This is a genomic window from Hanstruepera ponticola (assembly GCF_012931685.1).
Lineage (GTDB): Bacteria > Bacteroidota > Bacteroidia > Flavobacteriales > Flavobacteriaceae > Hanstruepera > Hanstruepera ponticola.
The window spans coordinates 57,672-173,014 of sequence record NZ_JABANC010000005.1 but is presented as its reverse complement, the minus strand read 5'-3'; the positions used below and the strand labels follow the sequence as shown (position 1 = coordinate 173,014).

The following is a 115,343-nucleotide window of genomic DNA, read 5'->3' as shown; positions in this document are numbered from 1 at the left end:
GCCACTAAAAACCCTAGAGATATTGCTCGTGTTATTTCTTCTGCCGAAAATTTTCCTGAAGTAGCGAAAGGTGCTTTAGACGAAATTCACAAAAAGAATAAAAATTCAGTAACGCCTGTTTTAGGAATAACAGGAACTGGTGGCGCTGGTAAATCATCATTAGTTGACGAATTGGTTCGTCGTTTTTTAATTGATTTTCCAGATAAAACAGTTGGATTAGTTTCTGTTGACCCATCAAAACGTAAAACTGGTGGTGCTCTTTTAGGCGATAGAATTCGTATGAATGCTATTAATTCACCACGTGTATATATGCGTAGTTTAGCAACACGCCAATCTAATTTGGCACTTTCAAAATATGTAAACGAAGCAGTTGAGGTTTTGAAGGCAGCAGAATTCGATTTAATTATTTTAGAAACTTCAGGTATTGGCCAGTCTGATACCGAAATTATAGAGCATTCAGATTTATCACTGTATGTCATGACGCCAGAGTTTGGAGCGGCAACACAGTTGGAAAAAATTGATATGTTAGACTTTGCTGATTTAGTCGCAATAAACAAATTCGATAAACGTGGATCTTTAGATGCCTTACGTGATGTGAAAAAGCAATATATGCGTAACAATAATCTTTGGGATACACCTCAAGATCAATTACCTGTTTTTGGAACTATTGCTTCTCAATTTAACGATCCAGGAATGAACACGCTTTATAAAGCGGTTATGGATAAATTAGTTGAGAAAACCGATGCTGATTTAAAATCTACGTTTCATATTTCTAATGAAATGAGTGAGAAGATTTTTGTTATTCCACCAGCTAGAACGCGTTACTTATCAGAAATAGCAGAGAATAATCGTGGCTATGATAAAACTGCCAATGAACAAGTTGAGGTTGCCCAAAAATTGTACGGTATTTATAAAACTATTTGTTCTGTTGCTAATGTCACGTCGAGCGCAGTCGAGACGTCTTTTTTAAGCAAAGTTGGATTAAATGAAGATGAGATCCTGAACCAAGTTCAGGATGACAATTCTAAAGATTTTTTAAGATTATTGCTTAAAGAATTTGATCGTGTTAAATTAAATCTAGACCCTTATAACTGGGAAGTTATTACTGGTTGGGATGAAAAAGTAAATAAATATAAAAATCCAGTTTATTCTTTTAAAGTTCGTGATAAGGAGATTAAGATAGAAACGCATACTGAATCGCTTTCACATACCCAGATCCCTAAAGTAGCGTTGCCAAAATATCAAGCTTGGGGTGATATTTTACGATGGACATTACAAGAAAACGTGCCCGGTGAGTTTCCGTACACTTCTGGTTTGTATCCATTTAAGCGTACTGGTGAAGATCCCGCTAGAATGTTTGCAGGCGAGGGAGGTCCAGAACGTACCAACAAACGATTCCATTACGTGAGTCAAGGTATGCCGGCTAAACGTTTATCTACCGCTTTTGATAGCGTAACGTTATATGGAAATGATCCAGATTATCGTCCAGATATTTATGGAAAAATTGGTAATGCAGGTGTTAGTATTTGTTGTTTAGATGATGCTAAAAAACTCTATTCTGGTTTCAACCTTGCAGATGTTATGACATCTGTAAGTATGACTATTAATGGACCAGCACCTATGTTACTCGGCTTCTTTATGAATGCAGCTATTGATCAACAATGTGAGATTTATATCAAGGAAAGTGGTTTAGAAAAAGAGGTTGAAGCCAAGATTGAAAAAATTTATAAAGATAAAGGTGTTGACAGACCAAAATACAATGGTGATTTACCAGATGGTAATGACGGTTTAGGGTTAATGTTATTGGGTGTAACTGGCGATCAAGTCTTACCTGAAGCTGTTTACAACGACATAAAAACTAAAACTATTTCTCAAGTTCGAGGAACCGTTCAAGCTGATATTTTAAAAGAAGATCAGGCTCAAAACACCTGTATTTTTTCAACAGAATTTGCATTGCGCTTAATGGGTGATGTTCAGGAATATTTTATTGAAAATAATGTGAGAAACTTTTATTCAGTTTCAATTTCTGGTTATCATATTGCTGAAGCAGGAGCCAATCCTATTTCGCAGTTAGCATTCACGTTGGCAAACGGATTTACGTATGTAGAGTATTACTTATCACGAGGAATGGACATTAACGCTTTTGGTCCCAACCTATCCTTTTTCTTCTCAAACGGAATCGATCCCGAATATGCGGTGATTGGTCGTGTGGCGAGGAAAATTTGGGCAAAAGCTCTAAAAAATAAGTATGGTGCCAATCCACGTGCGCAAATGTTGAAATATCATATTCAAACATCAGGACGTAGCTTACACGCGCAAGAAATTGACTTTAACGATATTCGTACAACACTTCAAGCATTGTATGCTATATACGATAACTGTAATTCATTACATACCAATGCCTATGATGAAGCCATTACAACGCCAACTGAAGAAAGTGTACGTCGTGCTATGGCTATTCAACTTATTATAAATAAAGAATTGGGTTTAGCTAAAAACGAAAACCCGATTCAAGGCTCATTTATAATTGAAGAATTAACTGACTTGGTTGAAGAAGCTGTTTTAGCAGAATTTGATAGAATTACTGAACGTGGTGGTGTTTTAGGTGCTATGGAAACCATGTATCAACGTAGTAAGATACAGGAAGAGAGTTTGTATTACGAAACCTTAAAGCACAACGGTGAATTTCCGATTATAGGTGTAAATACATTCTTAAGTTCTAAAGGTTCACCAACGGTTCAACCAGCAGAAGTTATTCGTGCTACCGAAGAAGAAAAAGAATATCAGATAAAAACGTTAGAAAATCTTCATAAAGGTAATAACACTAAAGAACTATTGAAAAATTTACAAATGAAAGCCATTAACAATCAGAATATTTTTGAAGCTTTAATGGATGTATGTAAAGTGTGCTCATTAGGACAGATTACAGAAGCCCTGTTTGAAGTTGGGGGACAATATAGAAGGAATATGTAATTGATAGGAACTAAAAAAATAACATGTAAATATTTAAGCTAATTAGAGGTTAAGAAATGAAAATATTATTGAGAATTTTAGTAATACTGTTGAGTGTTTTTTTTCTTTTTAGATGTTCATCAGATGATGCTAATAATAGTTCGGACGATGAAGTATATCTTGAAATAGCTAGGAATAGAATTATTGATGGAGATTGGATAGCAACTTTTTTCTTAGATAATAGCCAAAATAGGACATTAGAGTTTGAGGAGTATAGTTTTAATTTTCATAATGATAAGAGCATTGAGATTACATATGATCTGAACAATTATGTAGGTTCTTGGAATGTATTTGTTGTTGATGAAAAATTAAAGTTTCACATGATGATCGACGTCCCCGATATAAACATCCTGTATGAATTGAATGAAAATTGGGAGGTGCAATATATATTAGAAGATCGAATTGTCATAAAAAAATCTGAACTTGTTGATAGCAAAATCTTACATTTTAGTAAGAATTAAATTTATACTAATAAGGATTACTTTAGACAGTATAAACATAATATAGTCTAGCTAAAAAGTAAATTTTTCAAAATATTTTCAAGATCCTAAAGGAAGTTTATAAGATGTTTTTTAGGTCAGACAACCCAAGACTTATATGAAGTAGGCGGTCAGTATCGCAGAAATATGTAAATTGTAAAACAATCAATTTATCAAGTTTCGATGTATAAATATTTTTTAGCACTACTACTGGTTTTATGCGTTAATTACAATTCCTATTCCCAAGACGGTAAAGTTGTTAATAAGAAAGCTTTTTTTATTTCAGACACTATAGTCAATCGCATCAGTACTTTTGATGCTGATTTGGCGGAAAAATTAGGTGAGCTTAATTTTTACAAGATTACATATTTATCAGATGGTCTAAAAGTTACAGCCTATTTAGTCGAACCAAAATCCAAAGGTTTGTTTCCATGCATTGTTTCCAATCGTGGTGGAAATCGTGATTTTGGGCAGTGGTCTGAAATAAGTGTAGCCTACTTTTTAGGTAAAATGGCAACTTGGGGATATGTAGTTATTGCTAGTCAATATAGAGGAAATGATGGAGGTGACGGCATGGAAGAATTTGGTGGAAAAGATGTTAACGATGTTTTAAATTTAGTAAACACCTTAAAAGAAATCCCAAAAGCAGATACGAATAGAATTGGGATTCAAGGAGGCAGTAGAGGAGGTATGATGACTTATTTAGCATTGAAAGAAAGTTGTGAATTTAAAGCGGCTGCAGTTACTGCTGGTGCGGCAAATTCATTTGCAAACATCCAGAGTAGACCAGAAATGGAAAAGCGTGTATATGCTGAACTTATTCCTAATTATTGGGACAAAAAAGAATCAGAATTAAAAGCGCGATCTGCAGTTTATTGGGCAGACGCCATTTGTAAAACTACACCACTTTTAATTATGCATGGTAGTGCAGATTGGCGTGTGTTACCTGAAGAATCTATGGAATTAGTTGAAAAGCTTTACAAATCAAAACATCCAACCCGTTTTATTTTATTTGAAGGAGCCGATCATGGTATTCGTGAGTTTCGTAAGGATATGTTTTATGAAATGAAACGTCACTTTGATTATTATGTTCGTGATTTGAATGCGCTACCCAATATGGAACCTCATGGTAGATAGTGCTACAACGTTAACATCCAGCTACGTTGTAATTTTTTAAATTTTTTTAATTCAGAGTTTAATAGTGGTAGATAATCTTTACCATTGCTATTACATTGCTCTAAACGTTTAATATTTTTGTTGAGTAAATATGTGAGTCGTTTAATTGAAGCTATGTGCTTATATTTTTTATCAGAAAAACGTTCTTGTTCTGCTTTAACAATTTCAGGGGCTAAAGACACTGATTGTTGCACAATATCACCTGAAAAATAGATGTGGTTATCCTCTGAACCATCTTGCAATAGGGCTGATAAATCTTGATTTAAATACGTCGAAATACTTCGAGAAAGTGTAATGATATCTATAGCCTTTTGATAAATAGGCAAGTAGTACAGATTTGATGGAATATTTGGTAACATGTTTCTAATAGCAATTTTACCAAAATTAGTGACAAGAAATGGTATTTTACTTTCGTTATTAAGGTAAAATTGTATATTTGATTTAATTATTAAGTTATTTTAATTTAATTACTTTAAAAATGAGTATAGACTCGCTTAACTGGAAGATTTTGAAATGCTTACAACAGAACGCACGCTTATCCAATGCTGAAATTGGACGTCAAGTTGGTATTAGCTCACCTGCAGTTTCTGAACGGATAAAGAAAATGGAAGACCTGGGGATTATTCAAGATTATCACACCACAGTTTCCCCATTTGAAGCAGGGTATCAGCTAAAAGCTTTAATAACTATTCGAGCTTTTATGGGTATGTTGAAACCATTTTTAGATAAGGTAAAAACCTATGATGAGGTTATTAATTGCTACCGAATTACCGGTAACGAAAATATAGTAATGGAAGTTGTTTTAAAAAACCAAAAACACCTAGAAGCTTTTATTGATCAATTGATTGTCTATGGCGAAACTAAAACACAAATTGTATTATCTCATGTTATAAAGCATAATCCAGTTAAGCCTATGAAATAAGTTTAATCATCATCACCATTCAATGGGATATCATCATCAGGATCATAATCGTCAAAATCGATTCCAGGCGGATTAAACAAACCCCAACGATCAATAGTATAATTCCAGGGGTCAAATGTTTTTACCCATTCAGCAAATAAAACTCTGAATTCTTCCATCTCATTTCGCAATACTTCTAAATATTCGATGTCTTTAAATCCAAAATGCTCTAAAGTTGATAAATCGGTTAATATATCTTTAGCAGCCTTTCTAATTATGGCTGCATGTTCCATTTTAATATCGTAAAAAACATCTTCGTCAGAAGCTTCTACAATGTTCGACGGAATAGCCAATGAGTTATCGACAAGATAGTTTATACTGTCATCTATCATTTTGCCATCTTCTTCAGTTTCAAAGAACATCTCTGATTCCATAGTAATTTCAACAATGGAATCAACGAGTGTTCTGATACTTTCGGCTTTTTGAAATATTGGTAGATTTTCCCAAGGTCTATCCATAACTTAATTCATTTTTAGCTTTTAAATATCGCTTTAATATCCATAATAACAAAGCACAAATCATACCAAGCCCAGTCATAATGTACCACGTATTATCAAAACCAATATTATCAACCAACTGCATGCCAGCATTGTGACCAAAAATATGAGCAATGGAAAATGAAATGGTATAGAGTGCCATGTACTCACCCTGATTTCCTTTTTTGGCACGTTCCATCGCAAAAGCATTAGAAAAAGGAAAGGCAATCATTTCTCCTACAGTCATAAATAACATGCCTATGAGTAAGATACCAATCCAAGGCGTCATATTCAACACCAAAAAACTCATAGCCGTTAAAAATGCGCCAATGAGCATGAGTGTAGCTTTTGATATTTTAATATTTTCTAGCCATTTTATAAGTGGCATTTCTAATAGGAAAATAAATGCACCGTTTAAGCCAAGCAGTAAACCAATCTCCAATTCAGTAAGCTTGTGTACATCTTTATAATATATGGGCATGGTAGAAAAATATTGCAAAAATATAATTCCAAACAGGGTCATTGATACCAAGAATATCCAGAAAGCTTTGTCTTTATATGCTGATTGCGGATTTTCATTAATGACCGTATCTACTGGCTTTGCTTTTTTTGGATGTAACACCTGAATTAACAGTAATGTTGCCAATATACAAGTGATACCATCTACCCAAAACAAACCACTATAACTCATAGTCGTTATAATGAGTCCGCCAACCGCAGGTCCAGCTGAAAACCCGAGATTTATTGCTAGACGAATAAGCGTTACACTACGTGTTTTATTTTCCGGTTTACTGTATGCGCTTAAAGCCACAAACATAGCAGGACGAAACATGTCGGCAACAAGCATTACTAAAAATATACCCAGGCACAGCGATGCAAAAGTGTTTAGAAACTGTAAACCAATAAAGAGCAATCCTGTTGTTAAAAGACTTCTAACCATGACTTTATAGTAGCCAATTTTATCAGTCAATTTACCGCCAAGCCAGGATCCTACAAATGAACCTAAACCAAAGGCTGTCATAATCCAACCGACATCTTTGGGTTCAAAATGTAAATCTTCGGTGAGATATAAAGACAAAAAGGGTATAACCATGGTGCCAGCTCTATTAATAAGTGTGATAAGGGCGAGCCACCAGATTTCTTTTGAGAGACCTTTAAATGTGCCTAGATAGTTAAAATAAAGTTTTTTCATTTTGATTGATTGTTATAAAAATAAAAAGTCCGACGTTATCGTCGGACTTTTCTATATTGTTTAATTATATGTTTATATCATCATAATATATAGCGTGTCCAACTTCTTTCCCAAGAGGTTTGTCTTTGCGTATATTTCACGATACAGTTTTGCATAATTTTTTCTAAATGATACTCAAAACTAGGTAAAAAAACTTTAAGTTGTATTTTTGAAATGAAAAAATATCACAATGAAACACATACTTTTACTTTTTTTAGCGATTTCTGCTTTAACATGTGCTCAAGATAAAGAGCCTCTTTTAGGTGAAACAGATTGGCAGCGTCAAATGAATGCTGATTTTAAAGACGCCACAAAATCGCCATTAGAAGATAGAGATAGAAAAGATTTTAAAGGCCTTGATTTTTTTAAGTTTGACTCTGCTTATGTTGTAAAAGCAAAACTAAAAAGAACACCAGATGAAAAACCTTTTAAAATGAAAACAACAACAGAACGGTTGGCCAATTATGTCAAGTATGGTGTCATTACTTTTGATTTGAAAGGGAATCAGCACGAGCTTAATATTTATCAAAATCTGGATTTGTTAGAAAAGCCAGGATATGAAGATTATTTGTTCTTACCGTTTTTAGATAATACCAATGGTGAGGAGAGTTATTCAGGTGGGAGATATGTGGAAGCTAGGATTCCAAATGATGATACTATTTTAATAGATTTTAATACGGCATACAACCCATATTGTGCTTACAATGAAAAATATTCATGTCCTATAGTTCCAAGGGTAAACTATTTAGATGCTGAAGTAAAAGCTGGCGTAAAAGCATTCCATAAGCATTAAAGCCATTTGATTATATACAGGCCAAAAAAAACGGCTAAAAAGCCTACAATAAAACTGGCAATAGTATAAACTGCAAAACTTGTAAAATCACCAGACTTTAATAAAACATGGTTTTCATAAGCAAATGTTGAAAATGTTGTAAAACCGCCACAAAAACCCGTAGCTAATAACAGTGTCTGGTTAGAGTTGAGCGAATTGTTTTTTGCTGCAAGGCCCAAGATAATACCGATAAGTAAACTACCTAAAATATTAGCAGCAAATGTTCCATATGGAATACCAGTATCAGGACTGTTCAACCATTTCCCAATAAGATATCGAAGCGCACTCCCAACGCCACCGCCAATAAATACTAATAAAAGACTTTTCATTATTCTTTTATGGCAACATAAATTTCAGTAATCCAATCGGCTGGATTTGGTTTGGACTCTGGATTGGTTAAATATACTTCTAACATAGGGCCAGTTTCAGTTGGAACTAATTGATAATTTTCAATATACTTAAACGTTTCATCCCAAGCCTCTTTAAGGTTTTCGTAATCTCCTTTTAGAGTTGTTCTAACCGCTTTAAAAGGCTCTAATTGACCTGTTAAAATATCATTTTCTGTGGTTATAACCTGCATGGTTGTAGGTATGCAACACGAAAAAATCACTGCATTGTTTTCCTCATCCCATTTATGATAGTTAACAAATGGAGCTCCAGCCATAGCAATTCGATTTTTTTTGGCATAATTACTAATTTTAGGAAGCATTTCAGTCATTTGATTTTTAAGATCATCCATTTTGCAGGATGTTGTGTTGTAAATATAATAACCGCCACCATGATTGGCAATACCATCTACTTTTATAGAATATTTCATCATAGAAGCCACAACAATACTATCAAGTTTTTCTAAACTACGTTCATAGTCAGGGCCAATCATATTGTCAAAGCCGCCCTCAAATATGGCTCCTGCTTTAAAAAGAAACGGAATATTATCACTGCTCATTTTCCAAGTGACGTTAGTTCCCTCATCAGTTGGTTCAAATTTCCAAGTTACTTTGGAAGGATCAAAATCTCCAAATTGTAATTCCTGTTCAATGGTTTGATTCGGATTTGTGGATATTGTTTTCATCCTACCATTTCCGTGTGAATCTACCCATGAATAGGAGCCGCCAACACCAAAAGTGCTATCGTTTAAAGTAATAACTGTTTCTGGATCTTTTTCGACCCACGAAGACCAAGCTTCCCAATTTTTAAAATCTATAACATTGTTATAAATAACAGCTGCAGGTGCTTTGATTGTTCTGGAGCGCTCAACTTCAAAAGAGTTTGGTTGAACAGCAATATAAATGGAAAAACCAATAGCTAAAATGAGTATGAGAAATAGAAGATACTTTAATGCTTTCATTATTTGGTAAGTTGTAGTGTTTATCAAATATAATCAAATTATAAAGATAATGAATGACGGACCAAATAGTTATTTTATTGAAAAAGCCACTTAATCGCTACTATGAAAAGGATAAATGAAATAAAGGCCAACAATACCCAAATACTGCCTTTGTAATATTTTTTATGGAGCTTTGTGTCTTTTCTATAGGCATAAATGAGGACGCCTATAAAAGCTATGGCAAATAAAATTCCAAAAACTAATTGACCTTTTGTAAACATATACTTAATTTTATGCAAATTTATGAATAATAGAACGAGATTTCCATATTTGTGGAAATGAAAAATAATTAATTAATGAAAGAAAAAATAGAAGCGGTCAAAGCTTTCCATACAGCCTTTAAAATTGGTCATCGGGAGACGCCTAAAGCAGATTTAGGATTGGAAAAAAACATGTTACGTTATAAATTAATGCGTGAGGAAAACGAAGAATACCTTGAAGCTGCAAACAACAATGACTTGGTTGAGGTTGCTGATGCTTTGGGAGATATGCTTTATATATTATGCGGAACCATCATTGAACATGGTTTGCAACATAAAATTGAAGACGTTTTTAATGAAATTCAGCGCAGCAATATGAGTAAATTGGGCGAAGATGGTGAGCCAATTTACAGAGAGGACGGGAAAGTTTTAAAAGGCCCTAACTATTTTAAACCGCATATAGAATCCATACTGAACAAATAAAAAAAAGCAGCCAACTGGCTGCTTTTTTTATTTAACTGAATATCTCCAGTTATGTTTATCTTCCAAAAGATTATGTTGTATTTCTAATAATTGCTTTTTAAATAATGAAGCAAAGCTGTCATCGGTATTAGGAATCTCAAATGTTTCTCCAGCATGTTCAAATGCCGAAACGGGACTAATAACTGCAGCAGTGCCTGTTCCAAAAATTTCTTTTAACAAACCATTATGAGCAGCCTCCTTAATCTCACTAACGCTAATACGTCTAACCTCTATATCAATATTGTTATCTTTAGCCAATTGAATCACACTTTTTCTTGTAATACCATCAAGAATCCTGTCACTGGTAGGAGCAGTAATTAAGGTATTATTGATTCTGAAAAAGATATTCATCGTTCCAGCTTCTTCTAAATACTCATGTGAGTTAGCATCTGTCCAAATAATTTGTTGGAATCCACTTTTTTGAGCCAAACTTGTTGGATAAAACTGTGCTGCATAATTTCCAGCAGCTTTGGCAAAACCAACGCCACCATCAGCAGAACGACTGTATTTTTCAGCAATTAATACACGTACAGTACCTGTATAATAAGCTTTTGCTGGTGAGCAAATAATCATAAATCTGTAATTACTAGATGGTGCTGCTGCAATGGCAGAATCTGTAGCAATTACAAATGGTCTAATGTATAACGAATTGCCTACACCAGGTTTAACCCAATCCTTATCTAGATTTAACAAAGTAGTTAAACCGTTCATAAAATATGCTTTTGGAAATTCAGGAATTGCTAATCTAGCTGCTGATTTATTAATACGGCTATGGTTGTCTTCTGGACGAAATAAAAACACCTCACCATTATCGTCCTTATAGGCTTTCATACCTTCAAAAACTGCTTGTCCATAATGGAATACGCGAGCCGAAGGGTCAATAGTCATGGCTTGATATGGCATTATTTTAGGTTGTTGCCATTTGCCATCAACAAAATCACAAGTAAACATATGGTCAGTGAACACACGTCCAAAATTAATGTTTTCAAAATCTACATCTTGAATTTTACTCTTTTCTGCTTTTACTATATCGATTTCGTAAAGGTCTGTTTCCATCATTATAATTCTGTTTTTTGGTCATGCAAAAGTACTTAATTTCAACCTTATAAAAAACAAAATAATTCCTTAAATAAATTGTATATTTGGAGCAAATTTTTTAAATCAAAATATTATCATGAAGAATATATTGTCTTTGTTATTGTTAGTGTTCATAGTAGTTTCTTGTAAAAATGAAACAAAAACCACTGAAGTTACTGAAACTGAAAACGCAGAAGTTGCTTATGCATCTTTTGGAGATAAAATAGAGTCAGACAACGCTATAAAGGCTACGGAAATGGCTGAACGTTTTCAATCTATGCAGGTTGGAGATAGTGTTTCAACAAAAATAGTGGGAAAGGTTAATGAGGTTTGTCAGGCTAAAGGTTGTTGGATGCGTGTAGATTTAGGTAATGATGAAGAAGTAATGGTGAAGTTTAAAGATTATGGATTCTTTATGCCAAAAAATATTGCGGGAAAGGAAGTTATTATGAACGGACATGCTTATGTGTCTGAAGTTTCAGTAGATGAGCAACGTCACTATGCAGAAGATGCTGGAAAATCTGAAGAAGAGATTGCTGCTATTACCGAACCAAAACGTACCTATTCTTTTATGGCAGATGGTGTGCTATTGATTGAAGAATAAATGAAACAACTTATAGCCATATTATGTCTTCTGGTTGTTGTTTTTAGTTGTCAAAATAAGGCAGAAGAGCCTATAGAGACTTCTGAAAGTGCCAAGATTGTTTATGATATGTATGAGCCATCTGAAATGGCCAATCTCATGAATCAGATGTATGCGCACAACCTCAAGGTTAAGCAAGATATTCTAGATGGCAAAACACCAACCGAATTCCCAATGGATTTTATGAAAATCCATACAGCTGAATTGTCAGATTTTAAAGACCGTAACGAAATCTTTGAGAGTTTTTCAAACGTGTTTTTAAACGCAGAACGAGAAATTTTTAATGAAGATTCTGAAGTTCCGCTTGAAGAACGCTTTAATAATGCGGTAAATGTTTGTATTTCCTGTCATCAAACAGAATGTACAGGACCCATTCCACGAATTCAAAAATTATTGATAAAATAAGGTGAAACGTAACGTTATCACCACTGCAGACGGTTCCAAAACCATTCAGATTGAAGATTGGAACGAGCAGTATCATTCTATTCATGGAGCTTACCAAGAAGCCATGCATGTATTTATTGAGCATGGATTTAAGCATGTTATTGAGACCAAAAACTATTCTCAACCTTTATCCATTTTGGAAATTGGTTTTGGGACTGGTTTAAATGCCATGCTCACTATGCATGAAGCCAAAAAAAAGCAAGTTTCAGTAAATTATATTGGTGTTGAAGCTTATCCTGTATTACTTGATGAGCTCAAGCAATTACAATACGATGTTTTATTAAAAGATGATAGTGACACTTTTTTTAAAATGCATGAGGTAGATTGGGAAAATAAGTCAATCATTACTCCTAACTTTACATTAACCAAACGGCAACAATTTTTTCAGGATATAACTGATGAGGATACTTATAACCTCATTTATTTTGATGCATTTGGCGCACGTGTTCAACCAGATTTATGGACAGAGTCCATTTTTAAAATCATGTTTAAGGCTTTAAAACCTCAAGGTGTGTTGGTTACCTATTCAGCAAAAGGCAGTGTGAGACGTGCTATGCAGGCTGTTGGCTTTGAAGTAGAACGATTGCCTGGGCCTCCTGGTAAGAGAGAAATGTTAAGAGCGAAAAAAGGTTTTTGACATTCGGCGAGCCTATGAGCCAAATGTTCCCTTCAACAAAGCATTCGGTAAGTTTGCGAGTCAAAGATTACAGGCTATAAAACGGTGTTAAGAATAGTTAAATCTGTTAAACCTTAATTAAACTCAACATTATTGGATGTAGCAATCCGTATCTTTACAAAAAATTGTAAATGAAGATTTTAATTACTGGGGCTACAGGTTTAATTGGTCAAGCTATTGTAAAACAGTGTTTGGCTCAAGATTTTACCGTTTATTATTTAACCACTTCGAAATCTAAAATTGAAAACCTTCCCAATTACAAAGGGTTCTACTGGAATCCTAGAGAACAGTTTATAGATAGCGCTTGTTTAGAGGGTGTGGAAACCATTATTAATTTGGCAGGAGCAAGTATTGCAAAGCGTTGGACATCAGATTATAAGGAAACTATCATTAGCAGTCGTGTTAATACCTTGAAGCTACTATATAAAGCGTTATCAGAAAACAAACACAATATCAAGCATTTGATTTCTGCCAGTGCTATTGGTGGCTACCCAGATTCCTTGACCAATTATTATGAAGAGTCATTTTCTGAATATTCCAATAGTTTTTTAGGCGACGTTGTCAAAAAATGGGAAGCTGAAGCGGATACTTTTAGCGTATTAGGACTAACTGTTTCTAAAATTAGAATAGGCTTGGTTTTGGATGACAAAGAAGGAGCTTTACCTCAAATAGTCAAACCCACAAAATTTGGTTTTGGAGCTGCTTTTGGTAGTGGCGATCAGTGGCAATCATGGATTCATGTTGATGATTTGGCCGGCATATTTCTGCACATGGCAACACATCATTTAGAAGGTGTGTTTAATGGAGTCGCACCTAACCCAGTGAGTAATACGGAACTGACCAAAGCCGTAGCAAACACAGTTAAGCGACCACTTATTTTACCTAACATTCCAAAATTTATGATGAAATTAATTTTGGGTGAGATGCATATACTACTATTTGAAAGCCAACGCGTGAGCTCTAAAAAAATTGAAAACACGGGTTTTGAGTTTCAATATGTGAACCTAAAACCAGCTTTGGAAGATTTGTTGATTAGTTGATGATGGAAGACGGAAGACTGTTGATTTGGTTATTTGTTTATATGGTTTAGTGTTGAATAGTCAAAAGTTTGGAACAGCCAATCACAACTCTTGAATGGTTAATCAAAAGTCTAGAATAGGCAATCAAAACTCTGGAACGATCAATCAAAACTTTAGAACGCTTAATTAAAACTCTGGAATGCTCAATCAAAAGTCTGGAACGACCAATCAAAAGTGGAACATGGTTAATCAAAAGTGGAACATGGTCAATCAAAAGTGGAACATGGTCAATCAAAGGTGGAACATGCTTAATCAAAAGTGGAACATGGTCAATAATAACTTTGAAATGAGTGGCAACAATGAACTACATACATCATCTAACAGTTTTTGATTAAGTATATTTCAAATATTTGTTAATGAAGTCTGAACGTTTAATAATTCTATTTTCTTGATACCAATATATTAAATCAGATTCTAAACCATTCAAGCTATCTATAAAAACTGGAAAAGACATATTATCAATGAAACTTCTCCAATATAATTTGTTTAGTTTAACCTGCGAGTAATTATCCCTTTTTACATTTTTAAAAGAAATATTGAAATCTGAAAACATTTTATGATAGGCATTATAATCATACAGTTCATTGCAGGTTTTTTGAAAGAGATAAGATAGTTCAGAATCTATTTCAAAAAAGTCTTTATCAGTATCAAATTCATATTCAAAATAATTGCCATTATTTTCTCGATAGTTAATTAAATTTTTATCATTCTTTAAACCTAATAGTAATTCATTTCTGAATAAGGTTACTTTAAATTCGTCCATGTCATATTGGGAAACTAATGGACTATAAGCTGGTATTGAAAACGATAAGGAGAATTGTTTTTTGTTAAACTTATAAGTTATTCTTGATTTTCTTGCTAATTTCTCTCCATTCAAAATCCAAATCATATTGTTTTCCCCATAAAATTTTTCTCTTTCTTCAATTTCGGAGATCTTTATTGGTGAGTTCTGAATTTCAATAACTAAACTATTTTTAAGTTTTAAATCAGCGCGATGGGTTTTACCATTTTTTGATATAGAAACTTCTCTATATTGAATTGGAAATAAATTTTGCCAGTTTAAATGCCATTCGGTTATTGGTTCATACCAACTGTCACATTCATTTTTTGTTTTATGACTCCAATGTTTTATTTTGAATGGACCTTTTTTTCCTATTACAATAGAATCACAATCTGGACATTTTGCTCTTTCCCCTGAAAAAGAAACTTCTATTTTGTCATTCTTTTCATTGTATGCATATCTCATTCTATCTGTTCAATTTACATAGAGCGTTCTGTGTATGAAACGTAGCGTGTTAAAGTTAAAATAATTTTGGGTTGGGCAATGAGCCGAATTTTTAATTTCTATGTTTACCTTTAATTTACTAAATATAGCCAAATTAAAAATTTGGCGGACTTGCATATGCCGAAACTTCGATTAGTCAACTGCCCAGCTATGAGCTATACGTCTTAAGTTTGCAAATGTTATTCTTTTTCTTAATGCCAATCATAAAAACAAAATCTACATTGTTTGGCATTAGGTGTGCGAGCAATTTTTTTACACTTTGGGCATAAATTCAGATTTAGTTCATTTTTATGCTCTTTATAAATTCGGGTTGCAGAATTTACTTTAAATTCTTCAAATCCATTTTCTAATAGTTTTAAAACATTTTTATCAGTTGATATATGTCTATCTCTTAATTCGATTAATTTTGGATGCAAATTTTCTCGATTTCCCCATTTGAGCATTCCAATGTTATGGTTTCTTGCTTTTTTCTCAAGTTCTGTATTAAATTCAGAACAATATTGATGGATATAATCAATCAATGCTGGATAGATTTCGTCCATTTTTATTCTTTTTTATTTTCAACAATCTTAAATTCTTTGTAGAAATTTTCAAAATCAGAAAGATTTTTATCAAAAGTATCAAGTGTACAAACTAATTGTATTCTATAGCAGATTCCATTTTTGTAAATCAAATACTTTTTTGATTTATGGTCAAAACTTGGAACTTTTGAGGTAGTCATAACTTCTCTTGAAAATTCAGAATCCTCTTGTGAAATATCCGTTTTTAAGAGAAATGGTTGCCATTTTTGCTTTTCGTGATTTATTAGTTCTTTTATGTTCTTAATATCACTATTTTTATGAGCGTATATTTCGATAGAATTCTGAACCTCATTTTCTTTTGATTCAGAAATAACTTTAGGAAGAGTCCAATTCACAATAGAGAATTTCTGAATAGTGTCATTTTTAATTTCACTAACTAAATTCCAATCTGTTGGTATTTTTACTTGATATAAATATGTTACATTCTCATAAATCGATTGAGCGTAGGATTGAAAATTTATAGTTAAAGCGATTAGAAAAGTCAAAAGTAATTTGTTCATTAACTTTATGGGTTTAAATTGTTGCCAACAATTGGATAAACGCCATTGCGTTTATACTTCTAAAAATAATTAAAAATCTTACAAATCGAGTAGGTATTATGATTAATTGTGAGTGGGTTGGTAGTTTGTGTAAGTGATTTTAGATGCTGAATCAAGTTCAGCATGACAAGTACAACGTCCGTTTAGCATGACATTTCGACAAGCTCAATGCAGGCAAATTCAATATAAGTTTAGTTTTTTAAAACCAAATCATAAATACCCATAAGCCCAATACATCAAAACAAATTGTAGTGGTATGCGGAATATTAAAAGCCATTTAGGAATACCTGCACTGGCTTTTTTACCTGATAGCATATAGAAGTGGACTAATAAGAATACGGTGAGCATCAACATAATGCCGTAAATAGCCCAAGCCCTTGTTTCTTTAAATAGCAGTGCGGCACCCAGCATGATTTCGGCCAAACCGCTTAAAAGTACCAAGGTTTTGTGGTTGGGTAAATACCGTGGCATGATGCGCATATACATTTCGGGTTTGATAAAATGCATGATACCTGCCACTATATACAGTGCTGCCATGGCATATAGGTGCCAGGGGTTATTCATCTTTATAAACCTTGTAGGTGATACCAATGCCGTAATTGGTGAGTCCGGTTTTAAGCAAACTGGAGTCCATACTGCCGGGTTTAAACTGTACCCAGTCGTTGCCATTTATAAACACGCGTTTTATAAAGGTGTTGTGGGTTTTTATTTCGCTGGTAAATGGTAACAAGGGTCTGAAATTGGTAGGTATTTTTACAATGCCACCATCCCGACCTTTTAGTTCCTTGTATTTTTTGTTGGGCAACAGTTTGCCGGCTTTATCGGTGTAACCCAATACCTGTAAGGATACAAAGAATCCGTTTTCGGGGTAGATGATGTTGTAGTCGCTAACATCCAAATCATAGGAATCGCCCTTTTTTTCGGTGGCTCTAAATACGATATTCTCATACACCAATACGTCACCAGGTTTACCGTTGTCATTTTTATAAAACTTGACTTTAAACAGGGTTGAAAACGGTTTTTTGTCGGCGTTTTTCTTTTTACGCTGTTCCCAATCACGAGATTCCAAGGTAATGGGGAAATGGATGGTGCTTAATTTTTTAAGCTTGTCATTGGGGTTGGAAAAATAGACTGCAATCTCCGATTCTATGGTTGGTAGCCAGCAATGGTAATAATCATCGTCCAGATAGGGTTCTAAAGTTTCTTCCTTGAACTTGCGGTTGTTGGCTATGAGTACAATTTCATCTAACTGACTGATTTCTTCTTCTAGTAAAATAGTTTTTTGAAGTTTTGAAGTTGGTATTGTTGCGCTTTTATAACTCAATGCAGAAATATATAAGGTATCAACATCTGGGTAGAGTTTCTTGGTAAAAATAAAGGCGCCTTCATCATCGGCGAAAATACCTTGGCCGTCACCAAATGAAATAGTGGCATAGGAGATAGGTGTTTTTGACTGACTATCTTGAATGGTTGTTTTTTGCGAAAAACCAAACCACGATGCAATCATAAAAGTAAATAAGCAACTTTTTTTTAAATTCATATTATTTGTTTGCTGAAATCCAAGCGTTTATTTTATCTTCTAATAAAGCTAAAGGCACACAACCAGGCTCTAAAACTTCATTATGGAACTCACTAATATCAAAGTTTGTGCCTAACTCCCTTTCAGCCTTTGCGCGAAGTTCTTTAATTTTTAACTGACCAATTTTATAGGATAGTGCTTGTCCTGGCATAGCCATATAGCGTTCAATTTCTGAAGTGATGCTGGCTTCGCTTTCAGCTTCATGATCTAAAGAATATTGAATAGCTTCTTCTCGTGTCCAGCCTTTAGAATGTAAACCAGTGTCAACCACTAATCTTATGGCTCTATGCATTTCCATGCCTAGCATACCAAAATACTGGTATGGGTCTGTGTATAAACCTAATTCTTTACCCAAAGATTCTGAATATAAGGCCCAACCTTCACCGTAGGCACTGTACCATAAGGTTTTTCTGAATTGAGGCAAATTGGTGTCTTCTTGTTGTAATGAAATTTGATAATGATGTCCAGGAATGGCTTCATGTAAAAATAAAGCTTCATCACTAAATATATTGTAAGCAGTTACATCTGGAATAGGCACATAAAAAATACCTGGTCTGGTGCCATCCAAAGACCCTTGATTGTACTCGGCACTGGCCGAAGCTTCACGGAAGGCTTCTGTTCTTCTGACTTCAAATGCTGTTTTTGGTTTTACATCAAATAATTTATTGATTTGTGGTTTCATGGTTTCATGAATGGCATTGAAATTATCAATGACTTCCTGTGGATCATCAAATGGCATGAGTTCTTTATTGGTTCTAACATGATTAAAGAATGATTTTAAATCACCTTCAAAACCTACTTGCTCTTTTACTTTTTCCATTTCGGCGGAAATTCTTTCAACTTCTTTTAAGCCAAGATTATGAATCTCATCAGCAGTCATATTGGTTGTGGTAAATAGCTTTATCATGTAATTGTAATAGGCAGCACCATTTGGTGTGTCATTAATTCCAGAGGATTCCCTTCCTGCAGCCACATAATCAGTTTTTAAGAAATCATAGAGGCTTTTGTAAGCAGGAATAATTTTGTCATTCAGTTTGGCTGTGTAAGCATCTTTTAAAGTTGCTTTATCTTCGTCGCTAAAACTATCTGGCATATTATTGATAGGTGAGTAGAATAGGTGGTTTTCAATATCATTGGAAGCGCCTGATTCTATTTGTGGTAATACTTTAACAATTAATGATTTTGGCAATACATAACCTTCGGTAATCCCTTTTTCCATGTTGTTTTTTACGGATTGCAGCCACTCGGTATAACCATCCAAACGCTTTAACCAATTGTTATAATCTTCAACCGTTTCAAAAGGTTGCGCGCCTGCACCGCTAGCTAATTGACCCACAGAAAGATGTGGTGACCACATTTGATCTATAGGCACCAGTTCCCGGTGTTTAAAATTAAAAGCCTCCAAAGCCATATCTACTTCCCATTTTAAAATGGCTTTAGACATTTTCTGACTATCAGTTAAGGTGCTATCAGCTATATTGTTTAATTCATTTAGATATTTGGTGTAATAACTTTTAGTTTTATCAATATGCGATTTTGATAACATATTAGGGAATTGATCATTGTAGCGATTATCACCAGCATAAGTTGCATTCAATGGGTTTAGTTGCAGTCCCTCTTCATAATAACTATCTAATAGTTTGTTAAAATCTTCATTAGGCATAGTCATAGCGGTTTCGGTATTTTCTTCAGTTTTTTCGTCCTTACAGGATGCTAAAACAATAACAAGGCAAAAAATGGATAAAAAGGTTCTCATAGAATTTAAAAATCAAAATTTGAAAGCTAAAGATACATATTCTTAAATTGAATTTGTAAATAAAAAAAGCCACAATCCTTCAGATTGTAGCTTTAATCAAGTGTTTAATTGTAATTGGTTATTCTTTATCTAAATTTTTGGTCATGTTAAAGCCTAAAAACAGACCAGCACCAGCTGTAAAGAAAATAGTTGCAGGGTAAATAGCCTCATTATCAAGCGTTGTGTAATTGTCTAGTAATGATGCTATAAAAGTCCCTAAACCTATACCCATTAATAGCAAGGCAAGATTTAGAATTAAGACTTTCCAAATTGGTGCGGTTTGTTGCTTGCCCTTCATAAAAATACTCGCATCGGCTCCTTTTTCTATTAAGGCTAAACGTTCTTTGTTTCTAGTTGAAAAATACAAGTAAAATACGCCGAATACAGCTCCGAAAATAACTGGTATGATAACTAATTCTGATCCCATAAGTGTTTGTTTTTAACCTGTTTGCTCACAGGCAGATTGATAAATGATTATATTTGTTTCATAGCTTATGACGACAGCTTATTAATTATGGTTACAACTTTTTCAAACTTTTTTTCAATTTTATCTGTAACCGCAGAAAGTATTACGTCGTCTAAAACTCAAATGACCACCAACAACGAACAAACTATAATCAATGAAGTTATAGCAGGTAATACCAATGCCTTTGCTAGTTTGGTTGATAATTATAAGGACTTGGTGTTTACATTGGCATTGCGCATGTTAAAGAATAGAGAAGAGGCTGAAGAGGTTTCTCAAGACGCTTTTATAAAAATTTTTAAGTCCTTAAATAAGTTTAAAGGTGACTCAAAATTTTCAACATGGGTATATCGGGTGACATATAATACTTGTTTAGATAGAATAAAGAAGAATAAGCGAAGCCAAGCACACGTTCCTATTGATGAATTTACAGAACATCACATAAAAACTATAGAAAATGCATTGGATATAATGGAACATGAAGAGAAGAAGCTGGCTATCCAAAAATGTTTACAATTATTGCCAAGTGAAGATAGTTTTTTAATGACATTATATTATTTTGAAGAACAATCTTTGGATGAAATTTCAAAAGTAACAGGTCTTACAGCCAATAATGTTAAAGTGAAATTATTTAGAAGTCGAAAAAAGTTGGCTGTCATTTTTAGTCAGCAGTTGGAACCAGAAATTATTGAATCGTATGGAAAAGCATTTAGATAAAAAACTAGAGAAATTATCAGATAAGATGATGCAAGAAAGTGGTTTAGAAAAACCATCTTTCAATTTTACTAATGCTGTAATGGAACGTGTAGAGAAAGTTTCTGCAAATCAAATTACAGAATATAAACCATTGATTTCAAAACAAGCTTGGTTTGTAATTGCTGTTGCTCTTTTACCAATTGCCTATATTATTGTTAATAATTCCAGTTCTTCTAACAGCAATTGGTTTGATGTAATTGACTTCAATAGCTTATTTAATTATCAATTTATAGATAATATGTTTTCAGTAACTGTTTCTAAAACGGTACTGTACACTATTGTGCTTTTTGGATTGATGCTTTGTGTACAAATCCCAATATTAAAGAACCATTTTGATAAGCGATTTGAGGTTTAATGGTAATTAATTTTTATCGTTTTCCTCTTTGTTTACAGTGCTTTTCTCGTTGTTTTAAAAAATAATCACCCTTTTTTAAAACCCTCAAGCCATTTTCTTCGTAAGTGTTTGCAATGGTATTTATTACCAGATTAATTATTAATCCTAAAAACCAAACATTATGAAAAAATTAATTTTATTCACGTGTGCCCTTACGCTATGTTTTGTAACTAGTTGCGAAACAGAATCAATAGATTCAGTAAACCAAGAACCTACTAATGCTTCAAACTTAAGAAAAGGTGTAAAAACAGGAAATTCAGTTTATGTTTCTTCAAATACATCAGGAATATTAGGTATTTATAATATTGAAAATGGATCATCAAGAATGATTGGTCTCCCATATGCAGATGCTGATGGTGTTGTATATGATGGAAGCCGCGATGCTATTTATCATGTAAACAGAAGCGATTCTAAATTGGTTGCTTTATCAAATATTAGTAATACCATGGGTGGTGATATGGCTATGCCAACTGCCATGGGACCCTCTACATTTACCAATGGTCGTGAGGCTACATTTTATAATAATAAAGTGGTAGTGGTTGATGATGTAACACCTGGTAAGTTAATAAGCTATCATGTAAATACGAGACAGATAAATGATTTTAGACAGTATAATGTTGGATTTGAAGTTTGGGGAATTCAAGCTACAGGTAAAGATCTTTGGGCAATTGAAGATGTAAGCAATATTTTGGCATATTTTGAAAACTTCCATAATGCGCCTAGTGGAGATCTACCTGCTACAAGTGAAGTAGCCATTGAAGGTTTGGTTCGTACACATGGTTTAAATTATGATGAAGCTTCAGATATTATGGTTTTGACTGATATCGGTTCAGCTGGTTCTCCAGATGATGGTGCGCTAGTAGTTATTACCGATTTTAAAAACAAGTTTATGCAAGCTGGTGATGGTGGAACTATAAGTTTATCAGACCAGATAAGAATAGAAGGCGATTTAACGCAATTAGGTAATCCTGTTGATGTTGTTGTGCGTGCTCAAGAGGGAGCTATTTACGTAGCAGAACGCGCACAACAAAAATTCTTGGTATTTGATATACCATCAGATAATTGTAACTGTGAGCCAACTCATAGTCATGATTTTCCTGGTGCAAGTGCTATAACAACAGATTTTTAGTGAGCTATTAATCAAAAACCGTTACGTTAGGGCGTAACAACACTAAACGTGAGAACCTTTTGGTATTTAAAAAGCCAAAAGGTTTTCTTTTTTAATACCAGCGTCTTTTTTTCTTTTTTGAGGCTTTACTTTTTCTACCCTTTTTGTGTTTACTACCAGTTTGTTTGGACTTGTGAACAATAGCTTTAGCTTGAGGATCTAATGGATACGGGTGGTTTTCTTCAACAGGAATTTCTTTTTGAATGAGTTGCTGTATTGTTTTTACATATGCTTTTTCATCTGCAGAGCACATTGAGTAAGCCATACCACTATTACCAGCTCGACCAGTTCTGCCAATTCTGTGTACATAGGTTTCTGAAATGTTAGGTAAATCAAAGTTAATCACGGCATCCAAATCGTCAATATCAATACCTCTTGCTGCAACATCAGTAGCAATGAGAATATTGACCATATTGTTTTTGAACTTTTTTAAAGCAGTTTGTCTATCAGTTTGCGATTTATCACCATGCAACGTTTCTACATTATAACCGTTTTTGGTTAAGGTTTTTTCTAGTTTGTCAACCCCAAATTTTGTACGTCTAAAAATTAATATGCTGCCTTTAATCTCATTTCGAAGTAAGTGCAAACACAATTCCATTTTATTGCGTTTCGGGACATAATATAAAACCTGATTGATAGTTTTTGCAGCTAAAGATGTATTAGCAACTTCTATACGTTTAGGGTTTTTTAAAATAGTATTGGCTAATTGTTCAACCTTAAACGGTATGGTAGCCGAGAATAAAAGGGTTTGTTTGTTATTTGGACATGATTGTTCAATGGTTTTTACATCATCAATAAAACCCATATCAAGCATCAAATCAGCTTCATCTATAACTAGTATTTCAACATTTTCTAAATTAACAATATCCTGTTTTTGTAAATCAATTAACCTGCCTGGTGTTGCTACCAATATATCAACCCCTTTTGTTAGCACATCAATTTGTGGTTTATCTGAAATACCACCAAAAATTACAGTTGTTCTTAAATTGGTATGTCTGGCATAGGCCTTAAAATTGTTGCCTATTTGTAAGGCTAGTTCACGTGTTGGACTAACAACTAGTGCTTTTATTGTTTTCGCACCTTTTGGAGCGTCTTGATTTTTAAATAATAGTTGCAATAATGGTAACGCAAATGCCGCAGTTTTACCTGTGCCTGTTTGTGCCGAAACAATAACATCTCGCTGCTCTAAAATTGCAGGAATGGTTTGCTTTTGAACTTCAGTTGGAACATGGTATTGTTGCTCTTCTATAGCTTTTAATAGTGGGTCAATAAGTTGTAAATTGCTAAAAGACATAGGCTGATATTTATAACAAAGGTAATTAACCTGAATGGTTTTAAATGATAAAATATAAATTGAAACAAAAAAAGCCGCTTCAACAGAAACGGCTTAATATCAATAATTAAAAATTACTTAAGATTGCTCATTGGCAACTAATGTAATTTGTAATTCAAATTCATCATTAATAAATTTATCACCTAAATCATCAAAGAATGACTTTGAACCATATTTTACATTCCATTTTGAACGGTCAATTGTAAACGTTTCGCTTGTTAAAGTTAAGGTATCACCATTTTCAGTTATGTTTACTGGGATTGTGATATTGTTTTCAGCATCTTTCATTTTTAAGTTTCCAGATAACATACCTTTACCATCCTTCATTTCAAAAGCAGTTACATTAAATGCTGACGTTGGGTATTTTTCAACATCAAAAAAGTCATCACTTTTTAAATGACCAGTTAATTTGGCATGGCTTTCTTCTTCAACAGGAATATCCGTTACAGTAATAGAACTCATATCAATTAAAAAAGTACCACTTTCAACGGCGTCACCATTCATAGTTAAAACACCACTTTCAATAGCAATTGTTCCTGTATGTGTTCCGGTTGGTTTAAAACCTTTCCACATAATAGTTGAATTATCAGCTTCTGCAATATATTTTGTAGAAACAGCCGTTGTTTCAGCAGTTTCTTCAGCAGCTGTTGTTTCAGCTTCTTTAGCTTTATCTTTACAATTTGTCAATGCTAGAGCAAATAATGCTATTCCAGCAAATTTTAAAAAACTTTTAGTCATAATAATTTTCTTTTAGTGTTAAGCAACAAAAATAAACAATTGTTGATGACATTTATATAAAAAAAACTTAAAAAATAATTGATGACATTTTGACATTTTAATAATAATGGCAGTACTTTTGCCATCATTTTTAGAGTTAAAATAATTGAAGTACCGCAATGAGTAAAAAAGATAAAAAAGAAACAGCAACATCAGAGCAGATTGATGAGCAAGTCATGGAAAAAGATGAATTGACAGCTGAAGAACAGTTGTCAGAATCCTTACAACAAGAAAAAGATAAGTTTTTACGATTGTTTGCTGAATTCGAAAATTATAAGAGACGTACTGCCAAAGAACGTATAGATTTGTTTAAAACGGCAAACGAGGAGGTCATGTTGGCTATGTTACCTGTTTTAGATGATTTTGAACGTGCCTTAAATCATATTGAAGAAGATAAAGAAGCCGAAGAATTGCGCAAAGGTGTGTTGTTGATATATCAAAAACTCATGACAACGCTTGAACAAAAAGGATTAAAGGCTATAAAAATTTCAAAAGGAGATGACTTTAATGCTGATTCACATGAAGCCATTACTCAAATACCAGCTCCAAGTGATGATTTAAAAGGCAAAATAATTGATGTGGTAGAAAAAGGATATCAATTAGGAGAAAAAATAATAAGATTTCCAAAAGTAGTTATAGGACAATAAAAGTATGGCAAAGAGAGATTATTACGACATATTAGGTATTGATAAAAATGCAAGTGCAGCAGAAATAAAAAAGGCCTACCGGAAGATGGCATTGAAATATCATCCTGATAAAAATCCAGATGATAAAGAAGCTGAAACTAAGTTTAAAGAAGCTGCCGAAGCTTACGAAGTTTTAAGTAATGCTGACAAAAAATCACGTTATGACCAATTTGGACATCAGGCTTTTGATGGTGCAGGTGGTTTTGGTGGTGGAAGTATGAACATGGATGATATTTTCAGTCAGTTTGGTGATATTTTTGGAGGAGCATTTGGCGGAGGCGGTGGATTCTCTGGTTTTGGCGGTGGATTTGGCGGTGGTGGTCAACGTCGTATGAAAGGAAGTAATCTGCGTATTCGAGTCAAATTATCATTAGAAGAAATTGCTAATGGTGTTGAGAAGAAAGTAAAGGTCAGACGTAAAGTTCAGGCATCTGGTACTACGTATAGAACGTGTCCTACTTGTAATGGCTCTGGTCAAGTAACACGAGTGACCAATACTATTTTAGGGCGTATGCAAACGGCAACTACTTGTAACACATGTGGCGGAGCAGGTCAGACTATTGATAAAAAACCAAATGATGCAGATGCTCAAGGTTTGATTGTAAAAGAGGAGACCGTTTCAATTAAAATTCCAGCTGGTGTTGTTGATGGTATGCAGTTGAAAGTCACAGGTAAAGGTAATGATGCGCTAGGAAATGGCATTTCAGGGGATTTACTTGTGGCTATTGAAGAAGAAAACCACGCAACCTTGCAGCGTGAAGGTGATAATTTACATTATGATCTATACATAAGTTTACCTGATGCTGTATTGGGAACGTCAAAAGAGATTGATACGGTAACTGGAAAGGTTCGTATTAAAATTGAAGCGGGAGTACAATCTGGTAAAATATTAAGATTACGTGGAAAAGGAATTCCTTCAATAAATGGTTATGGAAAAGGGGATTTACTAGTTCACGTAAATGTATGGACACCAAAAACTTTAAATAAGCAACAAAAAGACTTTTTTGAATCTAATAAGGAGGATGAGCATTTTGCACCTAAACCAGAAAGTTCTGACAAATCTTTTTTTGAGAAAGTAAAAGATATGTTTTCTTAAAATAAATAAAAAATCCTGCAACTCTTTGATAGACTAGGTTTTGAAAGGATTTTTAAAATTAAATCCAAATATATTTCCTTACTTTTTAGAGGTATTTAAGAAAATAATACTATATTTGATTATCACTATTCTATAATAGTGGTAATTTTTCTTTTTCATAGCAATTTTTTCCCATCCTTAAATTAATTTTTTAGGATGGGTTTTGTTTTTTTAAGCTACCCAATTAAAGCATAAATAAGTTCGGTTTACAGCTTTCATTTAATATATTTACATCAAACAAATTTCAATACTAAAATAAGTATGAATAACTTATTGGAAGCGCACCATATTTCAAAAAAATTTGGAAATTTCACTGCTTTAAATAATGTTTCGATTGCTGTTCCTAAAGGCAGTATTTTTGGACTTTTAGGACCAAATGGAGCAGGGAAAACAACACTTATTCGAGTTATTAATCAAATCACCATGCCAGATACTGGTCATGTTATTTTGGATAATGAGGCGTTGCAACCCCATCATGTTAGGGATATTGGTTATTTGCCTGAAGAGCGTGGTTTGTATAAATCCATGAAAGTGGGTGAGCAAGCTTTGTATTTGGCACAATTGAAAGGCTTAAGCAAGAGTGAGGCCAAAACACGTTTAAAGTATTGGTTTGAAAGGTTGGAAATTGGCGATTGGTGGAATAAAAAAATCCAAGAGTTATCAAAAGGGATGGCTCAAAAAATTCAATTTGTGGTAACTGTATTGCACCAACCAAAACTATTGATTTTTGATGAACCTTTTTCAGGTTTTGATCCTATTAATGCCAATTTAATAAAAGATGAAATTTTAAGATTAAAAGAAGAAGGTGCTACCGTTATTTTTTCAACTCATCGCATGGAATCTGTTGAAGAGTTATGCGACCATATTGCTCTCATACATCAATCTAACAAGATATTAGATGGGAAACTAATTGATATAAAAAGGGCTTACAAAACAAATACTTACGAGATTGGTATTCGTACGCCTGATGATAGACAATTACAAAGAGAAATGGCTGAAAAATTCACCGTGTCTCCAGCAAATTTTAAAACAATTGGTGATGAACTCAAACTCAATGTTAAGCTGCAAGAAATGCATACAGCAAATGATTTGTTGAGTTATTTAACCTCCAAAGGCGAAGTATCTCATTTTGTAGAATTGGTGCCTTCGGCAAATGATATTTTTATTCAAGCAGTAAAGAATAATTAAGTATGAACCACTTACCACTGATAATTAAGCGCGAGTATTTAACTAAAGTTAAAAACAAATCATTTTTGGTTATGACTATCTTGAGTCCAGTCATCATGATTGCGCTTATAGCTGTTGTTGCTTATTTGTCTCAACTGAATAATAACTCCGAACGAAATATTTCAATTTTAGATGAATCAGGTTTGTTAAGCGCTGTTTTTAAAGATTCAGATAATATTAAATATACAGTTCTTAATGGTCTCTCACTTAATGATGCCAAGGAAATTGTAAAAGAGCAACAAAGTTACGGTCTTCTGCATATTGAAAATCATAACAAGATTGATGACGTAGCTAATTCTATAAAATTTTATTCCGAAGAATCACCATCCATAGGCTTGATGTCTGATTTAGAAAGTGTTTTGGAAAGACACTTAACCGATTTAAAGCTAGAAAGTGTAGGTGTTAATATTGAAAAAATAAAGGCTGCTGATGTTAAGGTGGATATTGCCCAAGAGAGTTTTGCTGGTGAAAAAACATCGAAAATTGATAGTATCATTAAATTGGCCTTTGGAGGTGCGGCAGGATATTTGCTCTTTATGTTTATCATTATTTATGGCAATATGATTATGCGCAGTGTTATTGAAGAGAAGACCAGTCGTATTATAGAAGTCATTATTTCTTCGGTAAAACCTGTTCAATTGATGCTGGGTAAAATTATTGGAACGTCTCTAGCTGGGATTACACAATTTGTTATTTGGATTATTTTGGGAGGCTTGTTACTAACGGTAGTATCGGCAATATTTGGGATAGATCTTATGCAATCGCAAATGCCTCAAGAGGAAATTATGAATCAGGCGATGAATAATAATGAGGTTGCTTTAGAAATGCAGAACGTTATGGTTGCTTTTTATAATTTACCAATTACCAACCTAATTTTTGCGTTTATTTTATTTTTTATAGGTGGTTATTTGTTGTATAGTTCATTATATGCAGCTATAGGAGCAGCCGTTGATAATGAAACGGATACACAGCAGTTTTTACTACCAATTCTAATGCCTCTTATATTAGCTGTTTACATTGGTATTTTTACAGTTATTGAAGATCCACACGGTACAGTCTCAACTGTTTTTTCTTTCATACCATTTACCTCACCAGTAGTTATGCTCATGCGAATACCGTTTGGTGTACCCATTTGGCAGCAGCTATTATCCTTGGTATTGTTGATTGGAACTTTTATGTTTACAGTATGGTTTGCTGCTAAAATTTACCGCGTTGGTATTTTAATGTATGGCAAAAAACCTAGTTATAAAGAAATTTTGAAATGGATTAAATATTAAGCTTATCATGCAAAGCCAATTGAATGAAATAGGGGAAATAGTTAAGGAAAGTAGTGCCTGGGAGACTTTTGTTGATTTTCTTGGGACTGTTTTGTACGTAAATGAAGATAAAACTATAAAGATTACCATTGGTTTAATCTTCCTAGTAGTTTTAATTTATATAGTAACATCTATCATCCTAAATGTAGTCAAACGACTATTTACTAGGAGCTTACCAAAAGATGATAAAGCTAAATTCAATACAGTATTTTCATTTGCCAGATGGGTTGTTTACTTAATTGTGATGCTTATTGTATTTCACTCTGTAGGTGTAAATGTTACGGCTGTTTTTGCAGCTTCTGCAGCTTTATTAATTGGTATTGGTCTTGCGCTTCAAACGCTTTTTCAGGATATTATTTCTGGAGTTTTTATTTTAATTGACCAATCTGTTCATGTAGGTGATATAATCGAAATTGAAGATAAAGTGGGTCGTGTTGAAGAAATAAAATTACGTACAACCAGAGCTGTAACTATAGATAATAAAGTTCTTGTGATACCTAATCATCTGTATTTGACAAATAGTTTATACAACTGGACTCAAAACGGTGTTTCAACAAGAGAAAGTGTTTCAGTTGGTGTTGCTTATGGAAGTGATGTTCAATTGGTGAAAAAACTATTATTGCAAGCTGCAAATAGTCATAAAGATGTTATAGATTATCCAGAACCAACGGTTTTATTTACAGATTTTGGTGATAGCTCATTAAATTTTAAAGTGATTTTTACCATTAACGATAGTTTTAAAGCGCAATTTCCAAGAAGTGATATACGTTTTGAAATTGATCGCTTGTTTAGAGAGCACAAAGTTACCATTCCGTTCCCACAAAGAGATATTCACATTATTGAAAATAAGAAATAGAAAGTTATGTCTAAAATTTTAGTGATTGAAGATGAGGCGGCTATCCGTCGCGTATTGGTGAAAATTCTATCTGAAGAAAGTGATAGTTATCAAGTTGAAGAGGCTGAAGATGGTCTTTTGGGCATTGAAGCTATTAAAAAAGAAGATTACGATTTGATACTATGCGACATAAAAATGCCAAAAATGGATGGCGTTGAAGTACTTGAAGCTGTAAAAAAAATTAAGCCTGAAATTCCAATAGTCATGATTTCTGGTCATGGAGATTTAGATACGGCTGTCAATACGATGCGATTGGGAGCTTTTGATTACATTTCAAAACCGCCAGATTTAAACCGTTTGCTCAATACAGTTCGCATTGCACTCGACAGAAAAGAGTTAGTAGTTGAAAACAAAATGCTTAAGAAAAAAGTAAGCAAAAACTATGAAATGATTGGTAAGAGTGATGCCATTGAGCAAATAAAAAGTATGATTGATAAGGTTGCACAAACCGATGCTCGCGTGCTTATCACTGGTCCCAATGGTACTGGAAAGGAATTGGTAGCTCATTGGTTACACCAAAAAAGTGAGCGTTCAAAAGGCCCTTTAATTGAAGTAAATTGTGCTGCCATTCCAGCTGAATTAATTGAAAGTGAATTGTTTGGCCATGTTAAAGGTGCCTTCACTAGTGCTGTTAAAGATCGTGCTGGAAAATTTGAAGCTGCTAATAGTGGAACCATTTTTTTAGATGAAATAGGAGACATGAGTCTTTCTGCTCAAGCGAAAGTATTAAGAGCACTACAAGAGAATAAAATCCAACGAGTTGGAAATGATAAGGATATTAAAGTTGATGTTCGCGTTATAGCAGCTACTAATAAAAATTTAAAAAAGGAGATTGAAGAAGGTAATTTCCGTGAAGATTTATACCATAGATTAGCGGTTATTTTAATAAAAGTTCCTGCTTTAAATGATAGACGAGAGGATATACCGTTATTAGTTGAATACTTCTCAAATAAAATTGCACAAGAGCAAGGAACAGTTAAAAAATCATTCTCAAACAAAGCAATAAAGTTGTTACAAGAGTATGATTGGACAGGAAATATTCGAGAATTGCGAAATGTTGTAGAGCGCTTAATCATTTTGGGAGAGAAAGAAGTCAGTGAAAGCGATGTTAAGATGTTTGCTTCAAAATAGACAACGAAATAATTTAAAAAAAAGCACCTGGAAAGGTGCTTTTTTTATATCGAATAGTGATTGAAATGATGAATAACGAGCAACGACTATCAAAAAATTAGAATTTGTATATTTAACAATCTCATAAAATAATATACAATCTCACATGAAAGATATTAATAGTAACCAATTCAAAGTCAAACAACCTATTCAACTTCAAAATATAGCAACAACTTTAGATTTGGAGGCGTCTAAAAAGAAAATTGAAAATGAATTAGAAGATGTATGTGAAGATTTGGCAAAAATCCAAAATGCCATGTATGCTCACGGGAAATATGCTGTGCTAATTTGCATTCAAGGTATGGATACCGCAGGGAAAGACAGTTTGATACGTGAAGTTTTTAAAGAGCTCAATGCTAGAGGAATTGTGGTTCATAGTTTTAAGGTTCCAACAGAACTTGAATTAAAACATGATTATTTATGGCGACATTATATAGCCTTACCAGCACGAGGTAAGTTTGGTGTTTTTAATAGAACCCATTATGAAAATGTATTGGTCACACGTGTTCATCCTGAATATATTCTAGGGGAAAATTTACCTGATGTCAAAGACCTTAGCGATGTGAATGATGAATTTTGGAATAGGCGTTTTCAACAAATCAATGATTTTGAAAGACATATAGCCGAAAACGGTACCATAATTTTTAAGTTCTTTCTACATTTATCTAAAGAAGAACAAAAACACAGGCTATTAAGACGTTTGGACAAACCTGAAAAAAACTGGAAATTCTCACCAGGTGATTTGAAAGAACGTAAACGTTGGGATGATTACCAATTCTGTTATCAAGATGCTTTAAATAGAACATCAAAACCTCATGCGCCATGGTATGCCATTCCTGCCGATGATAAACCTACAGCGCGCTATATAGTAGCAAGAATTCTGTTAGACACATTAAAGACTTATAAAGATATTAAAGAACCTGAATTAGATGATGAGATAAAAGCCAATTTGGAATCCTATAGAAACCAACTAAAAAATGAATAAATTAAGGTTTCTTTTAGAACTGCAATCTATTATAAAACCTATCTTTAATTTTTAAATTAAAAATGAACAACATGAAACAACCTATTTGGCTCCTACTTTTATTGTTTGCACTTAACATTCAAGCCCAAACAGACGCCGAAACCTTACGAACAATTTATACAACTTCATTGACTAATGGTAAAAGCTATGAGTGGTTAGATTACTTATCAAATCAAATTGGGGGAAGATTATCCGGTTCACTAAACGCCGAAAAAGCGGTTCAATATACCAAAGAGGAACTCGAAAAATTAGGTTTAGATAAAGTTTGGTTGCAACCCGTAATGGTACCAAAATGGGTTCGCGGCACAAAAGAATATGCCTTTATTGAAGCCAGTTCTGGAACCACAACTACCGTTAATATTTGTGCGTTAGGAGGTTCTATTGCTACGCCTTATGGTGGTGTTAAAGCTCCAGTTGTTGAGGTGAATGATTTTGATGAACTTAAAGCTTTGGGTAAAGAAAAAGTAGCTGGTAAAATTGTGTTTTTTAATAGACCCATGCAACCAGACTTAATACAAACGTTTGAAGCCTATGGTGGTTGTGTAAATCAACGTTATGCAGGTGCAATGGAAGCAGGTAAACTTGGAGCAGTTGGCGTTATTGTGCGCTCAATGAATTTACGTTTAGATGATTTGCCACACACTGGTAGTATGAGTTATGGCGATTTACCAAACTCTCAACGTATTCCTTCAGCAGCAATAAGTACCAATGATGCAGAAAAGTTAAGTGGCATGTTGGCATTGGATAAAAATTTGAAATTCTTTTTCAATCAAACTTGTCAGCAAATGAAAGAAGTCCAGTCATACAACGTTATTGGTGAAATTACTGGCAGTGAATTTCCTAATGAATATATTATTGTTGGTGGCCATTTAGACTCATGGGATTTGGGTGATGGTTCACATGATGATGGTGCTGGCTGTGTGCAATCTATGGATGTATTACGCTTGCTGACGGAAAGCGGTATCAAGCCAAAGCGCAGTATTCGTGTGGTGTTATTTATGAATGAAGAAAATGGTTTGCGTGGTGCCACCAAATATGCCGAAGTTGCTAAACAAAAGGGTGAAAATCATATCTTTTCTTTAGAGAGTGATGCTGGTGGTTTTACACCTCGTGGCTTTAGTTTTGATTGTAGCGATGCGGTTTTTAATAAAATTGAAAGTTGGAGAAGCTTATTCAAACCGTATTTGATTCACTATTTTGAAAAAGGAGGAAGTGGTGCCGATGTTGGACCATTAAAAACCGATACTAATGTTTGTGCAGGTTTACGTCCAGATTCACAACGCTATTTTGATCACCATCATGCAGCCAATGATACGTTTGAGCATGTCAATAAAAGGGAGTTAGAATTAGGAGCAGCAACCATGACCAGTTTGGTGTATTTAATTGATAAGTATGGCATTTCACCAATTTCAAATAATGAAGAGTTAAAAGATTGATATTATGAATAAATTTCTACTCGCATTATTATTCCTGATTTCATTTAAAGGCTTTACCCAGTCACCAGAACTTGATGATAACACATGGTATTTGCAAAATGTCATTATTAATGGCGAAGACAACATTCCTCCAGTGAATGCAGAAATTACAGATATTACATTAGATTTTTTAATTGAACCTTATGACTTTAACTCTGAAATGTGTAATAGTTTAACTGGTAATTTGAGTTTTGATGATTCATCAAGTAGTTTCTCCTTTATAGAGTTATATCAAACTTTAAGTACTTGTGGATTGACTGAAAATAGTGTCTATGAATCTATGTATTTCAATTTTTACTTTAGTAATCAAGAAAATCTGTTTTCTTATGAGATTACAATGGAATCTGATACCAATGTATTAGTTGTCACTAGCGCTAATGGTGATCAAGCCATTTACGGTAGTGCCAGACTTCATGTTAATGAGTTTAAGCTATCTGAAATTAAAACCTACCCTAATCCAGTAGTTAATGAACTAGTTATAGAAAAACATAATAGTCAAAGCTTGAATGTTAATGTTTACAATATTAAAGGTCAGCTCATGTTTTCGGAAACTGTAGATCAAAATGAATTGGTAATTAGTGTATCAGATTTGAAACCAGGTGTTTACTTCTTTGTTTTTGATGGAAATAATTATAGGAAAGAAATTAAAAAAATAATCAAACAATGATGAAGACTGTTTTTACTACTATTTTAGTTTTAGCTTTTACTTCTGGTTATTCACAATCAGATGAAGATAAACTGCCTTATTACGAAATCCCTGAATACCCAGAAACTTTTACTGCTGGAACCGTAGCAGCACGAGCAATAGATGGATTGGGTTTTCGTTATTATTGGGCAACTGAAGGTTTGCGTCAAGAAGATTTAGATTTTAAGCCTAATGATGATGCGCGCTCTTCTATGGAAACTATTGAGCACATTTACGGACTTTCAAAAATGATAGTTAATTCAACCTTAAAAAAGGATAACAATAAAAAAGAGGATGAGGAAGAATTGAGTTTTGAGGCTATGCGAAAAGCAACTTTATTCAACTTTAAAACAGCTGCGGATATTTTAAGAACCAGTGATGATATTAGCCAGTTTAAAATAGTATTTGGAGATCGTGAAATACCATTTTGGAATCAAATAAATGGTCCAATTGAGGATGCTGTTTGGCATTGTGGTCAACTGGTTTTATTAAGGCGTTCATCTGGGAATCCGTTTAATTCGAAAGTGAGTGTTTTTAGCGGTAAATTAAGAGAGTAATGGGAAAAGCACATTTGCACCAAATACATCCCGTTTTGCCAGTGCAAAATGTAGTAGAAGCCTTATCGTTTTATGTCAACAAATTAGGTTTTAAGATTGCATTTGCAAATGATTCTAAAAATCCCACATATGCTGGTGTGCGTCGGGACGATATTGAGATTCACCTGCAATGGCATGATGCAAAAGAATGGGAGAATAGTATTGATAGACCCATGTTAAGAATAGTTACTCAAAATATTGAATTATTGTTTGAAGAATACACATCAAAAGATGTTTTTCACGAAAATACAGCTATACGTGAAACAGCTTGGCAAACAAAAGAGTTTGCATTTTATGATTTATATAAAAACGGACTAACTTTTTATCAGGAATTACAATAACTACGATTGATTTTCTTCTTGCTCTTCACGTTTCATTTGCAGATATTTAGTCACTAGTCTCACCCCTAATCTAGCGAAAAGGATAATGGCAAAAACCATGACTATACTAAAACCGTCCATAACAATTATTTGCTACAAAGGTACTTTCTTTGCTCTATTTTAAAGAATATTTCAGTCGGTTTAACTAATAATTATGACATCATGATTGCATTAATCTTTCTTGATTTCGGCATCAATTTGACGAATTAATTCTTGTGATTTCACTTTCATGTCATTAAATCCCATATTCATGGTTGTAAACTCAAGAATAGCAAATGCAAACCCATTTTTCTGTTTTAAATCAGTAAGCATCAAAGCGAAATCTTCTTTTTTTAATTCTACAAGTTCACCCATGTTGCCATTGGTGACTTGGTAAAAGTAGTTTTTAGATATGGGATATATATCCAGCATGTCATAAGAAGGTTCATACAACGTTACTTCGGCATCATATCTAAAGTGGTCCTCATTATATTTTATTTTTTTATAGATAGTTTGCATGGTGAGTAGAGCATTCTTAATGGAATCATTAGAAATTATGGCAAGATTTCCTGAATTAGTTAACTCTTGAAACGTATTATCAATTAGGAAAAAACGTTGCCAAGTATAAATGTCAACAATGTCTTTATTAAAGGCATTATAATCTTCAATTGGTTTACCATCAAAATGTTCAATTATTCTTTTTGCAGCTTCAATTTGTGAATTACGTGTAGAAATAAATAAATCTAATTCTGTAATAGTAAGATTTAAATCGGTTTTAATGTTTTTTAAATAATTGAGTTCTTTTGCTCGTTCTTTTTTAGCTTCGTTTGTATTGTTTATCTGTAATGCAATTAAAATTCCAATTACAACCAGAATTATTTCACCTACAGCATATAGCATGTATTTACTTGCCCGATTTTCTTGTATCATATTTTGACGGATTTTTCGAAAGAATTTAATCATTATTATTATTTAATAAGGCATTGTCGATGCGTTTTAAATTATTAGTGATTTTAAGTTTTAAGCCTTCACATTGAATGTTTGCCACTCGAGAATATGTCAAAATAGTAACAAGGTAATCCTCAAAATTCTCGTTATTAAAAATAGATTCATATTCAAAAATCTTTTTTGAACCGTCTATACTTTTTACATTTTCTACAGATTTATTTAAGTTGAATTTTTCTGTCAAGTTTGCAAGCGATAGCATGGCATTAAAACTATTTCTTAATTGAATATTTTCAACTAAAAAGGGCTGATAAGAATTAAAATAATAATTTAACAGTGCGGTCTCCATTTCAGTAACCTGATCAACATCACCAGACCAATTAGATAGTGAAATTCGTAATTCATTATCTTCAATAAGATGAAGTTTGCCAGAATTCAGTATATCATTAGTAACGCCACTTATAGCATTAAAGGTAGGAAATATTGTTGTTGTACCAATGTGAGTTTCAATGCTATCAATAGATTGAGTTTCAAGATTTTCGTTATCGATTATTTCTATTAATTGATTGGCTGAATAGATAATTTTTTTTCTAATGAAAACTTTGTCATTTAATTGACTCAAGTTATCAATATATTCTTTTTTTAATGAGCTAAGTATTTTGACCTCCTGTTCTCTTTCCAGTCGTTTTTGATTCCAAGTATTAATTTGAAGTGCAATTAAAATACCAATTACAACTAAAATAATTTCACCTATGGCGTAAAGTAGGTATTTACTAGCACGATTTTCTTTTATCATATTTTGGCGGATTTTTCGAAAGAATTTAATCATCCTATTTAGGTTCAATTATTAAAAAAACAGCTGTGCTATCTCCTATATTTAAAACTTCATGCCAATCTATTCTATCGTTTGAAAAACTGCTGCCTGATGGCACATATACTTCTCTAACACCTGTAGTGTCTTTTATTCTAAAGGTGCTTCCTGAAACAGTGTAGCCAAAATGAGCATCATGATAATGTCTTTCGTGGCCAACACCTGGCGGAAAGGTACATTTTAATACACGTAATTTCGGGCTGTCTTCAATAACTTCGCAAACAGATTTGTTGTTCCATCCAGCCTCCAGAGGATCTGGCAAGTCTTGAGTTTTTTTACAACTACTATAAGTGATCATCATCACTGTTATGAAACTAAAAAATAGATTTTTTGAAAAATATGTCATTTAGTAAAAGTTTTATAATCATTAAGTTATTTTATTACAAATAACTCAACCACCATTTATCTCGATTATTGGCTTTATATCTCATAAACATTTTACAGAATGGATATAGAACGACTACAACAATAAGCCAAACCACGTATGTTACCCATAGGTCAAAACCTTTATCAGCTAAATAGCCACTGGTGAAGCGTGTTGGGGTTAAAATTAATTCTCTCCAATTTTCACCTAAAATATTCAGCCCAATTAAGCCAATTAGATGAATAAGATATAAGTGTAAAATATAATAGAAGAAAGGCACACGACCAATGACAACTAATACATTAGTAATAGCATTTTTTACAGATTCAATACTATATAAAAATAACATAGCTGGACCTAAAGTCATTAATGTGTAAAGCAATGAAGGTGGATACTTTGCAGTATTAATAAATGATAAAAAGGTAAAAGTAGAATCCTTTTGAACACTCCATGGCACTAAATCACCATAAACATTAATATATCGCAATACCACAAAAAGAGCTATGGACGCAAAACCTAAAATAAGCAACCATTTTTTTCTTAACTGGACATTAAAATCACGAGTGTAAAAATGTCCAAAGCAATATCCTAGAATCATGATTCCTAACCATGGTAGAATAGGGTAGGCAATAAATAGCACACTTTCACCACCATTTAGTATAACGAAATTTTGTTGATGTATTAAGTACCATAAAATAGCTAAAGGGTCGTTGCCTTGCATGGTTATTCCATCAAGCGCATTATGCCCAAATACTATTATTAGACCGAGTACTAAAAGTACTTTTTTAGGTAAATAAATTAATGCGGCTAGTAGCACCATACAAATGCCAATAGCCCAGATAACTTGAAAAATATGGAGATCTAAATTAAAATCAAATGTCCAAGCAAAGTTTACTATTGTTAATTCGATAAAAATGAGCCACAGGCCTCGAGTGAATAAGAACTTTGATAATGTGCTTTTAGAGGATTTTTTTGATCCGTATAGAAAAGCTGATGTTCCAGCTAGAAACACAAAAACAGGTGCGCAAAAATGCGTAATCCATCTTGTAAAAAATAGAGAAGGTGTTGTAGTATCCATATTGGTTGGATCTCCAAATACATAACCCACATTTGTGTAATCTCTTACATGATCCAACGCCATAATTATCATAACAAGACCTCTTAAGATGTCTATGGATTCTATTCTAGTTGATTTTATTTTGTTCATCATATTCAGTTTAATTTATAAAATAAACTTTCTGTATTTTACCCTTTTCAATATGATATATAGCTGTGGCTTCAATTATCCTTTCTCCAAATTGAACGCGCTCTTCATCTATAACTACATTACCTTGAATAATTCTGTTTTCTAACTCGCAATGCAAATTTGGAGTGTTTTTAAACATTTGAGCGTAACTACCGCGCATGAGATCTTTACCTTTAAACATTAATTGATTAGGAAATGTATACACTTCAACATCATCTGCATAAGGTTCTAAAAAGGCTTTAATGTTTCTGGCGTTGTAAGCGTTTAATTGTCTTTGCGCCAAAGCTTCAGGTGTATCTTTTATGATGTCATTTAGTTCTAATACTTTTCCTTTATTGATTACTTGATGTATTGTGGTTAGATTATTAATATCTGTTATTGGATTAGAATCCAGTATAATAAGATTTGCCTTTTTACCAATACTTACAGTTCCATATTCGGATTCTTTACCTAAAATTTTTGCACCATTAATTGTTGATGCTTCTAATATTTGCCAATTAGTCATGCCACCGGTTTGCATAGCTTGCAATTCGGCTAGATATGATGAGGCATGCAATGTTCCAATATTTCCAGCATCGGTTCCTGTAGCAATGGTAACACCTGCATCAACTAATGTCTTTAAATTGGTTATCATTGTAGCGTTCATTTGTTCTGCTCGTGACTTATTCTGCTCCGATTTCATCGCGTTTTTATAACCATCTGTAAGTTGTTTGTTTTCCAGATGTGCCAAATCCATTAAAGTACCTAGTTGGTAGGGGTTAGATGCTGTTAATTCATGATTGCTATAATCAAAATCTTGAGTAAATGTTTTGTTATATCTGTCATGCACAATAAGTGTTGGACATAAAATTGTGTTGTTCTTTTTAAGGAGGTTAGCGAAATCAGTTGTTATTAATTCATCATCAACACTATGAACCAAAAAATCAGCTCCATTTTCCACCGCTAATTGAGCAGTGATTCTTTGAGTAGCATGAACAGCAACTTTTAAATTGTTTTTGTGCGATTCTTCAATTATTGCTTTTATTATTGGTAGGTTTTTTCGTGCGCTGGTTTCGGTATCTAAACCATCGGCTCCCACGATATACCAGATTTTAATAAAGTCTGGTTTGTATTGTAATTGATTTTGAACCATTTTTATACCATCATCTACTGTTTTTACCAAACTAAACGGTTCGTCTTTATCGAGATTATTATATACTGCAGGTTCGTATGTGGTTAATAAAGGACCTGTCATGTAAATATTAGGAGCCAATGGATTATCCTTGTAATCGCGTCTTTTGTTTAATAAATTGTAAGTCGCTCCTACGTCAATAACGGTTGTTATGCCATTACGTACATATAATTTTGAATGGATTTCTATATTGTTTTTTGAAAGTTCTATTTCATCCTTATGAGGTTGTTCACCTCTTAAATCAATGACATCAGGTCGTGCATACAATCCGCCATTCTGAAAAAAGTGAACATGAGCATCAACGAGACCTGGTACTATAAACTTCCCAGTAGCGTCAATAACAGTAGCGTTTTCAGGAATTTTTACTTTTTTATTAGATTGAATATTTGAAATTTTATCGTCTGTAATTACAACGGTTTGATTTTCGATTAGCTTTTTCTTTTCAACATCAACAATAGTTACATTAGTAATATAGGTTTGTGAAAAACCATACATGCTTAATAGGTAAAAGATAAAGAGCATAACATTTGCTTTCATAAGTCTATTAATAGTTTAAAATTGGAAATAAATAAATTGTTCACCGCTACCTTGTGATATGATTATGAGAAATAGCATAATTGCCCAGAATATTCCTAACACGAACGGATTTGTTTTTAAGGATACAGCTTTCATGCTTGTATTTCGCATTAACCAGTGACAAATAAAAAGTATTCCAACTACTACAGAAACTTTTAAAACTTCAAAAGAACCTAATATCTTTTCACCTTCAGTTTGCATATAGAACATCGATTTTATCATGTTCCAAGCCGTATCAAATTCTCTTGCTCTAAAAAACACCCAGGTAATATTTACACACGAAAAGGTGATAAATGCCAAGAATATGCCATTCCATTTAGTGATTTTAAATGGTAGGTATTGTTTTTGCAGCTTTTCCAATATCAAATAAGTACCATGTAGTCCACCCCAAACCATAAAGGTCCAAGCGGCACCATGCCAAAGTCCACCAAGAAGCATGGTAAGCATTAGGGCTACATACATTCGTGTTATACCATGACGATTACCACCTAAAGGAATATATAAATAGTCTTTTAACCAGCTTGATAATGAAATGTGCCAGCGACTCCATAAGTCAGAAAAACCAAGTGAGGCATAAGGATATCTAAAGTTGTCTGGTAGAATAATACCAAGCATTAATGCTATACCTATGGCACATGTTGAATATCCTGCAAAATCAAAGAAAATTTGTCCTGAAAAGGCGAGGGTTCCCACCCAAGCGTCAACACCGTGTAATAACTTGTCTGAACCAAATACGTTATCAGACGTGCTGGATAACAAGGCGTCTGCCATTACTACTTTTTGAAACAATCCGATGGTTAGCAAAAAAACACCCCAAAAAAATTGATTGGCTGTTGCTCGTTTCTCTTCGTAAAATTGTGTGATTAAATCTTTTGCTCTAACAATTGGACCAGCAACTAATTGCGGAAAGAACGTAACATATAATGCAAAATCCAAAAATGTTCTGGCTGGTTCAATTTTACGTTTATACATATCAATGGTGTACGACATAGTTTGAAACGTATAAAACGAAATACCCATAGGTAGAATAATGTCCATTGGTAAAGCTTCATATTCAAATCCCATGGTGTTTATAACGGCCGTGAAATTCTCCAATAAAAAGTTTCCATATTTGAAAAATCCTAGAAAACCCAGGTTGACAAACATACTTGTTAGAAGCCACATTTTTCGTTTTCTTTGATTCTCTTCTACAGCTAAACGTTTCCCTGCAGTCCAGTCCACCATTGTTGATATCCATAATAGAATAACTAAAGGTGGATTCCATAAACCATAAAACACATAACTGGCTAACAATAGCATACGTTTTTTGTTGGTCCAATTCAAAAATTTAGAATAATAGAGTAGTAAAACTATAACTAGAAAAACTACAAAACTTAATGAGTTAAATAACATGTCTAGTTAGTTTTAAGGTTAAATGGAATACTATTATCGTTCATCATAATTTTGGCGACTTCTGCTGTAAAAAAATCAGCGTCTTCACCAGAAAGGTGCGACCACTCTGGACAATCTAAATCTTTTAATTGTACATAATCTTCAAAATGATAACCTTTCGCACCAGATTGTTTTACGAGTTCATCCCAAAATTCATCGCGACAATAAAAGTTTTCTTCTTTTTTACGATAATACTCAGTCGATGGACATCTTAAAAGAACCAGATTTCCACCACGGTCTTGAAATGCTTTTGCATCAGCTACAAAGATTTTCATAACACCTTCTTTATCCAATTCTCTTGGAGGTGTTTCAGGCGTACTTTTAAAACTCCAGACATTTTTTATCAGTCTAGCAAAAGCGGTGTCCGTGACTGTTTTTTCAGTCATGCGTAAGTTTCTGTCTAATGAGATATCGGCGAAGTTTGGAAAAGGAGGGAAGTCACTTCCTTCAATTCGGTTTCCAAATTGGATACCTTCTAATAAGAATTGCAGTTTCATAGCATCTACACCATCTGCATCACTCATAAACGCAAGGTTTTGCTGTAATGGGATTGATAACATATGATTTAATTGTTGTGCATAAGTTTGATCATGAAAATATTCAACTTTGTCGTTAGCACTTCTATAAGCTCGCTTTTCAGTGGTGGTCGAAGAAAAGAATAAACCTGGTGTCACACCAACTACAATTGTTCCTGAAAAATCGGTCTTATGAACTAAATCGTGAAAAACTGGAAGTGGTGTTGCGCCAGGATAAGCTAATTGAATTGGTTTTATTCCGGTTTCTTTTTTCCAAACATCGAGTTGAATATCGAAATGAATTCGTGATGAACCAATTAGAATGACATCAGAGTTTGATGCTTTGTCAGCTCGTTTACGTTGTGCGGCAAATAAAGCCTCATCGTTATCTAAATCCGGATAATAGCCTTGCGAGCGCCAATATAGTTCCCAAGCAACTGTGCCTAAAACACACAATGCTATCGCGCAGATTAATGATTGTTTAAGATTCATATTTTGGTTGGTTTAGTTAGTAAAAGTCATGATTAAAATGAACCGTTATTCACATCCTTAATGAAATTAATAAGTCCTTTAAAATAAGTTTTTTGGTCATCGTATTGTGCGAAATGGCTACCATTCGGACATAACAAAAATCGCCCATTAGGAAACTCATTTGCCATCCATTCCATGTGTTTTGGATCCATGGTGTCATACGTCGCACCTATAACAAGTGTTGGAGTATTGACCGTTTTTAATCGGTTTGATACATCCCAATTCTTAAGTGTGGCATTTCCTGCCATCCCAAATTCACTTGGTCCTTGCATATATAAGTATAGGTCATGATTTAAATGCTGGAATAATAAATTTACTGATTTTGGCCATTCTTCTATAGGCATTCGTAATGTATGTTCGGTATAATAGTGATTCATTAAGAGCTCGCCATACCTAGGATTAGAATAGTCTTTGTTGGCTTCAAACTCTAAAATTTCATTTAAAACTTCAGCTGGCATTTGCGGACCTAGAACTTCTTGAGCATATGTACTATATGCTGGAGCACTAGACATCATGTTTGAGATTATTAAACCTTTTAAATTATCTTGATATTTTAGTGCATATTCCATTGCTAGAATTCCTCCCCAAGATTGCCCTAGTAAATAAAAATTATCCTTATCTAAATTTAGAGCTTTTCTAACTTGCTCAACTTCTTCTACAAAATGTTCTGTAGTCCAAAGTGTTGAATCATTAGGCTTATCACTATAATAAGAATCTAACTGATCATAATAAATATATTCGATGCCTTCGTTAGGAAGATAACCGTCAAAACAGTCAAATTCTTCATGTGTACCGCCAGGTCCACCATGTAAAAGTAATACGCGCATTTTCGGATTGTTACCCACGCGTTTTGTGTACACATTAAAAGTTCCTATTTTGGTTTTAATAGGAATCATATTTATGCCACCTGTAAATTGGTCTTCATTTCCTGAATAGTCAAGATAACTACCATTAATATTTTCTTCGGGTGCAACAACCTCTTTTTCTGTTTTTTCTTGACAATTAAAAGCCAAAATTGAAAATAGCAGAACTATATAAATGTTTAATTTCATTATATCTGTTTTATTTTGAAGCTTCAGCTAATTGTTTCGTATCAACATATTGCTGAAAACCTATAATCTTACCATTTTCTAAAGTCCAATGATGCGCTACTTGAGCATCTATACTTTTACCGGTCTTTTTATGTTTGGCGTTATAGCGTAATGTGGCCAAAACTTGATTTTCGGACATTTCATGTAACTCAATGTTTTTAAGCGTAAATCCATCCCATTCATTAACAACGCGACCAAAAACACCTTCAACAATAGCATCTGCTCCTTTGTATGGGTTGCCGTCGGCATATGCATTACCTTCAGCTTCATTCCAAACAATATCTGGACGAAATGTAGCTACTACACCTTCAATATCGCCTTTTCCAAATGCCTCATAGGCAGCGTTTACAACGGCTAAATTATTTGGGTCAGAAACAAAACCTAATTGTTGCATAAAAATCATATTGTCCATAAAATCTTGCTCTTGAGCAATCTTTCCGTCTTTCATTTTTACGAGAGTGGTACCCTCAACATCGACTGCTTTTCCTGTAGGTGGAATGCCAAAAAAATCACCAGTATGCTTACCAGTGAAGTGCCAGTGTTTTACCAGCTTGTCTCCTTGACCAAAAATATCTTTTATGGTAAAATTTGGTTCAGAAAAACCAGTAACGAAATTGGAATAATAATCTTTAAAATTAGCTATGCCAACTACATTTTCAGGACTACTGATAAGTGTTATGTTTTCATCAAAATAAGTGTTGTTTATTTTGTCAAGTTCACCTTTGTTAATAATGTCATCCCAAACAGTGGTGTACATTTCCATGTCTTTTTCTATTTGTTGATTGGGATTACTACAAGATAATAATGACAAAGTCAATACTATTGCTAAAAGTTTAATTGTTTTCATGATTAGTGTTTTTTAACGGGTTGATTAAATGATATAATTTCTGAATTTCTATTTTTTTTATTTCATCAAGTGAAATAAGGATATAATGGTAAATATGTATAGCGGTTGTTACCCAGAAGAAAAAGGGTAGAAAAGAATAGGTAGGATTAAAATATTGATTTGGAGTAAAATTTATTGCAACGCTAGGAGCAACAATTTTGGTTGGTTTCATTTATAATGTCTTTTTTAATGCTATTAAAAAGACTTGAGGGAGATTCTAAAGATATTAAAAAAAAGGATAAGTTACATGTTTACAAATACATAACCAGAAAGTTCGTTTTCTTTTAAATTAATCTCGGTTTCATTGAGTAAAATGCCATATTCTACAAAAGCTTTTAAATTAGTAAGCCAAAAAGTCCATCCATTACTACACCCAAAATGAATGCGTAGTTTACTTTCATCATCTTCGGGGATTTCAAATTGTCTTAAAACAACAATCACTAGATCATTTTTTTGTTCGAGGTTAATAGATACTTTTGAGCCTTCAAATGTAAATTCCAGAAAGTCTTTACCATTTGCTTGAGTAATAGTTCCTTCGGCTTTACCATCCCAATTATGCCAATGCCATGTATAAGTGTCACCAATTTGAACAAAATCTTGTTTATTTCTTAAGGCACCTGACTTATCTTTAAATTTTGCTTGACTCAAAAACCAAGATGTGATACCTTTTTCTGTAGCCCATAATTGGTAAAGTTCTTTAGATGTTGATTTGATGTAAATCTTTTTTTCAAATGAATGCCATTGTAGTTTTTCCATATTATTTCAGGTATTTAGCAAGTAGGCCATGAAAATGGTGTACACCTTTTTCTCGTGTTGGTGAAAACCGACCCGTGTTGTAATAACGAGATTGTACACCTTTATGAACACCTTCAACCACAAATTCATCCTCGCGTTCAACCTTGTCTAAAAGAGCCCCAGCACCTTTATTAAGTTTGGTTTCATCATGGACGTAAGTGATAAACGAAACTTTTGTTTTATTTAAACTCATAGGTTTCACCACATTAATAGACAAACCCCAAGGATAAAAATTAAACATCATATTCGGGAAAATCCAATAGTAATAGGCTGCAATATTTTTACCATAATCTTTATGATATTGAGGCAAATCAAAGACTTCTTCACCTTCATTAGCATAACCAATTTGTAGATTACAATGTTTATAGATTTCAGTTGTGTAATTACCATAATCCAGAACCTCATTCAGGTCATCATGTACAAAAGGGATATGGAATCCTTCTAAATAGTTATCACAGTACAGCGCCCAATGGCAATTAACTAAATAATCTTTACTGGAACCAGTGTCTAATTTAAACTGATGTAACGGTAAAAAACCAATGCGCTCTATCATCACACTTAATACATCATCTAAATCAAAAGACGGGTTTAAGCCAACAAAAACAAATGGGCCTAGTGTACGCACCAAAAATTCTCTCAAACTATCACAAGGTCTTGGGAAATTTTCAGCTTCTTCGAATTCAGGCATGGATTTAAATGTGCCATCCAAGCCAAATCGTCGTCCATGATACATACAGCGTAATTGTTTCAATTTACCAGGATTATTGACTACAATATTCCCGCGATGCGTGCATACGTTACTGAAACATTTAATACTGTCCTCTGCATCTCTAGATAGTACCAATGGCTCTGTAATATAGTTGTCCAAAAGAATAAACGGATGAACGGTTTGTGCAAATGGCACTAAATTATCATCACCTATGAATTGCCAAGTTTTTACAAAAACCTTCTCTTTAATATCTTCAAATACAATTTGACTTCTATAAAAATCGGCAGGCAAAGTCTCTGCAACTTTTATATCTGGATCGACATAGAATTTTTTGCTCATAAATACCGAAATTTCTAGACTCAAAAATTACAGTAATTTCATAACATGAGCAAATCTACTTTGTAGAATTCGATAAACGAAAAAAATGATTTATAGAGCTATTTCTATTTGATTTTTAATGATATCATCAAAGGTTTCGCGTTTTCTGATTAAATGTGCTTTTCCGTTGTGCCATAAAACTTCTGCAGGTCTATAGCGTGAGTTGTAATTTGAAGCCATGGAGTAGCAATACGCGCCAGCATTTTTAAATGCTAAAATATCACCTTCTGTAATTTCATTAATACGTCGGTTATTGGCAAACGTATCTGTTTCACAAATATAGCCTACAACTGAATAAAAGCGTTCACGACCATTTGGATTGGATATGTTAATGATTTCATGTTGGGAGCCATAGAGCATAGGACGAATTAAGTGATTAAATCCTGAATCAATTTGTGCAAATACAGTTGAGGTGGTTTGCTTGACTACATTAACTTTAGTTAAGAAATAACCCGCTTCACTTACAAGAAATTTTCCTGGTTCAAAAGCCAAGGTCAATTCTTTACCATATTCTTTGCAAAATGCGTTGAAACGTTTACTTAACTTGTTTCCAAGTTCTTCAATATTGGTTTCAATATCGCCATCTTTGTAAGGCACTTTAAAACCTGAACCAAAATCTATAAACTCTAAATCTGAAAAGTTTTTGGCGGTTTCAAACAAAATTTCAATGGCGTACAAAAACACATCGATATCTAGAATATCACTACCTGTATGCATGTGAATGCCGTTAATGTTCATATTGGTATTTTCTACAATACGTAAAATATGCGGTATTTGATGGATGGAAATACCAAACTTACTGTCAATATGACCAACTGAAATATTCGTGTTTCCGCCAGCCATGACATGAGGATTAATTCGAATGCAAACTGGTGTTTTTGGAAATTTGGTTCCAAATTGCTCCAAAATAGAGAGATTGTCAATATTAATCTGTACACCTAAACTGGCAGCAAGTTCAATTTCTTCCAAGGACACACCATTAGGCGTATAAATTATGTTTTCAGGTGAAAAGCCAGCTTCTAATCCCAGTTTTACTTCCTGAATAGATACCGTATCCAAACCTGAACCTAATGAATTCATAAGTTTCAATACTGAAATGTTTGATAACGCTTTTACAGCATAATTTATTTTTACCTTTTTAACCTTATTAAAAGCATTGGTTAAGCGTTTGTACTGTGAAACAATTTTTTCAGAGTTATACACATAAACGGGACTTCCGTAGTCCGCTGCAATTTGTAATAAGGTTTTTGAATTCATTTTTTTAATTTAAGATTCGCAAAACTAAAAAGTATTTTTGGATTGTAGCTAGAATCTCTAGGGATTTATATCAAAATTCAGTCAATTAAAAAGAGCGAGAATACTTCCTTTAAAATTTATTGGTAAAAAGTAATAGGATGATTACTTTTGTGGCACTTTAAATATGGATTAAAAGATGAACTTACACGAATATCAAGGAAAAGAAATATTAAATAGTTTTGGCGTGCGCATTCAAAGAGGTATTGTTGCACAAAACCCTCAAGAAGCAGTTGCTGCTGCTAAACAATTGACTGATGAAACAGGTACTAGTTGGCATGTTATAAAGGCTCAAGTGCACGCAGGTGGTCGTGGAAAAGGTGGTGGTGTTAAATTAGCCAAAAACCTTAAGGAAGTTGAAGAAATTGCTGGTCAAATTATTGGAATGAATTTGGTGACACCACAAACTTCAGCCGAAGGTAAGCGTGTGCATCAGGTGTTAATAGCCGAAGATGTTTACTATCCAGGAGAAAGTGAAACAAGTGAATTTTACATGTCCGTTCTATTAAATCGTGGTACAGGTCGTAATATGATTATGTATTCTACCGAAGGCGGTATGGATATTGAAACAGTTGCAGAAGAAACACCACATTTAATATTTACTGAAGAAATTGATCCATCAGTAGGAATAATGCCTTTTCAAGCTAGACGTGTTGCTTTTAATTTAGGTTTGTCAGGAATGGCATTTAAGGAGATGACAAAATTTGTTACTGCTTTATATACGGCTTATGTAGAATCTGATTCATCTTTATTTGAAATCAATCCGGTTTTAAAGACTAGTGATAACAAAATAATGGCTGTTGATGCTAAAGTAACGATCGATGATAATGCGCTTTACAGACACAAAAATTATCTTGATTTACGTGATATAAGAGAGGAAAGTGCTATTGAAGTTGAAGCTGGTGAGCTTGGATTGAACTATGTAGATTTAGATGGAAACGTTGGCTGTATGGTTAATGGTGCTGGACTTGCAATGGCTACCATGGATTTAATTAAGCAAGCAGGTGGTGAGCCAGCTAACTTTTTAGATGTTGGAGGTACTGCTGATGCGGCTAGAGTAGAGGCTGCATTTAAAATCATTTTAAAAGATCCAGCAGTTAAGGCTATTCTAATTAATATATTTGGTGGTATTGTTCGTTGTGACCGTGTGGCTCAAGGTGTTATTGATGCTTATAAAAACATGGGAACCATAAATGTGCCTATCATAGTACGTTTACAAGGTACGAATGCAGACATTGCAAAGGAATTAATTGATAATTCTGGATTGGATGTGATGAGCGCTACTGAATTTCAAGAAGCAGCTGATAAAGTACAACAGGTTTTATCTTAAAATTTGAAACCATAATAAATAAAAAAGCTCTCATTTTTGAGAGCTTTTTTATTTAAAGATGTAATCCGCATTCGGTTTTTGGATTGTTGTTCCATCTACCACTGCGATCTTCACCAGGAACTGTACAATGTTTACAACCTATAGAATGATAGCCTTTGGCTACTAATGGATGAAATGGTAAGTTGTGTTTTTTTATATATGCGTCACGACTCTCTTTTGTGATATCCAATAAAGGATAGAACTTCAAAATGTCACCACGAAGTTCAAAAATATCTAAAGTAGATCTATGGTCGCTTTGCCATTTCATTAAACCAGAAACCCAAATATTATATTGTTTCTTTAAAATGTCTAAAGGTCTTACCTTATTTATTGAGCAACAAAAGTCTGGATTCTTTTTCCATGTCTCATCTTTCAATGTAAATAAATGTTCTTCTTTTAGGGCTCCAATTGATTTTACATTAAGACCATATACTGCTTTTAGCTTTTCTTTATAATCTAAAGTTTCATCAAAATGATAACCTGTATCAATAAAAAATACTTCTTGGTTTTTATTGACATCAGAAACCAGTTTTAACAAAAATGCAGAAGTTGCAGCAAAGGAACTCGTGAGCATGATTTCATCCAAATCAAAATCTTGATATAAGGTTATAATACGTTGACAAGCTGATAGTGGCTTGTATTTTTTATTGAGTTTTTGAATGTCTTGTTCTGTGAATTGGGTTTTTGAATGAGGTGTAGATATCACAAATATTAATTTAGGACAAATTTGTCTGTTTTACACAAAAATACTAGGTTATGATAAGATATAAAAGAAAGAAACTAATTTTTTGGCGTTTTTTAGTGCGTTTTGGTTGAAGACTCAATTTATGGTTTCTTTTTAGGTTTAGGCCCTCTTAAATGAATCACTAATCCATTCAAGAAATTACGCAAAATCTGATCACCACATTCTACATATTTTGGATGATCTTCTTTTCTAAAGAAAGCACCTAACTCGCTTTTTGAAATTCTAAAATCTACCAATTCTAAAATCTTTACAATTTCATCATCACGCAATTGTAAAGCCACTCGAAGTTTTTTAAAAATATCGTTATTAGTCATTTAATTTTTCTTGTTACTGTAATTATAATAAAACACCTACTAAAATCTACAAAACGGAATTCATCGACGAAACGCCAAAATAAATTAAAGTGCTTAATTTCAGCAAGTTGAATACTTTGTTTTGAGTAAATGTAGGAAAATATCGATTAAAAGCACGTGATTTTTCGACAAGTTACAATTTATAACGGATTATTAAATCATCTATCTACGTATCTTTATATCACTAATTAATAATCCATTCCTCTAATGATAAACAGGGTTGAAAAATTGAGCCTCCTATCTGAAATGATTTCATTTGCAAAGAATGAAAGTCACCTAAAACCTATTGAGTATAATTTTCTTTTGGCGATAGCGAAGCAATTGGACATCTCTAGAGAGGATTTTGATTATTTGATTGAACATCCTATAAATTATATTCATTTAGAATCGCATAGCGAACGTATTGTTCAGTTTCATAGATTAGTTTTATTAATGAACATTGATGACGAAAATAGCCCGAAAAATAAAACCAAACTGCATAATTTCGGTTTGCGTATGGGATTAAGTCATGAGTCTATTAATAAGGTACTCTATTTAATGGAGAGTTTTCCAAACAAAATAGTGCCACCAGACGTATTAATAGACATTTTCAGGGTTCAATACAATTAGATTTTTAACTTTTCTAATTTTGTTTGATAGGCTTTTATTTGGTCTCTAAATTTAGCGGCTTCTAAAAAGTCTAGTGCTTTTGCTGCTGTTTCCATCATTTTACGTTTTTCACGAATTTTCTTTTCCAATTGGCTTTTGGTTAAATAGTCACTTTCTGGTTCTGCTGCTTTGGCGGCTTCCAATTCATAACTATACGTACTAACCGAATTTTTTGATAGGGCATTATCTAAACTTTTGTTTAGGGCTTTCGGCTTTATATTGTTATCTGTGTTGTATTGTATTTGCTTTTCTCTTCTATAATTAGTCTCGTCTATAGTTTTTTGCATGCTTTTAGTTATTTTATCCGCATACATAATAGCTTTACCGTTTAAGTTTCTAGCTGCTCTTCCAACAGTTTGTGTTAATGATCTGGTGGAACGTAAAAATCCTTCTTTATCCGCATCCAAAATAGCCACCAATGATACTTCGGGTAAATCTAATCCTTCACGCAATAAATTAACACCTACTAAGACATCAAATAATCCTTTACGCAAATCTTGCATAATTTCTACCCGTTCTAACGTATCGACATCACTGTGAATATATCGTACGCGAATTTGAATACGTGCTAAGTATTTGGTTAATTCTTCCGCCATGCGTTTGGTTAATGTGGTTACCAAAGTACGCTCGTCTTTTTCCACGCGTTGTTGAATTTCTTCAATTAAATCGTCTATCTGATTTAGACTAGGTCTCACTTCAATAATAGGATCTAGCAACCCTGTCGGGCGAATAACTTGTTCCACATAAACACCATCCGTTTTTTGCAATTCATAATCAGCTGGTGTTGCACTGACATAAATCACTTGATTTTGAAGTGCTTCAAACTCTTCAAACTTAAGTGGTCTGTTATCCATAGCGGCAGGAAGCCTAAACCCGTATTCTACTAAATTTTCTTTTCGACTTCTGTCGCCTCCATACATAGCATGTACCTGTGAAATGGTTACATGACTTTCATCAACCACCATTAAATAATCATCAGGGAAATAATCCAATAAACAGAACGGTCTCGTACCCGGTTGTCTGCCATCCAAATAGCGTGAATAGTTTTCAATGCCAGAGCAATAACCTAGTTCACGAATCATCTCCAAATCAAATTCGGTTCGTTCTTTCAATCGTTTGGCTTCAAGATGCTTGCCAATATCTTTAAAATAGTCATATTGTTTCATTAAATCATCCTGAATATCTTTTATGGCATTTTGTAAGACTTCTGGTGAGGTCACAAACATATTGGCTGGATAAATATTGAGTCGGTCATATTTTTCAATGACCTCATTGGTTTGAATATTAAATGCTTCAATATCTTCAATTTCATCTCCAAAAAAATGAATGCGAAAGGCGTGATCATCATAACTAGGGAAAATATCAACCGTATCACCTTTTATTCTGAAGTTACCATGATTAAACTCCGCTTCAGTTCTAGAATATAAACTTTGAACTAATTGATGTAATAATTTTGTACGAGAAATAATTTGGTCCCGTTTGAGGGTAATCACATTTTTCTGAAATTCAACCGGATTACCAATACCATACAAGCAAGAAACGGATGCCACAACCAAAACATCTCGCCGACCAGATAGGAGTGAGGAAGTCGTACTTAAACGCATTTTTTCTATTTCCTCGTTGATAGAAAGATCTTTTTCTATGTAAACACCAGAAACTGGTATATAAGCTTCGGGTTGATAATAATCATAATAAGAAACGAAATATTCAACCGCATTGTTTGGAAAGAACTGTTTAAACTCCGAATATAATTGGGCTGCCAACGTTTTGTTGTGAGCCAAGACCAATGTTGGTTTTTGAACTTCCTGGATGACATTGGCAACGGTAAAGGTTTTCCCTGAACCTGTTACACCAAGTAGGGTTTGATATTTTTCTGCTTGAGTAATACCATCAACTAATTGAGAAATGGCTTGAGGTTGGTCGCCTGTAGGTTTAAATTCCGATTCTATTTTAAATTTCATATCAAGGCTTCAGGTTATTCTGAAGGACTAATTTACTTATTCTTTATGAGTTTAAAAACTCGCTTTAGATGATAATTATCTTTTGAGTGTAAAGTGACCATTGAAAGTTTTACCGTTTGGTAAAACCGCTTGATACCAATAATCATCTGTGATTAATGGTTGACCATTAAAGGTGCCATCCCAACTCTTATTTGAAGCATTTATTTCTTTAATGAGTTTGCCATAGCGATTGAATATTTTGATTCTAACTGTAGCTGTCTTTGCACTGATGCCTCGAGGAGTCCATGTGTCATTAATTCCATCACCATTTGGAGTAAAGAATTTTGGGAAACCAAAAACAGCAACTTCTTCTGTGATTACACCGCAACCATTTTTGTCACGAATTAACAATACATGCGTATCAGCCAAAACATTATCAAAAAATGGCTCATCTTGATAAACACCATTGTCTAAAGCATATTCATAATCACCTTCGCCTGAAACTGAAACAGTAATGGTATTGTTTTCAACACCATCATTTACTTCAATATTCTCGATTGTGGCAATATTAGAAGGGTTGACTAAAATGTCCCTACTTATTGAACAATTGTTTGAATTGGTTGCAATAACCGTATAAGTTCCAACTTCATTAATTTGAATGTTTTCAGAAGTTATTTGTAAGTCAGTTCCGTTTAAAAGCCACTGGTAGGTCAGGTTGTTTTGGTTAGATGTGCCTGCCTCTAAAGTGATTGTTTGTGGATATTCATTTAGGCAATAGATAGCGGACTCATCTAGTGCTATTTCAGGACTATCAAAAACCACTACTTGTAATGTGGTATATGCAAAACAATTATTGTTATTACTTATTTGAACAAATAACTCATCGGAATACGGATTATTAAGATTCTCATAACCATTGATTATGGGATTGCTTTGATTGATTAAATCGGCTTCCGAAGCATAAAATGTGATGTTAGCCGTATTGGGCACATCAGGATTGCTTAAAATATGGTTTTCCAAATCCGCAATACTAAATATAGTAATGCCATCATTGTTGTCATCACATGCAGGAAATGTATCTAATGAAACAGGATTATTGGCAATATCGAGTATGACTTCAGCAACAGAAATACAACCATTACGATTAGCGACTCTGGCATAAACAGTTTGGCCAATGCTGGTGTTATCGTAACTGGATGGATTCGCAATAAGGTCAGCATCCGAACCTTCCGCACCGGTTTGGGTTTCAAAAAAATCGACAACAGTTAAATTTTGGTCACCATCCGTGATTTCTAAACTGGCATCCCACAAATTATAAGTTGTAAAACCATCAAAATCTATATCACAAGCTACTAATGTTGTGTCGAAAACTATAGGGTCTGACGCATATTCAATTTCAATAGCACCATAAGCAATGCAGGTGCCATTTATTGTCACTTCTACCTCATAACTGCCAGGTTGGTCAACTTCAAAGGTGGCATTGGTTTCAGCCGCTAACTCTACACCATTTTGGAACCACGTATAGTTATCAGCATTGGCTTGTGTCGCATCAAGTTCTAAAGTTTCATCAGGGCATAAGGCGTTATAATTGGCAATGAGCCGGTCTGGACCTAAATCAGATGTTAATTGAAAACTACCAGCCTCTAAAAACACAGCAGAATCATAGCGATAATTTACATGATCTGCAATAACTAATTTTACATGATACGTTACGTTTGGAATTACATCAGCTACTGCAGTTAAAACGGTTGTTTGTCCATTAAAATTAATAGGAGCACTGCTATCATTCCAGCTACCAAAATAAGCTTCGTTAATAGGGTCGCAACCACCACTTCCTGGAATACCAGAGTGGACTGTGGTGACTTTAATAGGTGTGTCTGTTCCTGGAACTATCGCAATATTTTCGTATTGGGTTGTACCTGATGGACGAATTAAAAAACCAAAGAGGTCAGAATATTGACAGGTATTGTTGTTACCTTCCTGATATTCTTCGGAAGCAAAAATATATCTAAAACTAATTTGATTGGCAACGGCTTCAAAATCGAATTCTATTATTGTGGCGTTTAAAGTATTACTGTCTTGAAGCACGCTTTCCAAATCATTGTCTCCAACCCAATTAGGTGCGTCATCATCACTTAAGGAGGTATTAGGACCTTCTACATTATTTAATCTCCCAGTTGACAGTACCACTCCACTTTGAAATGGAAAACTGCTGCCTGAAGCGTCAAAATAACCATAACTTAAATCGGAACCACCGAAATCACCGCCTACAACGTTGGTAACATTCACGTTTGTAATACAATTGCTATCTACCAAAATATCTTCGATAAGTTGTTGTGGCGAATAGGTTTGTGCGTCTACCTGTACATTTTGGGACCACGATACTAAAGACGTGATTAAAGCCAATAAAAACCAGTAGTTCTTCATTCCATGCAATTGGAATGCAAAGATAGGGATTAACTAACTATCTTTTTAAAGCAAAATGCCCTTTAACTTCAAATTTAATATCACCTTTAACAACTTTGGCTACAAACCAATAATCGTTCGATGGCATTGGGCTGCCGTTATATGTACCATCCCAACCAATGGAAGTGTGAGGTAAGGTCTTGAGAAGTTTGCCATATCTATCATAAATATGTACTATGGTTCCTGCTAACTGATTCACACCAGTAATATGCCAATAGTCATTTTGACCGTCTTGGTTTGGTGTGAAGAATAAAGGTGCATCAATAATCACAATTTCCTTTATGGCAGATGCACAGCCATTTAAATCGTAAACTTCAATGGTGTGAGGGCCAAGCGTTACATTATAAAACACATTGGATTCCTGTGGCACGCCATTATCTAAAATATACATGTAGTTGCCAATGCCACTGATAGTTACGGTAATATTATTTGGGTTGGCAAAATCAACTGTTTCGGTAAAATCAATGGTAGCTTGTTCTGATTCAATGACATTAAATGTATTTGTAGTTATACAGCCGTTACCAGAGGTTATGGTAACAGAATAGGTACCTATTTCGGTTATTTCAATTTCTGAAGTCGTCGCATTTGTTGACCATTCATAGGTGTCAGTATCAAAACCGGTTTCTGCTGAAACCACTAAAGGCAGGTTATCCAAACACACTGTTTGGTCTGGAATATTAACATCGGGTTTTCTGAAAATAATAGTTTCAAAACTAGTGATGTTAAAACAACCTGTTTGATTATTTTCAACACGAACATATATAGTTTGTTCGTTAAAAGCGAAATAGTTTAAATTGGCAATGGCGTTCACATTATCTATGGCTTCTTCTTCCAGCTCAAAATAGGAAACCGTGAACAGATTTGGATTTTGACTGCCCAAAACTATAGAAGTTTGAACTGATAAATCAAAAACCAGCATGCCATCGTAATCATCATCACAAGCTTCTAAATTTGGAGGTCTAACCGCATTTGGTGTCGGATTGACTCTTAAATTGAAACTGTCTATGGCAATACAACCCGTTTGCGTGTTGACAGCTCTAATAAAAATGGTGTCATTATTACTAGTATAGGTGTAATTTTCAGATAATGCATTTTGAGTATTATTGGCATCAGTTTGGTTACTATAAAATGAAACAGCTATATGTTCTTGATTTCCAATAAGAGCATCCAATGTTTCGTTTAAATCAAAACTGTTGGTATCGTTTTCACAAATAGGGTAGTTACCAATATCGTTGATTGTAGGTGGTAGATTAACTATCAAATCCAACGGAATGGTCACATAACAATTGGAAACCGTATTGGTTATTTTGATATAAACGGTTTGCGGATTAGTAATATTATTGTAATTACTTGGATTCGAAATTGGGTTGCTACCGGATTCTACATCTTCAATAGTTTCATGATAGGTAACTACAATATCATCCTGTCTGATATCTAAAACTTCAATTTCAGAAACCGTTAAATCGAAGGTTACGGAGCCATCATAATCCGTATCGCATTGCTCCATGGCTGAAGCCATATTAACTAGTGGCACTTGAATAACATTTAGACCAAATTCGGCTATACCATGACAATAGGTGCCGTTCTCAATACGTGCATAAATTTGTTGCGGATTCGTTTGATTGGTGTGGTTTAAAGGTAATTCATTTTGTTGATTTTCAGCATCTTCCAAGCTATCATAGAAAGTAATACTCAAAATATCTGTGCTGCCTTGAGACATATCTAAAACCACTTGTTGAAGATCAAATTCTTCCTGGCCATCATTCGATATATTATCACATAAATAGACATCCAACGGTGGATTATAAACTGGTAATGAACCAACTTCAATAGTAAAACTGTCTACGCCAAAACATGTTTCGTCTGTTAGATTTTCAACACGTGCAAATATAGTTTGTGGATTTGAGTTGTTTTGATAAGCGTTATTTTTATCTATTTCATTCGTTCGATTTATAGCATCGGTTTCCGTTTCAAAATATAGGACTTGTTTACCCGTTTGTCCGTTCAATATTTCTGCATCTTTTTGGATAAAATAAAAATCAGCAATTTGATTGCCATCACTTTCACAATTTCTAAAATTGGATATTTCAGGAAAAACAGGAATGGTGTTGACGTATATTTCAAATGTTTCTAATGCATAGCAACCCGTATTTTGGTTTTCTATTCGCGTATAGATGGTTTGTGAATTAGTATTGTATGTGCTTGTATTTGTTATTGCATTACTATCGCTTTCTGCATCCGTTTGGGACGTATGGAAACTGATGTTTAAACCATTGGTGTCAGTAACTATTTCTGAAATTTTAGTATCTAAATTAACTATTGAAAAGCCATCTTGGTCATTATCACAAATGACAATGTTTGAAGCATCTGAAATAGTTGGAGCCAATAATACTTCAATTTCTAATGGTGCCACATCACTACAATTGGTATCATTACTTACCACGCGTACGTAGATTGTTTGTGGATTACTGATATTGTTATAGAAAGGCGATAATTGATTTTCGTTGTTTTCAGCATCTTCCTGTGTTAAGAAGTAAGAAACATTAGGGTTATTAATACTAGAACTTACATAAGCATCAAAGGTTGCTAATTCTATTGAAGTCAAACCATCGTCATCATTGTCACAGTAAGCAACTAGGTCTAAAGTTGGGATGATAACAGCTGGGTGGATAATTAAACTGATATCCGAAAAATACGTACAATCATCACTAAAGACCGTTACAAAGAGTTGATGAGGACTGTCCATAACTTCATAAGGGATGGATTGGTCAATGGGATTCACATTGTTGTCTCTATCAGTCTCGGTTTCATAGAAATTAATGTTTATATTTTCTAAATCGTTGGTAATATTGACAGCAATATTTTCAAGGTTAAATGTTTCAACACCATCGTTTGAAGCATCATCGCAACGATAAAAATTTCTAATATTCGTACCAGACTCTAATATATTGGCGTGTAATTCTATATTAGATATCGAGATGCAACCTGTATTGTCATCAACAACTCTAATAAAGATTGTTTGAACATTGGGTACGGTGTTTTCATAATTTTCAATATCACTTATCGGATTGTCGCCAGACTGTGCATCTTCATAACTCGTGTGAAATGTAGTTGAAACACCTGTGGTTCCTTGAAGTACATCATCAATAACAGATGTTAAATCAAAGGTTTCAAAACCATCACCATCTTGTTCACAGGCATCAATGACTTGTGTTTCGTTGTTAATGAATGGCGTGTCCAGAACATTGACAACCAAAGATGTTGTTGTCATACAGCCTGTATTCGCATCAATAACTCTGATGAATAATTGTTCGGTTTGATTCGTGTTGACATAAGGACTTGGTACGGCATTTATGCCTGCATTGGCATCTTCCTGTGAGTAGTGGTAGGATACCAATAAATCAGGATTGCCATTAGTTATTTCATCGTTTTTAATAGTTAAATCTATAGATGTGAAACCATCAGAGGTAGCATCGTCACACACGTCCAATTGTGTCGGTTCGGTAATCGTTGGTATGGGATTAACAAAAAGATTAAATGATGCATAAGCCAAACAGCCATTATCAATATCTTCAATTCTTACAAAAATAGTTTGCGGATTACTGGTATTCTGAACGCTAGTTGTAATCGCGTTGGTGTTACTTTCGGCTTCATTTTGCGAGTAATGATAGCTAATATTGTAGTTGGAGTTCGGTACAGCATCAAGCACTTCGGAATCTTTGATGGTTAGGTCAAAAGTTTCGATGCCATCATTACTTGGGTCGTCACACACTTCATAATCACTGATATTTTCGGCAGATTGTTCAGAGTTTAAAGTAATTTCAACGGTATCTTCAATTTCACAGGTTGTATTATTAATTGGAATGGAAATTTGAACGGTGTATGAGCCACTTGCTGTTACTACCAAATCGGGACTTGTTTCGCCAGCAATCAGATTACCGTTAAGAAACCAGGAATATGTTGCTAAATTATTTTGTGTATCGGCAGAAAGCACAATATCATTAGCGCAAGTTGTGATATCTGGACCTAAATCTACCGTAGCATTAAAACTATTGCCTTCAATAAAAACGGCCGAATCAAAGTTTTCATCCGTTTGATCGGCAATAACTAATTTGATATGATATTGCACATTCGGTTGAATGGAAGCCGTGGCAGTAAGTACCGTTGTTCTTCCGTTAAAATTGGTATCTCCTAAATTATAACCTTCGAAGTAAGTTTCATTTGAGGCCTCACAAAAACCTACTATTTCCTCATGAATTGTGTTAGTGTTTACAGGAGTGGAAGTTCCCGGAATTAAAGCTACATTTTCATAGGGATTTGCAGTTCCTGCTTCTTTAATTAGAAATGCGAAACCATCTGAATACTCACAAGGATAATTGGCAAAATATTCTTCTGAAGCTAAAATATAATTGAATTGTACCTGATTGGTAACAGATACAAAATCGAATTCAATGGACGTAGCATTTAAGGTGTTTGAAATACCCAACGCATTTTCTAAATCGGCATCAGTGCCCCAATTAGTTTCGCCATCGTTTAACGTGTTAGCATTAGTTGTATTACCAGCTGAATTAGCATTACCCGTTGATAGTAGTATGCCATTTTCAAAAGGAAAGTTAGAATTGGCACGTTCAAAATACCCGAAGCTTCCTAATCCATTTATAGAACCATTACTATTTGATGTGATATTTGAAACCTCGACACAACCTTGAATCAATCTATTTTGGATAAGTTCTTGTACTGAAACGCTATTATCAATAGCTATTTGTTGCCCTAAAACGTCCTGATTAAACCCGAGAAATAGACTTAATAAAAGAGAACAAAACAGTAGTTTGTTGAGGGAGTAGGGATTAATGTAATTTTTCACGTTTCGATTTGTTGGGTTTTCGGAGGTAAACCTAACCAAAAAAACGATAAAATGCAAAAATTATCGATGAAATACATAATTTTAATTGGGCTAATACGTCATATACACAAATCCAGTTAATGGTTTGTAATTAGTATCGTTTAAATGTAGTACATAATAATAAGTACCTACTGGTAATAAATCGCCTTGATTTGTCAGTCCTCTGTTGGCTCTACCATCCCATCGTAAATCGTTGTTTCCCTCAAATATGAGTGTTCCCCAACGGTTGTAAATAAGTAATTGATGTCTCTCAAAAATATCATACAACCCTTGTATGTTGAACCAGTCGTTATAACCATCATTATTGGGTGTAAAAACTTGGGGTATATATGGCGGACAATTTTCAACAAGTAATTCAAACCTGTAAATTTCAAAACAAATTTCAGTTTCTACTCGGATGTAAATAAATTCTGGTAGTGTTGTATTCTGATAGTTATCTGGAATCAGTATTGCACTTGTACTGTTTTGTAAATCTTCCAATGATGTGAAATAGTTTATATCATCTGGCGATTCTATTGATAGATTTTCTTCTCTAATGGTTAGGTCAAAAATAGCCGTATTAAAACCGACATCACAACCTAAAAGAGGTTCTAGTGCTTGAATTTCGGGTAATGGTATGAGTTCAATAGGTGTGTTGGTGGTGTTGTTTAATTCGTTCAGTTCTATTACAATACCATTTCCAGAGCCATCGTCATCTACCATAATGTTTAAAATAAAGTTTTCAGGAATTCCGTCAGGTATGGCTACTATTATGCTATTGCTTTCATTTCCTCCTATGGGAATATCGTTAATGGTTTGGCTTGAAGCAATCAATTGTGTATCTGCGTAAAAGGCAATTGGTGTATTGGCAGGTAGTATTTCAGTTGAATTAATATTGTAAACTGTAAAATCAATTGTTACTTCTCTTGAAGCACAAACCGTTTCAATATTGTCAATTTGTATCGTGGCATCTGGAAGTTGACTATTTAAAACCGTTATGACATTATTTAGAATGATAAGATCTGCAAAGATGATACCTCCAATTTCTTCACCAGTTGTTAATCTTATTTCAACTGAAGTATCACCAATATCAATATTATTTTCTATGTCGTAAACATCAAGATCACAATTATAAAATTCATCACTATTCGTGAATGTATTGGTGCCATTAAAAGCATTGTCAGCAAGGTTTAGCGGTGGATTGGAGATTATGTTATTATTTATAGAAAGGGATTCACCAAAATTAAGAGCAGAGTCACCTTCCCAAGCTAAAAATCCGATTTTGGCTCCATTATTATCCAATACATTGATGTTTTCCAATGTAATAATCTTTTCTTGTACATTTCTGTTTATAATGTCTAATCCTTGAAACAGATTAATTTGATTTAAAGGCAGGTTGTCATCTTCATATATCACATAAATGCTCCAGCCACCAAAATTGGTTCGGTTGCCGCAATATCCAGGATTACTGGAAAGCGGTACAGAGATGTCTAAATCTGAAAAGGTATATGTGCCATTTCCTGTTGACTGAATGTAGTGGGTTATGTCTGAATAGCAAGCAAAGTAGGTGAGTAGCCCATAATTTGGATCGTTATAGTCAACCGTATAAATGCCATCAGCTTCAATGTATTCTTCGTTTAGGGTAACTTGTTCGTCACCACTGCCTGATCCAGCCCAGTATAAAAAAGCAGCTATTACATTTGTGTTAGAATCCAGAGTTAGTTCGGCTTCAGATTGCGGTAGTAATTCACAAAAATCGCGCTCAATATTGTTTTCAGATTCATTTAATGTATTACCAATGGCAGTATAATCATACCGACCATTAAATTGTTGAAATAATGAAATTTCTTGACAGTATAAATGTCCAGTAAAAAGACTGATTAATAGTAGTAAGATTTTAAACCGTGACATACAGATTTTGTTACAGTTTAAATTTACGATATTTTAGTAATTATCGCTTTAAAGTAAAGTGATCTTTATAGATTCTTCCATCTTGAAGCTGAACAGAAAACCAATATCCTCCTGTTGGTAATGGGTTACCATTGAAAGTACCATCCCATCCCACACTGGTTGGTAATAGTTCCTTCATCAATTTGCCATAGCGGTTGAAAATATAAATTTTGGCATTGGGTTGAAATTGTGCTGTTAATCCTTTTACTTGCCATACATCATTGGTACCATCGCCATTTGGTGTAAACACTTTTGGGAAACCAATAATTGAGAATTGGTTTTCGGCAATACCACAATCATTTTTATCTCGTACATAAACTGTGTGAACTCCTGGTTCTAAATTGGTGAATTGTGAGCTATCTTGATAAGGACCATTAACATCATCAACGGCGAATTCATAATCGCCAATACCACTAACAAAAACAGTAATAGTATTTCCAAAGTTAACAACCACATCATTTATTGTAGCAATACTCGAAGAACTGACCGTTACTACACGTTCGGCATAACAACCATCTGGATTTTGAGCAGATATAGTAGAAATAGGTGTAATTCTAACCGTATAGTCACCTTGGCTTTGAACCATAATTTCTGGAGTTGTCTCTTGAGATTCTAACCATAAAAAAATATAATCGGTTAAATTACCTTCTAATGGACCTACATCAATGGTAACAGAATCCCCAGGATTATTTTCACAGAAAAAAGCAGTGTCAAATTCTTCAACTATTGGTCTTAAAGCAGTAATTAATTCTAATTCACTAATGCTGTAACAATCAGCACTTAATATGTTTTGTAGGCGAACGTAGACTATTTGAGAGCCACTAGAATTTTCAAAATTGTTGACATCTATTATAGCATTCACCCTGTTTTCAGCATCATCTAAAGATTCATAGAAAGAAACTGCAACATTTGGGTTTGTAGTAATATCATCTGGAATAGCACTTATTAAATCAAATGTTGCTATGCCACTACTATCTTCGCAACCAACCAGTGGATCTAAATCTAGAGGTTCAGGTTGTTCTGATATGGTTACAGTACGATAAACAACTTGCGTTTCTCCTTCAGTCTCTATTGTTATGGTAACAACATATTCACCGATACTGGTAAACACATGTGTTGGATTTAGGTCTGTTGACGTATTATTGGTACCTGATGCTGGATCACCAAAATTCCAAGTGATACTATCAATTACCGTTGAGGTATTAATTGTAAATTCGGTATTATCACCAAAGCAAGTATATCTAAAAACATTTGTTGCAAAAAAGTATGATTGAATAAATGGCGGTAATCCGTAATGACTACTATTACCATCGAGGTAAACACCATTAAAATCATAATTAGAAGCGCTTCCAATTTCATTTGGATTTGAGATTACTGCTAATGTTTCGCCACCTTGCACAGCAACATATATTCTTCCATCCAAGGCTTGTTGTAAGGCACCTAATTCTTCATCAGGTTGTTCAGCTATTACTAAAGCAGAATTTAATATTGCAGCTTCAGTAGGTTGAGTTAAGTCATACTGATGAATTTTTGAATTGACGTTTTCTCTGTCTATTTCAGTGACATATAGTAAATTACTATCAGGTGAAAATTCACAACCATAAGGACCAATATCATCTGAAGTATAATTTGATAAGGTAATAGGATTGGACAAAATACCTGTGGCGGCATCAAAATCAAAAACTTGAGTTTCATTATTTTGATAGGACATCACACTCGCTATTTTTTCACGATTTGGCGATGCTTTTAAATAGCCTATTGAATTGTTGTTATTGTTTCCAGTACGTTGATGCATTGAGCCAACAGCACTAATAACCGGTGTTGTATTCACTCCTGCATCAGAAACTAAATAAGAAATAAACTCGTTACTGTTCCACTTATGGCTTATTACCCATATACTTCTTCCATCAGCGCTTTCTATAGCTGTAATTTTCTCGGTAGTTGGAGTTTCCAATAAAATATTCTTATTGGTAGTTACACCACCCATGCCGCCATCAAATGTCATATTTATTTCAGAATACCTCAAACCATTGGATCGCGCACGATCATCAACAGTGAAAATGTAGTAAATATTTTCATCATCTGGTTTTGGGATTATCATGGCAGATTGCGTACTTGATTTGTCACCTAGTAATCCTTCTCCGTTGGGCATTATTTCATGATTACGGTTCCAAACAGTACTTCCGTCACTATAAAACAGTAAATTACCTAATCTATCAGAAATGGATGAGCAACCCTCTTGGGTATCTATTTGACTTCCTTGTTCAGGAACAGGGTAGCCAAAATTAAAGTTTAGACTTGCACGTTGTCCAAAAACCCAATTTGCTGCTTCATTTTGGGCAGTCATCCAATTGGAGGACATTAAAATTATTAATATGATTATATGTTTAACTGCTATTTTCAATACGTTATCTTTTTAGTGTAAAGTGATCTTTAAAAGAACGTCCATCTTCCAATGTTATTTCAAACCAATAATCACTTATTGGTAATGCTTCTCCATTCAGTGTTCCATCCCAACCTTCACCTAGAGGTGACAATTCTTTGATGAGTTTTCCATATCGGTCAAATATCAAAATTTTGGAGTTAGCTTGAAAAAGGGATGTAACGCCTTTAATGTTCCAGGTATCATTATTGCCATCACCATTAGGGGTGAAAAATTTAGGAAAGCCAATAACAAATACATCAGCTATGGTTATGCCACAACCATTTTTAATGTCACGAACATGAACCGTATAGATTCCTCCTAATACGTTAGTAAAAATATTACTGGATTGGAAAGGTGTATAACTGCCATATTCATTAAATAGTGCGTACTCATAGTCGCCTTCACCACTTACAATTACCGTTACCGTGTTGTCGTTGGATGCATCACTAACATTAATAGTATTGATAGTTGCTATATTGGAAGCTTCAACTGTTACTGTTCTTATTTTGCTGCATCCAGTGTTTATACTTGTAATTTCTACAGAATATATACCAGGTTCATTTACAGTAATAGTACTTGTGGTCTCTCCAGAAGACCATAAATAATTATAATTACCCGTATTCAAATTACCTACATTTATAGTTATGGTTTCAGGAAAAGAATTTAAACAGTAATATTCTAAATATTCAGTTTCAATATCAGGTAACTCATTGACAATTAATTCAATTTCAGCAATACCATAACAGTCATTATTGGTTTCAACACGCGCATAGATTATTTGGTTGTAGGGCGTTATGTTGGTGTAATTTGTGCTTAATGGATTGTTTTCAAGTGAGGCATCATCTAGATTTTCATAATACGCAATAGTTGCTGTTCCGGGAATACCTGTTAAGATATCTCCTTCAGCATTTGTCAAGTCGAAAACATGAATACCATCTTCATTGCCGTCATCATCACAAACTCTAATAAGTGAGTTGTTAACACTAGTATTACTTATTCGTAACAGAAGTTCAGCTATACTATAGCATTCTGAATTGGTGTCAATTACTTGAACATATATTGTTTGCGGGTTAGAAGTATTTAAAAAATTAGTTGGATTGCCAATTTCATTGGTATTATTGGAAGCATCATTAAAGCTACTGAAGAATCTTGTGCTTCTGTCTGGCTCACCTCCGGTCAACTCATTGTTTGAATTAGTCAAGTTAAATAAACCTTCATTAGTATCACTACATTGAACCTGATCTGCGTTGAAAGCATTAGGTGTATCTAAAACAATCAAATTGAAACTTCTTATACTAAAACAATTAACATTCTCAGCATTTTCAATTCTTACAAATATCTCTTGTAAAAAGGCAATATTATTGTAGTATAAATTTGGTAATGGATTCCTGTCAAACTCGGCGTCATCAAATGATTCATGATAGCTTATGTTGAGGTCATCTTCATTTTGGTCTCCCAGTATTTCAGCATTTTTAATAAGTAGATTGAAAGTAGTCTGACCATTATTGGCATTACCGTCATTTGCATTATCACATAAGATATAATCTGATGGTGTTGGGTAATTGGCACCAGTTCCCACTATGAGGTTGAATGGAACAATTTCAAAACAACCTGTGGTGTCATCGGTTATTTTAGCATAAACTTCTTGAGGATTGGAGGTATTGGTATAGGCACCAGTTATTGGATTACTGTCAATATTGGCGTCAGTTTCACTTTCAAAATAAGTAACTGTTACATTGGTTTGAGTTCCAACAATAACATTGGTGTTAACAGTTAAATCAAAGTTAGTTGTGAAATCATCAAATGGTGCTACGGCATCACACTCACTTATATTTAATTCTAAATCAGAATTTGCCTCGTTTGTTGGTGGGCTTGCAAATTCGGCAGTACCAATCCATTCTAGGCTGAAAGGGCTATTTCCAATAGGTCTGTCAATTACAATATAATAAGTTTCTCCTGCCATAACATCGAGCCACCTAACAAAACTATTTCCATTTGCTCCAGGGCCTTCAGATGTATCAGTTTGAGAGCCGTTCATTCCTGTCAAATTATTTCCTTGATTGGCAGCTTGAGGATTTGTAGTAGAACATCTTATTGCTTGACCTAAACTACCACAATCTTGATTGGGGCCAAAAACAAAAAAATCATAATCCTCAATAATACTTGTGCTTTCAGGTGTAAGCGTGAATCCAAGCGTTCCATCAGTCACCAAGGTGACTTTTAACCAAAGACTATTATTCTCACGACTAGCACAATTGTTTAGACCGTTAAGTTCTTGAATACCTATACCATTTACGTCAAGATTTATTTCAGAGTCACCACAAACAGTTATAGCATTAACACAATCTGTTGGTTGTTGAGCATGTAAGTGAGTTACCGCAAATAAAAATGCCAGTAATAGCATATGTTGTGTTGGCTTCAAATAACTCAAAAGATTATCGTTTTAGAGTAAAGTGACTTTTAAATACTCGGCCATCTTGAAGTTTGACCGAAAACCAATAATCACTTACTGGGAGTTGTGTACCATTAAAAGTGCCATCCCAACCTTGTCCAGATGGGCTCAATTCCTTCAGTAATTTGCCATAACGGTCAAAAATTAGAATTTTAGTTCCAGGCTGGAATTGACCAGAAACACCTTTTACATTCCAAGTATCGTTACTGCCATCACCATTGGGTGTAAAGAATTTTGGGAATCCAATGACTGAAACTAATTCCTCAACTATTCCACAATCGTTTTTTAAATCCCTAACTTTAACAGTATAAATTCCTGGAGGAATATTTGTAAATACATTTTCAGGTTGCCAATAAAGGAATAAGCCATTTTCATCAAATAGAGCATAATCATACTCACCTTCACCTGAAACAATTACGGTTATTGAATTATTGCTTGAGCCATCAACAACCTCAAAAGATTCAATGGTTGCCACATTTGAAGGTTCAATGGTGATATTTCTTGATTTTGAACATCCAAAAACATTCGTTGCTGTTACAGTATATACACCAGTTTGATTAACTGCAATTTCATAAGTGTCTTGTCCAGAAGACCAGCTATAACTATAGTTTGAAGGATTATCATTTAAAATACCTGCATCAATCATTATTGGAGTGGGAAACTCATTCAAACAATATAAAAGTGTTTCGTCTTCCTCCAATTCTGGAAGTGGATTGACTGTTAGTATAACCTCGCCAATACCATAACATGCATTATCATTTTCAACTCTTGAGAAAATAGTTTGATTATAAGGTATGGTATTGTTGTAAGGAGACGATAATTCATTTTGCTCTAATAACGCATCGTTATAGGTTTCATAATAGGTAACAGGAAACACCAAGCCGTTATCAGCTTGAATTGCAGCTGTAATTGCATCGAGATCAAAGGTATTGATGCCGTCTTCAGAGTCTAATTCATCACAAACTTCAGGCGCTATATAATCACTGATTTGAGTTGTACTAACCTCTAGCCTTAATTCTGAAATGCTGTAACAATCTGAATCATTATCTATGACTTTGGCATAAATGATTTCTGGGTTTGATCCATTGTTATAACTTGAAGCGTTTAATATGCCGTTATTGTTTTCTGCATCATTTATGGACCTGTAGAACTCAAGATAAACGGCTGAAGAGCCTCCTGTTAAATCATCAAAAGCTTCATTAAGGTTAAATGTTGTAAAACCATCAACGTTACCGTCTTCATCACACTGAATTAATTCAGCATCAAAAGCAGATGGAATAGGATTAATGTTTATTACAAATGATGTAGTATCAAAACAAGTAGGATTCAAAACATTTTCAATTCTCACAAAAATTTCTTCCTGAAATGGTGTGTTGTTGTAGTACATAAGTGGTAAATCATTATCGCCACTATTCGCATTAGTTTGTGAGCTGTGATAGCTAATGTTGTAATCTACTGAATTTTGCGTGTCTAATATCTCTGAATAAAAGTCTTGTAAATCTATAGTTACTTGTCCGTTTGCATCATTACCATCATCATCATTATCGCATAATTCTAATAAATCAGTAGCTACAATATTAGCAACAGGTGAGTTATAAACTTCTATATCAAAACTCTCGGTTGCGAAACAATTAGGATTACCATCATTGTGTATGCGCGCGTAAATGGTTGTAGAGACGTCAGTATTAGTAAATAAACCTATTATTTCATTTTGGTTATTATCAGCATCAGTTTGTGATAAAAAATAGTGTACACTAAAAATAGTTGCATCCTGTGTGTCTAAAATTTCAGAATCTTTTGTAGTTAGATTAAAATTCCATGAGCCATCATTATCGTCATCACAAACAACAAAATCAGTAACAGGATTTGCGATAGGATATTCAAAATATTCTACTTCGGCCTCGCCTTCTAAACGCTCACAATCGCCAGTGTTTAAATCAATAATCAACTCATATGTTCCTGCTTCGGTTACTTGTAATTCATGACCTGATTCCGCTGAAATAATACGTCCATCTTTGTACCATGCGTAGGTGGCACCTGGAATAATATCGGCTGTTAATGTATAAGTGTCTCCGGTGCATAAGGGTAAATAGGTGGATTCTTGACCGTTACGAATAATGTCAATTTTTTCAGTAAAAAAGGATGCAATAAATGGCGGTAATCCCTGTGTTGAGTTATTATTACCTAAAGAAACGGCATTGTTAATATAGGTGCAATCTGTACCTACTTCATTGGGGTTATTAATGACGCTTAAAAATGGAAGTCCAATATCATAGGTTGATGCCATGGAACGGTATATTTTTCCGTTGGGTCCCAATTGTAAGGCACTTCTGTACAAGTTTTGATTGTCAATGACAATGGCTGAATTGTTAATATTAGCACTATTTAAATTGTATTGAACTAAAACGGATTGATGAGCACTGGGATTATTGTCGCCTGGACCAAAAAAGTCATTAGATCCCGTTACATAAAGTACTTGACTATTTGGTGAAAATTCGGCGCCATAAGGTTGATTATTAGGTCCAGGCAATGTTACCCTTAATCTATTACTCAACATGCCTGTATTGATATCAAAATCAAATAAATCCAAACCAAAATCTACATGAGCACACGCCACTTTGGTTCCATCGGGTGAAATTTTTAAATACCCACGCGCATCTGTAATATTAAGTCCTCTAAATTCTGATATGACCGAAGTGTTATTCACACCGCTTCCCGAAACTTCAAAAGCGTGAAAGGTATCTAATAACGAAGTAGAGTTGCCAGAAAGATTTGAAAATGCTATAACCCAAATGTTGCCACTGTCACAATCCTTTAAAACGGCAGCCACTTTTTCAGAACATTGGTTTAATAAATTGACATTTTTTGTAGTCACCTCACCACGGCCACTATCTCGTGTCATATCGACAATAGAGTATTTTAAACCAGTGGCTGAATTATTTGAACCTACTGTAAAAATATAATAGATGGTTGAGCTATTTGGTTTTGGTACTACAATGGCAGATTGCGTACTAGACACGTTACCTAATAAGCCAGTTCCATTCATCATGACATTATGGTCACGATTATAAACCGTTGAACCATCTGTGTAAAATAAGAGGTTACCATCATCATCAGAAATGGAAGAACAGCCTTCTTTGGTAAACAGTCTTCCACCATCTATAGCTGAAACACCACCATTGGAATCAAACTGAATACCAGCATTTTCGCCAAAATACCAATTAGAAGCTTGTTGCTGACTGTATGATACAGCAAAACATAGAAAAAGTATGTAGAAAAGGAATTTTTTCATATTTAATAGCAATAGCTATCAAATATATCACAAATCTCGCTTTTTTAATAATCTAAACGATAAAAAGATAAATAAAGCTGTCCAACCCAAAACGATTGCAATCTCATGCCAGTGCACGGCATAATCATAGATTAAATCAGACTTGTCAGGAAATTTTGTTATCATGATTCTTTGAAAGGGCTGATCTATAAGTTTATACATGGCTTTGAGTGGGAAAAAGTTCTGTATTTTTTCGGCCATTTCAGCATTAACTTGCCAAGCAATCACGCCAAATGTTATCCATTCTAAAATATACAGAACAAACAAAAAAGCCAAAGCAAATGCTGATCGTCTTAATAACATTCCAAAAAATAAACAAAGACTAAAAAAACCAACCAATTTGACAAAATAAGCGAGCAGAAAATCGGTTTCTCTAAAAATGATACTCATTTCGGTGTAGCTCGAGTAGTAAAGACCAATAAGAAATGATGCGACAGCTATAAGTAAAGTTGCAAGCAACGAAAAGAATACAATCGTGTAAAATTTTGACAAAATAAATTCTTTTTTGCTCAAACCATCTATCAAGTTTTGTTTTATGGTTTTGTTGCTATACTCATTGCCAATCATACTAACTACTACAATTGCAAAGAAAAATTTAAAATAGGATGCAAAAAACGTAGTGATATGCCAGATTATTGGAAAATTGAAAATTCCAAGTTCACCTAATTCAAGTGTAAAGAAACCAAAGAAATTAATCTTAATTGATGATAATATTAATACAGTAAATGGTAAAATGAATGATATGAATATTAAAACTTTACTGGTTCTATTTAAGAGTAGTTTTTGTAATTCTAAATTTAGAAGTCGTAACATGTTATGATTTTTTGATTGATTGGTTAGTTGTTGTCTGTTAATTGTAGAAATTGCTCTTCTAAACTTTCTTTTCGTTTTACGAGATGTGTTAAGGTAATACCATTTTCAAACATCAGTTTATTAACAGATTTGGCATCCATAGGTTCGTCTAGAAATGCTGTAATTAAATCATCTTCAATTTTAATTTTCCCAAACATTTTTTTAGCTTCTAAAAACTGAACCAATTCATCTGTATTTTCGGCTTTTAGTTCTAAATAACCATGACTTGAAATCATTTCATCCACGCGACCTGAATAAAGTTTTTCGCCTTTGCGTAATACCACGACATGTGAACATACTTTCTCAACTTCATCTAATAAGTGTGAAGCCAATAAAATAGTGGTTCCTTGACTGGCAATTTGTTTAATTAATGACCGTATTTGATGAATTCCTTGAGGGTCTAAACCGTTAGTTGGTTCGTCTAAAATCAAGATTTCAGGGTCATTTAATAGGGCGGAAGCTATAGCTAGTCGCTGTTTCATACCCAATGAATAGGTTTGAAATTTACTATCCTTTCTCTCAATAAGACCAACTAATTCTAATTTCTCATCAATTTTAGAATAATCAACACCTTTAATCTTGCAAACTAACTTAAGATTTTGATATGCAGACATGTATGGGTAAAAATTAGGGCGTTCAATAATGGCGCCTACTTTTTTTAATGCATCGTGTGTGGTTGTATTGCCATCAAACCAATGAAAGTTACCACTGGTTTTGTTCACTACATTTAAAACGATTCCTAATGTTGTAGATTTCCCACTTCCGTTTGGTCCTAAAATACCATACACGTTTCCCTTGTTTATGGTGAATGTAAGGTCTTTGACTGCGGTTAGGTATCCAAACTTTTTAGTAAGATTGTTGATAGTTAGAATGGTATCCATTATATTTTTTTATATACTGAACGTTCAGTATTGGTTGGTATTGTAAGTATGACGAGTAACTCATAAAAATGTTACAAGTTTTAAATAAAAAAGCATTCGGTTAGGAATGCTTTATTTTATAATACTGAAGGATTAATTCCAGTTTTCGTCAAAATCTAAATTGTCGTAATCATCAACATCCAGATCATCTTCAAACTCATTATAATCATCAAAACTTTCAGCTTCAAATGATTTTTCAGGAGCTTTGTCAGGTATTTGTCCATGAACAAACATTAAATTCGGGTAGTCTGTACCTTCTGATTCTTCAACAATTTCAGCCAGTTCTACATAAAAAGTCCACATGCTTAAAAAGTCATATACATAAATAAGCTTTGTTTGGGCTTCATGAACGGTATCCTTTAAAATGGTTTTACTCATGAGTTTTACAGGTGTTAATCCGTCGCTCATGTCAAATAGCGAAATTTCTTCGCCTTGATTCCATTCATCGTCTGAAACATAAAACGATGCCATCTCATTGCCATCAAATCCAAATGACTGTGTGATGCTGTTGTGTAAATCCTCTAAAGTGTCTGTTTCGCGTATTTCTAAATCACGAAAAACATCATCTTCAGTATCATTATCCAATATTATTCTAAATCGGTATATCATAGATTAATTTCTGGTGCAAATGTAACTAATTTTAGTTATTTACTAAAGCGATGAAGGGTAAAGGTCATAGCAGTTAAAAGGAAAAAAGCACCTATTTGATGAGTAACACCTAACCAAACAGGAACTGCATAAATTAAGGTCAAAACGCCTAATAGAAATTGTAGGCCAACTAATATGAATAATGCGTTAACACCTTTAAGTTGATACGACGTAAGCGACATTTTTTTTGCCTTAAACCAGATAATCAAAATAAAGGTAACTACTACATAGGCTAATGTACGGTGAATAAATTGAACACCACTTTTGCCTTCAAAGAAGTTTTTGATAACTGGATTTTGTTCAATATAAACGGTTTCATGAATCAGTTTGCCTTCATTCATAAATGGCCAAACGTTGTGTATAAAACCAGCGTCCAGACCCGCAACAAATGCACCGTAAATAATTTGGATGAGTAAGACAAGCATTCCTAATCTTATGAGATTTCTAAACTTGATATTGACTTCTTTTTTATTAGGAAACATTAAATCTAGAGCAACCCAAAAAGTATAAGCAAATGTTAAAAAGGCAGTAGTTAAATGTGCTGCTAATCTATAGTGACTAACATCAGGATTGTCAACCAATCCACTCTTTACCATGTACCATCCCAAAAAACCTTGGAAACTACCCAAAGCCATTAAAACAATCGATTTTTTAATTGTTGGTTTTGAAAGTTGCTTCGTAAATAAAAAGTACAGAAAAGGTATAAAGAAAACGATTCCTATAAATCTACCGATAACACGATGTAGCCATTCCCAGAAATAAATATCTTTAAAATCATCTAATGTAAAATGATTGTTGAGTTTTTGGTATTCAGGATATTGCTTATACAAATCAAATGCCTCTTGCCATTCGACCTCATTCATAGGTGGAATGGTACCCGAAATGAGTTTGTAGTTTGATATGGACAATCCTGAATGTGTTAGCCTGGTAATGCCACCAACAACAACCATGATAAAGATGAGTACGCATCCTGTTAGCAGCCAATAAATAACCTTTTTGTTATCCTTTTTCATAATATTTAAATTCTTTTTTAAAGCAAAGACTATTATCCATTCCTATATATTGACCATAGTTAGGAACAATATAATAGCCATTCTTTTTATAAAAAGTCACTGCTTCAATTTGTCGTTTACCTGTTTCTAAAATAGCAGTATCATAATCCAATTCTTTGCCCCACTTTTCTAGTTCAAATAAAATTTTTGCAGCAACACCAGATTTTCTGAATTCAGGTCTGGTGTACATGCGTTTAATTTCAATAGAATGACTGTCAAAAACCTTGAAAGCACCACATCCAATTGGTTTCAAATCTTGGTAAGCAATGACCACATGTTTTAATACATTAATATTGTTAAACTGATTGTAAAAATCATGTTCATCACCATCAGTAATTTTTAAGTAAGCATCCAGTTCTTTCACAAGAAGTTTAAAATCTGCATTTTCAGAATTTGTTCGGCTAACTATTACCATTTAATTAGTCACTTTTAAACCAAGTCTTTCACCTTCCTTTAGCATGAGGTTGTAAGCTGCTTGATACTCGTTAGGAATTTCTCCCTCTAGAATGGCTTCTTTTATAAATTCTTTGATAATACCTATCTCTCGAGAAGGTTTTAAATTGAAGGTTTTCATGATTTCTTCACCCGAAATTGGAGGTTGAAAATTTCTTACCCGATCACGCTCTTCAACTTCAACAATTTTTTCACGAACAATTTTAAAATTGTTATGATATTTCTCAAACTTCTTTGGATTTTTAGTTGTAATATCAGCTTCACATAGCGTCATCAAATCATCTACATAATCGCCAGCATCAAATATTAGGCGTCTAACAGCAGAATCTGTAACAATATCATTTGCTAAAACAATAGGTCTTGAACTCATATAAACCATCTTTTGTACAAACTTCATTTTGTCATTCAGAGGCATTTTAAGTCGTTTGAATAAACGATATACCATTTTTGAGCCTTCAAATTCATGGGCATGAAAGGTCCAACCTATTTTTTTGTCAAATTTTTTAGTGGGTGCTTTACCAATATCATGCAGTAAAGCTGCCCAACGAAGCCAAAGATTGTCAGTATTCTCTGAAATATTATCAACTACCTCAAGTGTATGATAAAAATTATCTTTATGACGCTGACCTTCAATTTCATCAATTCCTTTTAAAGCGGTTAATTCAGGAAGAATATGTTTTAATAAACCCGTTTTTTCTAGTAATAAAAATCCTTTCGATGGTTTTTTTGATTCCAGAATTTTATTAAGTTCAACAACGATGCGTTCGTTGGTAATGATTTTTATGCGTTCACTATTTCTTGTAATGGCATCAAGAGAATCAGTTTCAATTGTGAAATTTAATTGTGTAGCAAAGCGAATGGCACGCATCATGCGCAGTGGATCATCACTATAGGTTATATCAGGATTTAGAGGTGTACGGATTAATTTATCATTTAAATCTTGAACGCCATCAAAAGGATCCAATAAATGCCCAAAATCAGCTTTGTTGAGACTTAAGGCTAGTGCATTAATTGTGAAATCTCTCCTGTTTTGATCATCTTCAAGTGTACCATTTTCAACAATAGGATTTCTGCTATCTTCCCTGTAAGATTCTTTACGAGCACCAACAAACTCAACTTCAATATCTTCATAACGCAGCATGGCTGTACCATAGGTTTTAAAAACTTGAACTTTAGGTGAATTAGGCAAATTTTTTGCAACGGCTTTGGCTAATTCAATGCCGCTACCAACTGCAACGATATCAATGTCTTTATGCTGATTTCGTTTTAGAATATAATCTCGTACATAGCCTCCAATAACATAGCTGTCAATCTGAAGTGTTTCAGTAGTTTCTGAAATGATTTTAAAAATGGGATGTTCTAACGCTTTTTTGTAATTCATTTAGCTCAAAACTAACTCGTATTAAGATTTTTCAGTAATTGGGAATGAGATATTATTCTCTGATAACCTCTATTTTGCCATCCAAATTCAACTTAATAATAGTTGATGGTCTGGCATCTACTTTTTCATCGTGCAAATTTACAACATAGTCCACACCTTTTAAAATGTCTGGATGTATTTCTTTGAAGGATTTTGGAGCAGGCATGCCACTGATGTTCGCAGATGTCGAGACTATGGGTTTTTTGAACTCCTTTATAAGTTCATGGGCAAATCCGTCACTAACCAACCTAATGGCAATGGTATTGTCATTAGCGATTAAGTTATTAGCTAATAAAATAGGGTTATTGTAAATAATGGTTGTTGGTCTTTTGGCTTGAAAAAGCAACTCCAACACCGTTTCTGGAATATCTTGCACGTAAGTTTTAAGTGTCTCTATATCAGAAACCAAACAAATAAGTGCTTTGCTTTCTTCTCGCTGCTTTAGTTTATAAACTTTTGCTACAGCCTCTGCATTTGTAGCATCACAACCTATTCCCCAAATGGTGTCAGTAGGATATAAAAGCAACCCATGCTTTTTTAATACGTTTAATGAATGCTTTAGCTCTTGCGTCATATTGGCAAAAATAATAATTGGTAAGCAATAACAAACAGTTATATTTGTATTTATGTCAACTAAAATCTAATCTAAATTTTATAAATGATTCATGTAACTAAAGCTTTTTTGCCAAAGCAAAAGGAATATCATAATATATTAAAATCCGCTTGGGACAAACACTGGATAACTAATAGGGGAGCATTGGTTTTAGAACTTGAAGATAAGATAAAAACGACTTATAAGATTTCAAATATTATAGCTACTACTAATGGAACACTTCCATTACAAATAGCCATAAAAGCTTTAGGACTTTCAGGAAAAATTATTACAACTCCATTTAGTTATATAGCAACAGCTTCAACGATTGCGTGGGAGAATTGCAAACCAGTTTTTGTTGATATTGATTCAGAATCATTCAATATTGATGTATCAAAAATTGAAGAAAAAATCACGAATAAGACAAGTGCTATTCTCGCAACCCATGTTTTTGGAAATCCATGTGAAGTTGATAAAATTGAAGTAATAGCCAAAAAGCATAATTTGAAAGTTATTTATGATGCAGCCCATTGTTTTGGAGTTAATTACAAAGGAAAGAGTATTTTTAATTTTGGTGATGTGAGTACTTGTAGTTTTCATGCTACCAAAATTTTCCATACTGGTGAAGGCGGTGCTATGATGACAACTGATAAAGATTTATATGACAAGTTATACTATCATCATAATTTTGGACACAATGGACCCGAAGATTTTCATGGGATTGGGATTAATGCCAAAATGAGTGAACTACAAGCAGCTATGGGTTTAGCTGTTTTTCCTTACATGGATTCTATTTTCAGTAAAAGGAAACTTTTGTATGAATCCTATCTTTCAAACCTCAAAAGCAATAGTTTATTAAAATTTCAAGAAATTACTGAAAACACTGATTATAACTGTGCATATTTTCCTGTAGTTTTTGAATCTGAAGAATTGGTTTTAAAGGTAATTGAAGTTTTAAATAAAGATAGAATATTTCCTAGACGCTATTTTTATCCATCTTTAAATACTGTAGGCTATTTAAAAGGCGAGCAAATGCCAATAGCTGAATCTATTTCTAAAAGAATATTATGTTTACCTTTGTTTTTCGATTTGACTGTTTCAGAAGTTAATAGAATTTCGAGCATTATTTTAAAGACCATTTCATGAATTTAGAATCTATTTTGGAATTTTTAAACAGTAATGAAATCAATTATGAGTTGCATAATCCTAATTACCAATTGGATTATAAAGCAGCTAGCTTAAAAAAACTCATAAAAAACGGTTTGTACTTTGTTAATGATTCCGATAATGTTCCAGCAATTGAGGATAGCATTATCATTACTAACAAAAAGACAGATTCAAAGAATACACTCATTATAGTTGAGAATCCACAGTTAGTGCATTATAGAATATGCTCTACGCTTGTTAAATTGGAATCAGCTATTATTCATCCTACGGCTATTATTCATCCGGAAACAACAATAGGAGAGAATGTTAGTATAGGTCCCTATTGTGTTTTAGAAAAATGTGAGATAGGAAATAACGTTACTCTAAAAAGTCATGTTGTTATTTATGAAAACACACAAATACAAGAGAGTGTTTTTATAGATAGTCATAGTTGCATTGGTGCTGCAGGATTAGCTTGGATTTGGGATGAAAAAGGAAAAAGGGTAAAACAACCACAAATAGGAAATGTACTAATTGAATCAAATTGCCATATTGCAACTGATGTTACTATTGTCCGGGGATCATTATCTGAAACAACTTTAATAGGAAATGGAACTGTAATTGCACACGGAACTAAAATAGGACATGGAGCTCAAGTTGGCGAGAATGTTCATATGGCAAATAATGTTAGTTTGGCTGGAAATGCTGTAGTTGGAGATAGAAGTTTTTTAGGAAGTGCTTCAATTATTTCCTCTAATATTTTTGTCCCAAATAATACCATTGTTGGTGCTGGCGCCATGGTGAACAAAAATTTTACTGATGAGTTCACCACATTAGCTGGAATTCCAGCAAAAATTATTCAGTCAAAAAATTACTTAAATAAACCAAAGGGCGTACCAAGTCCACATAAAAAATAAGAATAAAAATGAGTACATCAGTTATTTCTAAAAAAGCCAAAATAGGGCAAAATGTTAAAATCGGAGCGTTCTGTGTGATTGAAGATGGCGTCCAAATTGGTGATAATACCGTTATTGAAAATTATGCCATGATACTTGAAAATTCAAAAATTGGATCAAATACCAAAATTGGAACCTATACCAAAGTTGGGAAAAATGCTGTAGTTGGAGATAATTGTAGTTTTACTTCTTATTGTGAAATAAGAGATAATTGCCAATTAGGAAACCGTGTTTCTATGGGTAGTAGGTGTACCTTATCTGCAAATACAATTGTTGAAGATGATGTAATAATGAAATATGGCTTTGTGGTAACTGACACGCCTAATTTAAACGAAAATGATAAGAAAAAAACAGGTGTTTTAAAGCGTAACAGTAAATTTGGAGCTAACGTGGTTATCATGCCAGCTGTAACTATTGGTGAAAATGTTGAGATTGGAGCCTGTTCCCAAGTAAGACATGATGTTCCAGCAGATGAAATTTGGTATGGTAGTCCGGCTAAATTCTACAGAAAAACTGATGATGGTAACTAGTAGTGAAGCGTTTTTAAGTAAATATCAAAAAAAGAAAGTTGAAGTTTACAAAAACCAAGTAGCTAAAAAACCACTTGTTTCAATTTGTGTACAAACCTACAATCATGAACCATATATTGGAGAATGTTTAGACAGTTTAATAAATCAGGTTGTTGATTTTGATTATGAGATATTACTGGGTGAAGATGCTTCGAATGATAATACAAGAAAAATCTGTATTGAATACGCGGACAAGTATCCTGAAAAAATTAGATTATTTTTTCATCACAGGGAAAATAATATAAAAGTTAATGGAGCTCCTACTGGGAAATTTAATTATTTCTACAACTTAATTTCTTCAAATGGGAAATATATAGCTTTTTGTGAAGGCGATGATTATTGGATTGACTCTAATAAACTGCAAAAGCAAGTAGATTTTATGGAATTAAAGGGTGATTGTAATATCACTTGGACTGACTATAAGATTTTTAATGGAAATAGCTTTGGAGATACAGACTTTAATTTTGAACAAAAAAAAATAAAGCTGGATTACCATAATATATTCAGACCTTACTGCACATATACATTAACGGCTTTATTTAGAAAGAGTGCATTGGATTTTGATACACTTTTTTCCTTAAAAAGATTTAAAGATAATTCATTATATATCCTTTTGTTAAAAGACAGTTATGGAGTGTTTTTAAATTTTATAAGTGCTGTTTATCGCGTACATGAAGGTGGTGTTTATTCACTAAAGTCTAATCTGTTTAAGAATTATTCTTCATATAAAAATCTAAAAGAAGTAACAGATTTAGTACCCGAATCAAAAACACAGAATATCAAAAAAGTATTGAGATCCTTGGGTAATGCCGCTGCATTTGAAATATTGAAATTAAAATATGCAGGAGAAGACTTAAGCAAAGAACACCTTGATTTTATGGCTGATTATTTTAAGAATGCTGACATGAAAAATAAATTCAAATATTATAGGCGTCTTATTAAATTAAGATTTTTAAAATAGGCTTTTTATCAGCAGTGTGACTTTATCCAGTCTAGACATGAAATTAAAGTAGCGCGATTCGTTTTTTACAAACCTATAAAAAGACATATCTTTATGTTTGGTATTTCTAATGCTTCTTACAATTGTTCTGGTAATGTGCTGTTTGAAAATTTCGGGGTTATAGTATTGTTTAGTGTTATTTAATTCAAGTAGTTTATGTGAGGCTTTAATAGTTTTAATCAAAGAATCGGCTGACTGTTTTCTTTTTAAGCTAACAGCATTTAAATAATAATCAATATCTGGATTGTTTGATGAAATATCTAAATGTTCTAACTGTTTAATTTTTATTAAACGCTCTGATTTCCTTAAGTTCTCTACTTTTGTTTGACTAATATTACTATCGTGCCAACGATATAATAATAACGATTCTGGTAGATTATGAAATTTGGTTCTCGCTAGTAATTGGCTCCAAAGACCATAGTCTTCGGCAGGTACGTATTGGTGCTCAAACCTTAAATCACCAAGTGCTGATTTTCTAAACATTACTGTTGGATTTCCAATACCACAACTATGTAAGAACTGAACTTTTAGCTCATCATGAGTCACTGCGTGTTTAACCGTTTTATTTTTCTTTTCACAAAAAAAAGTAAACCAAGTACCGCAAACACCTATATCTGGATTTTTATTTAAAAAATCAACTTGTTTTTCAAAACGAGATGGTTGCGCAATATCATCTGCATCTAATAAGGCAATAAACTCTGTTTTAGATTTTTCTATGCCCTCATTTCTTAAGTTTGCAGGACCTTCATTTTTAGTTTTGGTAATTACAGAAACACGTTCATCCTGTCTTTCATAGCTTTCTAAAATAGCTGCGGTGTTATCGGTGGAATTGTCGTTTAATACCAAAAGTTTAAAGTCGCTAAAAGATTGATTTAATACGCTGTCAATGGATTCTTTTATAAACTTTTCACCATTATATACAGGCATTATTACGGTAAGAACTGGCATTTTCGCTATAATTTATAAGACAAAAGTAGTTATTTCTATGTCTTAAACTATATTTGTAAAAAATATTACATGAAAAAAATTCACGTCGGTTTTCTACTTTCTTATGATTATGAAAAACTAAAAAAATCTATACCACCTGTATACCAAGATGCAGATGCCATTTTTGTTGCTATGGATCATAAAAATAGAACATGGTCTGGTGAAGTTTTTGATGTTGATCCAAATTTTTTTCAATGGCTTAAGGAATTTGATGTTGATAATAAAATTGAATTATACAAGGATGATTTCTATGATTCTAGTTTAATAGCTATAGAAAATGATAATAGGGAGCGTCATATGCTTTCTCTAAAAATGGGTATTGGGAATTGGTTAGTTCAAGTTGATAGTGATGAATACTTTGTAGATTTTGGTAAGTATGTAAAAGACTTAAGACGTTATGACAGTTATTTGAATAACCCTGAAAAAAATAATATTCAAATAGCAGCTTATTTGATTAACTTATATAAATATACAGATAAAGGTGTTTTATACGTAAAGGAGCCTACAAGAGGTATCATGGCAACCAATTATCCGAATTATAAAGTGGCTCGTAACACTAGAAAGCGAATAGTCTATACTCAAAACATTTTACTTCATGAAAGTATTGCAAGAGATGAAGAGGAATTAGAACTAAAATTGGATAATTGGGGACATAATATTGAAGTACAAGATAAAAACGCCTTTCTTGAGAAATGGCGTACTACTAATAAATCAAATTATAAAAGCAGAGAAGACTTTTTTTATATTGAACCAGAAAAGTGGAAGTCTCTTGAGTTTTGTGAAGGTGAAACAATAGATGAAATTAGAAAAAACATTAACCTTGAGTCTGTAATGCCTTCAAAAATGTACATTGCCAAGAAGAATTTCGGACAATATTTTAAGCATTTATTTAAGTAAGGTCTTATAAACATCCAAGTAGGCATTGGCTGTTTTTTCCCAAGAGTATGAATGAGCATGAGCCATTAAACTTTCTTTGAAATTTTCTGATTGAGAACTATATAGGTCCATGCCATTTCTAAATGTTTTTGCCATATAACTAGAGTCAAAATTATCCCAGTAAAAAGCTTGTTCACCGCCTACTTCAGGTAATGAACTTTTATTGGAGAGAAAAACCGGCTTGCCATAATTCATTGCTTCAATTGGTGGGATTCCAAATCCTTCACGTAGCGAAGGAAAGCAAAATGCATAACAGTTTTCAAGATAATAAGCTTTATCAAATTCACTTATTTTACCAGTCAAAAATACGCGTCCATCAAGTTTTAGTCTTGCAATTTCATTCCTAATAAAATTAGCATAATCTGTTGTGTTTTTACCAGAGATTATAAGTTTTAATTCTGGTAAATGAACCATCATTTCAACAAGTGTATGAAAGTTCTTTTTTTCTAGCACTTCACCAATGGTAAATAAAAAGAGGCCTTCTGGGTCAAATTGAGGTTTGTAATTTTCGGGAACAGTTATTTTTTCAGGGCTTCCATTATAAATTACATATTCATCAACCTCTGGAATAGAAAAGTATTTATGCGTCATTTCTTTAGCATAATTAGAAATGTAGGTGATAGCATGGCATCTTTTTAGTTTTTTGTTGAAAAGCTTTTGCCTTTTTTTTAATTTCTTACCTTCAAGTTCTTCCATAAAATTTACATCATGAACTGTCAATAGATAAGGAATTTTATAAAACGGCTCAACTTTGGTATTTTGATTAAGTGAATGCCATAGATCAAATTTTTTTCTGATTCTGAATGGTTGCTTACGCAGTAAGGAATGGTATTTTATATAATTGAAATTATTTCCGAATATAGCTTTTTGTTCATCTGGTTGTTTGGTAATGAGTGTTAAATCTAATTCCATGGCTTCCAAAATGTCACTTTGTGACGCCAAAGCCTTAATTAAATTATAATTAAACTGACCAAACCCAAAGTAAAGGTTGTCAATATTATGTGATTCCAAACAAATGTTGTGCATTAAAAACTTTTTTGCAAATTAGATAAAATAGCTAATAACGGCTAATTATATTGACAATTAAAACGAAATTATATTGTAATATTGCATCATGAATTACGCAATAAACAAAGCTTTTAAAGAGGATGAGCAGCAATTGACATCATTCATAAAAAACTTCGATAATTCTGGTGAAAACTTTGGAAATCAGGATCGCAATTCATTAAAATTATTTGATTTAAACGGTCAGACTATTAATATCAAATCGTTTAAAATTCCTAATGCTATCAACCAATTGGCGTATAAGTTTTTTAGGAAAAGTAAGGCGCAAAGATCCTTTGAATACGCAAACAAGCTTAATAATTTAAATGTTGGAACGCCTCAACCCATTGCTTATTACGAATTCAAGACGCCTGTTCTCTTTAAAAAAAGTTATTATATCAGTGAGCACTTAACATATGACTTAACTTATAGAGAATTAACTACAGATCTAAATTATCCCAATCATGAAGCCATATTGCGTGCTTTTACTAGATTCACGTTTGAGTTACATGAAAAAGGGATAAATTTCTTGGATCATTCGCCTGGCAATACATTAATTCAGATAGATAATGGTGTTTATGAATTCTATTTAGTTGATTTGAACAGAATGCGTTTTGAACCGATGGATTTGCAAGCGAGAATAAAAAACTTATCACGTTTAACCATCCAAGATAGTTTGGTAAAAGTAATGAGTGATGAGTATGCAAAACTTTATGGTGTTTCTTATGAGGAATTTTATTCCAAACTATGGCATTATATTAATGCTTTCCAAGACAAAATAAAACGAAAGAAAGCTTTAAAAAAGAAATTACTTTTTAGATAGGGTGAGTTTATTTAAACGCGCCAGTTCATCATAACGCTTTTTGACTTCATAAGCGTTTAATTTTGATATTTGATAACCAATCTTGCCATCCAAAACACCTAGTCGCATGATGTAATGGTTAAAAAAGCGGTATGCTATCTTTACATACTTCACCAAAAGATTAACTTTTTTACCATTTTCATGAAGTTGCGCTGCTTTCAGTTTAGCATACTGTGTCATCTTATCTTTGTAGTGTTCGTAATCTCTAAAACTATAGTGCAAAATTTTGTTATTAAGTACGCTAGTATTACCATCAACTATTAATCGTTCATGAACAGGTCTATTCTCATCATATTTACAAACCGATTTCTTAAACAACCGAAATGATTTGGCACTTTGGAATCCGCTAAACCGGATGGGTTTATCACCAAAGTAATATTGAAAAAATCCATAATAAGCCACAATGTTTTGACTAGTATTGGCCATTTTATGAATTATTTCTGCTCGTAAACTTTCAGTTAGTCGTTCATCAGCATCTAAAAACAAAACCCATTCATGGCTAGCTTTACTCAAAGCAAAATTCTTTTGATTTGGGAAATTTTTAAATCTATGTTGATAGACAGTTACATGCTCACAATCTTGTAATTTCTCAAAAGTACCATCATTGCTAAAACTATCAACTACAATTAGTTCATCTGCAAAATCCAAATTATTAACTAGTGCATCAATATGTATTGCTTCGTTGTAAGTAATTATTAAAGCAGAAATTTTTGACATATTACTAATTAGTTTGCTTTAAAAACACATTAAGTTGTTCTTTAAAAAAAGCGGGTTTAAATTTCGTATATAACTTTTCTGCTTGTGGTTTCAGAGCTTTTTCAGATTTGTTTATGTAAGTTTTCGGTTCAAAATCTTTTAAATGAACCGACTCATGGAAGCCTTTTTCTTCAAATAAATTCCAAGTGTCTTTGTCAATCCAAGGTGAAAAAATAGTAAAAGTTTTAACTTGTAATGCCTTAGCCATGTTTGTGGCGCCACCTTCATTACCAATTACGGCATCACAATGGGCAGTTAGTGCTAGAAACTCTCGTAGGCTTTTACCAAATACATCAAAGTAAATTAGTTTTCGGGTAGTTAGTTTACATTTTTCATAAATGGCTTTGGCGTCAGTTTCTTGATTTGGGATATAATTGAACAGAATTTGACCGTTTGTTGTTTCCGCTATTTGGTCAATAACCTGCGCCATATAATCAAATGGATATGTTTTGTTGTGACCACTGCCTAAAACACTAATCATAAACAAAGGCTTATTAAAGTCAATACCATTATTTAATAAAAATGATTTACTGTTTTCAAGCTCGTGGTTAGTCAGGTATATTTTAGGTTTAATCTCTTTAAAAGATATCTTTAAAGGCTCTAAAAGCTGCATACGGTTAACTATGGCTAATCCACAATCTAAATTTGTTGTTGTAAGCCGTTTAATATTAAAGTGATATATGTATGCTGAATACCATTTGTGATAGGATATTTTTGTTTTAGCTCCAGATAAATGGGTTATAAGATTACTTGATATTTTAGAATAAACATCAATAACCACATCATAATTAAGATTTTTTATATGTTTAGCAAACTTATAAAGTGCTATCTTGCTGTTTTCTTCTGTTCTTGTTAAGAACACAAAATTATCAACAAAAGGATTGTTTTCTACAACGGGATAAGTATGTGTGTTTATTAAGTAATCCAGTTTAGCATTTGGATACTTTTCACGCAAGGCTTCAAACAAAATGCTGCTTGTAAGCACATCACCTATCATTTTTTGTTGTATAACAAGAATTTTCATTTAAACAGCTACATCATATTCCCGAAGCGCATCATTTAAGGATGTTTTTTTATTGGTACTTTCCTTTCGCTTACCAATGATTAAAGCACAAGGTACATTATAATCACCTGCCGGAAAAGATTTGGTATAGCTTCCAGGAATAACCACAGACCTAGCTGGTACAACACCTTTGGTTTCAATTGGTTCATCACCAGTTACGTCAATTATTTTCGTGGATGCCGTAAGGACTACATTGGCACCTAAAACGGCTTCTTTCTCAACTTTTACACCTTCAACTACAATACACCTTGAGCCAATAAAGGCATTATCTTCAATAATAACAGGAGCTGCTTGCAACGGCTCCAGAACACCTCCAATACCAACACCACCAGATAGATGTACATTTTTACCAATTTGAGCACAACTGCCAACAGTTGCCCATGTGTCAACCATAGTGCCTTCATCAACGTATGCACCAATATTCACATAGCTTGGCATCATAATAACCCCTTTTGAAATGTAAGCACCATGACGCGCAACGGCATGAGGAACAACTCTGATGCCTTTTTCTTGATAACCGGTTTTTAAAGGTATTTTATCATGGTATTCAAAAATGCCTACTTCAAAGGTTTCCATTTTTTGTATAGGAAAATATAATACAACGGCCTTTTTCACCCATTCATTCACCTGCCATCCAGATTCGGTAGGTTCTGCTACTCTTAAGGTTCCAGCATCAATTAAATCAATAACACTTCTTATGCTATCAATGGTAACTCTATTGCTTAATAAGGAACGATCTTCCCAAGCGTTTTCTATAATCTGTTGAAGTTGTTTCATGAAATCGAGAACTAATTAGAAATGAATTACAAATATACCTTTAGTATTTGATTTTAATAAAAAGAATGAACTAAAATGTATTTGAAACAGGAGTTTTTTATGCTAGTTTAAAATCGTAATTTTGCATAATATGGGAAGACTTCTAGCTATAGATTATGGGAAAAAGAGAACAGGTATCGCTATTACCGATGAGTTACAAATAATAGCTTCTGGTCTTACGACAGTTGATACCAAAGATTTAATAAACTTCTTAAAAGATTATGTTCAAAAGGAGCAGGTAGATTTATTCTTGGTAGGTGAGCCTAAACAAATGAACAATGAAGCATCAGAAAGCGAAGCCTTAATTATTCCTTTCCTAAAAAAACTTCAAAATGTTATACCAGACATACCTATAGAACGTGTAGATGAGCGTTTTACGTCAAAAATGGCATTTCAAACTATGTTAGATAGTGGATTGTCTAAAAAGAAACGTCAAAATAAGGCTTTGATTGATGAAATAAGTGCTACTCTCATACTTCAAAATTACCTGTATTCTAAATAGGTTTTGACTCCTAAAAAATGCATTATCGATGAAATGCACGCTGTAAAGGTTTAAAAACAGTACGTTTATCGATGAAATGCACGGTTTTGTCTTATCATCGATTTTTCGCCTGTTTTCATCAAATAATTTCTGTTTCAGCTTTTGTTGATATATATATTTGTCATGTCTCAATTAATAAACAATAAGACAATGAAACAGTTTTTATTTATATTTTTATTCATCGCTTTAAGTTTCTCTGGAGTTCAAGCTCAATCAAATGTTGAAACTAAAAAGCCAGAATTGAAGGTAGAAGTTATTAAAACTGACAAAGCTTCAACTTATAAAGAAGTGGCTGCTAAAAAGAAAGATATACTTAATACTAAAATCAGTCTTAAGCTTAAAGGTGAAGCTGGTCTGTTTATAATTAAAGAAAAACGTATTGCTTGTTAATATACCAAGTATAACCATACCCATAATATTTTGAAACTCCTTTATTTAAAGGAGTTTTTTTATGTATTTACGTTATAAGTATTGTATTTTTGCGACCAATAAAAGAAATTTTTGAGAATGGTATTACCTATAGTCGCCTATGGCGATCCTGTTTTAAAGAAAAAAGGAAAAGACATCACAAAAGATTACCCTAATCTTCAAGGGCTTTTGGATAACATGTATGAAACTATGTATAATGCTTATGGAGTTGGACTCGCTGCACCACAAATAGGATTAGATATTCGCTTGTTTTTGGTTGATACATCAGCTTTTGCTGAAGATACTGGTTTAGATGAGCAAGAACAAGCATACTTGAAAGATTTCAAGCGTACCTTTATTAATGCTCAAATTATTGAAGAAACTGGAGATGAGTGGGCTTTCAATGAAGGGTGTTTAAGTATACCTGACGTTAGGGAAGATGTTTTTAGAAAGCCTAAAATTACTATTGAATATTACGATGAAAACTTTGAAAAACATACAGAAACCTTTGAAGGATTAGTCGCAAGAGTTATCCAACATGAATACGATCATATTGAAGGTATTTTGTTTACTGATAAGTTATCTAGTTTGAAGAAACGCTTAATAAAAGGAAAGCTTTCCAATATTTCAAAAGGTAAAATAAGCGTTGATTATAAAATGCGTTTTCCAAACCAAAAAAAGAAACGATAATATTTGTATAACAATTGCAAACAAAAGATATTTGCCCTCTTTAAAAAAATAATATGAGTTTAGATAAAGTATTGTCAATAGCAGGTAAACCAGGATTGTATAAGATGATTGCCCAAACACGTAGTGGGTTTATTGCAGAATCGATGATTGATAGAAAGCGTATGTCTGTTGGTATACATCATAATGTGAGTATTTTGAGCGAAATAGCTATTTATACGCTTACTGAAGAAAAACCGTTGCGTGAAGTTTTTACTCTTATAAAAGAAAAGGAAAATGGTGGTGAGACTGCGGTTAGTCATAAAGAAAGTAAAGATAAATTGGAAGAGTACTTTTTCGAAGTGTTACCTGACTATGATGAAGATCGCGTTTATGCCAGTGATATTAAAAAAATAATACAGTGGTATAACTTACTTCAAAAAAATGATATGCTAGATTTTGAAGAAGCGGTTGTTACTTCAGAAGAAGAAGAGTAAAAGCATTTATTATAGATAATATTAGAATCCAGCATAAGCTGGATTTTTTTGTTTATTATCAATTGGCAATACTATTTTAATTGTAATTTTAGAAAAATTTAAAAGCATGAATTCAAGAGCCAATCAGCTTAAAGCCTTTGACAGATTATTAACCATCATGGATGAACTCAGGGAGCAATGCCCTTGGGATAAAAAGCAAACCATGGAAAGCTTAAGGCATTTAACTATTGAAGAGACTTATGAGCTAGGAGATGCTATTTTAGATAATGATCTACAAGAAGTTAAAAAGGAGCTAGGTGACGTCTTATTGCATATTGTTTTTTATTCAAAAATTGGTAGTGAAACTAATGATTTTGATATTGCTGATGTGTGCCACAGTATTTGTGATAAACTAGTCAGTAGGCACCCACACATTTATGGTGATGTTAAAGTTGAAAACGAAGAAGACGTTAAACGAAACTGGGAGAATTTAAAACTCAAAGAAGGCAAAAAAAGTGTGCTAGAAGGCGTGCCAAACAGTTTACCAGCTCTAGTTAAAGCAAACAGGATACAAGATAAAGTTGCGGGTGTTGGTTTTGATTGGGAAGAACCCAATCAAGTATGGGAAAAAGTAGAGGAGGAATTGAATGAATTGCAGGAGGAAGTTAAAAAAGGCCATAGAAATAATATTGAAAATGAGTTTGGAGATGTTATGTTCTCAATGGTGAACTATGCTAGATTTTTAAATATTAATCCTGAAAATGCATTGGAGCGTACTAATAAAAAGTTTTCAAAACGCTTTCAATATTTAGAATCAAAAGCTAAAGAGTTAAATAAAAATTTAAAAGATATGACTCTATCTGAAATGGATATATTTTGGGAAGAAGCGAAGCGATTACCGAAATAAGTAATTAGAAAATCTTGTGATTTTCAAATATTTCAAAAGGGAAGAAGCGAAGCGATTACCAAAATAAGTAATTAGAAAATCTTGTGATTTTCAAATATTTCAAAGGGGAAGAAGCGAAGCGATTACCGAAATAAGTAATTAGAAAATCTTGTGATTTTCAAATATTTCAAAAGGGAAGAAGCGAAAAAAATATAATTTTTACTTAAAAACATCCAAAAATTAATTCTGTTCGTATATATGATAAATGACACGTTTCATAAGTAGATTAATAGCATAATCATAGAGATTCTTCTCAAGTGTCATTTTGGTAAAGTTGGTTGCGTATAGTTGGGAAAGCAACCATTTAGTTAGTTTAGTTAGAACTGAAATCCCGCTTGTAGTGTTAAAACTATCAAGCGGGATTTCGTTTTTTGTTTGATTATGGTTGCTTAATAAAGCTCTTTAATCTTATCTAATTTAGTTTTCCAGAGTTCAAGGTCTTGTTTGTGTTTTTCAATATTTTTATGCACATCTTGAACAAGTGGGTTATCATCATTAACATTACTAAAAAACTGTAGATTATTTTCAAGCTGATTTAATTCAGCTTTTACGTCTTTTATTTTCTTACGTATAAATGATCGCTCATTATCTAAATGCCTTGAATCACTTGCGTTATTGAGCACATCTAATTTAGTATCAAATTTTATGAGTTCAGCCTCTTTGGAATTCAATTTGAGTTTTTTAAATGTGGCATCTAGTGCTTTATTGAGTTTACCTTCAATATAACGTTTATGTGGTGGTACATTACCTGCTTCTTTCCATTTAGAGATAAAAGTTTTAACGGCTTCTAAATCTGTTTTTTTGTCACCAGATAATGATAAACCTTTTAATTTATCCAACAATTTTATTTTTTCAGCATAAGCCTCATTACCTTCTGCATTAGCAGCATCTTTGGCGGCATGTAACTTATCAAAATAGTGATTACAGGCTGTTTTAAATTGTTTCCAAATTTTATCACTGTTTTTTCGCGGAACGTGACCAATCTTTTTCCAATCACTTTGAATTTTCTTCATCAAGGGAGTCGTGGTGTCAAAATCATCACTGTCCTTGTTGTCTTCTGCAATTTTTATCAAGTCTAGCTTCTTCTGAAGGTTTTCGTATTGCGACTTTTTTAAATCTTTGTAAAAGGCGTTTTTGTTTCTATTAAATGTTCTTACGGCATCTTTAAACTTTGCCCAAGTAGCTTCATTCACCTTAATAGGAACTTTGCCAGCTCCAAAAAATTCATTTCTTAAAGTTTCAACTTCTTTGATGTTATTTTGCCAAGCATTGTGGGAGTTTGCACCTTTATCAGCTATGGCTTCTATTTTTGCTATGATTTCATGTTTGATTTCAAGGTTTTTTTCATAAACCTTATCCAATTCGGCAAAATAAGCTTGACGTTTATCATTTATCTTTTTGGTAGCGGCCTTGAAACGTTCCCAAATTTCTTCACGATGTTCTTTTCCAACGGGTCCCAATTCTTCTTTCCACATTTTGTGCAATGCTTGAAGTTCCCTGAAAGCTCTGTTGTGGTCATCATCTTCAGCTAATTCTTCGGCACGCTCAATAATTTTAACTTTTTGTTCCAGATTATGCTTAAAATCTAAATCGCGTAGATCTCTATTTAGATGCAAGAAATCATAGAACATTTCAACATGATGATGATAACTATTCCAAGCATTGTTGTACTTATCTCTTGGAATAGGACCTGCATTTTTCCATCGGTCTTGAAGCTCTTTAAAGTGTTTATAGGTTGTGTTGATGTTTTCTTCAACATTGAAAAGCCCTTTAATCTCTTCAATTATTTCCAATCTATTGGCTAAATTGTCTTTAAGATTTCTCTCAATATTTTTATAGTGTGCATTGAGATTACTACGGTATTCTTTGTAAATCTCCTTAAATTGTTTCTGGATAGGGCTGGAGTAATAGAAGTCAATCTCATTACCACCATCATTCAAAAATTCTTCTTTTTTCTCTTCTAGTAATGAATGAAATTTAGACTTAAATTCAGAACGTATATTTTCAACATGCGATTTAATAGCTTGAACCTTTTCACTCTTCACAAGTTTTTCTAGCTCTTCTGTCAATGCCTCAAGAGACATTTTATCATATTCTTTATGCTCTATTCGGTGTCGGTCTTTGTTGCCTTCATCTTCGGCATCTTCAGCATTAGATTCCTCGATCTCATTTAAAACCTTCTCCTCATCATTTTCATCTACAGCATCATGCTCTACCGCTGTTTCTGGGGTTTCTATTGATTCTTTAGAATTGGTTTCAGATTGATTTTCTAAAGTTATTTTTTCTGCCTTTTCTGGTGTTGATTCTGTGGCTTTCTTTCCGTCTGCATCTTGCAGGTTATCGTGCTCTGACATTTTACTAAATGTTATGGTTCTTATCTATACTAAAGTGTTAAAGATAACAACAACTGCAATATTTACAAAAGGTTGATTGATATTTAATAATAAAGCTTACCTGTTCCAAATATCCCAAGCTTTGAGAGCTTGATGCTTTAGCATTTTTGAACCATTAAGGGTTTTGGCATTATGAGTAACTCCCAATTCTAAAAATCGGGTTTGTGTTGGATTGTAAATCAGATCAAATAGAATATGATCTTTAGTGAGTGCTGCATATGGAATTGGTGGATAGGCTTCAACATCGGGAAAGGTTCCTAGAGGAGTACAGTTAATAATAATTTGGTGAGTACTAATTATATTTTCGGTTAATGCTTTATAGGTTAACTGACCTCTTTTTGAAGGTTTTCTTGAAACAAACTGATAATCTATATTCAGTTTTTTTAAAGTGAATGCAATAGCTTTACTAGCACCTCCAGTCCCTAATATTAATGCACGTTTATGCTTGGGTTTTAAATGTTTTGAAATGGATTTTTTAAAGCCATACCAGTCTGTATTATAGCCTTTTAGTTTGCCTTTTTTACTTATTTTTATAGTGTTAACTGCGCCAATCTTTTTAGCATTTTTACTTAAGGAATCTAAATAGGGAATAATGCTTTCTTTATAGGGAATGGTTACATTAAGTCCTTTTATTTCTGAATTGTTATTAATGATATCTGGAAATTTCTCAATGTTATTAATATCAAAGTTCTCATAACTGGCATTAGTAATACCTTCGTTATTGAATTTTTCTTCAAAAAAGTGTTTTGAAAAAGAATATGAAATGTTTTTACCAATTAAACCATATTTATGCATGCTTCTGTCTAGTTTTTTGTCCGTAAACTTCAAGCGCTAGAACAATAATAATTCCTAAAATGATGTAGGCACAAGCATAATAGGTTTCAGTATGTAATTCAGGAATATAACGTTTGTAGTTTTCAATGATTTTACTTCCTGAACTATCAAACAGGTAAGCACCATCAGAATTAATTTTATAAATGGTTTTTTTCCAGGGCCAAACGACACCTAATGAACCAACAATAAAACCTATAATAGACGAAATAGTAATACTTTTATAGTGTTTTAAAATATAGCTTAAGGCATGAGAAAAAGTTACCAACCCTACTACTGAACCTATGGTGAAAATAGCTAGGACTTTTAACATTCTCATACGCTCATAATTGTCTAAAAATGCAAAATCACCGCTAAAAACATCCATAAAAGTGTCATACAAAGCATTCACGGAATCAACGAGTAGTAAAACATAATTACCCAACAGGATAAGAATAAAAGAACCTGAAAAGCCTGGCAGAGTCATACCTGAAACACTTATCATACCACAAAAGAAAACAAACCATAGGTTGTCATTTTCAGTAGCTGGATCCAAAAAACTGATGCTAATTCCAAGAGTTATTCCTATGGCAAGCGCGGTGTAAGTTTTATAGTTCCAGTCATCAAAATCTTTGCTGATATAATAAATAGAGCCTATTATCATACCAAAAAAGACGCTCCATACATACAATTCGTAGTTTTCAATGAGGTAATCTAAAATTTTTGATACACTAAAATAACTGACAACCATTCCTAGAAATAGTAAGCCCAAAAAACGACCGTTTATGTATTGATAAAAACTCTTATAACGCCCATTAATTAATAGTTTGAATGCTTTTTTATTGACTTTTTGAAGTGAGTAAATAAATTCTTCGTAGAAACCAGCTACAAAGGCTACAACACCACCAGAAACGCCAGGAACTTTGTTGGCGGCTCCCATTCCCAATCCTTTTAAAACTAGGAAAACTTTATCGGAGAATGTTCTGGTGCTTTCCATTTATTTTGGTTTTTTACCAAGGCGTTCTAATATAAAAATAGTTGAAAACCCAACAATCATGAGAACAACAGCCAATGGCCATTGTGAGTCTATATTATTGTTTAATTCAGAATAAGTTAATGCAGACACACTTTTTTCAGCAACTACTTTATAAGATTCAAAATCTACTACTTGTTGTTGGTACAGCGTTAAATTGTTCAAATCTGAAACTTCAGAAAAGGGCAGGATTTTTCCACTGGCTTTTTCCATGACGGTCTCTGTCATTTTCCAAGGCCAAATTTTATTCAAGGATCCAAAAATAAAACCTGTTAATAAAGCCAATGTGATATTGTGATAGTGTTTAAATAACCATTTTAAAATATGGCTAAAGCTTAACAAACCAACCAGAGCACCAGATGCAAATATGAAGATACGTTTAAAATCAAAATCATGAAGCGCATCGCTTAAAGTCTTATACGCACCTAAAATTACTAAAATAAACGATCCTGAAATACCTGGTAGAATCATCGCACAAATGGCAATAGCTCCTGCAATAAATAAGAATAAGGACGATTCATTATTAGCCGATGATGGCAAAAGTGTAATATAATAGGCAATGATGCTTCCTATAATCAGTGTGGTAACCGTTGCTAAATTCCACTTGGTTATTTGTTTGCCAACAAAATAAATGCTGGCAATAATCAACCCAAAAAAGAATGACCAGATTAAAACAGGGTGATACTCAATTAGGTATTTAGCCAGCCTCATAAATGATACAAAACTTACAATAATTCCAATAAGCAAAGCCATTAAAAAGTTACCGTTTAATACCTGCCAAAAAGATGAAAATCCTTCAGACCGAAGTTTTTTAAACAAATCTAGATTAATACCACTTATGGTATTGATGAGTTCTTCGTAAATCCCTGAAATAAAGGCAATCGTACCACCAGAAACACCAGGAACGGCATCAGCAGCACCCATTGCTAACCCTTTCAATGAAATCAATAAATAATCTGAAAAACGTCTCTGCATTTTGACTTTTGTATAAAAATCAAAGGTAATTAATTTAAGTTAGACGTATAGCTTATAATTTTGCTTTTAAAATGGTTTTAACTTGGTTTTTACTATACACATTTGGAAACAATTCCTCAATGATTAAAGCATATTCTGGATTAAAACGAAGTCCGTTTTTTAAGTGGTAAGAACCTTTTTCTGTTTCGTGCATGGTATAGTATAAGCCTGCTAATCTAAATTCTATCTCGGCATTTTCCGGATAAAACTCTGCTGCCTGTAAAAAGTTGTAAACGGCAGCTTCATGTTCTCCTATTTTTAATAAAATATCGCCTCTTGTTAGCCACGTATTCAATTCGTAATTCCCTAATTCTAATGCTTTTTTATAGCCGCGTTCAGCTTCTTCTAAAAAGGAAAGACGCTCATTTATTTGTGCATATAACTTCCAGTAAAGCACATTTTCAGAATCAATATTTATGGCTTTATTTATGTAGTACAGTGACTTTTTGTAATTTCTTTTTTTGATATAGAATTTTGTGATAGCAATCCAACCTTTATCTAAAAGCGGATCTTCCTGTACGGTCTTTTTATAATATTGAACGGCTAAATCAACATTCTTTAGCTTTTCATAACACGTACCCATTCGTAGCAAAGCAAATGATGTGGGATCATCTAATTGCAATGTAATACTGTAAGTTTCTATGGCATCTTGGTAGCGCTTTAATTTTTCAAGTACTTTGCCTTTTTCAAGATAAGCACCAATAAACGTGTCGTCAGAAATGATGGCAAAATCAAAAGCGGCTAGAGCCTTATTATAGTCTTTCAATTCAAAGTATTGTTTGCCTAACTGATGCCAAGCCACTTCACAATAAGGATTGTTATCTAAAAAGGTGTTTAAATAAGAAATAGCTTCGTCATGTTGTCCTAAAAACTCAAAGCAATAAATCATGTTGTGTAGTGCTGAATAGTCTTGTAAATCAGCTTCCAAACATTTCATAAAATAGTTTTTTGCCTCTTCAAACTTGTCTAAAAACAGATATTCCATTCCAATTAAAGAATAAATATCAACCACATCTTCTGTGAGATTTAAAGACTGTTTTAGGACTTTAATAGCCATTTCATGGTTATCCCTTTTTGAGAGGATATTAGCCTTTTGAATATAAATTTCCTCATTTTGAGGTTCTATAACATACAACTCATTGATTAAGGCATCCGCTTTATCCAGATTATTCTCAAACACATAAATCTCTACCTTAAACAATTTTAAGTTGGTGGAAGTAGGATGCTGTGAAAGTCCTAATTTAATAGCTTTTTTTGCTAAAGCTATCTTTCCTTGGTTGAGGTAGTGGTGAATGATATTTTCAAATTCTTCTGAATCAAAAAACAAAACGTGGTTTGTTTTTAGCATGGATTCGAATCGGGTGAGTGGTAAATTGTTGTTGTCGTTGGGACGTAACTCCATAAGCAAATTTATATGGTTTTCCTTGAATAAATGTAAGGTTCTATGTTCATGTTTAAGGCAGAATAGTTAAATGTTTTTAACAAAGTAATCAACAGTCAAGCTGTAAAATAGGTTTGATTGCTGATTGTCAGAGGCTTGAATTTGATTTTTGGATGTCATCTAAAATAGTAGTTATAATCTTACAGCCAGCAATTAACTCCTTATTTGAAATTGTTAAAGGCGGTGTGATACGAATAGCAGCAGGCTCAAACAATAACCAAAATAGTATGAGACCTTTTTCCTGTGCTTTTAATATGACTTGGTTGGTAATTTTAGCAGATGATGTTATAGCTGCGAGCATCAATCCTTTTCCACGAATGTCATTTATAAGCGGATGTTTTAGATGTTTTCTAATGATTAGTTCCTTTTCCAAAGTTTGCTTCATTAAGTTACTTTCTACAACTTCTGTTAGTGTTGCCAAAGCCGCTGCAGCAATAACAGGGTGACCACCAAATGTGGTGATGTGTCCCAGTTTTGGATTGTCTTCCAATAATGACATTAATTCGTGAGAAGCCGTAAAGGCACCAATAGGCATGCCACCACCTAATCCTTTGCCAGTAACTAATATATCCGGAATACAATTGTAATGCTCATAGGCAAATAAGGTTCCTGTTCTACCCATACCTGGTTGAATTTCATCAAGTATTAACAACGCACCTACAGCATCACACTGCTTGCGAACTTGCTGTAAATAATTGTCTTTAGGTTCAATAAAACCAGCGCCACCTTGAATGGTTTCTAAAATCACACAGGCTGTTTTGGTTGTAATGTTTTGAATATCATCGTGATTATTAAATCCAATAAATTTTACATCTGGGATAAGTGGTCTGTAAGCTTGCTTGCGTTCTTCATAACCCATAACACTCATGGCTCCCATAGTATTGCCATGGTAGGCCTGTTTAGCAGCAATAATTTCACTTCTTCCAGTAGCACGTTTAGCTAATTTTATAGCGCCTTCAACTGCTTCCGTTCCGGAATTGGTTAAATAGGTTTTTTCTAAATTATCAGGTAAATGATTTGCCAATAATTTGGTAAGATCTACTGCAGGTTTTTGGATGTATTCACCATAAACCATGACATGCAAGTACTTATCTAATTGTTCTTTGATTGCTGAAACAACTTTGGGATGCCTATGGCCAAGTGTGCAGGCTGAAACACCAGCTACAAAATCTAAATAGGCTTTGTTGTTTATGTCATAAATATAAGAACCTTCGGCATGGGATATTTCCATAGCTAATGGATGCGGAGAGGTTTGTGCTTGGTATTTGAAAAAATCGTTTTTCACAATTAGTTATCCTCTTTTCCTAGCATAGGTTTATTGGTTTCTTCCTTATTTTTAGCACGTCTTTCCAATACATCTTCAGGAATATTTCTGGAAGCCTTTGTAGGCTTTTTGTTGTTTAAGGGCTTGGCGTTTTTCTTGGGCTGTAATTTACCTTTCTTATCCTCATCGGCTTTTTCAACGCGTTCCATCATGGCATCATCAAAAAACTCCTCTTGCGGTACGTAGGCGTCTAGTCCTTTTATAACGGGTAGCTCTAGTGGTGGGTCATCGCTAAATAAGTCCTCTACACTTTTTGGGCGTTCGTCATCACGCCAAACAAAACCACGTAATAATCGTCCATTTTCTGGAAACTGTGATTCTGGTGTGGTCACGGCATCGGGCTGCTTATAGCGTATAAATTGTGAAATGGTGCCTTCCTCAAAAAACACCGAAATACTTCCAGAACGTGCTTTGTCTATCCCAAACAGTTCGTTGTTTTCGTTACGCGCATAAAAAATAGATTCGGCATTTTTGTTGATATCTACTTGCTTGAGATTGTTTTGGTCATCAAATAAGCCCACAAGTGTCTTACCCTTTATTTGGTTGTAACCATTCTCACTTAAGGTGTCTTTACTAACTATAAAGGCATTTTCAAATACAAAAAGGGAGTCTAGTTTCTCGGTTTCCGGATTTGATTTTATCTGAATGGTATCGCCAGTCATTTGATTTTCTAAATTCCAGATTACTGGATCCCGACGTTTGGCAAAGGCATCTTGAGATGATAAGCGGGAAAGGTTGATGAGTTGTGTGAGTCCAGTGGCATGGTTTACGTGTACCGAGTCGGCTTTACCACTCATATCGGACTTATAAAATTTAGCATTCCTAAAAGCTCGAGTAATGCGTTTTTCGGGTTTGCCTGTAACCATTAAGGTATCGGCATGCATATAAATAGAATCGTTCTCCTGAACCGTTATAGCTAGAGCACGTTTGGTAATAAACACCGAGTCTTTGGCTTTATATATTTCGGCGTAATGCCCTTTTATGACGCTTTTGTTAGTGGTATCGGTAACTTTAATGTTATTGGTTGCCGAAGCAAAGTTGCGGTTGTTATCAAAATACATGCTATCACCTTCAAACACCCGATAATCATAATTTATCTTGGTGTTTTTCATACCATAACCTGTTTTGTTTTCTGTGTCATAAAAGCCACGTTCGCAGTAGGTTTTACTTTCGGAAGTGACAATGGTTGACGGACCAAACAAATAAGCATGTCCAGTTTCGGAATAAAAATCTAATTGATTGGTATTGATTGTATAATCTGGGTTTACAAGCACCACATCTTGAACAAACTGGTACTTTTTGCTATTCATATAATAGCGCCCAATGTTACTGGTGATGGTTCCTGATGAATCACGCACCACACGACCACCACTTTTGTAAAAGGACTGTTGTTTTACGCGGTCAAAATACAAGGTGTCTGTGGTTAGCCTGGAGTTGGGTTCAGTAAGCACCACATCACCACTGGCAAATGCCAGTTTGGTTTTGCCACTATACTCCACGTATTTGGCGTTCATGTTAATGGTGTCGCCTTGTTTCATACGGACATTGCCATAGGCTTCAACAAAGTTTTCGTTGCTGTATAGGTTGGCCTGGTCGCACCACATATCAACACCTTCATGTATGACGTGTACCTGACCCGAGTCGTCACGGGTCATAACCTTAAGCCCTGGAGCTTCCCCTTCTTTAAACTCCAAAAAGCCACCATACACAATTTCAATGCGCTTTTGGTCTTGGGCTTGCAAGCCAAATTGCCAGAGTAGGATTACCAGTAGGGTAGTAACTATGTTTTGGTTTAATTTCAAACGCTAGATTTTGGTTCAAAAATAATGATAATATTGGTGTGGCGTGTGGCATTAGGAATTTTTTAATAGAAATGATTGGTTGCTAGGTTGAAACAGATTCCATTTTGAATGTTTCTCACATCTAGCAATATCAACTAGCTTGTCTTGATGAACTTGATTAACTCCGTTGCATCTTCGATTTGAGCAGCCAAAAATTTCTAATTATTGCGTAATGGATTCCACATGAAGTGTGGCATGACAACGTTCAGGGTTATTTGCTTTCAAGCGATAGGTTTACAATACAGATTGTTTTGTTGTTAGTTATTCACTTTTTGCAATGGCCAATCGTTTGAATATTTTGTAAGATTTTTCTATAACCAACCTGAAGTATATCCGAAGGAGACCCGAAGGAAACCGCAAGGAGCACCTAGTGGAACCCGAATTAGGCTTGATAGCAATTGTCTTTGCTTGGCTTTTTTGTAGGAATTTTCACGGTTTGACCTGAAGGAGACCTTAAGGAGACCTTACTAACCCCTGACGCAGACCTTAAGGAAAACTCACCTAAAAAACTACGTACAAGTACGTATGTGACAATTGAGCGAAAATGTTTAGTTTTGAGTGTGTTTATAAAATTACTAGTAAACAATTACACCCAAATTGGATGCAAAAGCACACTTTTTTGGTGTATGTATAATAAATATAACATTACTAGTAAAGTTATACAAACGTTGGGTAACATTATGGAAATACTAACAAACATCTTCGGAAACAACAAAAAATTGCCTTTCAAAAAGACCATTCGATTTGAAAGGAAAGAATCTGAATTTGAAGTTAATATTGGAGATGAAGTAAAAATTTGGAACAAACCAAACACGAAACAACTGAATTTATATGCAAAAGGTTCTGCTGGTGGAAATGGACTTATTGGAATTACATTTAATTCAGCAATTAGTCATCATTTAAGTAAAACAGAAGATTTATTCGTTGAAAACGAAGTTGTCGGACTGACTAAAAATTCAATTGACTTATTTGTCAATATGTACGCTGACAAAAAAGCTGTTCAAGAAATCCAACAGAATCACAAAAAGGAATGGATTGATAACCTGAACAAAAAATATAACCCTAAAACGAGTTGGGAGCTTCGCTTCTATTCTGAAAACAAAATTGGAAAGAATGACTTTTTAATAAAAACAATAGATAAAAGTCAAATTGAGGAGTTTTATCAAAGAGACAACGAAACAATTTGGTTGACTGACAAAACTGGAGAAAAACTTTCAGCGGAAAATAGTGTGCGTTCTGGTGGAGCTGAAAAAACATTAAGAGCAATATTTTCTGGACACGAACTAGAAATTCAAAATTTCAAAAAGGAACATAATTGGTATTATATAGACATTGGAATAAAAAAATAACGTTACCCAACACCGGATATAATTTATTGCTAGTTCTCGCCTGCTTACAAAAATTGCTGATGCCAGTTCGCTGCGCTAGTGTCCATTCGATTTGTATTTGCTAAATTAGATGCTTAAACACACCACTAATCATATATAAAACCGTTTTGCCTTGTTATTTTTAAGTCTAATTAATTACTCTTTAAGTTTTTAGGTAAGCTGACTTTTCAGGACTATTAATTAGGAAAGTTGCCATGGTTTACTTTCAGAGGGAAACATGGGAAAGTTTATAAAATAAATACAATTAATGTATCTTGCCAACCTATAAAATGATAGACGCTATGGAGCACGTAAAGATGCAAACTTTTATTAAAGCGGTATTGAAAAACGTACCGGCTGATTGGCTAAAACTTACCACACACAGGCTAGATATTTATGATGAAGAGCTGGCTAAAGTTGAATTTTTGAGACAGTTTGAATTACTGTTTGAGAATACTAATACTCATACAAAGTCGCTGGAACAATTGCCTACGGCTTATGACTATATTAGATTAGGACACCCGTTATCATGCGTATTGGAATGGACTATTGCCAAAATGCATGAGGTTACTGCTGATCAGGTAATTTGTTTTTCATCTAAAAGTATGCCTGTTATAGCGGTATTGCGGAAAAATTTATTGACTAACAAGCGGACACAAATTAATTACACTGGTGATTTACCAGATTTTCTTGATAGTGATTTACTAGAAAACGTGTATGGCTTTAATTTTGAACTAAAGCAGGTTGAGCAGGTGTCTGAAATTGATGCCTTTGATGGCAGTACCGTTTTTATTTCGGAGTCTGATACCTTATGTGATTTTGATATGAATGCATCTGTTGACTTTTTTGTTAATATGCATAATGAACTGGGAAGTGTTTTATTGGTAAATCATGCAAAAAACGCCCATTATATTTCAAAAGTTCAACATGTACGCAGGCGAGAGACTATTGCGATGACTCCAGCAGACTGCATGAAAGCTTTAAAATTGCTAGTGATGCATACTCCTGAAAGTACACAAAAAGGTGATGTAAAGGCAAACAAGTTGCAAGTAATAAATACTATTAAGGAAATAACAGGAACACGCACAAATGCGTTGGTGGCATCGAGTGGATTATCTATGCAATATGCCATAGTTATGGGACTTATTGACCATGCCTTGTATGAGTACCCCAATCAAGACATAAAAATTATTGTTCCACCTAATTGTTATGGTGGTACCAATGATCAGGCAAGACGTGTTGCTGCTTGTAAGGAAAACGTTGAAATTGTGGATTTACTTGTTGATAGTGGCCATGATATGGCTGACAGTCTGGACGAGATTTTAGATAGGTTAGCCATTGAAAATGCAGTGCCATATATTATTGCAGAAATACCTACTAATCCACGTGTTGAGGTTCCTGATCTTGTTAAGCTACAAGCGGTATTAAGTAAAGAACGCAAAACGACCAATGAAGAGACGGCTATAGCACCCGTTTTTATTTTGGATCAAACGTTTTGCCCAAACACGCCCTTTTTAGGTGATGCAGACAGTCTATCTACAGTTAAGGCTATTTCTTATGTGAGTGGATCAAAATTCCCAAGTGGTGGAAAATGTACTGCTGGCTATTGTGTAGCTAATAAAAAAGCGGACACCTTATTAGGTAAAATAGCTAAACATTTACAACTCTGCGATAATGAGGCTACAGATCTCCAGTATGAAATATTGGCAAACCAAATGCCTTCTATGAATAAAAGAATTGAAGCCGCCTATCACAATACTAGAGAATTTGTGAATTTTATAAAAAACACCTTGCCAGATGCTAAAATTAATTTTGTTTCAGAAGCTTTGGCTGAACAAGGATTTACACCGTCTGTATTTTCATTAGATCTACCAACAAAGGGTGATACTGATGAAGAACGGGAATCATATAAGCGTAACCTGAACCTGAAGTTAATCAATTTAATGATTAGTGAAATACCGGAGGAAAGTAAATATTGTGTGAGTTATGGGCAACTCAAAGGATGTTATTGGACTATACCAGCAACCTCTACACAAGGAACCACTAAAGAAGGTGATAAAGATTATATTGCTCGTGTAGCCATCTCTCCTGATATGGATTTGGAGCGTCACAAAAAAGTGTTTTTAGAATTTACCAAAACGTTCAAGTTGGGAACAGATAAGGTCAGTATATAGTAAAACCTTACTTGTAATTATAAAAATATTGAGATTTTAAAAAATGAGCGTGCAAATGAGTTTATGGTTTTTACTATTTGATATAACAAACAAAACGTATATAGCGAAGCGTTAGAAAAATAGTCATATATTAGGATTGCTAGTAATCAGTATGCACATGCAGAAACACATTCTATTACTCATCATTTTAACAGCTCTTTTTGTTTCATGTAAAAACAATCAAGAACTATCGGATTTTGATAAGTTTACAGGTAGATGGACTTTGGATATTGTTGAGGTTCAGAAAGATTCTACAACAAAGTGGGAGCCACGGCAAGGTCATTATAAAAACAGACAGGGGTTTATAATTTATGATGGGCTAGGAGGTATGGGAGTTCACCATGTCACTGAACATTATGAAGATTATGAATTTAAAGGAACAGGCGGTTTGGATAGCCTTACCAAAGAAGATTTAAGACATCTGGCAGATAACTTTGTGTATTTTGGTAAATACCGAGTAAATGATAGCCTTAAAATCATAGAACATCATATTGAATCGGTGAACTTTCAGCATATGTGGGGAACAGTTGCTAAAAGAAATTACAGCTTTAAAGGCGATACTTTGATTTTGAACCCCATTACCAATACATATCCGAAGACCAGACTAAAATGGCTGCGTCTCAACGATCGGAATTAGAATATTTGTAATCAACTGATTAGCGCAACATCTTCAGATTATATTTAGTAAATTACAGACTCATTTTATAATAGGGCTTCATTGTCATTGTCATGCTCATGTTATGAACTAAACTAACCAACCATGAAAAAACTCTTTGTTTACGTTTTAATCAGTTTCAGTATCCTCTTTTCAATACAGAGTACTAGTCAGGTACTAGATTCTAAAACAATTGAAGCCAAAATTGACGCGCTTGTTCCAACTCAAGTAAATGACACCACACCAGGATTGGTTATTGGTATTGTTCAAAATAGTAAACTCATTTTTAGTAAGGGCTACGGATTAGCCAATCTGTCTTATGGTATGGCTAACAATCCTAAAATGGTTTATAATGTTGGCTCTGTCAGTAAACAGTTTCTTGGCTATGCTTTTGCAATGTTACATGTAAAGGGCGATTTAAATATTGACGATCCTGTTGGAAAGTACCTGGAAGATTGGCCGGAATTTGAGCATGCAGTAACATTGAGGCATTTGCTTACGCATACCAGTGGGTATCGAGAGGCCTACACCATGTCAAACCTTGCTGGAAGAATTGTAGGTGTAGATAGATTGAGTAGAGCCGAATGCCTAAACGTTGTTAGAAAGCAACCAGAACTAGAATTTGTTCCAGGTTCCAACTGGACGTACAACAGCACTGCCTGGGTTATATTGGCAGAAGTTTTTGAAAAAGTGACTGGTGAGAAAGCAGATGCCTGGGTTGAAAATAATATGCTGAAGCCATTAGGGATGCACGATACTCAAATAGAGAGTTATGTAGGTGAAGTAATTACCAACGCGGCTGAATCCTATGTTTTTGATCCGGAACAAGGTTATATAAACCAAGAAAGTAATCGTGCTATTTTTGGTGCAGCAGAGGTGTATTCCAGTATTGATGATTTGGTTAAATGGGTTAATAATTATCGAACTGCAACCATTGGTGGTAAAGCTGTAAATAAACTATTTCTTGAACCGTTTATTTTAAATGATGGCTCTGATTCAGAATATGCACTTGGCATAGGTAATAGCAGTTATAACGGATTAAAACTATACAGACATACAGGTGGTCATGAAGCTTTTGCAACGCAATTAAGTTATTATCCAGAACAGGATTTGGGCATTATTACTATTTCTAATTATGGCGGAAAAGGTTGGTTGGCAACCTCAAAAATTGCCGATTTACTTTTAGGTAAGTTTATGACACATGAGGATAAAGAAGAAGTTAAATCCATTGATTTAGCAAAGGAATTGTTAGAACCATTGAGAGGACTTTACGTGTCGTCTAATTTTAATAGAACTTTGGAAATTGGTATGGTTCAAGATTCACTAACTATTAATGGAGATTCTAAACTTATTCCACTATCTGAAAATACATTTTATGTAAACGGTTGGGATAGTCAGCTTGTTTTAAACAAAGAAGCTAATGGGAACGCTACCTTAACATTTACTGATAATTCTAGGGAAATCTTCACGAAGGTTGATAGGTGGCAGCCAACAGAAATAGATTTAAAAGGATATGAAGGCGATTATTGGAGCGAAGAGTTGGAAACACTATATCATCTAACCGTAACAGACGGAAAACTAACCATTAAGCATCGTTGGCTTGGAGAGATTCCTTTGGAACCGCTTACGCGAGATTTATTTAAAACGGATTGGTCTTATAACGTCAAATTTGTTCGTGACAGCAATCAGAACATTTCAGGGTTTAGTATTTACAGTGGGCGGACACTAAATGTTTATTTTAAGCGGAAATAGTTATTGCTTAAAAAAACACTTATTTAATTACTAAATTGAAACTTCTAGAGTTCCATTTAGAATTTTATAAACCACATGTGATATCCATACTATTTTAATGACAAGAAAGATTACCTAAAAATAGTCTGTTTTCTATCAGGTCCTACTGAAACAATCGTAATAGGTGTATCCAATTCTTTTTCCAAAAATGCTATATAGGCGTTTAACTCATCTGGCATTTGTGATGCTTCAGACATTTCAGTTAAATCGGCAGCCCAACCTTTGAAATCGGTGTAGATGGGTTCTACATTTTCTGGTTCAATATTATATGGCAAGTGCGTAATGGTTTGGCCTTTGTATTTATATGCTGTACAAACTTTAAGTGATTTAAAACCTGATAACACATCGGCTTTCATCATCATTAACTGGGTAACACCGTTTACTTGACAAGCGTATTTTAAAGCTACCAAATCCAACCAGCCACAGCGACGTGGTCTTCCAGTTGTAGCTCCAAATTCATGACCAACTTTAGCCATAGTTTCACCATCTTTGTCAAATAACTCAGTAGGGAAAGGTCCTGAACCTACACGTGTAGTGTAAGCTTTAAAAATACCAAACACATCACCAATTTTGTTTGGAGCAACTCCTAAACCAGTACAGGCTCCAGCTGCTGTTGTATTACTGGATGTTACAAATGGATAGGTTCCAAAGTCAATATCTAAAAGTGATCCTTGAGCGCCTTCAGCCAAAATGGTTTTACCCTCTTTTTGAGCTTGAAAGATATATTCTTCAGAATCGATTAATTTTAGGGATTTTAAAACCTTTACAGCTTCAAAGAATTCGTTTTCCAATTCTTTAAGATTATACTGGATTTCCACATTGTAAAAGTTAATCATGGCTTCATGCTTATTGGCTAAAGCACGGTATTTGTCTTTCCAGTCTGCGAGTTCTAGATCACCAACACGAATACCATTTCTACCTGTTTTGTCCATATACGTTGGGCCAATACCTTTTAAGGTAGAGCCAATTTTAGCTTTACCTTTGGCCGTTTCACTAGCCGCATCTAATAACCGATGGGTTGGTAATATAATATGTGCTTTTCTAGATATGTATAGTGATTTTTTATAATCTACGTTTTGTTCGGCCAGTTTGTCCAGTTCTTTTTTGAAAATAACGGGATCTATAACCACACCATTACCAACTAAATTAACAGCATCTTCATGAAAAATCCCTGAAGGTATTGTATGTAACACGTGTTTCATGCCATTAAAAACAAGTGTGTGTCCAGCATTTGGACCGCCTTGAAAACGTGCAATAATATTGTATTTGGAGGTTAGTACATCGACAATTTTTCCTTTGCCTTCATCTCCCCATTGTAATCCTAGTAGTAAATCTACTGCCATGTTGTAATTTATTATTTAGTTGATTTTCGGTTGCCGTAAAAGTAGAGTGAGTGATTTTTAATTTCGATATCAAAAACCTCTTCAATGGTTTTTTTGATAGACTGAATTCTGGGATCGCAAAATTCTATAACTTCACCAGTATCTGTTAAAATCACGTGGTCATGTTGTTTATCAAAATATGATTTTTCGTAATGTGCCTGATTTTGGCCAAACTGATGTTTGCGTACCAAGCCACATTCCAAAAGTAATTCTATTGTGTTATAGAGGGTGGCACGACTTACGCGATATTTTTTGTTCTTCATATTGAGATATAAAGATTCAATATCAAAATGCTCGTCGCTGTTATAAATTTCTTGAAGAATAGCGTAACGTTCAGGTGTTTTTCTGTGACCTTTTTCAGTTAAAAAGGTAGTGAACACGTTTTTTACTATCTCCTGATTTTTTGTATCGGTTTTTACACTCATAATTTCGCTGCAAATTTACACTTATTTTTAAACTCTAGTCACTTTATCTATACCATTAATTTTTTTTAGGTTGTCCATGAGTTTTTTAAGCATATTATTGTTCTTAACGACCACGTTAATTTTACCGGAAAAAATACCATCATCACTTTCAAAACTGATGCTTTTCATATTTACGTGCATATTGGATGAAATGACTTTTGTGATATTATTTACCAAGCCTAGATTGTCTATTCCAGATAATTTTATTTGAGCTGCAAATTCCTGCTGCGAAGAATCAATCCATTTTGCCTGCATAATTCTGTAAGCATAGTTAGATTGTAAGCTCACGGCATTGGGACAATTTTTTTTATGCACTTTAAGTCCGTCATTGATGGTTAAAAAACCAAAAACAGGATCGCCAGGAATAGGGTTGCAGCAGTTGGCAAATTTATAATCCAGTTTTTCCTCTTCCTTGCCAAATACCAATAAGTCATATTTTGACGTGATTTCTTCTTTATCCAGTTCTTCTTTTGGTATTGAAGGCTTTCGAGATATTTTATTTTTAATGTAGCTCATTAGGGCATTGCTTCTGGACGAAGCAAATTCCTTAAGCATGGTATTATCAATAGAACCAACACCTACTCGATAAAACAAGTCTAAACTGGTTTTTAGTTTAAAATGGTTGACCATTTCATTGACTGATCTTTCATCTAATGAAATTTTTAGTTGTTTTAGTTTACGGCGTAATATTTCCTTGCCTTCTTCGGCAACTTCTTTTTTGTCTTCTTTTAAAGCGGATTTTATTTTGCTACGAGCTCTTGCCGTAGTTGCATAGTCCAACCAGTTTGGATTAGGTTTTGCGTTTTCAGCAGTTAAAATATCAACACGGTCACCACTTTTAAGTTCGTGACTTAAAGGCACTAGTTTGCCATTTACTTTGGCACCACGTGTTTTCATGCCTACTTCGGTATGGATACTAAAGGCAAAATCTAATGGTGTAGCTCCTTTGGGTAAGGATTTTAAGTCGCCTTTTGGGGTAAATACAAATATTTCTTTTGAATAGAGGTTGAGCTTAAATTGCTCTACAAAATCTACGGCATCAATATCCGGATTTTCAAGTGAATCTTGTAATTTGGCAATCCAAATATCGATACTATCTTCAGAATCACTACCTTCTTTATATTTGTAATGAGCAGCATATCCTTTCTCGGCAATTTCATTCATGCGCTCACTTCTAATTTGGACTTCAACCCATCGGCCTTTTGGACCGACAACTGTAATATGTAAGGCTTCATAGCCTGTTGATTTAGGCGATGAAATCCAATCACGTAATCGGATAGGATTGGGTCTGAAATGGTCCGTTACAATGGAGTAAATTTTCCAAGCCAAGAATTTTTCATTTTCGGGATCACTTTTGTATATAATTCTAACAGCAAACTTATCATAGACTTCATCAAAGCTGACACCTTGGTTCATCATTTTTCTTCGAATGGAAAAAATGGATTTTGGGCGTCCTTTAATTTCATAATCTAAATGCTCTTTGTCTAAAGAGGTAGAAATGACTTTACTGAATTCTTTTATGTAATTATCCTGATCTTCTTTGGTTTCCTTTATTTTGTTTAAAATATCATAGTACACTTCAGGTTCAGTGTATTTTAAGCCTAAATCCTCTAGTTCAGTTTTAATATTATACAAGCCAATTCTGTGTGCCAATGGCGCGTAAATGTAAAGCGTTTCAGAAGCAATTTTCACTTGCTTGTCAGACCGCATGGAATCCATTGTTTGCATGTTATGAAGTCTGTCCGCAATTTTGATTATAATTACGCGAACATCATCATTTAACGTGAGGAGCATTTTTCTGAAATTCTCTGCTTGCATGGATACGTCCATGTCTTTTTTAAGCGAAGAAATTTTTGTTAACCCATCAACAATTTTGGCTACAGTCTCGCCAAACATGCGTTCAATATCTTTTAATGTGTAATCATCATTGTCTTCAACAACATCATGCAACAATGCCGCGGTGATAGATGTGGCGTCCAATCCAATTTCTTGAGCCACGATTTTTGCAACTGCAATAGGGTGGAATATGTAAGCTTCACCAGACTTTCTGCGTTGGTCTTTGTGGGCGTCAACAGCAACATCAAATGCCTTACGTATTTGCTTTTTGTCTTTTGCCGTAAGTGTTCTATAGCTTACACTTAAAAGTTCTTTGTAGGCTTTAGCTATAGCTGCATTTTCCTTTTCAATATCAATTTCTGTCATATATTAAAAATACTAAAAGAAAGTTAACCAACAATTGTTTTTGGTTAAAAAAAAGATGGGGATTGAAGGCTTTTTTATTTGTTTTTTTGAGCGACAGAAACACCTTTTTCTGCAAAATTCTTAAAATCTTCAAGATACTTTTTGGACTGTTTCTTAAAGGCGCTTGGCATAATGAGTGTCATCATTCTCAACATGAAGTTGGTTGGTAAAAACTCGCTTTTAGACGTCCATTTGGTTCTATTCTCATCAATCTCTTCGAAAAAATTTTCCTGCAAATTGTGCATGCCCTTTGTATCATAAGTCACATGAAACGCATGTGGCAAGTCCTGAAATGTGATGGTTTCAATTAATTCCATTTCACGTTTTCCCATTTTGTAGATTAATCTCATTTTTGAACCTATTTCTCCTGGTGTCCCTGAAATATGGTCATAATCAATTAAGCCTCGTTGCCAGTGTTTCATGTTTTCAGGGTTGTCTAATTTTTTGATGAATTCCTTGAGAGGTACATTCACTATTATCTCTGTGGTATATTTCATATGGTATCACAATTTGAGTAATAAAGATACGGTATTTTTAAATTCTATAAAGCCATTTTATAGCGATACTAAAAAACTTTAAAAAGCGTTTGTCATTACAACTTGTTTTAAAGGCTATTATTACTATTTTTGCATGAATTGATAAAAATCAATAACGACTTATGGCTAGATATATTTACGCTTTAATTTTGGTATTTTGTTTGGGAAGTTTACAAGCTCAAACTGTTGAGAAGGACATTCTGTTTACAGTAGCTGAAGAACCCGTTTATGCTTCTGAATTTATTAGAATATTCAATAAGAATTTGGATCTAGTTAAGGATGAATCTCAAAAGAATGTTGATGAGTATTTAAAATTGTTTGTCAATTATAAACTTAAATTAAAAGAAGCTAAAGAGCAAGGATTGGACAGCAAGCCATCTTATGTTAGAGAGTTGAATAATTACAAAAAGCAATTGGCCAAAAATTACTTAACAGATTCTGAAGTAACCGAAGAGCTAGTTGCTGAAGCATATGACAGAGTTTCTAACGAGGTTAATGCCGATCATATTTTAATACGTTTGAATGAGAATGCTAGTCCCGAAGATACTTTGGCAGCGTACAATCAATTGTTGAAATTTAGGGATCGTGTTGCGATGGAAGGGTTTGATGAGGTGAAAAAGGATATTCACAACGGTCAAACCATTTATGCTGAAAACCTAGGGTACTTTACCGGATTTAAAATGGTTTACCCTTTTGAAACAGCTGCTTACAACACAGCAGTAGGGGATATATCCATGCCGTTTAAAACCCGATTTGGGTATCATATTGTCATTGTTAATGATGTCAGAAAAGCTAGAGGTGAACGTACCGTAGCGCACATTATGGTTAGTATTAATGATGGTGATGATAATGCTGCACAAACGCGAATTAATGATATATACAACAAGTTGGAGCAAGGTGAGTCATTTGAATCATTGGCAAAACAATTTTCTGATGATAAGAGTTCAGCAAAGAATGGTGGTAAGTTAGCGCCTTTTAGTGGCGGGCAATTGAGTTCAACTGAATTTGAAGAACAAGCCTTCAGTCTCGAGAATATTGGTGATGTATCACAGCCTTTTAAAACGGAATTTGGTTGGCATATTATTAAGTTACACGACATGAAAAGTGTGGGGTCTTTTGAAGAAATGAAGCCTGAACTGGAAGCGAAAGTCAAGAAGGATTCAAGATCACAGTTGATTAATACCTCACTTTTGAATAATTTAATGGAGCGTTATAAAGTCACTTACAAGCAGCCAGCATTAACTTATTTTACCACTATCATGACTAATGATTATTTTGTTGGAAAATGGTTGCTACCAGAGGACTTTAATAAAGATAAAGAGTTGGTTAAGATTGATAATTTAATACTTACTTATGACGATTTTGGGCAATATTTAATAAAAAGCCAAAGAAAATCCGCCCCTAAAAAACCATTAAATATTTTAGTTGAAGAACAATACAAGGATTTCTTGAATATGAATTTATTACAATATCAAGAAGACAATCTTGAAAATGAGAATGAGGATTTTGCACATATTTTGGCAGAGTATAGAGATGGCCTGTTGTTGTTTGACTTAATGGAAACGGAAATATGGAATGCTTCAAAATCCGATTCAATAGGATTACAGAAATACTACAACGAAAACAAAGATAGTTATCATTGGAATGAGCGTGTTGATGCTACCGTTGCATCATCGGCAAACAAAAGCACGATTAAGAAGGTAAAAAAAATGTTGAAAAATGGCGAAACAGATGATGCCATTAAAAAAGCTTTGAATACTGATGATACCGTGAATGTTATTTTTACTTCAGGAATTATGGATATAGAGCATCAGGCATTACCAAAAGATTTTGAGTTTCATACTGGTGTTTCAAAAATTTACAATCATAATGATGCTTATATTGTGGCCAAAGTAAATGCTGTATTGCCCAAAGAACCAAAAGCATATGAGGAAGCAAAGGGGCAAATAATGAGTGATTATCAAGTTTATAAAGAAGCCAATTGGATTAAGGAACTCAAAGCGAAATATCCAGTGGTTATTAATGAATTGGTTCTTGAGAACGTGAAAAATCAAATAAAAAATCAATAGTTGAAAAGATATCTGTTACTGTTTGTATTGACTGTAATTTGTTTTTCTTCTTGTAATTATTTCTATAAACAAGAAGATGAACGAAAGCCCATTGCTCGTGTTAATGATGTTTATCTTTATCATGAGGATATGCAGCATCTTTTTGCAGAGAATATATCGGAAGAGGACAGTATTATCAGAGCAACAAATTTTATTAATCAATGGGCGGCGGAGCAATTACTTGTAGATGGCGCTAAACGAAATTTGAATGACAACAAACTAAAACGATTTGATGATTTAGCCCAACAATACAAGAATGAATTGTATTCAACGGCTTATCTTGAAGCATTAGTGACGAGGAATTTAGATACGGTGGTAACTTGGCAGGAAGCAGAAGCATATTACAATGAAAATAAGGACATATTTAAATTAAATGAAGACCTTATAAAGTTTAGGTACATTAATATTGACGAGAACAGGTTTGAGTTACCAGACTTAAAAACCAAATTCACACGATTTGATGAAGCTGACAAAAAGGAGTTGGATTCTATTGCCATTCAATTTAAATCCTATTCATTGAATGACTCCATTTGGATTAAGGTAACTCAAGCAATAAAAAAAATACCAGCCGTAACTACCGAAAATAAAAATGAATTGTTAAAAAAATCTAATTTTATACAACTCAAAGATTCATTAGGATTATATTTGATGCAAATTAAGGATGTGCTAGAAAGAAATAGTTTGGCACCGCTTGAATATGTAAAACCTACCATTGACCAAATAGTCATAAACAAGCGAAAATTAGAACTCATAAAAGAATTAGAAAAAGACATAACAAAGGATGCCATTAAAAATAAACAATTTGAAATTTATAACTAAAACCTTTTTGTTTCTTGCAGCTATAATACTTCCAAGTGTTTTGGTAGCTCAAGAGATAATTGAAGATGACGTCAAGGAGCCTGAAAAAAAGGTTGATAGTGTGCTTACTGAAGGTGCTCAAAAATTAGATGGTGTGGCTGCAGTAGTTGGTGACTATGTAGTTTTGGATTCTGATATTGATAGAACCATTATACAGCTTAAGGCACAAGGAGCATCATTAGAAGGCGTAACCAGATGTCAATTATTTGGTAAGTTGTTGGAAGATAAGCTTTATGCTCATCATGCCATTCAGGATAGTATTGAGGTTTCAGACGCTGAAATTCGTTCAAATGTAGATTATCAAATTCAGCAATTTTTAGCTCAATCAGGTAAATCTATGGAGGAGTTATTAGAGTTTTATAACAAACCTGATGAGAAAAGCTTTAGGGATGAGATGTATGAAATCAATAAAAGTAATAAGCTAGCCAGTGAAATGCAGAGCAAAATTATTGATGAAATTGAAGTCACACCTGAAGAGGTTAGACAGTTTTTTAATAAAATACCAAAAGACGAGCGTCCAACATTTGGTACTGAACTCAAGGTTTCACGAATCGTTATAGAACCTCAAGTTTCAGAAGAAGAAAAACAACGTGTTATAAATCAATTAAAACAGTTCAAGGCAGATGTTCTTGATAATGGTGCTAGTTTTAGGTCTAAAGTTGTCTTGTATTCTGATGATAAGGCGTCTATACCTCAAGGTGGGTTGTACACGCTTAATAGAAAACAGCCAAGAATGGTAAAGGAATTTCGAGAAGTAGCCTTTTCATTACAAGAAGGAGAAATCTCTGACCCATTCGAAACAGATTTTGGGTATCATATCATTTATTTAGAAAAAGTAAGAGGACAAGAATATGATGTTCGTCATATTCTGTTAATCCCCAAGGTTTCTGATGATGCTGTAAAAGAAGCTCGTGAAAAATTAGTAAAAATAAGACAACGAATTGTAGATGGTGACATCAGTTTCGAGGATGCAGCTAGAGAATCCAGTGACGAAAAGGAAACTAGGAGTGAAGGTGGTTTTTTGATTAATCCAGTGACTCAAGACTATAATTTTGAGCTTACGAAAATGGATCCAGAATTATATGGTCAAATTCAAGACTTAAAGGAAGGTGAGGTTAGTTTGGTACAAACGGATCGTGGTCAAACTGGTAATGTAAAATTTCAAATTTTAAAAGTAAGTGATCGTGTTGATGAACATGTTGCAGATTATTCAAGAGATTATTTGAAAATTAAGGATTTAGCGTTAAATGAAAAACGTTTTCGGGCAATTGATAAATGGCAAGAAGAAAAAATAATGGATACTTACATTAAGATTAATGGCGAGTATAGAGATTGTGAATTTACTGGAAACTGGTTAAAAAATTAAATATGTCGGATGTAGCTGCTATTGAGGGATTTGTAAAAAAGTACCAATCATTAAAAACTGAAATTGCTAAAGTAATTATTGGTCAAGATGAGGTGGTAAATCAAATTTTAATTGCTATATTTTCTGGAGGACATGCGTTGTTGATTGGTGTTCCTGGATTAGCCAAAACCCTAATGGTTAACACTATATCGCAAGCTTTAGGGTTGGATTTTAAGCGTATTCAATTTACGCCAGATTTAATGCCAAGTGATATACTAGGAAGTGAAATATTGGATGAGAACAGGAACTTTAAATTTATAAAAGGACCTATTTTTTCAAATATTATTTTGGCTGATGAAATTAATAGAACGCCACCTAAAACTCAAGCTGCCTTATTGGAAGCTATGCAAGAAAGAGCAGTAACTGTAGCTGGTCATCATTATAAGTTAAGTTTACCATATTTTGTTTTAGCAACTCAAAACCCAATAGAACAAGAAGGAACTTATCCATTACCAGAAGCCCAGTTGGACCGTTTTATGTTTGCTGTTAATTTGGATTATCCAACTTTTGAAGAAGAAGTACAAGTCGTCAAATCTACTACTACAGATATTGAGAATAAAGT

The 115,343-nt window shown here is 33.8% G+C and carries 106 protein-coding genes (2 of these 106 cut by a window edge); 46 read left to right on the top strand and 60 right to left on the bottom strand.

Features of this window, described 5'->3' with window-relative positions:
* The 3 genes from HGK31_RS12380 to HGK31_RS12370 all read left to right on the top strand — a co-directional run.
* Positions 1 to 2,973, top strand: the 3' portion of a protein-coding gene (locus HGK31_RS12380; RefSeq protein WP_191860355.1) for a methylmalonyl-CoA mutase family protein. 474 nt of this gene lie to the left of the window's left edge; only the last 2,973 of its 3,447 coding nucleotides appear in the window; its start codon lies beyond the left edge, outside the window; the stop codon is at positions 2,971 to 2,973.
* A 68-nt stretch (positions 2,974 to 3,041) separates the two neighbouring features.
* Positions 3,042 to 3,473, top strand: coding sequence for a hypothetical protein (locus HGK31_RS12375; protein ID WP_191860353.1), 432 nt, complete (start codon positions 3,042 to 3,044; stop codon positions 3,471 to 3,473).
* Between the two features lie 201 nt (positions 3,474 to 3,674).
* Positions 3,675 to 4,628, top strand: a complete 954-nt coding sequence (locus HGK31_RS12370; protein WP_191860351.1) for an alpha/beta hydrolase family protein — start codon at positions 3,675 to 3,677, stop codon at positions 4,626 to 4,628.
* A gap of 2 nt (positions 4,629 to 4,630) precedes the next feature.
* Here HGK31_RS12370 and HGK31_RS12365 read toward each other — a convergent pair whose 3' ends face one another.
* A complete protein-coding gene (locus HGK31_RS12365) occupies positions 4,631 to 5,026 on the bottom strand; it encodes a hypothetical protein (RefSeq protein WP_104736204.1) in 396 nt (131 codons plus the stop codon).
* 119 nt (positions 5,027 to 5,145) lie between these two features.
* Here HGK31_RS12365 and HGK31_RS12360 point away from each other — a divergent pair, with 119 nt between their 5' ends.
* On the top strand, positions 5,146 to 5,589 hold the full coding sequence (locus HGK31_RS12360) for an Lrp/AsnC family transcriptional regulator (protein WP_104736205.1): 444 nt from the start codon (positions 5,146 to 5,148) through the stop codon (positions 5,587 to 5,589).
* Positions 5,590 to 5,591: 2 nt separating this feature from the next.
* Here HGK31_RS12360 and HGK31_RS12355 read toward each other — a convergent pair whose 3' ends face one another.
* A complete protein-coding gene (locus tag HGK31_RS12355; protein ID WP_191860349.1) occupies positions 5,592 to 6,086 on the bottom strand; it encodes a hypothetical protein in 495 nt (164 codons plus the stop codon).
* A complete protein-coding gene (locus HGK31_RS12350; protein ID WP_191860348.1) occupies positions 6,079 to 7,296 on the bottom strand; it encodes an MDR family MFS transporter in 1,218 nt (405 codons plus the stop codon). The genes HGK31_RS12355 and HGK31_RS12350 overlap by 8 nt, the downstream gene beginning before the upstream one ends.
* A gap of 229 nt (positions 7,297 to 7,525) precedes the next feature.
* On the opposite strand from HGK31_RS12350, the gene HGK31_RS12345 reads away from it, so the two are divergent.
* Positions 7,526 to 8,128: a DUF1684 domain-containing protein gene (locus HGK31_RS12345; RefSeq protein ID WP_191860346.1), complete on the top strand. Its 603-nt coding sequence runs from the start codon at positions 7,526 to 7,528 to the stop codon at positions 8,126 to 8,128.
* Here HGK31_RS12345 and crcB read toward each other — a convergent pair.
* Together crcB and HGK31_RS12335 are read right to left on the bottom strand one after the other, a co-directional pair.
* The gene (crcB, locus tag HGK31_RS12340; RefSeq protein WP_191860344.1) at positions 8,125 to 8,496 is read right to left on the bottom strand and encodes a fluoride efflux transporter CrcB; all 372 of its coding nucleotides are present in this window, start codon (positions 8,494 to 8,496) and stop codon (positions 8,125 to 8,127) included. The two genes, HGK31_RS12345 and crcB, sit on opposite strands and share 4 nt — an antisense overlap.
* A complete protein-coding gene (locus HGK31_RS12335) occupies positions 8,496 to 9,515 on the bottom strand; it encodes an SRPBCC family protein (RefSeq protein ID WP_191860342.1) in 1,020 nt (339 codons plus the stop codon). The genes crcB and HGK31_RS12335 overlap by 1 nt, the downstream gene beginning before the upstream one ends.
* A 335-nt stretch (positions 9,516 to 9,850) precedes the next feature.
* On the opposite strand from HGK31_RS12335, the gene HGK31_RS12330 reads away from it, so the two are divergent.
* Positions 9,851 to 10,237, top strand: a complete 387-nt coding sequence (locus HGK31_RS12330) for a pyrophosphohydrolase domain-containing protein (RefSeq protein WP_104736212.1) — start codon at positions 9,851 to 9,853, stop codon at positions 10,235 to 10,237.
* 27 nt (positions 10,238 to 10,264) lie between these two features.
* Here the strand turns inward: HGK31_RS12330 and HGK31_RS12325 are convergent, their stop codons facing one another.
* Positions 10,265 to 11,335 (bottom strand): branched-chain amino acid aminotransferase, encoded by a 1,071-nt coding sequence (locus tag HGK31_RS12325; protein WP_191860340.1) that lies wholly within the window; start codon positions 11,333 to 11,335, stop codon positions 10,265 to 10,267.
* A gap of 115 nt (positions 11,336 to 11,450) precedes the next feature.
* On the opposite strand from HGK31_RS12325, the gene HGK31_RS12320 reads away from it, so the two are divergent.
* The 5 genes from HGK31_RS12320 to HGK31_RS12300 all read left to right on the top strand — a co-directional run bounded on the left by HGK31_RS12320 (position 11,451) and on the right by HGK31_RS12300 (position 14,526).
* Positions 11,451 to 11,957 (top strand): DUF4920 domain-containing protein, encoded by a 507-nt coding sequence (locus HGK31_RS12320; protein ID WP_191860339.1) that lies wholly within the window; start codon positions 11,451 to 11,453, stop codon positions 11,955 to 11,957.
* Entirely contained in the window at positions 11,958 to 12,401 is a 444-nt protein-coding gene (locus HGK31_RS12315; RefSeq protein ID WP_191860337.1) for a hypothetical protein, read from the top strand.
* 1 nt (position 12,402) lies between these two features.
* Positions 12,403 to 13,077 carry a tRNA (5-methylaminomethyl-2-thiouridine)(34)-methyltransferase MnmD gene (mnmD, locus tag HGK31_RS12310; RefSeq protein ID WP_191860335.1) on the top strand — a complete coding sequence of 225 codons (675 nt, stop codon included), beginning with the start codon at positions 12,403 to 12,405 and terminating at the stop codon, positions 13,075 to 13,077.
* 170 nt (positions 13,078 to 13,247) lie between these two features.
* Positions 13,248 to 14,156, top strand: a complete 909-nt coding sequence (locus HGK31_RS12305) for a TIGR01777 family oxidoreductase (RefSeq protein ID WP_191860333.1) — start codon at positions 13,248 to 13,250, stop codon at positions 14,154 to 14,156.
* Between the two features lie 178 nt (positions 14,157 to 14,334).
* A complete protein-coding gene (locus HGK31_RS12300) occupies positions 14,335 to 14,526 on the top strand; it encodes a hypothetical protein (RefSeq protein WP_191860331.1) in 192 nt (63 codons plus the stop codon).
* Here the strand turns inward: HGK31_RS12300 and HGK31_RS12295 are convergent, their stop codons facing one another.
* From HGK31_RS12295 to HGK31_RS12265, 7 genes are all read right to left on the bottom strand, one after another.
* Positions 14,527 to 15,441: a competence protein CoiA gene (locus HGK31_RS12295; protein WP_191860329.1), complete on the bottom strand. Its 915-nt coding sequence runs from the start codon at positions 15,439 to 15,441 to the stop codon at positions 14,527 to 14,529.
* A gap of 230 nt (positions 15,442 to 15,671) precedes the next feature.
* Positions 15,672 to 16,022, bottom strand: a complete 351-nt coding sequence (locus HGK31_RS12290; RefSeq protein ID WP_191860328.1) for a hypothetical protein — start codon at positions 16,020 to 16,022, stop codon at positions 15,672 to 15,674.
* A 2-nt stretch (positions 16,023 to 16,024) separates the two neighbouring features.
* Positions 16,025 to 16,561 carry a hypothetical protein gene (locus HGK31_RS12285; protein WP_191860326.1) on the bottom strand — a complete coding sequence of 179 codons (537 nt, stop codon included), beginning with the start codon at positions 16,559 to 16,561 and terminating at the stop codon, positions 16,025 to 16,027.
* A gap of 249 nt (positions 16,562 to 16,810) precedes the next feature.
* Positions 16,811 to 17,164: a DoxX family protein gene (locus HGK31_RS12280; RefSeq protein ID WP_191860324.1), complete on the bottom strand. Its 354-nt coding sequence runs from the start codon at positions 17,162 to 17,164 to the stop codon at positions 16,811 to 16,813.
* A complete protein-coding gene (locus HGK31_RS12275; RefSeq protein ID WP_233451116.1) occupies positions 17,157 to 18,140 on the bottom strand; it encodes a hypothetical protein in 984 nt (327 codons plus the stop codon). Before HGK31_RS12275 ends, HGK31_RS12280 begins: the two co-directional genes overlap by 8 nt.
* 1 nt (position 18,141) lies before the next feature.
* A complete protein-coding gene (locus HGK31_RS12270) occupies positions 18,142 to 19,935 on the bottom strand; it encodes a DUF885 domain-containing protein (RefSeq protein ID WP_191860322.1) in 1,794 nt (597 codons plus the stop codon).
* A 118-nt stretch (positions 19,936 to 20,053) separates the two neighbouring features.
* Entirely contained in the window at positions 20,054 to 20,401 is a 348-nt protein-coding gene (locus HGK31_RS12265; RefSeq protein WP_104736224.1) for a DUF6249 domain-containing protein, read from the bottom strand.
* A gap of 162 nt (positions 20,402 to 20,563) precedes the next feature.
* Here HGK31_RS12265 and HGK31_RS12260 point away from each other — a divergent pair, with 162 nt between their 5' ends.
* The 3 genes from HGK31_RS12260 (at position 20,564) to HGK31_RS12250 (ending at position 22,716) form a co-directional block, all read left to right on the top strand.
* Positions 20,564 to 21,154 (top strand): RNA polymerase sigma factor, encoded by a 591-nt coding sequence (locus HGK31_RS12260; RefSeq protein WP_191860444.1) that lies wholly within the window; start codon positions 20,564 to 20,566, stop codon positions 21,152 to 21,154.
* The gene (locus HGK31_RS12255; protein ID WP_191860320.1) at positions 21,135 to 21,548 is read left to right on the top strand and encodes a hypothetical protein; all 414 of its coding nucleotides are present in this window, start codon (positions 21,135 to 21,137) and stop codon (positions 21,546 to 21,548) included. The genes HGK31_RS12260 and HGK31_RS12255 overlap by 20 nt, the downstream gene beginning before the upstream one ends.
* Before the next feature lie 160 nt (positions 21,549 to 21,708).
* Entirely contained in the window at positions 21,709 to 22,716 is a 1,008-nt protein-coding gene (locus HGK31_RS12250) for a hypothetical protein (RefSeq protein WP_191860318.1), read from the top strand.
* Positions 22,717 to 22,807: 91 nt separating this feature from the next.
* Here HGK31_RS12250 and HGK31_RS12245 read toward each other — a convergent pair whose 3' ends face one another.
* A complete protein-coding gene (locus tag HGK31_RS12245; protein ID WP_191860316.1) occupies positions 22,808 to 24,049 on the bottom strand; it encodes a DEAD/DEAH box helicase in 1,242 nt (413 codons plus the stop codon).
* A gap of 117 nt (positions 24,050 to 24,166) precedes the next feature.
* Positions 24,167 to 24,826 carry a YceI family protein gene (locus HGK31_RS12240; RefSeq protein ID WP_191860314.1) on the bottom strand — a complete coding sequence of 220 codons (660 nt, stop codon included), beginning with the start codon at positions 24,824 to 24,826 and terminating at the stop codon, positions 24,167 to 24,169.
* 158 nt (positions 24,827 to 24,984) lie between these two features.
* On the opposite strand from HGK31_RS12240, the gene HGK31_RS12235 reads away from it, so the two are divergent.
* The 11 genes from HGK31_RS12235 (at position 24,985) to HGK31_RS12185 (ending at position 35,415) form a co-directional block, all read left to right on the top strand.
* Positions 24,985 to 25,512, top strand: coding sequence for a nucleotide exchange factor GrpE (locus tag HGK31_RS12235; RefSeq protein WP_191860312.1), 528 nt, complete (start codon positions 24,985 to 24,987; stop codon positions 25,510 to 25,512).
* Positions 25,513 to 25,516: 4 nt separating this feature from the next.
* A complete protein-coding gene (gene dnaJ / locus HGK31_RS12230) occupies positions 25,517 to 26,647 on the top strand; it encodes a molecular chaperone DnaJ (protein WP_191860311.1) in 1,131 nt (376 codons plus the stop codon).
* 300 nt (positions 26,648 to 26,947) lie between these two features.
* Entirely contained in the window at positions 26,948 to 27,874 is a 927-nt protein-coding gene (locus tag HGK31_RS12225) for an ABC transporter ATP-binding protein (RefSeq protein WP_191860309.1), read from the top strand.
* Between the two features lie 2 nt (positions 27,875 to 27,876).
* The gene (locus HGK31_RS12220; RefSeq protein WP_104736232.1) at positions 27,877 to 29,190 is read left to right on the top strand and encodes an ABC transporter permease; all 1,314 of its coding nucleotides are present in this window, start codon (positions 27,877 to 27,879) and stop codon (positions 29,188 to 29,190) included.
* 7 nt (positions 29,191 to 29,197) lie between these two features.
* Positions 29,198 to 30,085, top strand: coding sequence for a mechanosensitive ion channel family protein (locus HGK31_RS12215; RefSeq protein ID WP_104736233.1), 888 nt, complete (start codon positions 29,198 to 29,200; stop codon positions 30,083 to 30,085).
* 6 nt (positions 30,086 to 30,091) lie between these two features.
* Positions 30,092 to 31,255 carry a sigma-54-dependent transcriptional regulator gene (locus tag HGK31_RS12210; RefSeq protein WP_104736234.1) on the top strand — a complete coding sequence of 388 codons (1,164 nt, stop codon included), beginning with the start codon at positions 30,092 to 30,094 and terminating at the stop codon, positions 31,253 to 31,255.
* A 145-nt stretch (positions 31,256 to 31,400) separates the two neighbouring features.
* Positions 31,401 to 32,279 carry a polyphosphate kinase 2 family protein gene (locus HGK31_RS12205; protein ID WP_191860308.1) on the top strand — a complete coding sequence of 293 codons (879 nt, stop codon included), beginning with the start codon at positions 31,401 to 31,403 and terminating at the stop codon, positions 32,277 to 32,279.
* A 71-nt stretch (positions 32,280 to 32,350) separates the two neighbouring features.
* Positions 32,351 to 33,754 (top strand): M20/M25/M40 family metallo-hydrolase, encoded by a 1,404-nt coding sequence (locus HGK31_RS12200; RefSeq protein WP_191860306.1) that lies wholly within the window; start codon positions 32,351 to 32,353, stop codon positions 33,752 to 33,754.
* A 4-nt stretch (positions 33,755 to 33,758) separates the two neighbouring features.
* Entirely contained in the window at positions 33,759 to 34,460 is a 702-nt protein-coding gene (locus HGK31_RS12195; RefSeq protein ID WP_191860304.1) for a T9SS type A sorting domain-containing protein, read from the top strand.
* The gene (locus tag HGK31_RS12190) at positions 34,457 to 35,035 is read left to right on the top strand and encodes a hypothetical protein (protein WP_230401659.1); all 579 of its coding nucleotides are present in this window, start codon (positions 34,457 to 34,459) and stop codon (positions 35,033 to 35,035) included. Before HGK31_RS12195 ends, HGK31_RS12190 begins: the two co-directional genes overlap by 4 nt.
* Positions 35,035 to 35,415, top strand: coding sequence for a glyoxalase superfamily protein (locus HGK31_RS12185; RefSeq protein WP_191860302.1), 381 nt, complete (start codon positions 35,035 to 35,037; stop codon positions 35,413 to 35,415). Before HGK31_RS12190 ends, HGK31_RS12185 begins: the two co-directional genes overlap by 1 nt.
* A gap of 210 nt (positions 35,416 to 35,625) precedes the next feature.
* Here HGK31_RS12185 and HGK31_RS12180 read toward each other — a convergent pair whose 3' ends face one another.
* From HGK31_RS12180 to lysA, 13 genes are all read right to left on the bottom strand, one after another.
* Positions 35,626 to 36,396, bottom strand: a complete 771-nt coding sequence (locus tag HGK31_RS12180; protein ID WP_191860300.1) for a DUF6090 family protein — start codon at positions 36,394 to 36,396, stop codon at positions 35,626 to 35,628.
* Positions 36,389 to 37,174, bottom strand: a complete 786-nt coding sequence (locus HGK31_RS12175) for a DUF6090 family protein (RefSeq protein WP_191860299.1) — start codon at positions 37,172 to 37,174, stop codon at positions 36,389 to 36,391. Before HGK31_RS12175 ends, HGK31_RS12180 begins: the two co-directional genes overlap by 8 nt.
* 34 nt (positions 37,175 to 37,208) lie before the next feature.
* The gene (locus HGK31_RS12170) at positions 37,209 to 37,595 is read right to left on the bottom strand and encodes a cupin domain-containing protein (protein ID WP_191860297.1); all 387 of its coding nucleotides are present in this window, start codon (positions 37,593 to 37,595) and stop codon (positions 37,209 to 37,211) included.
* Between the two features lie 34 nt (positions 37,596 to 37,629).
* Complete coding sequence (locus tag HGK31_RS12165; RefSeq protein WP_233451114.1) at positions 37,630 to 38,823, bottom strand: DUF1624 domain-containing protein; 1,194 nt, start codon at positions 38,821 to 38,823, stop codon at positions 37,630 to 37,632.
* Positions 38,824 to 38,830: 7 nt separating this feature from the next.
* On the bottom strand, positions 38,831 to 40,567 hold the full coding sequence (locus HGK31_RS12160; protein WP_191860295.1) for an amidohydrolase family protein: 1,737 nt from the start codon (positions 40,565 to 40,567) through the stop codon (positions 38,831 to 38,833).
* 15 nt (positions 40,568 to 40,582) lie between these two features.
* Positions 40,583 to 41,998, bottom strand: coding sequence for an MBOAT family O-acyltransferase (locus HGK31_RS12155; protein WP_191860288.1), 1,416 nt, complete (start codon positions 41,996 to 41,998; stop codon positions 40,583 to 40,585).
* Positions 41,999 to 42,000: 2 nt separating this feature from the next.
* Positions 42,001 to 43,044 (bottom strand): hypothetical protein, encoded by a 1,044-nt coding sequence (locus HGK31_RS12150; RefSeq protein ID WP_191860286.1) that lies wholly within the window; start codon positions 43,042 to 43,044, stop codon positions 42,001 to 42,003.
* A gap of 32 nt (positions 43,045 to 43,076) precedes the next feature.
* Positions 43,077 to 44,135, bottom strand: coding sequence for a proline iminopeptidase-family hydrolase (locus tag HGK31_RS12145; RefSeq protein ID WP_191860284.1), 1,059 nt, complete (start codon positions 44,133 to 44,135; stop codon positions 43,077 to 43,079).
* Between the two features lie 10 nt (positions 44,136 to 44,145).
* Positions 44,146 to 45,021, bottom strand: a complete 876-nt coding sequence (locus HGK31_RS14690) for an ester cyclase (protein ID WP_191860282.1) — start codon at positions 45,019 to 45,021, stop codon at positions 44,146 to 44,148.
* A complete protein-coding gene (locus HGK31_RS12135; protein WP_191860280.1) occupies positions 45,008 to 45,232 on the bottom strand; it encodes a hypothetical protein in 225 nt (74 codons plus the stop codon). The genes HGK31_RS14690 and HGK31_RS12135 overlap by 14 nt, the downstream gene beginning before the upstream one ends.
* A 71-nt stretch (positions 45,233 to 45,303) precedes the next feature.
* Positions 45,304 to 45,816: an SRPBCC family protein gene (locus tag HGK31_RS12130; RefSeq protein WP_191860278.1), complete on the bottom strand. Its 513-nt coding sequence runs from the start codon at positions 45,814 to 45,816 to the stop codon at positions 45,304 to 45,306.
* A gap of 1 nt (position 45,817) precedes the next feature.
* Positions 45,818 to 46,903, bottom strand: coding sequence for an aromatic ring-hydroxylating oxygenase subunit alpha (locus HGK31_RS12125; protein WP_104736247.1), 1,086 nt, complete (start codon positions 46,901 to 46,903; stop codon positions 45,818 to 45,820).
* A gap of 90 nt (positions 46,904 to 46,993) precedes the next feature.
* A complete protein-coding gene (gene lysA / locus HGK31_RS12120) occupies positions 46,994 to 48,199 on the bottom strand; it encodes a diaminopimelate decarboxylase (protein ID WP_191860276.1) in 1,206 nt (401 codons plus the stop codon).
* 175 nt (positions 48,200 to 48,374) lie between these two features.
* Between lysA and sucC the strand changes: the two genes are divergently transcribed.
* Positions 48,375 to 49,565 carry an ADP-forming succinate--CoA ligase subunit beta gene (sucC, locus tag HGK31_RS12115; RefSeq protein WP_104736249.1) on the top strand — a complete coding sequence of 397 codons (1,191 nt, stop codon included), beginning with the start codon at positions 48,375 to 48,377 and terminating at the stop codon, positions 49,563 to 49,565.
* 52 nt (positions 49,566 to 49,617) lie between these two features.
* Here sucC and HGK31_RS12110 read toward each other — a convergent pair whose 3' ends face one another.
* Positions 49,618 to 50,307, bottom strand: coding sequence for a phosphoadenylyl-sulfate reductase (locus HGK31_RS12110; protein ID WP_191860440.1), 690 nt, complete (start codon positions 50,305 to 50,307; stop codon positions 49,618 to 49,620).
* 122 nt (positions 50,308 to 50,429) lie between these two features.
* The gene (locus HGK31_RS12105; protein WP_104736250.1) at positions 50,430 to 50,663 is read right to left on the bottom strand and encodes a DUF1456 family protein; all 234 of its coding nucleotides are present in this window, start codon (positions 50,661 to 50,663) and stop codon (positions 50,430 to 50,432) included.
* Between the two features lie 246 nt (positions 50,664 to 50,909).
* Here HGK31_RS12105 and HGK31_RS12100 point away from each other — a divergent pair, with 246 nt between their 5' ends.
* Positions 50,910 to 51,311 carry a hypothetical protein gene (locus HGK31_RS12100; RefSeq protein WP_104736251.1) on the top strand — a complete coding sequence of 134 codons (402 nt, stop codon included), beginning with the start codon at positions 50,910 to 50,912 and terminating at the stop codon, positions 51,309 to 51,311.
* Here the strand turns inward: HGK31_RS12100 and uvrB are convergent.
* The 14 genes from uvrB to HGK31_RS12030 form a co-directional block, all read right to left on the bottom strand.
* Positions 51,308 to 53,311, bottom strand: a complete 2,004-nt coding sequence (gene uvrB, locus HGK31_RS12095; RefSeq protein ID WP_191860274.1) for an excinuclease ABC subunit UvrB — start codon at positions 53,309 to 53,311, stop codon at positions 51,308 to 51,310. The two genes, HGK31_RS12100 and uvrB, sit on opposite strands and share 4 nt — an antisense overlap.
* Before the next feature lie 75 nt (positions 53,312 to 53,386).
* Positions 53,387 to 55,717 carry a T9SS type B sorting domain-containing protein gene (locus HGK31_RS12090; RefSeq protein WP_191860272.1) on the bottom strand — a complete coding sequence of 777 codons (2,331 nt, stop codon included), beginning with the start codon at positions 55,715 to 55,717 and terminating at the stop codon, positions 53,387 to 53,389.
* A gap of 37 nt (positions 55,718 to 55,754) precedes the next feature.
* A complete protein-coding gene (locus HGK31_RS12085; protein ID WP_317169740.1) occupies positions 55,755 to 60,620 on the bottom strand; it encodes a choice-of-anchor L domain-containing protein in 4,866 nt (1,621 codons plus the stop codon).
* A 90-nt stretch (positions 60,621 to 60,710) separates the two neighbouring features.
* On the bottom strand, positions 60,711 to 62,549 hold the full coding sequence (locus HGK31_RS12080; RefSeq protein ID WP_191860270.1) for a gliding motility-associated C-terminal domain-containing protein: 1,839 nt from the start codon (positions 62,547 to 62,549) through the stop codon (positions 60,711 to 60,713).
* 40 nt (positions 62,550 to 62,589) lie between these two features.
* Positions 62,590 to 64,950, bottom strand: a complete 2,361-nt coding sequence (locus tag HGK31_RS12075) for a T9SS type B sorting domain-containing protein (RefSeq protein ID WP_191860268.1) — start codon at positions 64,948 to 64,950, stop codon at positions 62,590 to 62,592.
* Between the two features lie 46 nt (positions 64,951 to 64,996).
* The gene (locus tag HGK31_RS12070) at positions 64,997 to 67,444 is read right to left on the bottom strand and encodes a T9SS type B sorting domain-containing protein (RefSeq protein ID WP_233451112.1); all 2,448 of its coding nucleotides are present in this window, start codon (positions 67,442 to 67,444) and stop codon (positions 64,997 to 64,999) included.
* A 4-nt stretch (positions 67,445 to 67,448) separates the two neighbouring features.
* Positions 67,449 to 70,757, bottom strand: coding sequence for a T9SS type B sorting domain-containing protein (locus HGK31_RS12065; RefSeq protein ID WP_191860266.1), 3,309 nt, complete (start codon positions 70,755 to 70,757; stop codon positions 67,449 to 67,451).
* A 27-nt stretch (positions 70,758 to 70,784) separates the two neighbouring features.
* Positions 70,785 to 71,609, bottom strand: a complete 825-nt coding sequence (locus tag HGK31_RS12060; protein ID WP_191860264.1) for an ABC transporter permease — start codon at positions 71,607 to 71,609, stop codon at positions 70,785 to 70,787.
* Between the two features lie 23 nt (positions 71,610 to 71,632).
* The gene (locus tag HGK31_RS12055) at positions 71,633 to 72,529 is read right to left on the bottom strand and encodes an ABC transporter ATP-binding protein (protein ID WP_191860262.1); all 897 of its coding nucleotides are present in this window, start codon (positions 72,527 to 72,529) and stop codon (positions 71,633 to 71,635) included.
* Between the two features lie 132 nt (positions 72,530 to 72,661).
* Positions 72,662 to 73,177 carry an IS1096 element passenger TnpR family protein gene (locus HGK31_RS12050; protein ID WP_104736260.1) on the bottom strand — a complete coding sequence of 172 codons (516 nt, stop codon included), beginning with the start codon at positions 73,175 to 73,177 and terminating at the stop codon, positions 72,662 to 72,664.
* Between the two features lie 35 nt (positions 73,178 to 73,212).
* Complete coding sequence (locus HGK31_RS12045; protein ID WP_191860260.1) at positions 73,213 to 74,229, bottom strand: COX15/CtaA family protein; 1,017 nt, start codon at positions 74,227 to 74,229, stop codon at positions 73,213 to 73,215.
* Positions 74,216 to 74,683 (bottom strand): GNAT family N-acetyltransferase, encoded by a 468-nt coding sequence (locus tag HGK31_RS12040; RefSeq protein ID WP_191860258.1) that lies wholly within the window; start codon positions 74,681 to 74,683, stop codon positions 74,216 to 74,218. Before HGK31_RS12040 ends, HGK31_RS12045 begins: the two co-directional genes overlap by 14 nt.
* Complete coding sequence (locus tag HGK31_RS12035) at positions 74,684 to 76,102, bottom strand: CCA tRNA nucleotidyltransferase (protein ID WP_191860256.1); 1,419 nt, start codon at positions 76,100 to 76,102, stop codon at positions 74,684 to 74,686.
* 52 nt (positions 76,103 to 76,154) lie between these two features.
* A complete protein-coding gene (locus HGK31_RS12030) occupies positions 76,155 to 76,715 on the bottom strand; it encodes an L-threonylcarbamoyladenylate synthase (protein WP_191860255.1) in 561 nt (186 codons plus the stop codon).
* Between the two features lie 84 nt (positions 76,716 to 76,799).
* On the opposite strand from HGK31_RS12030, the gene HGK31_RS12025 reads away from it, so the two are divergent.
* From HGK31_RS12025 to HGK31_RS12010, 4 genes are read left to right on the top strand one after another with little or no spacing between them, the layout of a single operon-like run.
* Complete coding sequence (locus HGK31_RS12025) at positions 76,800 to 77,879, top strand: DegT/DnrJ/EryC1/StrS family aminotransferase (RefSeq protein ID WP_191860253.1); 1,080 nt, start codon at positions 76,800 to 76,802, stop codon at positions 77,877 to 77,879.
* On the top strand, positions 77,876 to 78,796 hold the full coding sequence (locus HGK31_RS12020) for a hypothetical protein (protein ID WP_191860251.1): 921 nt from the start codon (positions 77,876 to 77,878) through the stop codon (positions 78,794 to 78,796). Before HGK31_RS12025 ends, HGK31_RS12020 begins: the two co-directional genes overlap by 4 nt.
* 8 nt (positions 78,797 to 78,804) lie before the next feature.
* Positions 78,805 to 79,365: a DapH/DapD/GlmU-related protein gene (locus tag HGK31_RS12015; protein ID WP_104736267.1), complete on the top strand. Its 561-nt coding sequence runs from the start codon at positions 78,805 to 78,807 to the stop codon at positions 79,363 to 79,365.
* Complete coding sequence (locus tag HGK31_RS12010; protein ID WP_191860249.1) at positions 79,319 to 80,365, top strand: glycosyltransferase; 1,047 nt, start codon at positions 79,319 to 79,321, stop codon at positions 80,363 to 80,365. The genes HGK31_RS12015 and HGK31_RS12010 overlap by 47 nt, the downstream gene beginning before the upstream one ends.
* On the opposite strand, the gene HGK31_RS12005 is transcribed toward HGK31_RS12010, so the two are convergent.
* Positions 80,357 to 81,352, bottom strand: a complete 996-nt coding sequence (locus tag HGK31_RS12005; RefSeq protein ID WP_191860247.1) for a glycosyltransferase — start codon at positions 81,350 to 81,352, stop codon at positions 80,357 to 80,359. The two genes, HGK31_RS12010 and HGK31_RS12005, sit on opposite strands and share 9 nt — an antisense overlap.
* Before the next feature lie 69 nt (positions 81,353 to 81,421).
* On the opposite strand from HGK31_RS12005, the gene HGK31_RS12000 reads away from it, so the two are divergent.
* Positions 81,422 to 82,288: a hypothetical protein gene (locus tag HGK31_RS12000; RefSeq protein ID WP_191860246.1), complete on the top strand. Its 867-nt coding sequence runs from the start codon at positions 81,422 to 81,424 to the stop codon at positions 82,286 to 82,288.
* Here the strand turns inward: HGK31_RS12000 and HGK31_RS11995 are convergent.
* Positions 82,277 to 83,353: a glycosyltransferase family 4 protein gene (locus HGK31_RS11995; RefSeq protein WP_191860244.1), complete on the bottom strand. Its 1,077-nt coding sequence runs from the start codon at positions 83,351 to 83,353 to the stop codon at positions 82,277 to 82,279. The two genes, HGK31_RS12000 and HGK31_RS11995, sit on opposite strands and share 12 nt — an antisense overlap.
* 88 nt (positions 83,354 to 83,441) lie before the next feature.
* Between HGK31_RS11995 and HGK31_RS11990 the strand changes: the two genes are divergently transcribed.
* Positions 83,442 to 84,194 carry a lipopolysaccharide kinase InaA family protein gene (locus tag HGK31_RS11990; RefSeq protein ID WP_191860242.1) on the top strand — a complete coding sequence of 251 codons (753 nt, stop codon included), beginning with the start codon at positions 83,442 to 83,444 and terminating at the stop codon, positions 84,192 to 84,194.
* Here the strand turns inward: HGK31_RS11990 and HGK31_RS11985 are convergent.
* From HGK31_RS11985 to HGK31_RS11975, 3 genes are read right to left on the bottom strand one after another with little or no spacing between them, the layout of a single operon-like run.
* Positions 84,180 to 84,950 carry a glycosyltransferase family 2 protein gene (locus HGK31_RS11985; RefSeq protein WP_191860241.1) on the bottom strand — a complete coding sequence of 257 codons (771 nt, stop codon included), beginning with the start codon at positions 84,948 to 84,950 and terminating at the stop codon, positions 84,180 to 84,182. The genes HGK31_RS11990 and HGK31_RS11985 overlap by 15 nt on opposite strands.
* Positions 84,951 to 84,954: 4 nt before the next feature.
* Positions 84,955 to 86,013, bottom strand: a complete 1,059-nt coding sequence (locus HGK31_RS11980) for a glycosyltransferase family 9 protein (RefSeq protein ID WP_191860239.1) — start codon at positions 86,011 to 86,013, stop codon at positions 84,955 to 84,957.
* A complete protein-coding gene (locus HGK31_RS11975) occupies positions 86,014 to 86,829 on the bottom strand; it encodes a 2,3,4,5-tetrahydropyridine-2,6-dicarboxylate N-succinyltransferase (RefSeq protein ID WP_104736275.1) in 816 nt (271 codons plus the stop codon). It abuts the gene before it with no gap.
* Between the two features lie 130 nt (positions 86,830 to 86,959).
* On the opposite strand from HGK31_RS11975, the gene ruvX reads away from it, so the two are divergent.
* The 5 genes from ruvX (at position 86,960) to mazG (ending at position 89,866) form a co-directional block, all read left to right on the top strand.
* A complete protein-coding gene (ruvX, locus tag HGK31_RS11970) occupies positions 86,960 to 87,370 on the top strand; it encodes a Holliday junction resolvase RuvX (protein ID WP_104736276.1) in 411 nt (136 codons plus the stop codon).
* Positions 87,371 to 87,559: 189 nt separating this feature from the next.
* Entirely contained in the window at positions 87,560 to 87,799 is a 240-nt protein-coding gene (locus tag HGK31_RS11965) for a hypothetical protein (RefSeq protein ID WP_191860238.1), read from the top strand.
* A gap of 117 nt (positions 87,800 to 87,916) precedes the next feature.
* Complete coding sequence (def, locus tag HGK31_RS11960; protein WP_191860237.1) at positions 87,917 to 88,507, top strand: peptide deformylase; 591 nt, start codon at positions 87,917 to 87,919, stop codon at positions 88,505 to 88,507.
* A 53-nt stretch (positions 88,508 to 88,560) separates the two neighbouring features.
* Positions 88,561 to 88,980 (top strand): DUF5606 family protein, encoded by a 420-nt coding sequence (locus tag HGK31_RS11955; RefSeq protein WP_191860236.1) that lies wholly within the window; start codon positions 88,561 to 88,563, stop codon positions 88,978 to 88,980.
* 106 nt (positions 88,981 to 89,086) lie between these two features.
* On the top strand, positions 89,087 to 89,866 hold the full coding sequence (gene mazG / locus HGK31_RS11950) for a nucleoside triphosphate pyrophosphohydrolase (protein ID WP_104736280.1): 780 nt from the start codon (positions 89,087 to 89,089) through the stop codon (positions 89,864 to 89,866).
* A gap of 428 nt (positions 89,867 to 90,294) precedes the next feature.
* Here mazG and HGK31_RS11945 read toward each other — a convergent pair whose 3' ends face one another.
* From HGK31_RS11945 to HGK31_RS11915, 7 genes are all read right to left on the bottom strand, one after another.
* Positions 90,295 to 92,259: a DUF349 domain-containing protein gene (locus HGK31_RS11945; RefSeq protein WP_191860235.1), complete on the bottom strand. Its 1,965-nt coding sequence runs from the start codon at positions 92,257 to 92,259 to the stop codon at positions 90,295 to 90,297.
* Between the two features lie 96 nt (positions 92,260 to 92,355).
* Entirely contained in the window at positions 92,356 to 93,093 is a 738-nt protein-coding gene (locus HGK31_RS11940) for a shikimate dehydrogenase family protein (protein WP_191860234.1), read from the bottom strand.
* Positions 93,086 to 94,105, bottom strand: a complete 1,020-nt coding sequence (locus HGK31_RS11935) for a DUF368 domain-containing protein (protein WP_191860232.1) — start codon at positions 94,103 to 94,105, stop codon at positions 93,086 to 93,088. Before HGK31_RS11935 ends, HGK31_RS11940 begins: the two co-directional genes overlap by 8 nt.
* Complete coding sequence (locus HGK31_RS11930) at positions 94,106 to 95,116, bottom strand: DUF368 domain-containing protein (RefSeq protein ID WP_191860230.1); 1,011 nt, start codon at positions 95,114 to 95,116, stop codon at positions 94,106 to 94,108. It abuts the gene before it with no gap.
* Between the two features lie 52 nt (positions 95,117 to 95,168).
* Positions 95,169 to 96,557: a tetratricopeptide repeat protein gene (locus HGK31_RS11925; protein WP_191860228.1), complete on the bottom strand. Its 1,389-nt coding sequence runs from the start codon at positions 96,555 to 96,557 to the stop codon at positions 95,169 to 95,171.
* 127 nt (positions 96,558 to 96,684) lie between these two features.
* Complete coding sequence (locus HGK31_RS11920) at positions 96,685 to 97,881, bottom strand: aspartate aminotransferase family protein (protein ID WP_191860226.1); 1,197 nt, start codon at positions 97,879 to 97,881, stop codon at positions 96,685 to 96,687.
* A 2-nt stretch (positions 97,882 to 97,883) separates the two neighbouring features.
* The gene (locus HGK31_RS11915; protein WP_191860224.1) at positions 97,884 to 99,722 is read right to left on the bottom strand and encodes an OstA-like protein; all 1,839 of its coding nucleotides are present in this window, start codon (positions 99,720 to 99,722) and stop codon (positions 97,884 to 97,886) included.
* A 719-nt stretch (positions 99,723 to 100,441) separates the two neighbouring features.
* Between HGK31_RS11915 and HGK31_RS11910 the strand changes: the two genes are divergently transcribed.
* From HGK31_RS11910 to HGK31_RS11895, 4 genes are all read left to right on the top strand, one after another.
* Positions 100,442 to 101,110 (top strand): hypothetical protein, encoded by a 669-nt coding sequence (locus HGK31_RS11910; RefSeq protein WP_191860222.1) that lies wholly within the window; start codon positions 100,442 to 100,444, stop codon positions 101,108 to 101,110.
* Positions 101,111 to 101,430: 320 nt separating this feature from the next.
* Positions 101,431 to 103,302 (top strand): PLP-dependent aminotransferase family protein, encoded by a 1,872-nt coding sequence (locus tag HGK31_RS11905; protein WP_191860434.1) that lies wholly within the window; start codon positions 101,431 to 101,433, stop codon positions 103,300 to 103,302.
* A gap of 157 nt (positions 103,303 to 103,459) precedes the next feature.
* A complete protein-coding gene (locus HGK31_RS11900) occupies positions 103,460 to 103,978 on the top strand; it encodes a lipocalin-like domain-containing protein (protein ID WP_191860220.1) in 519 nt (172 codons plus the stop codon).
* Between the two features lie 123 nt (positions 103,979 to 104,101).
* Complete coding sequence (locus HGK31_RS11895) at positions 104,102 to 105,748, top strand: serine hydrolase domain-containing protein (protein ID WP_191860213.1); 1,647 nt, start codon at positions 104,102 to 104,104, stop codon at positions 105,746 to 105,748.
* A 110-nt stretch (positions 105,749 to 105,858) separates the two neighbouring features.
* Here the strand turns inward: HGK31_RS11895 and HGK31_RS11890 are convergent, their stop codons facing one another.
* The 4 genes from HGK31_RS11890 to HGK31_RS11875 all read right to left on the bottom strand — a co-directional run bounded on the left by HGK31_RS11890 (position 105,859) and on the right by HGK31_RS11875 (position 110,371).
* Complete coding sequence (locus tag HGK31_RS11890) at positions 105,859 to 107,130, bottom strand: adenylosuccinate synthase (RefSeq protein WP_191860211.1); 1,272 nt, start codon at positions 107,128 to 107,130, stop codon at positions 105,859 to 105,861.
* Positions 107,131 to 107,141: 11 nt separating this feature from the next.
* Positions 107,142 to 107,594, bottom strand: coding sequence for a Fur family transcriptional regulator (locus tag HGK31_RS11885; protein ID WP_104736296.1), 453 nt, complete (start codon positions 107,592 to 107,594; stop codon positions 107,142 to 107,144).
* 27 nt (positions 107,595 to 107,621) lie between these two features.
* Entirely contained in the window at positions 107,622 to 109,835 is a 2,214-nt protein-coding gene (locus HGK31_RS11880) for a RelA/SpoT family protein (RefSeq protein WP_104736297.1), read from the bottom strand.
* Positions 109,836 to 109,909: 74 nt separating this feature from the next.
* Positions 109,910 to 110,371: an SRPBCC family protein gene (locus HGK31_RS11875; protein WP_191860209.1), complete on the bottom strand. Its 462-nt coding sequence runs from the start codon at positions 110,369 to 110,371 to the stop codon at positions 109,910 to 109,912.
* A gap of 161 nt (positions 110,372 to 110,532) precedes the next feature.
* Here HGK31_RS11875 and HGK31_RS11870 point away from each other — a divergent pair, with 161 nt between their 5' ends.
* The 4 genes in view from HGK31_RS11870 to HGK31_RS11855 are tightly spaced (at most 2 nt apart) and all read left to right on the top strand, a layout consistent with a single transcriptional unit that may run on beyond the window.
* Positions 110,533 to 112,479, top strand: a complete 1,947-nt coding sequence (locus tag HGK31_RS11870; protein WP_191860207.1) for a peptidylprolyl isomerase — start codon at positions 110,533 to 110,535, stop codon at positions 112,477 to 112,479.
* Complete coding sequence (locus HGK31_RS11865) at positions 112,480 to 113,337, top strand: peptidyl-prolyl cis-trans isomerase (RefSeq protein WP_223115342.1); 858 nt, start codon at positions 112,480 to 112,482, stop codon at positions 113,335 to 113,337.
* Positions 113,300 to 114,742: a peptidylprolyl isomerase gene (locus HGK31_RS11860; RefSeq protein ID WP_191860206.1), complete on the top strand. Its 1,443-nt coding sequence runs from the start codon at positions 113,300 to 113,302 to the stop codon at positions 114,740 to 114,742. The genes HGK31_RS11865 and HGK31_RS11860 overlap by 38 nt, the downstream gene beginning before the upstream one ends.
* A 2-nt stretch (positions 114,743 to 114,744) precedes the next feature.
* Positions 114,745 to 115,343, top strand: partial view of an AAA family ATPase gene (locus tag HGK31_RS11855; RefSeq protein WP_104736301.1) — the 5' portion only. 355 nt of this gene lie beyond the right edge of the window; only the first 599 of its 954 coding nucleotides appear in the window; its start codon is at positions 114,745 to 114,747; its stop codon lies beyond the right edge, outside the window.

Coding starts and splice junctions, on each gene's coding strand:
- HGK31_RS12370 (WP_191860351.1), top strand. CDS start 3,675: ATGTATAAATATTTTTTAGCACTACTACTGGTTTTATGCGTTAATTAC.
- HGK31_RS12365 (WP_104736204.1), bottom strand. CDS start 5,026: ATGTTACCAAATATTCCATCAAATCTGTACTACTTGCCTATTTATCAA.
- HGK31_RS12360 (WP_104736205.1), top strand. CDS start 5,146: ATGAGTATAGACTCGCTTAACTGGAAGATTTTGAAATGCTTACAACAG.
- HGK31_RS12355 (WP_191860349.1), bottom strand. CDS start 6,086: ATGGATAGACCTTGGGAAAATCTACCAATATTTCAAAAAGCCGAAAGT.
- HGK31_RS12350 (WP_191860348.1), bottom strand. CDS start 7,296: ATGAAAAAACTTTATTTTAACTATCTAGGCACATTTAAAGGTCTCTCA.
- HGK31_RS12345 (WP_191860346.1), top strand. CDS start 7,526: ATGAAACACATACTTTTACTTTTTTTAGCGATTTCTGCTTTAACATGT.
- crcB (WP_191860344.1), bottom strand. CDS start 8,496: ATGAAAAGTCTTTTATTAGTATTTATTGGCGGTGGCGTTGGGAGTGCG.
- HGK31_RS12335 (WP_191860342.1), bottom strand. CDS start 9,515: ATGAAAGCATTAAAGTATCTTCTATTTCTCATACTCATTTTAGCTATT.
- HGK31_RS12330 (WP_104736212.1), top strand. CDS start 9,851: ATGAAAGAAAAAATAGAAGCGGTCAAAGCTTTCCATACAGCCTTTAAA.
- HGK31_RS12325 (WP_191860340.1), bottom strand. CDS start 11,335: ATGATGGAAACAGACCTTTACGAAATCGATATAGTAAAAGCAGAAAAG.
- HGK31_RS12320 (WP_191860339.1), top strand. CDS start 11,451: ATGAAGAATATATTGTCTTTGTTATTGTTAGTGTTCATAGTAGTTTCT.
- HGK31_RS12315 (WP_191860337.1), top strand. CDS start 11,958: ATGAAACAACTTATAGCCATATTATGTCTTCTGGTTGTTGTTTTTAGT.
- HGK31_RS12305 (WP_191860333.1), top strand. CDS start 13,248: ATGAAGATTTTAATTACTGGGGCTACAGGTTTAATTGGTCAAGCTATT.
- HGK31_RS12300 (WP_191860331.1), top strand. CDS start 14,335: ATGCTCAATCAAAAGTCTGGAACGACCAATCAAAAGTGGAACATGGTT.
- HGK31_RS12295 (WP_191860329.1), bottom strand. CDS start 15,441: ATGAGATATGCATACAATGAAAAGAATGACAAAATAGAAGTTTCTTTT.
- HGK31_RS12290 (WP_191860328.1), bottom strand. CDS start 16,022: ATGGACGAAATCTATCCAGCATTGATTGATTATATCCATCAATATTGT.
- HGK31_RS12285 (WP_191860326.1), bottom strand. CDS start 16,561: ATGAACAAATTACTTTTGACTTTTCTAATCGCTTTAACTATAAATTTT.
- HGK31_RS12280 (WP_191860324.1), bottom strand. CDS start 17,164: ATGAATAACCCCTGGCACCTATATGCCATGGCAGCACTGTATATAGTG.
- HGK31_RS12275 (WP_233451116.1), bottom strand. CDS start 18,140: ATGAATTTAAAAAAAAGTTGCTTATTTACTTTTATGATTGCATCGTGG.
- HGK31_RS12270 (WP_191860322.1), bottom strand. CDS start 19,935: ATGAGAACCTTTTTATCCATTTTTTGCCTTGTTATTGTTTTAGCATCC.
- HGK31_RS12265 (WP_104736224.1), bottom strand. CDS start 20,401: ATGGGATCAGAATTAGTTATCATACCAGTTATTTTCGGAGCTGTATTC.
- HGK31_RS12260 (WP_191860444.1), top strand. CDS start 20,564: ATGACCACCAACAACGAACAAACTATAATCAATGAAGTTATAGCAGGT.
- HGK31_RS12255 (WP_191860320.1), top strand. CDS start 21,135: ATGGAAAAGCATTTAGATAAAAAACTAGAGAAATTATCAGATAAGATG.
- HGK31_RS12250 (WP_191860318.1), top strand. CDS start 21,709: ATGAAAAAATTAATTTTATTCACGTGTGCCCTTACGCTATGTTTTGTA.
- HGK31_RS12245 (WP_191860316.1), bottom strand. CDS start 24,049: ATGTCTTTTAGCAATTTACAACTTATTGACCCACTATTAAAAGCTATA.
- HGK31_RS12240 (WP_191860314.1), bottom strand. CDS start 24,826: ATGACTAAAAGTTTTTTAAAATTTGCTGGAATAGCATTATTTGCTCTA.
- HGK31_RS12235 (WP_191860312.1), top strand. CDS start 24,985: ATGAGTAAAAAAGATAAAAAAGAAACAGCAACATCAGAGCAGATTGAT.
- dnaJ (WP_191860311.1), top strand. CDS start 25,517: ATGGCAAAGAGAGATTATTACGACATATTAGGTATTGATAAAAATGCA.
- HGK31_RS12225 (WP_191860309.1), top strand. CDS start 26,948: ATGAATAACTTATTGGAAGCGCACCATATTTCAAAAAAATTTGGAAAT.
- HGK31_RS12220 (WP_104736232.1), top strand. CDS start 27,877: ATGAACCACTTACCACTGATAATTAAGCGCGAGTATTTAACTAAAGTT.
- HGK31_RS12215 (WP_104736233.1), top strand. CDS start 29,198: ATGCAAAGCCAATTGAATGAAATAGGGGAAATAGTTAAGGAAAGTAGT.
- HGK31_RS12210 (WP_104736234.1), top strand. CDS start 30,092: ATGTCTAAAATTTTAGTGATTGAAGATGAGGCGGCTATCCGTCGCGTA.
- HGK31_RS12205 (WP_191860308.1), top strand. CDS start 31,401: ATGAAAGATATTAATAGTAACCAATTCAAAGTCAAACAACCTATTCAA.
- HGK31_RS12200 (WP_191860306.1), top strand. CDS start 32,351: ATGAAACAACCTATTTGGCTCCTACTTTTATTGTTTGCACTTAACATT.
- HGK31_RS12195 (WP_191860304.1), top strand. CDS start 33,759: ATGAATAAATTTCTACTCGCATTATTATTCCTGATTTCATTTAAAGGC.
- HGK31_RS12190 (WP_230401659.1), top strand. CDS start 34,457: ATGATGAAGACTGTTTTTACTACTATTTTAGTTTTAGCTTTTACTTCT.
- HGK31_RS12185 (WP_191860302.1), top strand. CDS start 35,035: ATGGGAAAAGCACATTTGCACCAAATACATCCCGTTTTGCCAGTGCAA.
- HGK31_RS12180 (WP_191860300.1), bottom strand. CDS start 36,396: ATGATTAAATTCTTTCGAAAAATCCGTCAAAATATGATACAAGAAAAT.
- HGK31_RS12175 (WP_191860299.1), bottom strand. CDS start 37,174: ATGATAAAAGAAAATCGTGCTAGTAAATACCTACTTTACGCCATAGGT.
- HGK31_RS12170 (WP_191860297.1), bottom strand. CDS start 37,595: ATGACATATTTTTCAAAAAATCTATTTTTTAGTTTCATAACAGTGATG.
- HGK31_RS12165 (WP_233451114.1), bottom strand. CDS start 38,823: ATGATGAACAAAATAAAATCAACTAGAATAGAATCCATAGACATCTTA.
- HGK31_RS12160 (WP_191860295.1), bottom strand. CDS start 40,567: ATGAAAGCAAATGTTATGCTCTTTATCTTTTACCTATTAAGCATGTAT.
- HGK31_RS12155 (WP_191860288.1), bottom strand. CDS start 41,998: ATGTTATTTAACTCATTAAGTTTTGTAGTTTTTCTAGTTATAGTTTTA.
- HGK31_RS12150 (WP_191860286.1), bottom strand. CDS start 43,044: ATGAATCTTAAACAATCATTAATCTGCGCGATAGCATTGTGTGTTTTA.
- HGK31_RS12145 (WP_191860284.1), bottom strand. CDS start 44,135: ATGAAATTAAACATTTATATAGTTCTGCTATTTTCAATTTTGGCTTTT.
- HGK31_RS14690 (WP_191860282.1), bottom strand. CDS start 45,021: ATGAAAACAATTAAACTTTTAGCAATAGTATTGACTTTGTCATTATTA.
- HGK31_RS12135 (WP_191860280.1), bottom strand. CDS start 45,232: ATGAAACCAACCAAAATTGTTGCTCCTAGCGTTGCAATAAATTTTACT.
- HGK31_RS12130 (WP_191860278.1), bottom strand. CDS start 45,816: ATGGAAAAACTACAATGGCATTCATTTGAAAAAAAGATTTACATCAAA.
- HGK31_RS12125 (WP_104736247.1), bottom strand. CDS start 46,903: ATGAGCAAAAAATTCTATGTCGATCCAGATATAAAAGTTGCAGAGACT.
- lysA (WP_191860276.1), bottom strand. CDS start 48,199: ATGAATTCAAAAACCTTATTACAAATTGCAGCGGACTACGGAAGTCCC.
- sucC (WP_104736249.1), top strand. CDS start 48,375: ATGAACTTACACGAATATCAAGGAAAAGAAATATTAAATAGTTTTGGC.
- HGK31_RS12105 (WP_104736250.1), bottom strand. CDS start 50,663: ATGACTAATAACGATATTTTTAAAAAACTTCGAGTGGCTTTACAATTG.
- HGK31_RS12100 (WP_104736251.1), top strand. CDS start 50,910: ATGATAAACAGGGTTGAAAAATTGAGCCTCCTATCTGAAATGATTTCA.
- uvrB (WP_191860274.1), bottom strand. CDS start 53,311: ATGAAATTTAAAATAGAATCGGAATTTAAACCTACAGGCGACCAACCT.
- HGK31_RS12090 (WP_191860272.1), bottom strand. CDS start 55,717: ATGAAGAACTACTGGTTTTTATTGGCTTTAATCACGTCTTTAGTATCG.
- HGK31_RS12080 (WP_191860270.1), bottom strand. CDS start 62,549: ATGTCACGGTTTAAAATCTTACTACTATTAATCAGTCTTTTTACTGGA.
- HGK31_RS12075 (WP_191860268.1), bottom strand. CDS start 64,950: ATGTCCTCCAATTGGATGACTGCCCAAAATGAAGCAGCAAATTGGGTT.
- HGK31_RS12065 (WP_191860266.1), bottom strand. CDS start 70,757: ATGAAAAAATTCCTTTTCTACATACTTTTTCTATGTTTTGCTGTATCA.
- HGK31_RS12060 (WP_191860264.1), bottom strand. CDS start 71,609: ATGTTACGACTTCTAAATTTAGAATTACAAAAACTACTCTTAAATAGA.
- HGK31_RS12055 (WP_191860262.1), bottom strand. CDS start 72,529: ATGGATACCATTCTAACTATCAACAATCTTACTAAAAAGTTTGGATAC.
- HGK31_RS12050 (WP_104736260.1), bottom strand. CDS start 73,177: ATGATATACCGATTTAGAATAATATTGGATAATGATACTGAAGATGAT.
- HGK31_RS12045 (WP_191860260.1), bottom strand. CDS start 74,229: ATGAAAAAGGATAACAAAAAGGTTATTTATTGGCTGCTAACAGGATGC.
- HGK31_RS12040 (WP_191860258.1), bottom strand. CDS start 74,683: ATGGTAATAGTTAGCCGAACAAATTCTGAAAATGCAGATTTTAAACTT.
- HGK31_RS12035 (WP_191860256.1), bottom strand. CDS start 76,102: ATGAATTACAAAAAAGCGTTAGAACATCCCATTTTTAAAATCATTTCA.
- HGK31_RS12030 (WP_191860255.1), bottom strand. CDS start 76,715: ATGACGCAAGAGCTAAAGCATTCATTAAACGTATTAAAAAAGCATGGG.
- HGK31_RS12025 (WP_191860253.1), top strand. CDS start 76,800: ATGATTCATGTAACTAAAGCTTTTTTGCCAAAGCAAAAGGAATATCAT.
- HGK31_RS12020 (WP_191860251.1), top strand. CDS start 77,876: ATGAATTTAGAATCTATTTTGGAATTTTTAAACAGTAATGAAATCAAT.
- HGK31_RS12015 (WP_104736267.1), top strand. CDS start 78,805: ATGAGTACATCAGTTATTTCTAAAAAAGCCAAAATAGGGCAAAATGTT.
- HGK31_RS12010 (WP_191860249.1), top strand. CDS start 79,319: ATGGTAGTCCGGCTAAATTCTACAGAAAAACTGATGATGGTAACTAGT.
- HGK31_RS12005 (WP_191860247.1), bottom strand. CDS start 81,352: ATGCCAGTTCTTACCGTAATAATGCCTGTATATAATGGTGAAAAGTTT.
- HGK31_RS12000 (WP_191860246.1), top strand. CDS start 81,422: ATGAAAAAAATTCACGTCGGTTTTCTACTTTCTTATGATTATGAAAAA.
- HGK31_RS11995 (WP_191860244.1), bottom strand. CDS start 83,353: ATGCACAACATTTGTTTGGAATCACATAATATTGACAACCTTTACTTT.
- HGK31_RS11990 (WP_191860242.1), top strand. CDS start 83,442: ATGAATTACGCAATAAACAAAGCTTTTAAAGAGGATGAGCAGCAATTG.
- HGK31_RS11985 (WP_191860241.1), bottom strand. CDS start 84,950: ATGTCAAAAATTTCTGCTTTAATAATTACTTACAACGAAGCAATACAT.
- HGK31_RS11980 (WP_191860239.1), bottom strand. CDS start 86,013: ATGAAAATTCTTGTTATACAACAAAAAATGATAGGTGATGTGCTTACA.
- HGK31_RS11975 (WP_104736275.1), bottom strand. CDS start 86,829: ATGAAACAACTTCAACAGATTATAGAAAACGCTTGGGAAGATCGTTCC.
- ruvX (WP_104736276.1), top strand. CDS start 86,960: ATGGGAAGACTTCTAGCTATAGATTATGGGAAAAAGAGAACAGGTATC.
- HGK31_RS11965 (WP_191860238.1), top strand. CDS start 87,560: ATGAAACAGTTTTTATTTATATTTTTATTCATCGCTTTAAGTTTCTCT.
- def (WP_191860237.1), top strand. CDS start 87,917: ATGGTATTACCTATAGTCGCCTATGGCGATCCTGTTTTAAAGAAAAAA.
- HGK31_RS11955 (WP_191860236.1), top strand. CDS start 88,561: ATGAGTTTAGATAAAGTATTGTCAATAGCAGGTAAACCAGGATTGTAT.
- mazG (WP_104736280.1), top strand. CDS start 89,087: ATGAATTCAAGAGCCAATCAGCTTAAAGCCTTTGACAGATTATTAACC.
- HGK31_RS11945 (WP_191860235.1), bottom strand. CDS start 92,259: ATGTCAGAGCACGATAACCTGCAAGATGCAGACGGAAAGAAAGCCACA.
- HGK31_RS11940 (WP_191860234.1), bottom strand. CDS start 93,093: ATGCATAAATATGGTTTAATTGGTAAAAACATTTCATATTCTTTTTCA.
- HGK31_RS11935 (WP_191860232.1), bottom strand. CDS start 94,105: ATGGAAAGCACCAGAACATTCTCCGATAAAGTTTTCCTAGTTTTAAAA.
- HGK31_RS11930 (WP_191860230.1), bottom strand. CDS start 95,116: ATGCAGAGACGTTTTTCAGATTATTTATTGATTTCATTGAAAGGGTTA.
- HGK31_RS11925 (WP_191860228.1), bottom strand. CDS start 96,557: ATGGAGTTACGTCCCAACGACAACAACAATTTACCACTCACCCGATTC.
- HGK31_RS11910 (WP_191860222.1), top strand. CDS start 100,442: ATGGAAATACTAACAAACATCTTCGGAAACAACAAAAAATTGCCTTTC.
- HGK31_RS11905 (WP_191860434.1), top strand. CDS start 101,431: ATGGAGCACGTAAAGATGCAAACTTTTATTAAAGCGGTATTGAAAAAC.
- HGK31_RS11900 (WP_191860220.1), top strand. CDS start 103,460: ATGCAGAAACACATTCTATTACTCATCATTTTAACAGCTCTTTTTGTT.
- HGK31_RS11895 (WP_191860213.1), top strand. CDS start 104,102: ATGAAAAAACTCTTTGTTTACGTTTTAATCAGTTTCAGTATCCTCTTT.
- HGK31_RS11890 (WP_191860211.1), bottom strand. CDS start 107,130: ATGGCAGTAGATTTACTACTAGGATTACAATGGGGAGATGAAGGCAAA.
- HGK31_RS11885 (WP_104736296.1), bottom strand. CDS start 107,594: ATGAGTGTAAAAACCGATACAAAAAATCAGGAGATAGTAAAAAACGTG.
- HGK31_RS11880 (WP_104736297.1), bottom strand. CDS start 109,835: ATGACAGAAATTGATATTGAAAAGGAAAATGCAGCTATAGCTAAAGCC.
- HGK31_RS11875 (WP_191860209.1), bottom strand. CDS start 110,371: ATGAAATATACCACAGAGATAATAGTGAATGTACCTCTCAAGGAATTC.
- HGK31_RS11870 (WP_191860207.1), top strand. CDS start 110,533: ATGGCTAGATATATTTACGCTTTAATTTTGGTATTTTGTTTGGGAAGT.
- HGK31_RS11860 (WP_191860206.1), top strand. CDS start 113,300: ATGCCATTAAAAATAAACAATTTGAAATTTATAACTAAAACCTTTTTG.